The following is a 115,343-nucleotide window of genomic DNA, read 5'->3' on the forward strand; positions in this document are numbered from 1 at the left end:
CTCTGCCATTCATCTGGGTTACAAGGTGTAAAGGCCATGTTTGTAAAGCGACTCGCCGCTCCCCTCGCCCTATTGCCGCAACCTTTTACAGCCGTCGGCCTGGGCGTAACGCTCAATCTGTTCTTTAAGCGCTATCCAGAGCTGAAAGCGCGCCTTCAGGAACTGGCCGGAAAGCTCTTTCACTTTGAGGTGGAAGACCTGAGCCACGACTATTACATGTTGGTGGAGTCTGATGGCCATGTGCGCATCCACACCTACAGTGATAATCCGGTCAATGTCACCATGAGCGGTAGTGCAGAAGCCTTTTTGCAGCTGCTGTTTAATGTGGAAGATCCAGATTCACTCTTCTTTGCGCGCAAACTGAAGATGAGTGGTGAGACCGAAACCGGTCTGCATTTTAAGAATATTCTGGATAATGTAGAGATTGATTGGGAAAAAGAGGCCGCCTTCTTTATGGGCCCTATTGGCGCTAAGGTTGCGGGTGGCTTTGGTGCCCGTTTAAAAGCGCTGCTGGACATGCAAAAAGAGTCCGCAGAGGAGAGCGCAGAGATGTGGTTGGATGACAACCAGATTCCCCGCCGGAATGATGTGGATGATCTACAGGATCTCTGTGAAGAGCTCTCTGAAGATACCTCCGGCCTGGAGCGTCGCCTCACCCGTTTGGACAACCGTCTTAAAATGCGCCAAGCCGCCAACCGTGCGGCAGATTCGGAAGCCTAATCCATGTTGGCAGCTTTTCGTTCTCTGAAACGTTTGTTGGGCATTTGGATGATCCTGGCACAACATAACGTTATGGAGCCCTTTGCCCGACGTTATACCCCCATTCGCCTACTCAGTTGGATGGTCCAACTTAATCCCGTTATCTGGCGTCACTGCCGGCGTACCCCGTTGCATATTCGGCTGCGTCTGGCTTTGGAAGAGCTGGGACCAACCTTTATCAAGTTTGGCCAAACACTCTCTACCCGCTTGGATATTCTACCCGATGAGATTGGGCAGGAGCTTAAGCGGCTGCAAGATGATGTCCCCCCCTTTGATTTAGATACAGTTCGTCAAAGCATTGAACAGGATCTTAAACTTCCTTTGGAAGAGCTGTTTCAATCCTTTGATGAAAAACCGATTGCTTCTGCCTCTATCGCCCAGGTGCATCATGCGGTCACCCATGATGGTGAGCAGGTTGCCGTTAAAGTCTTGCGCCCTGATGTGGCGGCCCGTGTGGAAACCGACATTGGTATGTTGATCTCCATGGCCAATTTGGTGGAAGAGATGATGCCTGAATGGCGACGTCTTAAGCCCCGTGGTGTGGTACGGGAGTTTGCCCGCACCATCCGTAATGAGATGGATTTTCTGGTTGAGGCCTCACGGGCACAAAAGCTCTGGGAGAACGTTAAAGAGCATGAGGGCATGTTAATCCCACGGGTAAACTGGGAATTAACCTCCAGCCGGGTCTTTACCATGGAGTGGATTGATGGTGTCTCCATTGATGATCTCCCCCGCGAGATCCGCCCTGGCCACCCCAACCCTAAAGATGTGGCTGAACGCTTGCTGAGTTCGTTCTTCAAGCAGGTGTTTCATGACGGCTATTTTCATGCGGACCAACACCCTGGCAACATTCTGGTCCGGCAGGATGGGACCGTCGCCTTAATCGATTTTGGGATCGTCTCTCATGTATCCGAAGAGAGCCGTCAGTTCTTAGCCGAGCTGGTCCAGGGCTTTTTGATGCGGGACTATAAAAAGGTAGCCCAGGTTCATCTGGATGCCGGTTATATCCCCCACGATACCGACCTGGATGCCTTTGAAGAGGCTTGCCGTCAAATTGGTGAACCGGTCTTTGGCCAACCGTTAAAAAATATCTCCATTGCCCGCCTGTTGGCCAAACTGTTCAAAACCACCGAACAGTACAACATGGAGGTTCAGCCTCAGTTGCTGCTGCTGCAAAAAACCCTGTTTACTCTTGAAGGTGTTGGCCGGGAGCTCTACCCCGACCTGAATGCCTGGGAAATTGCCGAACCCCTGGTCAAAGCCTGGATGAAAGAGCGCATTGGCCCCAAGGGCCAACTGCTCAAAGTACGTCGACAGATGGAAGAGATGGGGTATTCTCTGGGCGCTGCCCCAGAAATGGCCTTTAAACTGCTGGAAAAGATGGCCAATGATCGGTTCCATCTGCGTCTACACAACAGCTCATTAGAACCCCTACAACGGGAGATCTCCCTGGGGTTTAAGCGGGTTTGGTCGGCGGTTATGGCAGGCTTTCTCTTCCTTGGTGGTGCGGTTATGGCAGCTGCAGGTATGAGCCCCTGGTGGTGGGTACCCCCTTTGGCTCTGGCCTTTATGAGCTTCTTCCGAGTTATCGCCCTGTTATAGGTCCGCACGAACCCAGCCGTATAGCTTGCCAACCTACGCCTGTTCAAGCCTATACCTGATCACACATCCAGGCATTGCATAACACCCAAATATGGGATTAGTGCGATGCCTGGAACTCCCGCAACAGCGCCATCCCTTCTTCTTTAAGTGTCTGCTCAATATAGCGTGTCATGGCCGGTTGGGTGGCTGCCTTAAACTGTTGCAACGCGGCATCGGTGGGGTAGTGGATTTGCATGGTTTTGGCCAAAACCTCCATACTATTGGCAGAGGCCGCTAACTTACGGCTGGCCTTAACCCCTACCTTGGCAGCTTGGGCCAGTGCTGCCCGGTGTGTTGGGGATAACTGAGCCAGATAGGCCGGGTTGGCAATCCAAATATAGGGTGTATAGAGATGGTTGCTTACCGTAAGGTGCGTTTGCACCTCATTAAACTTACCCATCTGTACAATACCCGCCGGATTCATCTGACCATCCACCGTGCCATTGCTTAATGCGGTATAAAGCTCACGCCAACCAATGGTCAAAGGTGTACCACCAAGGCTTTTGATTAAGGTTTGATGACTGCTCAGGCGCATGGTACGAAACCGCAACCCCTGCATATCCTGCGGGGTTCGTATTTCCCGTTGGTGGTTGGTAAAGACAAAGAGCCCCCCGGTATCCCCATACCCCAAGACAGAGACCCCCATCTTCTTTTCAATATCCGCCCCCATGTAACGGCCAAACGGACCATCAAAAACATCATAGGTCTCTTGCAGATCACGAAACCGAAAAGGAAAGTTCAAGATACCAATAAATGGATACGCTTTAGAGAGACCACCCACAGAAACAATGGCCGATTGAATAACCCCTTTTTTTACCAAGTCCACAATTTGTGTCTGGCTACCCAACTGCCCTTTAGGAAAGACTTCAACACGGATCTGATCTTCTGTTAAGTGCTGTAAACGCTGTTTAAAAGCAATGGCCATCGCGCCTGTTGCTGTTTTTTGGGTATTAGCATTGAGATGGGCTAAATAATGTACCTGGGTCTCTGCCCATGCCGCTTGGGAGAAGAAGCAGAGCCCGATCACCCATACCATACCCATTGATCTGTGTAAAAAACGCCTCATCACTTCACCTCCAGCCATTCGGTACCATCCCACGCATCAGAAGGGGGGCTTTGTATAAACTGATCACACCGTTTAAGCATGACTTGAGCAAACGGATCTTTGGGAAAACTCTTGGCATAGATGGTAAACAGCCCTTGTGCCTCTAACCACGATCGTTCCGCATAGCGTGCATAGGCTTGGTTCCACAGCTCCGTACCAGCCCGCCCTTGAGGTGTGGCGGCCAGTGGGTCCTGTTGATCACGAACACCAATCAGTTCATAAATGTACATTGGCTGGGTACTACCAACCGGTACCACACGATCCAATTTACGGAAAATAAATAGCTCGCCGACCTCTTCAACCACCTGTTCCGAGACTAACAGTTCAGTACCGTACTGCTTATTCATGGACTCTAATCGTGCCGCCACGTTGATAATGGATCCAAACGCGGAATACTGCATACGATCAGCAGAACCCACATTACCCACAACAGCTTCACCGGTATGCAGGCCAAAACGGGTAATAAAGGGCTCTTTGTCTTCTAACACAAACTGCTCGGCCAACACCCTGCCCGCCTTATGACAAAGCAGCAAACCTCGGCACCCATGGACCACATGGTTTTCATCCGCCAACGGTGCGTTCCATAAGGCCATGATCGCATCCCCAATAAACTTATCAACGGTCCCGTCAACCCGATGAATGGCCCCTGACATCTGCTGAAAATAGGTCGAGAGGGCATGGACCAACTCTTCAGGCTGCATACCTTCAGAGATGTTGGTAAAGCCTTTGATGTCTGAAAACATCACCGTCAGCGGTTGGCGTCTGGAACCAATACTGGCGTTCTGATTATCTGAAACAATGGCTCTTACCAACTCCTTGGGCACATAGACACTAAAGCTGCTTAAACTCCGCTTCATGGTACGTACGGCATCGGTCAGCTGTAGCACCTCTGAGATCATCGATTTGGTTGAGCAATCCCCCGTAAGATCAAACGCTTGTATACGCTTGGTCTCTTCTACGATCAATTGAATGGGACCGGTCAACAGTTTTGAGAGCATTAAAATGGCAAAAATAGCCAGGGCAATCACCAGTGAACCGGCCAGCAGAATTTTAATGCTGTTGCGTGCAAGGGGGCCGGTTAGTTCATCTTTTCGAACCACAGCACCGACGGTCCAGTACGGGGCTTGTTGCATGGTATGGAACGCCACAATATGGGTCGCTGCATCGGCCCCCAACTCAACTTCAAACTGGGTTTTTTGGTTTTTCCGCCAAGCTTTAACCGCACCTGAAACCAAAGGGTCAGCCACTTGATCAGCTTGCGCCAGTCGAACCTTATCCTCCTCTTGCACAAACCCCAACTCAGGATTGGGGTGCCCCACCAACTGACCTTCTTGATTAATCAGAAAGACCTGACCAGACTCCCCAATGTTGGCATCTCTTAAAAAGCTGGAGAGTTTATCCAAGGTAATATCGGCACCAACCGTACCAATAGAGACGCCACTTTTGGTTCTAACATGTTCTGAAACCGTCAACCCCACCAGACCCGAACTGGCAAATACATAGGCTTTGGAGATTGAAATACCCGACTGTTCTTTGGCTTGGATATACCACGGACGTTTACGGGGGTCATAGTTAGGCAAGCCACGATCCACCGCCAGGGTCTCACCCCATGCTTTGTAGATGATAAAACTGTCCGCTTTGTTACCTGAACTGGCATCCAACAGACGCGCGGCTGATTGAGCACCGGCTGGTAAGGGCTTTTTGGAAGGCCCCAAACTTTTAAGGGAAGGGGGTAACTGGATGGTTTGGTAGAAGTGCCCTGTGGCGTCATACCCCACATAAAGACTGTAGACTTGAGGCAACGAGGCAAGCTGACGATGGAAATAACCCAAGCCATCTACGCTCTGTAAACGTCCCTGATCGGTCCGAACCAGCTCCGTTGTTGCCTGTACCACACGCGCAACAGGTGCAATTAAATGTTCGACATCCCGGCTGATACGCTGGGTGGAACGCTGCATAAACTCCGTTACTGTGCTGAGAATATGGGTACTGTTGCTCATATAGAGATAGCTCACCAGACCTGTGGTAAGCGTAATCATAACGGTGGCAAACGCCACAGCAATGCCAACCCGTAATTTGATCTTGTGATCCGTACCCATAACATCTTCCTTTTTAAACCATAATGGAGAACCAAACTCCGCCCGGCCTTTTATGAACCAGTCAGATCATGGGGCCACACCCAACCAAACCTTGGAACGTCACTAAGACGGTGATAAAGGTTGTTAAGGCTATGGATAGAAAGAGGGATATTTTTACCAACCACCCCCATGTGGGGAAGAAAGTTTACGTGCTTTATGCTTGAAGGTCTATACAACAATACTTTGTAACATTATGTTATTTAGAATATTTTAGTACGGTTTAAGGCCATTGAATTGCAAGATTTTAAGACCACATGATTGAAAAAACTCACTAAGTTTATCTATATACCATGTCATTCATTCTCTTTAAAAACCTGCTGGACCCGCTTTATTTATTTTGTATCTTTTTATAACAATGGCATAGGCGACCCAAAGAGTTGAATATATGGTGGCAAAAACACCCGCCCAACCCAGAACACAACATCCTTGCAGAGGCAGCTTTGACCTCGATCAAGTTTTAAAAAAGGTGTCGACAAGTGGGAATACGCAGTCGATTTAGAGCCTATAGAGAGCATGTCTCTTTTTGGATAATAGGTACACTTTTGCTGATAATACAGACTCTTGTGATTTTTTAGATCACCTAAATTCATGCCACGGCTCTATAGGGCCTTCAAGCACTTGACCCTGTCTCTACTGTTCCCCCCATCACCGCAGTCAAATACGCTCTGCTACAAAGCTCTATACACCTTATGATTTTTCTCAAATAGTCCTATGACTTATAGGGTATGATTGTCGATCATGCTCCCCCACCATTCCTACAGACAAAGTGAGGTGGCTGCCTGAATACCAGTAGATCAGGTTGAACCCACACATGGCTAAGGCCGTACGCCATCGGTTCTATGAAGTTTGCTCGTGAACCTCCATTAAACCAAGGAGAAGTATGGCTGGTTTAGAGCGATCAACCCGCCAGAACCCATACACGATTAATGGGCACGGTCGTAAGAGAAGGTAAGCCGTGACAAGCACACACAGCTATCCCTCTCATTCGGCATGGTAGGCTCTTACCATGCCGAATGAGAGGGATAGAATGTTCGACCTACCCGCTAAAAAAGCAGCCTATTCAGCCCTTTTTCTTACGCTTTTTCTGATACACCTTACGCGGAAAAAGATCAGCTTTACGACTCACCACCCGATCGGTGAAGAGCTTACCCTCCAGATGGTCCATCTCATGTTGCACCACACGGGCCTCAAAGCTGGTAAAGTGAATGACCTGCTCATCGCCATGACGATCCTGAAATTGCACCGAAACATCCGTCGCACGCATGACATTACCGGTATAATCAGGCACCGACATACACCCTTCTCGTGCGGTGTCCATGCCCTCCCAGCTTAAAATTTCCGGGTTGCACATAATCAGCTCACCATGGTGATCCTCGGGTGGCTTCCGGGCCAAACCACAGTTGACCACCACCATGCGTATGGCTTTGTTCACCTGGGGAGATGCCAGCCCCACACAGCCAGGGGCATGCTCAGTGGTTTCAATAAGATCATCAACAAAGTTCTGAAACTCAGGATCGCTAAAATCCTCAGGCTCCAGGGTCCGACAAGGCTGTAGCAAGCGCTCATCGGGATAGACCAATACATCCAAAATCGCCATGATGGACTCTTTTTACAGTTCAAAAACATCACCAGCACGCAGAGAGATCTCCACATGCAGACGGGAAGCCAGCTCACCAAGAGCGGTACGTAAAACCTCAGGCTCTTTGACCGCTTCAACCTCAATATTAATGATATAGATGGGTCGCCCTGGCACACCACCGGTGTGGGTATGCATATCGACAATATTCACCGACTTATCGGCCAGAAGTTGGGCCACATGGTAGACAATACCTGGACGGTCAGCCCCTAAGACATTAATGAGAAAGCTCTCTTCCTCATCCACATCCTCTGGCTCTTCAACCTGGGCTTCGGTGAGCTCTGTAATGAGATGGGCCAGCTCAAAACGTATAACCACCGGCTTGAGTTTGGCCTCCAACTTTTCACAGATCACATCTTCTGGGGGACTGAGTACCAGCATGATGGTAAATTGACCGGAAAGCCGGGTCATGCTGGAGTCCTCAATATTGCAGCCGGTTTCAAACAGTACCCGGGTTACCTCTGCCACAATCCCTGGACGATCCTGACCGGACAGTTGCAATAATACATATTTTGCCATGGCGCGACCCTTGCTTATTGAAGGATGGAAGACCATCATAGGCAGCAACAGACCAATGCTAACACATGCTGTTTTTGCCGGATGTATCTTTTATAAACCATTGAAAGTCGTCACACTTTCATAGGGCATGCGGCATGTTATCGGTTAACCCTGGACGGGAAAAACCGAAAAAACATTGGCACGCAGGCCCAGCCGTTGTCAAAAAACGGATGCACAGAATAACGCAGGCGCACAGGGGGTTAAAGCGGAAACGCACCACCCACGTCGCTGCAAGAAACCGTACCGGCAAGGGTACGGTCGGATCCTAAGGATAGGGAGCCTTTGCCATGAGTGGCGCAATCAGTCGTGAACAGCAGTTTCTCATCAACTTCGGCGGCATCATTATGGTGCTGATCGTTGGTGTGGTGGTTTATCAAATGTTTACCGGTGGCGGTGATGTCATGCTGGCGGACATGAGCCCTCAACGCCCCGTGGTGCAGGTGACCCGGCCAGGTGGTGAAGGGCTGGAAGTGAATAAGGATGCTGGCAGCCAACCAAAATCCTGGCTGGACTCCAAGCAACCAGCACGCATTTTTTCACCCCCTGCACAAAACCCTGCCCCCCAAAAAGTAGAGCCTCCTGCCGATCAGGTACGCAGCATTAAAGCCCCAGCTGAACTGCAAGCCAGCTGGAATGGCCAACCCCTGAAACCTCTGCGCCAGGATGAGATGAATTTATCCCCCACCAAAACCCCGGCTGGTACACAATCGGTATCGGTCATGGAAGGTGGACGGGCCACAGGTGCACAAATGCCTAAAAACAAGCCTGAACCCGTGGTTCCTGCCCCTCCCGCGTTCAAGCCTGCCCCGCTGTCGGTGGCACCCCGTAAAGTACGGTTGAGTGCCCCACAAGCCCCCGTACCTGTACCGAGCCGTCAGGTGACACAGATACGCCGACCTGCCCCCACACAGGCGGTTCGTAACCAGGCACCCGCACAGGTTCAACCACCGCGTCGTGCCCCCATACAACCAGCGTATACCATGCCCCCTCAGGTGGCAAAGACACCCTCTTTACCCAGCATGAGGCCCATACAACCAAACCGTGCCCCCGCACAGACTTTCCGAATTCCACCACAAAATGTGGCTCCAGCAGCCCCAAGGGGTGGATACTCGGTGCAAGTCAGTTCATTCTCAGATAATATGCGTGCCAGTGGGCTACGTCAGCGGTTAGGATCGTTACCCTTTAATGGTCAAAATCTGCCGGTTCATGTAACCACCGCAGCGGTTAAAGGGAAAACCTACTATCGGGTTCGACTGGGCCCCTTCCCCAACCGGGAAGTCGCCAATCAGGCGCGCCTCTATTTACAGCAACGCACAGGTCAGAGCGGCCAGATCGTCGCACCTGGCCGGTAATCACCCGACCGGAATCCATTCAGCTTCCAGTCGGTCAATTGAAAGTGTTCCATGGCTCGACTGGAAGTTGAAAATATTCATTACGGGTTTGGTCGGCATAAGGTCCTAAAAGGGATCAATCTCACCGCAGATGATGGGGACTGCCTGGTCCTCTTTGGTGTCAACGGTGCGGGCAAATCTACCTTTCTTAATATTCTCGCCTTACGTTATCGGCAAAAAAAGGGATCCTACCGCCTTAATGGACAAGAGGTGTGGGACGATCCGGATCATAGCCGCAGTCAAATGGTGACCATTGGCCACCATAGTCATCTCTATGGTCATCTCACCCCATTGGAAAATCTGCAGTTCTTTGCGGATATGCGGGAACTTGAACTCTCCGATGAGCAGATCAAACAGACCATTCGCGATGTCGGTTTAAGCCGCTTTATACACCGCCCTGTGCGGGGCTTTTCAGCTGGCATGCGCAAACGGGTGGCCCTGGCACGGGTACTGTTGGCTAAACCTCCCTTACTACTGCTGGATGAACCTTATTCTGCTCTGGATCACCAGGGTGTGGTGTGGTTAAACAAAATCCTCAATCAATACATTAAAGATGGCGGCACCCTGATCATTGTGACCCATGATCCAGATCGTGTGTCTGCGCTCCCCTATCAGGCCTATCGGGTGAGCAAAGGATTACTCATGCCCGACACGGTGGATGCCGACTTTAGTGAAGAAGAGGAGATGCAGATATGTTAAAGGCTGCTTACCGCATCGCCTGGAAAGATGTCATGGGGGATTTCCGCCGTCGGGCCACCCTCTCATCTATGCTCTTTTTTGCCATTTCAGTGTTGGTCGTGTTTCAGGCCGCATTGGAACCCAACCGGGTTGAGGCCTTGCGCCTTATGCCGGGTCTGTTGTGGATTACAGTACTCTTTACCTCTCTGGTCGGTTTAGGCCGTGTATTCCAAGCTGAAGAGGAAGATGGCGCACTGGAAGGGCTGTTAATGTCACCGGTGCCAAGAGGAATTATCTTCCTTGGAAAATGGTGGGGGAACCTAATCCTGACCATTTTGGTCGAAATTCTGCTGCTACCCATGATGATGATCTTGCTCAATGTGGATGCATGGGATAGGGTGCATCTTATCTTCGGCATTCTGTTGCTGGGAACATTGGGTCTAACTGGGCTTGGCGTACTGCTTGCCGCCATGACCCAAACCGCCCGTTCTCGGGAGACATTGCTGGCACTGCTGCTGATTCCACTGGTGGTGCCCCTGCTGATTGCCGGCGTACAAGCAACCTCTGCCGTTATTGGAACGGTGGCTGACAGTGCTTCATGGTTGCAATTGATGATAATTTTTGATGTGGTCTACCTTTCTCTAGTGCCCTGGGCCTTCGGTTGGCTGGTGGAGGAGTAATGTTCAAGGATTTAAGTAAGATTCAACGCCTGCTTGGCTTCGCATTTATTGGCGTATTGCTGGCAGGTTTGGGGCTGGTATGGAGTGCCCCGGCAGACTTTCAACAAGGATATTCGGTACGCATTCTCTATGTGCATGTACCTTCAGCAAAAATGGCACTTTTGTGCTATATCGCTCTAACCATCTCCAGTATCTGGGTATTGGCACGTGGTTCTGAAAGAGCGGATATCTTCTCCGAAGCCATGGTTGGTGTGGGTGCTGCCTTTACGGCCTGTACCCTGGCATCTGGCTCCATCTGGGGTAAACCCATGTGGGGAACCTGGTGGGCTTGGGATGCACGCCTGACCTCTATGTTGGTGTTGCTCATCATCTATGTGGGTCTTATGGCGCTACGTGGTGCGTTTGATGATCCACGCAAAGCAGCCAAGGCCACGGCGGTTATGGCGATTATTGGTGCCGTAGACCTGCCCATTATCCACTTCTCTGTAAAATGGTGGCGTACCCTCCACCAGCCCCCATCCTTTGATGGGGCATCCGGCATGATCCATATCGATAAGTCGATGTTGCTGCCTTTGGGCAGTATGACCGCTGCTTTTATGTTGCTGGTGACTTATCTGCTGGTTCTACGTTATCGTATGGTCTCCATGCGCCGTAGACTGGAAGAGCTGGAAACAGAGGGGATTGAATAATGGAATATATGGAGTATGTCATCGGCGTGTATGGTGTCATTACCGCTATTCTTGGTGGTGCTGCAGTTCTGTGGCGTAACCAATTAAAACAGCTCAAACAACGTTTGGAAGAAGAACAGGAGGCTCAGACCGATGAAGGGTGATTATAAAGAGCGGATGCGCAAAAAAAAGCTGATGCTGATCGCAACACTGGTTTTGGTAGGCGGCGCCCTACTGACCCTGGTGTTCCAATCCTTCACCGGCGCCATGGTTTACTTCCACACCCCGACTGAGATGGTGGAAAAATCCACTGATCTGGTGGGTAAAAAAGTACGCATTGGTGGTATGGTCCAAGCAGGTACCTTAAAACGCAAAGAGGGTACCCTGGAGATCAGTTTTGATGTCACCGATGGTGAGACCATGATCCCGGTCTACTACAAAGGGGTTACCCCGGATCTGTTCCGGGAAGGTCAGGGCGTTGTGGTTGAAGGTGAATGGGAGAGCAAAACACTCTTCACAGCCCACACCATTCTGGCTAAACATTCCGAGGATTATATGCCGGTTGAGATGTCCGAAGAGGCCATCAGTAAATCCCGCGAAAATATCCTCAAATCTCTGCAATAACAAACCGAGCGTCTGTTTCGAGCATGTCTAGCAGATCATAGGTGTCTCAACCCTGGCTGATCTTGAATTGGCCAGGGTTTGACCACATTTTAGCCAAGACATACGCTTTAAACAGACGATAGCATCGGCCTGCTGGAGCCGTGAACTATGTGGATTGAAGTTGGACATTTTGCCGCCATTTTGGCGTTGGTTCTTAGTGTGACACAGATGGTTGCCCCCATGGTGGGCATCCGTACGGGTCAGCTGGCATGGATACGGGTTGGACGTTACAGCGCTTTTGCTGTCTTTGGCTTGCTGACCATAGCCAGTGCCACCCTCATTCATGCCTTTATGACCCACGATTTTTCCGTGACATATGTGGCACAGAATTCATCTTTGAAGCTGCCGACCTTCTATCTGGCCACAGCTATGTGGGGAGGCCATGAAGGCTCCTTGCTGCTATGGGCCTGGTTGATGTCCTTCTTCATTGCCGTTGCCGCATGGAAACACTGGAAGACACACTCTGTCTCCATGCCCTGGGTACTGATGATCCTGGGTGGTGTTACCTTAGGTTTCCTCTGTTTGGTTCTGCTGCTCTCATCCCCCTTTGAGCGCCTGCTGATGATCCCACCTGATGGCCGGGATCTAAACCCCCTGTTGCAAGACCCAGGTATGGTCTTCCACCCCCCCTTCCTCTATCTGGGGTATGTGGGCTTTGCGGTACCTTACGCCTTTGCCATGGCCGCTTTGATCACAGGCCAAGCCAAGGATGAGTGGATTTTGGCCACCCGTCGTTGGACCCTGTTTGCATGGACCATGTTAACCACCGGTATTGTTTTTGGTGCCTACTGGGCCTATTACGAGCTGGGCTGGGGTGGCTACTGGGCTTGGGACCCGGTGGAAAATGCCTCCTTTATGCCATGGTTAACCGGTACCGCCTTTTTGCACTCGATCATGGTGCAAGAACGAAGGCAGATGTTTAAAGTCTGGAATTTATTCCTGATTATTACCACCTTCTCACTCTCGTTGCTGGGTACCTTCTTGGTCCGTTCGGGGGTTTTAAGTTCCGTGCACGCCTTTGCGACCGATCCTGGTCGAGGCATGTACATCCTTGGCTTTATGGCGGTAATGCTGCTGTTTAGCTTTGGTATTCTGGTTTGGCGTTCGGAAGCCCTTAAAGCTGATAACCGTATGGATGCCGTGGTATGCCGCGAAAGCACCTTCCTGTTCAACAACCTGTTCCTGCTGGTGGGTGCCATTACCGTACTGTTGGGCACACTCTACCCCTTGGCGCTTGAAGCATTTGCCGGTGCCAAGGTGACCGTTGGCCCGCCTTACTTCAACAAAGTCTTCATTCCCGTCATGTTGGGTCTGCTGTTGTTGATGGGCATGGGCCCACTGATTTCCTGGCGCCGCGCGGCACAGGGTCAGTTAAAGAAGAACTTTGTCATTCCCGCCATTTTAGCGGTGGTGGGTATTCCCATTGCGCTGTTCTTGGGGATCGACCACCCTTACGCCATTGTGACCGTGATGTTGATTATGTTTGTGGGCTCCTCCCACTTTATCGACTTCAAACGTGGTGTCCATTCACGCATGCAGTCTGGGAGCAGCAACCCCTTCTCAGCCATTTGGCGGATGGTTGGGCGCAATAAGCGACGCTATGGCGGCTTGACGGTGCATATCGGTATTTTGGTCATGTGTGCTGGCTTTATTGGCAGTGGCATGTTCCAAGAGGTACAGACCGTTATCATGCAGCCTGGTGATAAGGTAAAGCTCTCTGGTTGGGAGCTCACTCTGGACCGCTACCACAAGGTACGTAAAGATAACTGGACCGCGACAGAGGCCGTTATTATTGCTGTTCGGGAAGATGGCCACAGTGTGACAGCCACCCCCCAGAAGCGTAAGTATGATAACCATGAAATGGAGACCACAGAAGCTTCGATCTTCAGCTATTTCTGGGAAGATCTCTATGTGGTTTTAGGTGACCGAATTCCTGGCAGAGGATGGGCGATCAAGGCTTACCGTAACCCTCTGATTGGCTGGGTATGGTATGGATCCTTTATCATTGCCTTGGGCGCCATTGTTGCACTGTTCCAGGGTCGCCGTTTAAAGAAAACCCAGGAGGCTAATTAATCGTGGGTAAATTATGGAAATTCATTCTGTTAGGCTCCATTGTACTGATTCTGGTACTCATGGGGTTGGGGTTGGGGCGGGATACCAAAAAGATCCCCACGGCGTTGCTTGAAAAACCTGCACCTATCCTACGTGGTCCTGCTTTAGCCGGCACAGATACCATTGATATTGCCGACTACAAAGGCAAATGGATTCTGGTTAATTTCTGGGGCTCTTGGTGTGGGGCCTGTGTGGGTGAGCATCCTGAGTTGATGCGCCTGGACCGCCTAATCAAAGAACGGGATGATTTTGCTGTCATTGGTGTGGACTACAAAGATACCCGCCGCGGCGCCATGGCTTTTTTACGGCGCCACGGTACCCCGAGCTACCCCATGGTTTTTGACCCTGATCAGAAGGTGGCCATTGAATGGGGTATTGTCCGCGCACCGGAGAGTTATCTGGTTAACCCCGATGGGATGATTATTAAAAAAGAGTATGGCCCGTTGGTACGTAACTGGTTCAACACCGTCGCTCTACCTTTAATAGAAGCCTATAACGCTAAGAAAAAGCCGGGGGCATCGTGATGCGTCATCTACTTCAGTGGAGCATGTGTGTACTGGCACTGCTGGTGGTCACCCCGGTTATGGCACAAGAAGCTGAACCGGCCAAACAGGGTACGGTTAAGGCTGAAGATCCACGGGAGTCCCTGGTCCGTAAGATCGCTTCTGAACTTCGCTGCGCGGTTTGCCAGAGTCAGTCGGTGTATGACTCCAACTCTGGTCTGGCCAAAGATATGCTGAAGGTGGTGCGCGATAAAGTACATGCCGGTGAGCAAGAGGATGATATTCGTCGCTACTTCCTGGAGCGCTACGGCGACTATATCTATATGGAACCGGTGATGAACAGCCGTAATATGGCGTTGTGGGCAGGCCCTTTTGCGGCACTGTTGTTTGGCGCCTTCGGGTTATGGTTTGCCATTCGTAATTGGTATAATCCAAACACCAAGTCTGCATCCAAAGCGGATAAAAATAGTGATGAAGCAACCAGCGGGGATATGAAATCCCGTATTCAAAAAGAGCTGGATAGCATCGATATGTAAGGTATGCCTTCACCCGTACCCTCTATGCGATAACGCGAGAGGGTGCGGGTGTTGACCCCTTTGTTTGACCTACCTTTGTTTATTCCTCGACTTATCTCGATCATGTCAGCGAACCTTTATTGAGGTTAGATCTCGCATCAAAGTTAACAGCTCTTTCAACTTTGATCTCTCTGACCATGCATACAAGGTAAGCGGTCTTTCCTTCAGGACGCCCAATGGCTGAACCCAACACACCACAATGGACCGCTCGCACCATCCTACAGTGGACCACCGACTGGTTAGGAAAACAGGGCGTGGACTCTCCTAGACTGGATGGAGAGTTGCTACTGGCTCATGCACTGGATATACGCCGCTTGGATCTGTTTTTAGATCCCGACCGTCCACTGACACCAGATGAACTGGCCAGCTATAAAGCATTAATCAAACGCCGGGCCGCTCGGGAACCGGTCGCATATATCCTAGAGAAGCGGGCTTTTTTGCATTGGGATTTAAAGATTACCGCAGGGGTCTTAATTCCCCGTCCAGAAACCGAACATCTGGTTCAAGCTGTCATTGACCATTTTGAAGCGCAAAATGCAGCACCAACCAAGCTGTTGGATATTGGCACGGGTTCGGGTGCTATTGCCCTGGCACTGCTTGATCACTTTAAAGAGGCGACAGGGATCGGTGTAGACCTCTCAGAACACGCTTTAACCTGCGCCAAAGCCAATGCAGAGCTATTGGGCCTACAGACACGCAGTCAATGGCTTAAAAGCGATCTGTGTGCAGCGCTTACAGAGGAGACACCGTTTGATCTGATCCTCTCCAACCCCCCCTACATCAACCATGACGTCATCCAAACCTTAGAGCCTGAAGTAAAGGATTGGGAGCCCATATTGGCACTGGATGGGGGTATGGATGGTATGGATATCTATAATCGTTTGGTTCCAGATGTGGTCAAACGCCTTAATACAGGCGGCTTATTGGCGGTTGAAATTGGCCACGATCAAGGCCAGCGTGTGCATGATTTGATGCAAAACCATGGTTTAAAAAATATCCAGATCCTCAAAGACTATGCCCAACACGATCGTGTGGTCATGGGGTCACGATAGGGATCTTACTCTGAGCTAACACAGTGTGACCATACGCATAGGCCACCCTGTACAACGATCTTTGACCTCTTAAGTAGCAGGCACCATGGGCGGCTGACGCTTACAAGTAGGGGATCGAGATCTCTTGATCAGCACACAAAAAAGCGGACCTTTTTCAAGGCCCGCTTTTTTTGTTCGTATGCCGATAGGCTGCTTTAGTTATCCAAGGCGGCCACAACACTGGGTGCCCGGCGGAGCAGCGCAGTCATCTTCTGGCTATGACGTTTGAAATCGACCAGATAACGACGGGGTACACTTTTACCCATGGGTAACTTCACTTTAAGCGGATTAACCTGACGCCCACGAACCCGCACTTCATAGTGCAAATGGGGGCCGGTTGCTGCACCAGTCGCACCAACATAGCCAATGACTTGACCCTGCTTAATGTGCGAACCCACTTTTAAACCACGCTTAAAGCCACTCATGTGGGCATAGGCTGTGGTGTAGGTGCTGTTGTGTTTGACAATGACCAGATTACCAAAGCTACCTTTGTGACCCCGGTACAAAATACGGCCACTGCCTGAAGCACGAATAGGGGTGCCTTTGGGCGCGGCATAATCCACACCTTTGTGGGCGCGGGTAAAGCCGTAGACTGGGTGCTTACGCGCCAAGGAGAAGCGCGAAGAGATGCGGGTAAAGTCCACAGGGGCCTTAATAAACATCTTCTCAACGCTGGAACCCGTCGGCTTATAGTAGCCAACAACACCACGCGGATCTTTATAACGGATCGCTTCGTAAGCACTGCCTTGGTTAATAAACTTGGCAGCGAGGATGTTGCCGTTACGGATTTTACGGCCATCCATTTGCAGCTCTTCATACACAACCGTAAAACGGTCACCGGCACGAATATCTCGCGCAAAGTCCACATCCCACTCAAATAGACCGGCCAGACGCATGGCCAGATTTTGCGAGAGACCAGCTTTACGGGCCGCAACCAGCAGCGAACCATTGATTATGCCCGTCACAGACTTCAGCTTGACTTGATACGCCTTCTGCTCCAACTCGGCGACCAGACCACGACCCGGCTTCTTTTCAATATAAAGCGTTTTATCTGTGGAGGCCTCATAGGTCAAACCAATGAGGTTATGTTTGATATCAAAGGCCATGTTGAGCTCACGCCCCGGACGCAGCCGACGCGCAATATCAAAACTGGATTGACGCTTGGCCACCTTGGCCATTTCAAACGCGACCAGATTGGACACCCCATGGCGGGCCAAAATGGCACTGAACATATCACCACGACGCACCTTTTCCGTCACCACTTGCTTAGCGTTAGGAAAACGGCTGCGTACTTTATCGTGCTTTACGGGTTTTCTCTTCTTAATCGCCACTTGTTTAACCGTGGCTGCGCCAGTTGGCGTCACCTGAGCAACATCGGTTTGGGCAGACTTTAATGCCGCAACCGTCGGCTCACTTATCTCACCCTGGACCAGGGTTGAAACAATGGCTTTAGGTGCCGGGGCAATTTTGGGAATTTTGTCGCTCAGACCCAGCTCACCATCCACAATGTTACTTTTACCATATAGCGCGGCCAACCCAGGTGACATGGAAGCCGCCGCTTGATCTGATAATGCGGGTTTTTCCAGATCAATACGGGGTAGAGCTTCTAAAGTGGCCAACTGCAAATTACGTTGCTCGACCTGTGCTTTAAAGCGCTTCTGATCTTCTGTGGTAATAACCAGGGTGCGGTTTTTGGTAATGGCGTAGTAAAAGGCACGGAACATTTGATGACGGTCCCGGCGAATAACCACTGGGTTACCGGCACGCATTTTCCGAGCTAAGTCATAGTGAGGCTTAGCGGCCTTATACATTTTTAACGCAGCTGCGTAAGAGATCTCATAGCGTTGAAGCATACCGGTCATGGTATCTCCAGCACGTACTTGATCTTCCTGTAATGTGGTGGTTGCCACCGCCATGACAGGCTCATCGCTGTTTGCGTCACCCATGTCTGTACCAAGACCCATCGGCAACTCAACACTGGGTGCGGATTGATGGGCCACTTCCAGTTCCTGAGGTGTCATAACCTCAGCAACAGGGTCAGGCTCAAGCAACGCATCCGGGGTAAAGATGGCGGTACGGGTTGGTTCATTATCTAGTGTTGGGGGAGCTACAGGCAGCAGACCAGCGCGGTTCAATACCATAGCATCCTGAAACTTCTGCCCCGGGTGGGTTACAGATTGTCCAGTATGGGCATCAAGAACCCGATGGGCTACCAGCCCACCAACGGTCAACGCACCCACCAGGAAAAAGCGCAACCAACGACGCTCAGGGCGTTGTTGACGCGACAAATATCCACCAGTGTGGGCGTAGGTTCCCAAACGGTTCAGCTTTTTGTTATGACCAGAATTCATTGAGTTATCCGCTGACTGTTGTATAGCCATCAAGGCAACGGCTTGATCCGAATTACCCTTGATGCAATTCTCAGTCCTTTTTTTCAGGCAAGATGCAAATTCTCGCTTGAGCTCTCAGGCCGCTCCTTGCGGCAAGTAAAACCAGAGCAAAATAACTAAAATATACAGCTTTTGTCAAGAATCTCGGATTGTTATGGAGTTTAGCAGGCTATTTTTATTTGTTTCACATATAATTTGTGTGTTAATATCTTCTGTCCATCTATCGTCCAGCCTCTTTTAGTGTAGTTTACTCACAAGCTAGAACTCTATTTTTATATGCTTATTCAATGACTAATACTATTCTAACCGTTATATCCATTGAGAAGACACACCCCATATAGGCCCAAAAATGCACCATAACCTACGCCTTATGCATGTTCTGCTACGCTTAGCCACCATTCCAACCGATCTTATAGATAAGAGCTATTTTGACACTTTGAGGTAGAGAAACCTGCATGCAAGATGCTGTCACCCTTTTAGAAGAGATTCTGGCCAAGCTTAAAAAGAGCCCGGCTGATCTTTCTGGTGCCCAAAAACAGGTCCGGGATCTTATTATTAAAGGACCCTGTGATGGTGAGATGGCCCAGATCAAAACCCTGGTCGACACAGTTTTAGAGCATTTGGTTAAACCCTCATTAGAAAAATCTCATGAGCGTCAATCCCAACTAAGCCGTCTGCAAAAAGAGATCAGCAAACAACGAGAACCAGACCTAAATAAGCTTAAAAAAGATTTGGAAGGCATTACCCCATGGATCACCGAACCTCAGGATTGGGATACCCTTCATCAAAAAATTGATCCCCAAGCTCCCCCGCCCCGTTTTCGCACCCATTTATGTTTGGCCCTAAACCAGTTAAGTGAAGGGGACCCCTGGCTTGAGCACGCATTACAGGCCATGCCTGATGATCAAGAACCCGATTGGAAGGTACTTTTTGACCTGCTGACCGCACTACCCGATCAAGAGTTAAAGCGGGAACGACGCTGGCAGCGTCAAAAGAGTGACCTCATGCAAACCCTGCAACGACTGGCAGAGACCTTAAGTGCGGGTCTTAAGGATTTAGGTCAGGCCGATGGCGAAACTGATGCCCTGGTTGAACGCCTAAAACAGACCCCTGAGCAAGTCAATGTGCAGGAGTTAAAACAGGTACTTATTCAAGAGGCCGATGGATTCCGTCGCCACGCTAAACGTATTCATAGACAGCTGGATCAAAGTAGCCAACGGCTGTTACAAGCACGGGATCGTTTAAAGCAGATGGATGAAGCGCTGCAATCAACCCGTGATGATAATTTGCAAGATCCCTTTACCGGCCTACCTAACCGCTTTGCCCTAAGTGCGCATTTACAACGGTTAATGGAACGTCAACAACATTTGGGTCACGGATTTGCCGTCATTGGCTGTCAGGTTGATCATTTGGCTGCGGTCTTAAACAAACTGAGCGAGTCCAAACGTCACCGCTTGGTGGTCGCCTTAGCCGCACGGATGTCCCGACTTTTAGACGAAGGGGAGTGGTTGGCACGTCGTGAGGAAGAGCGTTTTTATATTCTGCTCAATGAACCCGAGCTGGGTATGGCCCGTGCCCAGGCCCTAGCGCAAATGTTCCTAGGGTTGAGAGAGGCCCTGAATGCCCCCTCACTGCGCATACGTGCCAGCTTTAGCGTCGTACGTTGTGAAGAGGTCTTGGATGAAAAAACCATTTTGGAACGGGTTGAATTTAGCATAACCCAAGCCCGTACACTGGACGATGGTGTACGGGTTGTCCTCTATGAAGGGGAACAAACTGGGGTATAAGCGCCCCTTCCCCCCGACAGCTCGCTTTATCTCTCTGGCTTAAACCACTTTCGTGACGATTCAGGTGCCAACAAACTGGATGCCCGAACCACCATTATTCCCCGTTTTTGCAAACCCGGTAACCACTGTTTTAAAGCCTTTAAGGTCACACCGTAGGGGTGGCCAATGGCAATGGCCGATCCCGTTCGCAGTGCAATACGCTCGGTCTCTTTAAGCCGTTTTAAGATCGCTTCAACCGTACGTTTGTTATCTAAAAAGACAGACCGTTTAGCTCGGGGTACACCGTGAGCCAAAGCAGAACGGTAGGCGACTGAACGGGGAGAGGTACGACTATCCACAAAGTAGAGTTCACGCCGGACAAGAACTTTCATCACCGCATTCATCACCTTGCGGTTTTCTGTCAAAGCAGAACCCATGTGGTTATTAATACCCACAACCTCTGGAAAGGCCTTGAGATTTTTATTCAAAATCTCTGTTACTTCATCAGGTTCCATACCTTCCAACAAAGCACCTGGACCCGGGTTAACCCTAGGGTAACCTTTGGGCTGCATGGGCTGGTGAAGGATGATCTCCTGGCCCTTTTTATCCGCCATGTTCACCAACTGGCGGGAATAAGGACCACCGGGCAATACCGCTAAGGTGATATCAGCAGGTAACCTGACAATACCGCGACCCACTGAACCATTGTAGCCAAGGTCATCAATAATAACCGCGATCTTGGCCATACGGGATGGTGTTGGTGTCGGTTTTTTCTCCTCCACCACAGGAACCTCTGACTTATCAATATCGTCAGAGAGATCCTCTTCATAGATAATCCCGGATGTACTTTCCGATTTAGCAGGACCGGTTGGTTTATCGGCCACTTTTTTGACAGGTTTTTCTGTTTGAGTGGGCTTTTTTGCTTCGGTTTTAACCGGTATTTCTTTTTTAACGGGTGATGCTTTAACCGCGGCCTTGGTCTCTTTTTTTGAATCAGGCAGCGCTTTAGCTGCTTTTTTTACAGCGGGTACCGGTGCACGCTCTTTTTTAGTCTCAGCTGTTTTCTCAACAACGGCCTGACTTTTTTGGGGCGTGTCTTTTGATTGGCTCTTTGGCTCAACACGCTTGGTGTGTTCAGGGGTCGGTTTTTTCTCATCAACCGTCGTATCTGACTCTGCTTTTTTTGGCTCTTTTTGACGGACAGATGTATCCGGCTTTTTTTGCACTTCAACCGGCTGCTTGGAGGCATCGGTCTGTTTGGGCTTTTCTGCCTTGGCCGCGGGGGGGGTTACTTCCGACTGCATTCCGGCATCAAGATCACCCTGGGGAGGCTCAGCTGGCTCATCCTCTATTGGATTATCGAGTGCTGGTGGTATAGCTTCAGGTTTGGCCACCAAAGAGGCTTTTTGAACATCTCTGTTCAGCTCCTCAGTATCCTCCTGCATGATACGGGACATCGCAGGCTGCAGTGTATAGCCCTGCTCTTCAGCATAGGGCGGCGTACCCCATGGGGTTGCCAAGCGCTCCTGGTCCAGTAACGACCAAGGTCCAGCGACCCAAAGATAGAAAATAAAACCAACCAGGCCAAAGACAAGTAGGGTACCCACTAGGAAATCCCAGCGGGCACCCCCGTGTTGACTGGTGTCAGAAGTGACGTGTGTTAGACGGTTCAAGAAACCACATCCGTGTTGTATATGAAGCGTCGCTTTTTAGCGTTGCAGAGCGGAGGTCTGGAACACTTGTAAGCCGCGCAGCAGATCCAGTGCCCGCTTCAATTGATAATCATCCTTGCTACGACCTGTAACCCGGTCACGATCTTCAGGCTGGCCTTCTGCTTTACCTTTGCCGTCGCCATCTTTTTTAGCGTCTTTAGATTCTTTTTTATCGGTACGCTTACCATCATTATCGAAGTGACCCTTCAGATCCTTCTCCTTAGCCCGCTCAATACGATCTTTACGCTTAGCCAAGGTTAGGTCTTCAACAATAATATCAGGCTCAATACCTTTAGCCTGAATGGTACGCCCGCTCGGGGTGTAGTACAGCGCGGTGGTCAAACGCACACCGGCACCATCAGACAGTGGCATAATGGTCTGAACCGAACCTTTACCAAAGGTTTGCGTACCCATGACGACAGCCCGTTTATGATCCTGCAGAGCACCCGCTACAATTTCAGAGGCTGAAGCAGAGCCACCATTCACCAACACAACAATGGGGGCACCATCCATCAGGTCCCCACGGTGTGCATCAAAGGAGAGGTCCTTACCCTTAATGCGCCCCTTGGTATAAACAATACGTCCCTTATGAAGGAATGCATCACTCACTTGAACCGCTTGATCCAGTAATCCACCGGGGTTGTTACGCAAATCCAACACCAACCCACGTAGATTCCCTTTCATCTCAGACTCAATCTCATCCAACGCATGGTCCAATAAAGGACGGGCCTGTTCGTTGAAGGAGGTAATACGTACGTAGGCTAGGTTGTTGTCCTCAGCCCGCCATTTAACACTGCTGATCTTGATCACAGCACGTGTAATGGTGAAAGTCAGAGGTTTATTTTCACCCTTACGGATCACCGTCAGATTGATATCAGTACCAGGCTTACCGCGCATGCGTTTGACCGCATCCATCAGGTTCATGTCCTGTGTACTCTCATCTTCAATCTTAATGATCAGATCACCCGCCTTCATACCCACACGATCGGCTGGGGTATCTGCTATAGGTGCAACCACTTTAATGGCCTGGTCGCCACGGGTAATCTCAATACCAAGGCCACCAAACTCACCTTTAGTATCCACCTTCATCTCTTTGAAACTGTCAGGATTCAAAAAGGAGGAGTGGGGATCCAGGGTTTCCAACATGCCACTAATGGCACCGTATAGAACCTTCTCTTCATCCACCTCTTCCACATATTGGGTGCGGACAAGATCCAGTACTTCAGTAAATACTTTTAACTTTTCGTAGGTCACACGGCCCAGGGCCATACCGTTATTAGCGGCCTGCATACCAACGATAAAAAGAACCAACGCCACCACCAGCCACAGCCAGCTACGTGTCGATTTTTTATCCTGACTCATTTTAAGCACCTATCATCCGCGTTAACTGCGCATGCCTTGTGGGAATGGGCGTACCAAAACCCTCGTGGATTAAATCCTTTAAAAATGCCTGAAGCACGCTAGTTTTTCCAGCCTCTTCAATCAAAATGTGCCGACAAAGGTCCTCTTTGATACAAAAAGTCCGATTTCACAGCTATGCAAAGGGTGTGCTAGTAAGCAAAAGTGTTTGAAAGAACGAGAATGAGGCGGGAAAAGTCTGTTATCAGACCAAGCATGAAGGTTTTATAGCCAAGCCATTGCGGCATCAATGCTAGAAAAAGTGTCAGAATTTAGTGGTTACTTAAGCGCATATTCGCAGCATTCCACAAAGCAGAGCACGGCGAACCAGGTAGCTATTGGACCCTATTTACCCCCCTACCCTAGCCCTAGAACTAGCGACCTCGGCGAACCAACCACCGTCGGGCATTAACGGTTTTGCCCCGGTTGCGAATCTCAAAATAGAGGCCAATCCGACCATCTAAAGCCCCTGTATTCCCTACTTCAGCCAGCAGATCCCCCTCCTCAACCCAGTCACCCTGTGCCACCAACAGTCGACTATTATGACCATAAAGGGAATAGACATTCTCCCCATGGTTCAAAATCAACAACTGACCATAGCCCCGGAACCAGTCGGCATAGACAATTTGTGCCCGATGGATGGCACGTACCTGAGCACCCTGTGGAACATCAAAAAAGAGCCCCGGATCCTTAGCTTCGGAATGCCCCTGGACCGGTTTAGGTAAACGCCCTTTCATTTGATGAATTTTTTTGAAGGAGGGTGTTCGTGTTTGACGGGTAGGATTAGCCTTGGCCGTTCTGGCACGTGGCGCAATTTCCAAAGGGGAGTTTTGTATGGCCCGATCAAGTTTGCTCACAAACCGGGTTAACGCTTCTTGTGCCTCTTTAAGCTCTTCCACTTTGCGGGCATGCAGGCGACGTTCCCGACGAACCTGATTAAGCAGGTTACTGCGCTCCGCCCGCTCCCGTTCCAGATCAACCCGCAGCTCCAACTCTTTTTTGGCCAACCGCTGTAGGGTGGCCAAAGCCAGTTGCTGTTCGGTTATGGCCTCTTGCAACGACTCCACACTTTTTTTGTAGTGGGTAAAACGGGCATTACGGGCCTCAATCAGATAACGGAAATAGACCATATTCTGCATGGTGGCTTTGGAGTGCCGTTGAGGTGCTAAGATCCGCAAGGCCTCCTTACCCTCCATACCGTAGAACAGGCGAAGGTGACCCGCCAAGAGCTGTTGCTGACGGGCCATGGCCATTTTTCTGGAATCAATACGAGCATTTAACGTGGGCAAAGTGTGGCGTATGCGCTGATCTTCCTGGCGGATTTCAGCCAGTCGCTTCACCCCTTTGCTTAAACGACGCTCCATACGTTCCAGCTCACTGAGCAAAGAACGCTCTTGACCCTTCACTTTGTTTAGGGCCTGTTGCTCCTCTTTAAGCTGCTGAACAATGGCATCCAGCTTGGCCCGTTGCGCACCACCACTTTGGGCCGCAACCGGCACAGCCAGCAGCAACATCAACAACAGGCTGGTGACCAGCCCATATATTCTTAGCCCGGTCACAGGGTCAACCACCTGCAACGGTTTTAAGCTGAACCAGAGAAACCCCATCCATCTCCTGCGGTTGGGGCAAACCCATTAAGGCCAACAAGGTGGGGGCAACATCACTTAGACGACCATCCGTCAGTTGGGCATCCCGCCCTAAATAGATGAGTGGAGCAGGGTTTAACGTATGCGCGGTATGGGCCGTACCCCGATCATCCACCATCTGATCCGCATTACCATGATCCGCTGTAATCAGTACTTCACCACCAGCATCCATAATGGCATCGGTCAGACGAAGCAACTGTGTATCCACCGCCTCAATCGCCTTAACCGCAGCTTCGTAACTACCGGTATGACCCACCATATCCGGGTTAGCATAGTTCACGACCATTAGGTCATACTGAGCACTCTGCACCTTCTCTATCACCTTATCGGTCAAGGTTTTGGCCGACATCTCCGGCTGCATATCGTACGTTGCTACCTTGGGAGAAGGTACCAGCAAGCGATCTTCGCCTTGACAGGGATCTTCCTTACCACCGTTAAAGAAGTAGGTGACGTGCGCATACTTTTCTGTTTCGGCTGCCCGTAATTGGGTCAGCCCCTGATCAGCCATGACATGACCCAAAATGTTGGTCAAATCGACAGGTGGGTAGGCAACACGAACCCCCTGTAAAGAGACATCGTATTGGGTCAGACAGACATAGGCGGACAGTTTAGGCAGACCGTCACGTGTAAAGGGTTCAAAGGTTGTATCTGTAAACACATGGCTGATCTCACGCACCCGGTCAGCCCGGAAGTTCATACAGATGATGGCATCCCCATCGTTGATCATACCAATGGGCTGGCCCCCTTCCACCATGACCGAGGGCTCAATAAACTCATCGGTCTGCCCAGCATCGTAGGCGGCTTGAATCGCCTCATGCGCGGAATCGAAAGGCTGGCCATCACCCAGGGTCATCAGGCGATAGCCCCGCTCCACCCGCTCCCAACGTTTATCCCGGTCCATGGTAAAGTAACGGCCACACACACTTGCCACACGACCCGCACCAATCTCCTTTAACCCTGCCTCAAAGGTTGCCATAAACCCTTTGGCCGACTGGGGCGGTGTATCACGACCATCCAGTAGGGCATGGATATAGATTTCCTTGGCCCCATTGTCTGAGGCACACTGCACCGCAGCAAGAATTTGATTTTGGTGGGAGTGGACACCACCGGGAGAGAGCAAACCGTAGAGGTGGACGGCGCCACCAGCCTTGTTGGCATCTTCAATGGCACACAGCAGTGCCTCATTTTTCATAAATGAACCATCTTCAATGGCACGCCCCACCCGGGTGAACTCCTGATACACCACCCGGCCTGCTCCGAGATTAAGATGACCAACCTCAGAGTTACCCATCTGCCCCTCAGGAAGCCCAACATCCCCAGCCGAGGTTTGCACTTTGGCGTTGGGTCGCTCAGCAAACCAGCGGTCCATATGTGGTGTGGCGGCATTGGCAATGGCGTTATTTTCCGTGGTATCACGCAGACCCCAGCCATCAAGGATGACCAGCGTCATGGGTTTGGGACGGTGCGCTTGCATAATGACATGGGCTCCGAGTAAGGATCAGTAGCAACTGGACGCACAAGGTTTGTACGCGATATGGTTGGTGATCATACCACCAGCCCATGTCGGAACCAAGAGCAGGCCTGTATACCTAAGGTATCTGTTCGCCACAACTATCTTTTTCAACACTATTGACCACGCTCTTTCTTTTACTTCAAAATCCATCTTAATACTTTATAATAATCGAATAGGTACCGACTTATTCTTCATAGATACACTCAATAATCCCAACTTATAACGCAATAATTGTTTCATGATAAAGACAACAACACGGATACATCCTTTATTCATTTCACACGAATCATAATCCCAAATATAACTAAACAATGACCTTCTAATAATTATATTTGAAACCATGATACAACTCGTTAATTATGTAAATTATGAGCTAAAATTTAGGCACACCTGCTCAAAAATGTGACAAAAACATCATGTTTATCTTGCAATATTTTGACTTGAATGGGACAAAAGAATAGATCGCTTCTTAATCGGTACCATGGTTTAACCATGTTTTTCCCTTTGGAGAAGGAAGATGCTAAAAAAACTTACCCTGTCATTTAGTGGCCGTATTGCACTGTGGGCTGGTTTAATACTGCTGATCACCACATCAGTCAGTGTTTTTTTAGTGGCCAAAGAGTTACGACATGAAGCCATGCAGCTAGCTATCGCAAAATCTGAAGCGATTGCTGAAGAAAAAGCCGAGCTCATTGCTGAAAAGATCAACATGGCTTTAGCCGTTGCCCACAACATGGCCCAAACCTACGGGGCCATTAGCCATGATCATAAGCGTCTTAATATCTCCCGCGCGCAGGTTAATCTTCTTCTCAAAAACCTCTTGGCCCAGAATAACCATTACCTAGGGGTTTATACCGCTTGGGAAGCCAACCAATTTGATAACCAGGATAAGCTCTACATAAACAAACCAGGACACGACGCCACTGGGCGCTTTATACCCTATTGGACCGCAGGTGGTATGGAACCGTTGGTGGATATGGAAAACACCACCCAAGATCAATATGGTGCACGCGCTGGGGATTATTACCTCATCCCAAAAGAGGATAAAAAACCTTCGGTTATCGACCCCTATATCTACCCCGTTCAAGGTAAAGATACCTTACTCATCTCATTGGTCGCGCCCATTCTTAACCAAGGTACCTTCCAAGGTATTGGGGGTATTGATCTGCCTGGTAGCTTTATTCAAGATATTGTTAATAAAACCATGCTTTATGATGGCCAAGGCAAAATCTTAATTTTAAGTGCTTTGGGTAAAATTGTGGGGTTATCTCAAGGGGGTGGTGATGTCGGCATGCACTATTCCGAGTCTAAATTATTGGTTAAACAAGATTTTGTGGTGGATGAATTAAAGATACTGCATGGCAAAATGCAGGATGGTAAACATCAGGTTTTGGAAACCGATCAACACTTAAATGTCTTGGTACCCATGCATTTTGGCAGCTCTAAACTGCAGTGGGGTATGTTTGTCCAAGTCCCCTTGCACGTGATCATGGCCGACGTTAATGCAACCATTCAAAAAACCATTATTATCAGTCTTATTTTAATGGTTTTGGGTCTGACACTCCTGTGGTTTATTACCAAACAGCTTATTAAACCCCTGGGAGGGGAACCTGAGACCATGGCCCACGTCGTGTGCCAAGTGGCCAAAGGGGATTTGGCTATTGCTTTGGATGAAGGGGATACCAACCGTAAAAGTGTACAGTTTGCCATGGTCATGATGGTTAAACGACTGCACGAAATGCTCTCTCAAATTGGTGATCAGTCCAACGGACTGGGAGATATATCCACCCAACTGTCGCAAGTCTCCCGTGATCTGGCAGAGGGTTCTGAAGAGATGCGCAATGCCTCCACCCAGGTGCGTGAATCTGCCCAGGAGATGGAAACCAACAATCAAAATATTGCCAGCAATACGGAAGAGATGTCCCATAATCTGGATGATATTTCATCAACCGCCCAAGAGTTTAGCCAAAATATGGGGGCCATCTCAGCAGCGGCTGAAGAGGTTAGTACATCCCTTAGCACCATTGTCGCCGCTTCTGAAGAGGCGGGCACCAATATGCAATCGGTGGCCAATTCGGCGGAAAATTCCAGTGGTAATATGCAATCTGTTGTGGGAGATGTGCATGAACTGGATAACAATATGGGGGACATTCAAAACCGCTGCGTTCAGGCTAAAAATGAGTCTCTAAGCGCCGTGGCACAGGCAGAAGATACAGCCAAGCAGGTGATGAGCCTTGAAAAAATGGCCATGGAGATCTCCAAGGTTGTGGACATGATCAACGATATTGCAGATCAAACCAATATGCTGGCCTTGAATGCCTCTATTGAATCGGCAAGTGCTGGGGAGTCTGGCAAAGGGTTTGCTGTGGTAGCCAATGAAGTGAAAGAGCTGGCAGGTAAAACCACCGAAGCCACCACCATGATTGCGGAAAATATTGAGAGCATTCAAGATAGCTCCAAACGTGCCGTGCAACAGAGCCGATCCGTTTCCGCTGCCATTCAAAACTTAAGCACCATTAATGAAGAGATTGATCTGTCTGTTGAAGAGCAAAAAGGCACATTAAGGAACCTCTCTGATGCCATCGGCTCTGTGGCGCATGAAACCCAGGCGGTTACCCGTGAAGTGAATGAAGCTTCACAAGCCATTAATGAGATCAGCCGTAATATCACGGAAATCTCTAATGGTATTCAGGAGGTCACACTTAATGTAACCCACATCAGCCAGGGTGTGACGGATATGTCCAGCAAGGTTGAACATGCCAGTGAGGGGGGTAAACAGATTAATCAACGGGTGACAGAGTCTGCTCAAGCCTCTTCAAACATTGCGCAAGCGCTGGGCCGTGTTCAAGAGACGTCAGATACGGTGCGTAGCTTAAGTGAGCATGTTCTTCATCAGTCTGAGGATATGAACCGTTCTAGCCAAACCTTAAAAGAGCTGATTTCGCAGTTTAATCTACGTTAAAGCACGGCGTGCTATGCTGCATTATCTTGAAGCTGCTGAACGGCATTAAAGATCTGTTGAGCATCCGGTGGCCAAGCCAAATACGTACCCCGGCGGTACCAGCGTCCAGCTTGGCGTTGTAACAGATAGATAAAGCCTGTATGGCCACTTTGATCTTCAATCATCGTATTGGGGGTAATGGTCACATCCAAGGCACGGTTGATCTGTGGCAGGTTATCCACCATGGGTTCAAAACCGAGAAACGCATCGTGAAAACTCTGTGCATACCCTTCAGCCGGTTGGTGTACTCCTGCCTCAGTGGCGGTAGAGAGGATATTGACAAAGAGTAAAGCCGGCGCAGCCCTTGGAGCATTTTGCTCAAAACGTAGACGCACATCAGCCATACTCTGCAAAGCGGTGGGACAAGAGACCCCACACCCGACAAAGCCCAGGTAGAGTAGGGCTTCATCCTGTTTAACCCGACGCAGCAATGGTAGGTCTAACGGTTGGTGCTCATGGTTAACCCCATTAGCATCACCCTGAAAACCCACCAAACCTACGGCAAACACCCAAACCACATTGAACAGTAAGAGCAACCCCACCACCCACTGTTTTCGCCGTTCGGACCACTGCTGTGGCTGAAATAAAGAGACCACTAGGCTGTCAATTCTGCCTGCGCACTATCCAGCTCCTTACGTCCCCCTTCCAGATCGGTAAAGAGACTCTCTAAACCACCGATATTACGATGCATACCTGTTATTAAATCAAAAGCCTGATCCAACTCATGGCGTACATGCCCCGCGTTGCTATCGGAACGTTCTGCCGCTTGGCCAATACGGTCCGCCAACTCATGAGTGGCCATGGCTGCATTGGCCACTTGATCAGCATGGACCACAGAGGCTGAAACCGCCCCGGCTATTTGTTGTGAACTCTCAGCTGCCTGACCAGCAGCCTGATCCAGATCTTGAGCAAACTGCGTTAGCTCCATGGATTGTTGGGTAATTTCGTCGGTTGCTTGGGCAGCTTGTAACATAGAGTGAGCCGAGCGCTCTGTAACATGGGTTTGATCTTCCACCCCATGTGCAATGGCATTATTGGCTTCATTGACCCGGTTGACTGACTTAATGATCTCACCAAGCGCACTGGCCACGGTGCGCGAGTTATCCTGCACATCCCGTACTTGGGTTGAGATATCTTCTGTCGCCTGGGCGGTCTGCTGGGCCAACTCTTTGACCTCATTGGCCACCACCGCAAAACCCTTACCAGCATCCCCAGCACCTGCCGCTTCAATAGAGGCATTTAACGCCAGCATATTGGTCTGTTCTGCAATGTTGTTAATGACATCCACCACCTTACCAATTTCTATGGCTGCGCTGTTCAACGCATCCACAACCGGTCCCACCGCTTCTGCCCGCACATTAGCATGCTCAGAACGTTCACGGGCATCTCGACTCTGCTGGCTCATCTCCACCAAGGCGCCACGCTGTTCGGTAATGGCACTGGTCACTTCACCAATCACACCGTTAATAGAAGCAAGACGGTTGTTCATGGCAGACAGGTTCATATCCATACGGCTGCTCAAATCCGCCACCGTTTGTACATTCACATTACCGTTTTGTGCCTCTTGGTTGATCAGGTTCAAATCTTGGCGCAGCGCATCCGCCGCTTCACGCATGGCCGTTACATTATCCTGTGACTGATCCACCGCTGAACGGATATGTACCACATCCTCAACAAGTTGACGGTTGGCACCAACCAAGTTATCGGCAATTTCACGGGTACGGTTGGAACTTTCAACCAGCGTATTTTTGCAACTAACCCCCTCACCAATGGCACCGCCGAGCCGCTCAGTCTGGCTCTGTATACTGCCCAAAATGGATTGCAAATTACCCAAAAAACCATTGACCGCAATGGCCTCACTATTATGCTCTTTCACACGTAAGGAGAGGTTACGGTGGCGGATAACCTGACTTAAGGTCGCCGTAATTTCTACATTGGCCAGATATTGATTGGTCATTTGTAGAATAATGTAGGCAAAAACAGCGGTCTCAACCACTACAAACAGTGCATGTAAAATGACAATTTCCAACCCATAGCCATAGTTGAAAATGGTGATGGGCACACCCCACGCATGGACATCAAACTGCTGAAGAAAATTAAAGGTAAGATGGTGTACCGCAATGGTCCCTGCGGCAGCTAAAATGGGGACAATATCTTTGTAACGCACCATAAAGGCCAATGCGACAAAGACATGAAAGTGCAGTTCAATACGCCCTAAGTGTTGCTGGATCACAATGGCGGAGAACACCATAAAGCTGGCCCCCATGACCGCACGTGTCAGTGCCCGCCCAGGCATAATTCGATACGCAAGCCAAGCCACCAGTGTGGTGACACCACCACCAACCATACCCAACAGATAGAACCCATGGCTAAAAGCTGTGACGGTACTAACCAAGATCCATTGAGCAATGATCAGGCGCAGCATCATACGGTCACTGGCTGCAAAATCCTTCTGCAGCTCTTTACGCACCTCATCAGAAAGGTTTTTGTCATAAGCAGGGAATAGGGCTTTCATGGGGCATCACCTCTTTAAATGGGTAAATACAGGCCATGATTATTCTTTTTATAGTATGACCCAGCGTAAAAACTTGATAACAGTTGTGGAATGATTCGCATTCCTTTGGACTAATAGGCTCTATTTATTCAATGAATCATAACCAATAAATACACATCTGGAAATAGAGATTTCAGCTTATCGAGTCATTTTGTGTCTGTTTTGCTCAGGTTTTGTTTTTTTATCCCCGTTAAGAAACGACAGATCGGTCAGAACCGTCACATAAAGTGTAAGGATCCTTTGCCTTGTCACTTTTTATCTCTAACATCATGGGGTCATTCAGAACGGTTAAGACCCTATTGGCTTGTATTGTTTTATAAACACCGAATATGGCATTAAAAAATCAGGTCCGATCTACTTAGCTGTTCTTACGATTCTCTGGGGTGGGTATGGAAACATCGGTACAAGCATGGATGGTTCTGGGCATTATCTCAGTAGTGGTGATCCTCTATGCCCGCGGTCGCCTACCCATGGATCTGGTTTCCATGGGGGTATTGGCGGTACTGGCGGTAGTCTTTCAAATATCACCTTTGGTAGATCATAGTGGTGACGTGGTGTTGGAGGGTGTGGATCTGTTCCGCGGTCTCAGTAACCCAGCGCTTATTTCTGTAGCTGCACTGTTGGTGGTGGGTGAAGGTATCACCCGGACAGGCGCTTTGACCCCTGTTTCAGAATGGATTGAAACCTGGGCAGATGGCTCATGGATCAAAGCTTTCTCTCTGGTTTTGGTGATTACAGCCATCGCCAGTGGATTTGTAAACAATACCCCTGTTGTGGTGATTTTTATTCCCATTTTAGCTGGCTTAGCCAGCCAGTATGATATTCATTCGCGCAAAGTTCTCTTACCCCTCTCTTATGTCTCTATTCTTGGCGGCGCTTGCACACTGATCGGAAGCTCTACCAACTTGTTAGTGGCCGATTATGCTGAACGTATTTTAGGTTATAAAATCAGCATGTTCACCCTTACCCCAGTGGGTGTGGTTTTGTTAATTGTGGGTCTGGTTTACTTAATCTATTGGGCCCCCAGATTAATTTCCGATGAAGGGCCAACCCCTCAATCTGATGATCCCGTGACCCTACGACTGTTCACAGCAGAGTTAAGGGTTGATGAAGGGTGCCCACTCATTGGTCAGGACCTGGCCAAGCTAGAAAAAGAGCTGTTTGAAGATGTAGTGGTGCATAAACTCATTCGGGGTGCTTTGGTGGATTACACCACACCCTATGTTGAGGTTGAGATCAAAGCAGGGGACATTCTACTGGTACAGGGTACGGTCACCGCTTTAAAAGAGTGCGAATTTCACGGCGGAGTGACCATTACACCCTACATGCCGGGCATGCCGCTCTCAGAACAGGATAAAAAGCGTCGCATGTTGGCCGAGCTGGTTATTGCACCAGACTCCCGCATGGTGGGCTTAACCTTGTCACAAATCCGCATGCGGCGTCAGTTTGGGGTTGCCGTGGTGGCCATTAACCGCCCTGCACGGGAGATTAAAGGACGGGTGATTGATACCCCCTTACGACCCGGAGACCTCTTACTGGTAGAGGGCATACCCGAACGGATTGAGACCCTCTCTAACAGTCGTGATTTTCTACTCTACTGGGGCGCCCATAACGCGGTTAAACAGCCACAAAAAGCCCGTGCTGCCGCCGGTATTTTGTTGGGGATTATCATTTTTGCAGCTTTGGATAGCCATGCCATGCCGGTTTTGGCCACTGTGGGTGCCACCTTAATGTTGGCCTTCCGCTGTTTGACCCTGCGTCAGGCCTATAGCGCGCTTTCATCCAAAGTTATTCTACTCATTGCAGCCTCACTGGCTATGGGTACCGCCATGCAAGGCACCGGCGCAGACCAAATGGTGGCCCGTGGATTTTTATGGATCGTGGAAGGCTATTCACCTTGGATGGTGTTAGGTGCATTTGGCTTAATGGTGACTGTTTTTACCAATGTTATCAGCAACAATGCCACCGCCATTCTATTTGCCCCCATTGGCGTTGCTATTGCTGAAGGTATGGGGGTGAGCTTTATGCCCTTCCTTATGATGACAATTTTTGGTGCCAATGCCGCCTTTGCTTCCCCCATTGGGTACAAAACCAACCTGCTGGTCTTTAGTGTGGGCGGGTATCGATTTTCTGATTTCTTTAAAGTCGGCTTACCCTTAAATCTGGGTTTTTGGCTGCTTTCAACCCTATTAATTCCCCTATTCTGGTCTTTTTAATACCTTAAAATAAGCAATAAGTGACACATTCTTGTAGGTAGAATGTCGATGCTAAACGCATGAAACCTCGCCGGATGGTATGGTGCTTGATCCATGCCTTTTATATCCACTAATATTCTAAACTTCATCGACTTATATTCGGCTTATGGTTTGATATTATTTGGTTAAAAACAGGCAAAGAGTCTGGTCAGACCAGAGGGTTCATGGGGTTGCACCTATTAGGCGCTTCTGTCATAATTCGCGCCTCTCATCATGCGGAGGAGTGCCGGAGTGGTTGAACGGGACGGTCTCGAAAACCGTTGTGGGCGCAAGCCCACCCAGGGTTCGAATCCCTGCTCCTCCGCCATTTTTTCAATGGTTTACACAATACACCCATTTCAATCTTACCCTGCCAAAATCCATTCTGGGTGTGAGTTTGGGTGTGACTTTTTCCCTGCTAGAGCCGCTAAAACACCCCAAAAAGCGCATCAAGTTAACAGGCCCGTTAACAGCTTCCATACCCTCGTTTACACACCAAACGATACATCCCCTACACTGTTACCCCTGAACGAATCATATTTTTTCTCTTTCTTTTCATGTTATTACAATACTTCAGTAGCCTCTTTGTCTGTTTGATTCCTTATTTTATGTAACAGAGGACTCCGCTTTGCTTAACAGTTGACCCCCAATCCCGATTGGCTGTTAACCCTGCAAACCTCTGATAAGACAGCTTGGCTACCTCTTTGTTGAGCTTTTCAGTGCATACCAATCAACACACACCTCCCTAATAGCCTTCACCTGCCTCCTCATCAGCCATATGAAGCCTATTTGGCCTAGAGCGGGCACTGTATAAGCAACTGGACTGACACATCTATCCATTAGCCGTGATGGGCTTTGTATCTTGGCCTCACACCCTCGCAAAACACCGGGAACTTCATCTACAGCTGGGGTATGATCATTCCTCGTCAATTTAAACAACCTCTCTTGGTGGTATCGGGTCTTGTCCATACAACAAGCCATGACCACCCTGGAAAATGGATTAGGCAATAACGGCATGAAAACCAACGAGCAGAAATTTTTGAATGATTTGGATAAGAAGCTCTGGAATGCCGCCGATCGGCTGCGCTCCAGCTTGGATGCCGCCGTCTATAAGCACGCGGTACTGGGTCTGATCTTTCTGAAATATGTCAGTGACTCCTTTGATGAGCGAAGAGAGCAGCTCAAAACTCAGTTCCAGGACCCTGAGTACGATTACTATCTAGACCCTGACGAGTTCGACTCTGACCACGAATACCAGGAAGAACTGGAAAGCGAGCTGGAGGTGCGGGACTACTACACCGAGAAGAACGTCTTCTGGGTACCCGCCCGTTCCCGCTGGAAGACCCTTCAGGATCTTGCAGCACTCCCCCCTGGGGCAGAACTACCGTGGATCAATGGTAACGGTCAGCCCGCCCGCATGAAATCCCTTGGCCGCCTCATCGATGATGCCCTGGAGGCCATTGAGAAGGAGAACCCCAAGCTTAAAGGGGTGCTCAACCGCAACTATGCTGCCCTGCAACTGGACCAGGACAAACTTTTGGCCCTGATCAACGAGGTGATCGGCAAGATCCCCTTTGCCCACGAATCCCTACACGCTAAAGATATTCTGGGCCATGTCTATGAATACTTCCTGGGCCAGTTCGCCCTAGCAGAGGGCAAAAAGGGTGGACAATTCTTCACCCCCAAATCCATTGTCTTGCTGATTGTAGAGATGCTCCAGCCCTACCAGGGGCGGGTCTATGATCCGGCCATGGGCTCCGGCGGCTTTTTTGTGCAGAGTGAGCGGTTCATCAAAGAGCACGGTGGCAAGCTGAATAATCTCTCGGTCTATGGGCAGGAGTCCAACCCCACCACATGGCGCTTGGCGGCCATGAACATGGTGATCCGAGGGATTGATTTTAACTTCGGACAAAAAAACACAAATAGCTTTACAGAGGACCAACACCCGGATCTGCGGGCTGATTTCGTCATGGCCAACCCACCCTTCAACATGAAGGAGTGGTGGAACGAAAAACTGGCCGATGATCCCCGCTGGGATATCGCCGGAACGCCGCCCCAGGGCAACGCCAACTTTGCTTGGCTCCAACACATGCTCTACCACCTAGCCCCCAATGGCTCCTTGGGGCTGCTACTGGCCAATGGTTCCATGAGCTCCAATACCAACAATGAGGGGGCGATCCGTAAGAGCCTTATTGAAACCGATCTGGTGGAGTGCATGGTGGCCCTGCCGGGGCAGCTCTTCACCAACACCCAGATTCCCGCCTGTATCTGGTTCCTCACCCGCAACAAGAAAGCCCACAGCGGCAAGCGGGATCGATCCCAGAAGTTCCTCTTCATCGATGCCCGCCAGATGGGCTACATGAAGGATCGGGTGCTACGGGATTTTGATTTCAAGAAGGATATCGAACCGATAACCGATACCTTTCACACTTGGCAGAAGGGCAAAGGGTACGAGGATAAGCCCGGTTTCTGTGCCTCGGTGGATCTGGAGGGGATCCGCAAGCATGAGCATGTGCTCACCCCAGGGCGCTATGTGGGGGCCGCTGCGGAAAAGGAAGATAGCGAGCCTTTTCCCGAGAAGATGACACGCTTGACCGGCCAGTTAAAAAACCAGTTTGAGCAGAGCGCCCAATTGGAAGCGCAGATTAAGAAGAATTTGGCCGGGTTGGGCTTCTGGGAGGTGAACGATGGCGCTTGATCTCTCCAGTCTGCGCAAGGCGTTGGCGTCATTGGAGCGGGCCGTTGGGGTGGCCAGTTCTGAGGCGCGCATGAACGCCATGGAGCCGGAGATCCGCGAGATCATCCGCGCCGGAGTGATTCAGAATTTTGAATTCACCTATGAGTTATGCTGGAAGTTGATGAAGCGTTGGCTGGCGCACAATGTGGGCGAGAGCCATGTGGATGGCGTCACCCGACGAGAACTTTTTCGTCTAAGCGCCGAGTATCGTTTAATCGCTGACGTGGACGAGTGGATGGACTACCACCAAGCCCGTAACCGCACCTCCCATACCTATGATGAAAAGACCGCATTGGATGTGGTGGAGGCTGGGATTGCCTTTGTGCATGCAGCGCGGCACTTCCTGGTGCAGATCGAGGCGCGCAATGATTGACTTGGCCCCGGAGCATCTGGAGACGGTCAAGCGCATCTTGGCCGAGCACGTCCCCGAGTGCGAAGCGCGCGCCTTCGGCTCCCGGGTCGCCTGGACCGCCAAGGATCACTCCGATCTGGACATCGCCCTGGTGGGGCCGGAGAGGCTAGAAACGCGGCGCATGAACCGATTGGTGGAGGCCTTTGAAGAGTCCAATCTGCCCATGCGGGTGGACGTGCTGGATTGGTGGGCGATCTCGGAGGAGTTCCAGCGGGTGATTACGGGAAAGTTTGAGATGCTGGCAGCCTCTAGCCAAGCTATGCAACCTGAAAAAACCTGGGGGGGCCGGGATATGAGTAATCACTTTTTACCTTATACATTCCCTTCCTCCTGGAGGGTTGTTCCATTAGGCAAGCTGTGCTCTAAAATTGGATCTGGGGCGACTCCAAGAGGTGGAGAAAAGGTATATCTACCAGTCCGTCAAAAATTCGCTTTAATTAGAAGTCAGTGTGTTTTTGATAGATCATTCGATTCCGAAGCAGTGAGCTTCATATCAGATAATGATGCTAAGAAGCTTAGCTCATCAGAAGTTTTTCATAGCGATATTCTTCTCAATATCACAGGTGACGGGGTTACATTTGGTAGGGCTTGCCAACCAGAAGCTGCTGTTCTTCCAGCGTGCGTCAATCAGCATGTTGCCATTATCAGGAGCAAGCCTAATGAATGTGACCCTGGCTACCTTCTTACCTTTCTAACTAACAAAGCCATCAAGCAATACATTGAGTCTTTTAATTCTGGTGGAAGTAGAAGAGCGATCACGAAGGGCAGTATCGAAAGCTTTGAAATACCTTTACCACCGATTGAAGAACAAAAAAAGATCGGGGTAATTCTCAGCAAATTTGACGATAAGATAGCCCTAAACCGTCAGATCAACCAGACGTTGGAGGAGATGGCGCGGGCGATTTTCAAGAGCTGGTTTGTGGATTTCGACCCGGTAAAGGCCAAGATCGCCGCCTGCGAGGCAGGCGAAGATCCCCAGCGCGCCGCCATGGCCGCCATCAGCGGCAAATCCCCCGCCCAACTGGACCAGCTCCCCCCCGAGCAATACCAACAACTCGCCACCACCGCCGCCCTCTTCCCCGATGAGCTGGTAGACTCCGAACTCGGCCTAATCCCAAAGGGCTGGAAGACAGGAAAATTAGAAGATATTTTAGTTCTTCAAAGGGGCTTTGATTTACCTGTTTCCAAAAGATCTGAAGGAGAGTATCCCGTAATATCTGCAGGAGGTATCCATGGAACTCATAATGAATTCAAAGTTCTTGGACCAGGCGTAACCACCGGTCGAAGTGGAGTGTTGGGTAAGGTAGAGTTCATTAGCTCTGACTTTTGGCCTTTGAATACAACTTTATGGGTAAAAAAATTTAAGCTTGGTTCTGCTCTCTTTGCTTTCCATGTTCTTCAGCAAATTGACTTTAAGGCATTTAATGCTGGATCAGCAGTTCCAACCCTTAATAGAAATCATGTGCATAGTCTTCCAGCACTACTGCCTCAAAATGATCTGATTTCATACTTTGAAGATGTCCTTAACGATCTTGAAAAAATCAGTGAGGCTAACGACCAATCTTCGAGAACCTTATCTCAACTTCGTGACACCCTCCTTCCCAAACTCCTATCTGGTGAAATCAACCTGGATTCTCTACCTGAGGTAATGTGATGAACACACCAACGATAAGCGACAAGTATAATTTACCCAGCCAATTGGAGAGTAATTTTCTTCGTACGATTTCTGGCCTTTATCATCATCAAGGACACAATGAGCTTTTGGCAATTATTGTTAATGCTCAAGTCCAAGTTGAGGAAGCTGCTCACTATGATAACTGGAACGGTGGTCTACATGGCCATGTTGTCCATCTTCACGTTCCAGAAGCCATATTCATTCAGAACGTTAGGAAACTCCCAAAATTTGAACAAACTATATGTGAAGACCTAAACACAGCAGCAAAGTACGATCACAGTCAGGATACTGAGCACTTTTATAGTGTTTCAATTCATTGTTTACATGATGAAACTCAAGATTGGAGGGTCTCATCAGGTGCGTTATTAGGATCATCAGCCAGTAATGAAAGCCCACCGGGAAACCCACATGTCATACCTGTTGAAGTTGAATCCAGGATTTGGGAACCCAATAAATATCGAATTTTCTTGAGCCATAAGGTCCCGTTTAAAAAAGAAACAGCAAAATTGAAAGAACAGCTTTCCTATTATGGTATTAGCTGTTTTGTTGCCCATGAAGACATCCATCCCGCCGAAGAGTGGCAGCATGAAATTGAGAATGCTTTAAACAGTATGCATGCTTTGGTGGCCTTGATAACTGATGATTTCAGTGACAGCCCTTGGACAGACCAAGAAGTTGGCTATGCTCTTGGACGAGGTGTACCGGTTATCCCGGTCACACTCCAAACCAAAGACCCATATGGTTTCATTGGAAAAATTCAAGCTCTACGCAGCACTTGGGAAAACCAGTTACTACCTTCTCAAGTAGTTGCCCTATTGCTGAAAAAAGACCAGGAACGGGTAGTCGATGGTTTGATACAAGGAATGAGGGATTGCCCAAATTTCAATATGGGAAATGAATTGGCAGATCAACTGCCTATTATTACGAACCTATCAGATATCCAGATTCGAAAGATGATTGAGATCTATGATTCAAATGGAGAAATTAGCGGTAGCTTTGGTTTTTCTGGGTCTAGTAGACACGGATATCAGGGGTTGCATCATCATCTGAATCGAATCACAGGAAAAAATTACGACTTTTAGTAATTCCCACTGTATAGGAATATACATGATTACCGAAGACCAGCTCGAACAGCAGGCCATCGTTTGGTTTCAGGATAACGGCTACCAATACCAGCACGGCCCCGATATCGCTCCTGATGGGAATACCCCGGAACGGGCCGACTATCAGCAGGTAGTCCTAAAAAATCGCCTGCTGGATGCGCTGGCCCGCATCAATCCCCAGATTCCCCAGTCCGCCCTGGAAGAGGCGGTGCATCAGATCACCACCCCCAGTCACCCAGACCTGATGCGCAACAATCGCGCCTTCCACCAGATGATGCTGGAAGGGGTGCCGGTTGAGTTCACTGTGGATGAAGAAAAGCAGAGCGACCACGCCCGCCTGATGGACTTTGAACAACCCGGTAACAATGACTTTCTGGTGGTCAATCAGTTTACCCTTCAGGGCACCAAGCAGAACCGCCGTCCCGATCTGGTGGTGTTCATCAACGGCCTGCCCATCGCGGTGGTCGAGTTGAAGAACCCCGCTGATGAGAATGCCGATATCTGGGATGCGTATAATCAGCTCCAGACCTATAAGGCGGAGATCAGCGATCTGTTCATCACCAATACCGCCCTGGTGGTAAGCGATGGCTTAATGGCCCGTGTAGGCTCCCTTACCGCTACTGAAGAGCGTTTCATGCCCTGGCGCACCCTGGCCCATGAGAACGACAAGCCCATGCTCCAGTTTGAGCTGGAGACCATGGTGAAGGGGTTCTTCCATCCCGAGTTGCTACTGGATTACATCCGTCATTTCATCCTGTTTGAGACCGACGGCGACCTGATCATCAAAAAGATTGCCGGGTACCATCAGTTTCACGCCGTACGGGAAGCGGTACGGGCCACCGTGATTGCCGCCTGTGACGCCCCCGAGCAGGTAACCCGCTTGAAAGCCTCCTACGACGAGTTGGAGAATCTGGGCAAGCGTAAAGGGGGTGTGGTGTGGCACACCCAGGGATCGGGCAAAAGTATCTCCATGTCCTGCTATGCAGGCAAACTGCTGCAACAGCCGGAGATGAACAACCCTACCCTAGTAGTGGTGACCGACCGCAATGACCTGGATGGACAGCTCTTCCAAACCTTCAGCAGCGCCCAGGAGTCCTTGCGTCAAACACCCCAGCAGGCCGATAGCCGGGATACTTTGCGGGAGCTACTCAACAACCGCCAATCTGGGGGCATCATCTTCACCACGGTACAGAAGTTCTCTATCCTGGAGGATGAAGCCAGCCATCCGATACTGAGTGAACGCACCAATATTGTGGTGATCTCCGATGAGGCCCACCGTAGCCAATACGGGCTAAAAGCCTCCCTCAACGAAAAGACTGGCACCTACAAGTTCGGCTACGCCAAACATATGCGCGACGCCCTACCCAACGCCTCCTTCATCGGCTTTACCGGCACCCCTATCGCCCAGGAAGACAAGGACACCCAAGCGGTCTTTGGGGGCTATGTCAGCACGTATGATATTCAGGATGCGGTGGATGATGGGGCTACGGTGCCCATCTTCTATGAAAGCCGTTTGGCCAAGTTGGATATCAACCAAGAGAAGATCGAAGAGCTTAACGACGAGGTGGAAGAGGTTGTCGAGGATGAGGAGGATCTCTCCACCCGTGAGAAGACCAAGGGCAAGTGGGCCGCCCTGGAAAAACTGGTGGGAGCCGACCCGCGCATCAAGGAGGTAGCGAAAGATCTGGTTACCCACTTTGAAGCACGAACCGCCACCCTGGATGGTAAGGCGATGATCGTCTGCATGAGCCGTGAGATCTGTGTGCACATGTATGATGCCATCACCGCTCTGCGCCCAGACTGGGCAAAGGATGACCCGAACTCTGATGACGCTCCAACACCTGATGAAGGGGCCATCAAAATCATCATGACCGGTTCGGCTTCGGATAAAGCCTTGCTGACACCACACATCTACAATAAGCAGACCAAAAAACGGTTTGAGAAGCGGTTCAAGGATCCTGCTGATCCCCTCAAACTGGTGATTGTGCGCGATATGTGGCTGACGGGCTTTGATGCCCCAGCCTGCCACACCATGTATGTGGACAAGCCCATGAAGGGTCACAACCTGATGCAGGCCATCGCTCGGGTTAACCGGGTTTTCAAGGATAAGCCCGGCGGTTTGGTGGTGGATTATATCGGTATCGCCAATGAGCTAAAACAGGCACTGAAGACCTACACTGACGCCAAAGGTAAAGGGGAGCCTGCACAGATCTCTGCGGAGGCATTTTCTGTACTGCAAGAGAAAATGGAAATTTGCCGTGGGATGTTCCATGGCTTTGATTATGGTGCCTATGAGACCAACGCCACCGGGTTGCTTGTACCAGCTGCCAACCATATTTTGGGCCTGGAAGATGGTAAAAAACGGTTCCTGGATGTGATACTTGCGATCACCAAGGCATTCTCCCTTTGTGGCACGCTGGATGAGGCCAAACCACTACGTACGGAGATCGCTTTTTTCTCTGCCGTAAAAGCCGCCATTTCCAAGTTTACCCGTGTGGATAAAAAACATACTGAAGAGAGCAAAAACAGTGCTCTAAAACAGATCCTGGATAATGCGGTTGTTGCCGGTGGTGTTGCCGACGTATTTGAACTGGCCGGGTTGGACAAACCCAATATTGGCCTACTCTCCGAAGAGTTTCTAGAAGATGTGCGGAATATGGAGAACCGCAACATCGCCGTGGAGCTGCTGGCCAAGCTGCTGGAGGATGGCGTCAAAGCCAAATCCCGCAACAATGTAGTGCAGGAAAAAAAGTACGGCGACCGGTTAATGGATACACTTAAAAAGTACCGCAATCGGGGCATTGAGACCGCACAAGTCATTGAAGAGTTGATTGCCATGGCCAAGGAGTTTCAGGATGCCATGGAAAGGGATGAGGCATTGGGCTTGAACCCAGACGAGATCGCTTTTTATGATGCCCTGGCCAACAATCAAAGTGCCGTGCGGGAACTGGGGGATGAGATCCTCAAAAAGATCGCTGTAGAACTGACAGAGAAGTTACGCAAAAGTACCTCTGTAGATTGGCAAGTTCGAGATAGTGTTCGCGCTAAACTGCGCAATTTGGTTCGCCGGACGTTAAAAAAATGGAAATATCCGCCAGATAAGCAGCTAGAGGCCATCGAGTTGATTTTGAAACAGGCTGAGAGCTTATCTAACCAATGGTCTGCTTCTTAACAACGGGTTAACACTTTTCCCGTGGGTGTGCATCTGGCCACAACCCGGTTAAAGGGGTATAGGGTACTACCCCCGTTGGGTCCCCTGGTTGTTTGCATTCAGTTAGCCTTTTGAACAAGGTGACTCAGTCTTAACAATTGGTTAACACTTTTCCCGTGGGTGTGCATCTGGCCACAACCCGGTTAAAGGGGTATAGGGTACTACTCCCGTTGGGTCCCCTGGTTTTTTCATTCAGTTAACAGTTTTAAAGTTGGGTACCGTGCGTGTGCTGGTGGCCATGGCGTCCATCATTGATTTAAAGCCACGGGGAGTTAGGGGGATCTGCGGGGTGTTTTTTGGTCAGCCAGAGAAGCTGATTGAATGATATTTCATCAATCTTTTTTCCTCTTACTCTATGTAAACATCCCCGTAATTCCCCGTACTCCCCGTACGGCTTCAGATCAGCTGCTACTGACAACCCTCCAGATGTTACTCTTTGTGGATGAATCTCTGGAGCTAACGAGCTTCAAACCACCTGCTGGCCTATGTTCAAACTTCTTGAGTACCAAGCCAACCTTCTGCATGGAAAGCTCCGCAAGACGGGGGACTTCGGCTAATGTTCGCAACGCATTATCCAACCGTGACCATTCATCTTGAAACTCCGTGTAGGACCGGCTTTCACGCAATCGAGAAACCCTGACCGGCTCATCTTGAAAAATCATCTGCCACATTTGAAGCAGCTCTTCATGACTGGCTCTTTGAGGGTCTTCCTCAATGGTCGCATCAAACTTTGCTGCCACATCTTCACCACCAGCCCAAATCAGCGGCAGTCTGACCCTACGATCCCACTCAGGAATGATGGGGCAACACTTTTCTGGACGGTTTTTTACGCAGAAACTGGGAATGCCAGATCGCACTGTTCAGGGGTCATATAGCCGATGGTTGAATGCTTTCTCTGGCGGTTATAAAAGACCTCGATGTACTCAAAGATGGCCTGCTTAGCCTCTTCACGAGAGTTGAAAACAAAACCTCCGATCAACTCAGTTTTCAATGTACCAAAAAAGCTCTCCGCTGGTGCGTTATCCCAGCAGTCTCCAAGACGGCTCATGCTTTGGAGATATCCCTTCTCTTTGAGCAGGCCAGTGAAAAGATTAGATGCGTACTGGCTTCCTCTATCGCTATGGACCCATCAAGCTAACGGGCGGCCTGCACTTGAAGAGGACATTCTCAAGGCGTCTGTTGCCAGTGATGCTTGCATATGGTCAGCCATAGACCATCCAACAACGCTACGCGAATAAAGGTCTATCCAAACAGCCAGATAGAGCCAGCCTTCTTTGGTCGCAACGTAGGTGATATCGCCCACATAGGCCTGATCTGGCCGCTCAGCGGTAAACTCACGGTTCAAGTGGTTTGGCGCTACGGGCAAAGAGTGATTTGAATCCGTCGTGATGACCTTGAAACAACGCTGCGCTTTACACTCCAGATCAAGTTTGCGTTTGATCCTGGCAACCCGCCTCCTGCTGACGCGAACACCATGCTCAACCAAACAGCGGTGTATACGCCTCGAGCCGTAGGTTGCTCGGCTTCCATGAAAGATCTCAACGATCCATTCTCCTAAAAGCCTGTTTTCCTCTGTCCGGGCTGATTCTCGCCGGTTGAGCCAGTCGTAGTACCCACTCTTGGAGACACCCAATGCGCAGCAAAGGCTTTCAACAGAATGATAAACCCTTTGCCGCTGAATAAAGGCGTACTTCTACTTCCTGTCTCTGGCAAAGTACGCGGCGGCTTTTTTTAAGATGATTTGCTCTTCTTTCAACTGGGCTAGCTCTTTACGTAGCTGCTTATTTTCCCTCTGAAGATCAACCATTCCAGGAGATTTGCCGCCTGCTTTCTTGGCTGCCGCTTGTGCCCGCCAGTTGTAAAGGTTCTTTGAATTGACATCCAGCTGCTCGGCGATCTCCGGCACGGATTGATCCGTGCTGTTCATCAGGTCGACAGCACGATCCTTGAACTCCTGGGTGTACCGTTTCAATTGTCGTTTGCTCATCAAGACACCTCTTCTTATGTGGGAGTCCTATTCTCCCTCAGAAATGGTGTCCAGAAAAGTGTAACCACCTCAAAGACCAGGCCTTTATTGGATGACGGGAAATGCCGCCATTGATCCAGCTTTCCCATCCAGTTAGCAGAGCCGTGAACGGTAGGGATCTGAAGCCCCAAAAGAAACTGAAAGACCTTGATCCAGGCCTTTAAAAAATAAACCACAATATGGCGCATGTACTGTTTACGAGGTAATAAAAATCAATAAGTTGAAACTGAAACCTGGAGAATCATTTGATCTCCCTCGAGAAGTGACTACAATGTAGTTATATGTAGTCACTTATCCTAAGGAACCATGACCATGGCCGCAAAAGCATTTTCGGTACGCCTTCCCGAGGAGGTCAGAGACGAGCTGGCCTACCTCAGCGAAGCCACACACCGCTCGCAATCTTCCCTTGCCATAGAGATGCTCACTGAGCAGATCCACGCAAAATCCAGAAAAATGAAGGCCATCCAAGCCGCCAAGCAAGACATCAAATCAGGGGTCTTTCACTCTGGAGAACAGGTGCTGGATTGGATGGAGAGTTGGGGAACAGAAAATGAGAAAGCCTCACCAGAGCCTGATCTTTTTGAAAACACTGAACTATGAAGCAGCTCAAACTCTCGAGACTGGCCAAAAAAGATCTTGATCACATCAAGCGCTACTACGACCAGATCAACCCAGAGATAACCATCAAGATCAGAGACCATCTCAAGAAAAGCTTCTTACTGCTCCGAGAGAATCCACACGCTGGGCATGCCACGAACGACTATGATGTCTTCCAATGGCATGTCCCTGGGACCAAGTACACGCTTCCCTATATGATTGAAGAGGGGTCGATCATCATTCTCCGTGTCTATGACGAGAGACAAGATGTCCGCTCAACCTGACAAGAAGAGTAACCAACCAATAAGGCCCATAGGTTAGCGCTCAATACCTTGGACTTTACCCCACCAAGCTTAAGGTTCTGAGTCATGGAACCCCTTTCACCATGAAGTACTACACCCTGTACCCATGGTACTCTTCGTTGCCCCATGCCCCCCTCTAACCCCAAGATCTTCAAAAGTCACCCCCCATATGCTCCGCCATACCTTCGGCAGACTATGTGTGGATGCCAACGTCAACCTATGCATGATCCAACAGATGATGGGTCATTCGGATATCCGTACCACACAGATTTATACCCACGTGTCGACGAAGGCTATGAGGGAGAATTTTTCAGAGGTGGTTCTTTTTTAGTTCATGAAAAGAGAAGCACTACAATACTGACTAGATCTACAGGGTGATGTTCCAGTGGGCACCAAAATCCTGCGCTGAGGAAAACTTGGCCACAAATCGTGACCCCTTCCTATTATGAAGCCCGCTTTTGATAAAAGCGAACATAGGAATCACAGGCTGAAAATCCTAATTAATTCACCCTTTTATGTTCACTTATTATCTGAACTGTTTCTCATTCATGAACACATGGGTTTATTATCAAGCGTTAAATGCCAGTTTTTGCACACCTGTACACTTTTTGGTAATTATGTGAACACTTTTGCTGTTGTTTGTATTTTTGGTAGTGCTGGACAAGAGCAGACATTGAAGGAAACAGATATTTCCTTCAAGGTCTGAATATGGACATCTTATCAGATGATATTCCAGTTTTGATAAAAGCGGGAATTACAAAAGGTTGAATAATTTCTGTTTAAGTTCTTCCTGACTTGGATAAGTAATCAATACCGCTCGATGGACACCTTTGAAAATAAATTGGCTACATGCTGCTACTGCCGTAGCACCATGTACAACGGCAGCATGCATACTCTCTAAATCTTTTGATCCACCGTGTGCAATCACAGGGATGGTTACCGCTTTTGAAATCTGTTGAATCAGATCCAAATCAAATCCAGCCATGGTACTTTCTCGATCAATAGCCGTGAGGAGAATCTCTCCCGCCCCCATGATCTCAGCATGATGAGCAGCCTTCACAGGGTCAAGGCCCGTACTTTTTGTTCCACCATTCCGAAAAACTCGCAATTGACCCCAGAAATTTTCTTTAACATCTATTGATACAACAATACTTTGGCTACCAAATTGATCGGCAGCTATGCGTACCAAGTCAGGATTTTTAAAAAAAGCACTCCCAATAATTACCTTCTCCGCTCCACACCGAAATACCTGGCGAATTTGATCTATAGAGGAGACACCTCCTCCAAAAGCCAGAGGCATAAAACACTCTCCGGCTACATTTGTAATTGTTTCAAAATCAGGGCAAACGCCTTTACGGCTGGCATGTCCATCCAGCAGAACCAACTCGTCAACCTCCATATCATTGAAAAGTTTGGCCAAGTTAACAACATCGCCGATATACTCCGCCTTACTCATTTTAAATGCCACTGGTTTCACCAACCGACCACGATCCATCAAGAGAGTAGGAATAACACGGACTCTACGCATGTTCGCTTAACTCTTGAAACCAGTTTTTCATGAAGGTCATCCCAAATCGGTGGCTCTTTTCTGGATGACACTGTAATCCGGTAATTTGTTTGTGACGTACTCCAGCTACAAATGGATAACTGTGATTAGCGGTAAGAATGACATCTTCATGGTGATCACAAATCATATGATAGCTATGCACAAAATAGAAACGCATTCCATCCTCAAGCCCGACAAATAGCTCTGATGAACCGGTTTCAAACACATCACACCATCCTATATGAGGGATACGTTCATGAGCTGCCATTTTACTTTTATCAAAGGCCCGGGTATCCGCATCAATCCAACCAAAACCATCTCGGGATCCCTCATCGCTACATCTACCAAGAAGCTGCATACCCAAACAAATGCCCAATATAGGAATATTCTCCTCTATAACTCGTCGCTCAAGAACATCTCGTATCCCTGAAGTTTCCAATTGCGTTATTCCATAATCAAAAGATCCCACTCCCGGTAGAATCAACGCATCAGCTGACGCAATCTCAGCGGGTTTTGATGAAATGCTCACCTGTCGGTTAAAACGGCGGGCCATATTGTAGACTGAGAGAATATTGCCACAGTCGTAATCGATTATTACTGTATGATGAGATTTATTGATGTTCACTGGGTGGCACGTTGACGACGGGCCGAACGCCAATAACCGATTGGCCGTAAAATCCGATGGCGGTAGAAAAACGACTTGGATGTCAAGAAATCACTGTGTTTCTTAGGGGGGAGATTCATGATTTCAGACCATTCTGTTTGACTCAGCTGTAACTTTTTGAGCACATACTCCATGTCACGATTCAACAACTCTTCCGGGTAAGCTGGTGTTTTGAGTGTTTCCAGAGCATGACTCCGCTCTATTTGACCAGAACAAATCAGGTTGGACAGGTGGGCACGGCGTTTATGGATACCAAATTTTTTTGGCAGAATATAACCCTGATAGAAACGGGTAAATATTGATTCATAATGTTTACCACCATAGTCTCGCCAACCGAACACGTTCAAAATTTCTTCTTTTACCTGTTTGACATTATATTCCAAATAATTAAGGAGATCATAACGAACCAAAATATCCTTATTTTTAATAACACTATCAATTTTGTCATCAATAAATGGGTAGTTATTCAGATCTTTAACACCAAACTGTCTGCATATATCCTTAATATTTGCCTTATCCCCTTTTATATAAGTCCAACTGAACGGAAGAAAGCCCTCCGTCTCAATATTTACCCCAGAAAGCACGCTGGGAATGTCAAACTTTAATGCAATCCTATACATCGTTGCAAAAATCGCATGATCAGTCAGTACCTCGATATCTACCACAGAAGCTCTCAGATAGGCTACTTGCATCTGTCTAAAGGTTTCCCAGTCCATAACATAAGTATGAAGGTCAAACCCGGAAACATCTATAATTCGCCGAATGTTATCGATAGCAAGTTCTGAGTTCCAACCATTGTCGAAATGTACTAACAGGGGACGCAGGCCATGATGCATACATAGGTTGACCAAATAGGTGCTATCTAGACCACCACTAACCCCTATCAAGACATCGTATGCCTACCATGACCACGTTTCTTTATAGATTTGATTTTGCTTCTAGGAGTCTTGGTTGACGATTATCACGGATATCAGCCCAATGTTTATCAAATTGATGGCATAGAGAACATATTCCGGATGAATCTAACGTAACTTCATGAGCATCTATAGTCCGCATAACACAGCGAGAACACATAATAGATTGTTTGACCATAATGCCCCCTATTTTTAGCAAGACAGAAAATTTATACAATATTCCATGTTTATAAAGCCCACAAAGTGAAAATGTGGAGTTTTATCAGATCAGCATAACCCCGCAAACCGTCATGGTATTTCACTCCCAACTCGACCTCTCATATTCGTTGTGTGCTCGAAACACACCAAAATACCATGGAAAACAGTCATATATCCCTGCTCTCTACCAACAGAGTACGGTCTATTGAGCAACAGTTAAGGAAGGGACCAAATTCTTAACTGTTGGGTCGCTCCTTAAATGCCAAAGTGTTCACATTATTGGTATAAAGTGAACACAATCCGCTGTCGCTCCTATCACCCCAACTGTTAGGTTTCGGTCATTTCCTTAACTGTCGTTAGCTTGCTAGCCCTTATCATCCTGTTCATGTGAAACCATGTCCCCTAAGTCGGATTATAGTACATGGATCAAAGGGGGATTTACAGCCCCTTAGTAGAAATATTCGCTTCTATCAAAAGCGAATATTTGTTCTGATTCGGTATAATCAGAGGACCAGATTTTGTTCATTCTGATTGCACATATTTTCCCATTTCTAAGTACGGTTTTACAAAAACAGCACATAGCCCCCTACTCCCTAAACCTACCTTACTAAAGAAAGTTTAGGCTTTCTACTCTTGCCCTATCCAATCCTATGTGCAGAAAGCAGTGTTTTTTGATGGGAAACAAACATACAAGTTGATAGGTTGAGCCAAGATAAATGTTCATTATTAACAAAAGTGAACATTTAGAGTGCAAGCGGCTATTTCAAGTTTAGTGGTTCACCATGGTGTTCATCCTTACACTGACCATGATTGCTAAGAGCCTGTAAAATTCGGCATTCTTCCACTTTGTTCTCATTACAACAGCCAATGATCCTTTCTAATTCTACCTCTAGTCTCTGAAGACGATCAATTCGGCTTTTAACCTCAATTAAGTGTGATTTAGCAATCTGATCGATCTCTTTGCATGAGCGATCTATATCTCCTGCTAAGACTAGCATGTGTTGGATCTGATCCAATGAAAACCCCAGCTCTCTGCAATGCCGTATAAAAATGAGTTGGTCGACATGTTCTTGCATGTAGAGTCTCTGATTCCCCTCAGATCTTTTTGGAGGAGGGATTAGCCCCATTTGCTCATAGTAGCGCATCGTCTGCAGTTTATATCCCGTCGCTTTTGCCACCTGGCCAATGGTCCACGGGAATTTCGGGAGATTTTGATTCATGACATTTCCTGCTTGAACCTACAGTTACTGTAGGGTGTAGGGTAGAGCCACATGGGTAGTGGCGCAATCTACAAACTGAATCGTGGATGAAATCAATGGAACTGTTCTTCAATAATCTTATTGACTTGGCATTGGATGTGGCTCCCTGGCTGATCATCGGACTAATCGCTACGGGGTTGGTCAAGGCATGGATACCTGAGTCGGCTGTCGCCAGATGGCTTGGAGGGCGTGGCCTGGGGCCAATAACACGCGGTGCGCTAATTGGAGCACCTTTGCCTCTTTGTTCGTGTAGCGTAGTGCCAATGGCCATGGGGCTTCATAGGAAGGGAGCTTCGAAACCCGCGACAGTATCATTTTTGGTGGCAACACCAGAAACAGGTGTCGATTCGGTTGCTATTTCATGGGTGTTGCTGGGACCGTTCTTAACCATTGTACGGCCCATTGCAGCCATCTTCAGTGCCGTTACCTCTGGTTTGTCAGTCCTCCTAATTGACCGATTTACCAAACCTCAAGAGGATAGTACCCCTGTACCCACTCCGATGGTTTCTGGGGCATCCAGTCACAATCTCACTCAAATTGCCGTTTCTTCAACCGTTACCAAAAGCGCTTCTACCGAGGGTAGTGACTCATGCTGTTCAAGCAGTTGTTGTGGTTCAACGACTCAGTCTGAGGAGAAAGTTGAAGATTTACCCCATTGGAGACGCCTACAGCAGGGGATGAAATATGCAATGACTGATATTTGGGATGATCTTGCTCCGTGGCTGGCCATCGGTGTTTTGATCACCGCACTGGTCATGACATGGGTCCCACCGGGTAAATTGACGGCATTCTCTGAGTATCCCTTCTTGGCCATGCTGACCATGATTGCGGCTAGTGTACCGGTTTATGTCTGCGCATCGGCATCAACCCCGATCGCTGCAGCTATGATCTTCAGCGGTTTGACACCTGGTATGGCGCTGGCTTTTATGATTGCGGGTCCTGCAACTAACATCGCTACGCTGGGAATTATTAAGCGTGAGTTAGGTGGGAAGACATTGGCTGCTTATCTGTTTGGTATCATAATCAGCGCCATTTTGGCTGGGCTTGGTGTTGATTGGATTTCCGGGATAATGGGTAGTGAATTAGTAGTCATGAACCCAGCAGAAGAGGAAGAATTTGTTTCGACCTGGATCTCTATTGGATCTCTGGTCTTTTTAGTAGGTCTTTATATGCGTCATCTAAAAAAAGTGGTTGAGAAGATCAAATAATTCTGTTCCATAGGAAATGTTCACAATTTGCAAAAGCGTGCATTCCAGGACATTCCTTAGAAAAAAAGAGTTTCATCCTTCCACTTTGCCGGGAATCCCATGGAGGGGTGGAACCGGGCCACAATCGGGTACTGGTCAAACAAGTCATTCAATTTTGGGCCAATCTTCTCATATCCCAACCCTGTCAGAATCTGCTGCATGGCGGCCAGTGCGGTGTAGAGACGGTTGGTTTGATCCTCTTGCCTCGTGCCTCCGCTTCCCAAGGTCTGTACCAGTGAAATATCTTGGGAAAGAATCTTTTTGATTGCGGATGGTGATCCTAAATTGCGATTAAAAAGCCGAGTATGATGTCCACAACAATTTCTAACATCACGGATGATCTTCATCCAATTCAAGAAGGTTTGATAATTTCCCCTAAATCTTCCATCTCTCTGTGCGTTAAGGATCTTCTGAGAAAATGCGTGTAATCTATGTTGGTGCTTAGTCTCTTCTGTGACACTTTTGAGCAAACTGTATAGATCACCAAACGTCATGAGCTCGATGGCGACCCAGCCTGGCGGTAAATCACGATAGAATGGGCAGAATGCATTATAATATTTCTGGCGATAATGTTCGGCAAACGGCTCTTTGGACTTTCTGAACATGTCACGAATAGCGTTGACTGTCGTGGCGTGGTTCCCATCTTTTAGATCGAACAACGAGGCATCCAGATACCAAAAAGGGTTGTTGGTGCTGGCAGTCATTGTTTGGTCAAACAGACTCCGAACACCGATCTCGATGCGCTGAATATGGCGAAAGAGCATCAATCTGAGTTCTTCGTCGAAGGCATACAGACTATATGCATTGTCAAAGGTTGTTTGGTTGTCAAATCGTTTACTGGCATTCAGGAAAGGGAATAGATAGGCTTTGAAGCGATAGTAGCTGGCACGTTCAATGAGATTTGCAGCTTTCTCGGGATCCTGTATAGTTAACCCTTGGCCGATGAGTTTGCCACACAGCTCATCCCCATTTTTATAAGGTTTATCATACTTTAACAATTCACTCATGCAATTACTGCTCCCTGTATATGAGCCAGCAGCAGGGCATAAAAAAAGGCCGCCTACGCTCACGGGACAAAGCCCAGGTAGACGACCATTGTTGGCGCAAGCATATCAAGGATAGGAAGGTTAGGTCAAGAGTAAAAGAGATCGGCCACACTCCACCCCAGAATATCGGGGCGCGAAAAAGTCCCGTCTCCTCACCATATAGCCCCTTCCTACACCACATAAAATGTTCACATTTCACAAAAGCGTGTATTTCCGGATTTCACCTAAGCACTTATCAGTAAAGGAAATTTTTACTTACTGCAAGAACAGCATAGACTAGAATGCATGGAAATAATCTAAATACTAACTAAACCATGCATTTATAAATACGGATTTTTCCCCACTGGTGAGCATCAAAAATGACACAGCAAAACCCGAAGTGAAAAAAGACGAAAGAAGGGATGAAAGCGGCGTTGTGGTATGAATCAAGAAGCAGCACCGCTTTCCCCATGCCCCTGTTTTTCAGCCATCAATCTCATAGCTCTTTGACATGCCAAGCGCAGTCATGATGTTCAGAGCTCGGAAACAGACAAATGCCTCTCAGGCTTGATGCTCAAACAGCCTAGATATCAAGGAGTATCCAAAGACCCCTTTGATTCTTCCCATGGCAGTTTCTGCTAAACTCCGCCGATGTTAATCACTCTCCCGCTTCCATTGAGCTCATCCCACTTTCCTGATACGGCGTAAAGCCTGATCTCGTGGAGGTGCTCGGCAATTCCCGTGCTGCTTGATCTTTGCATTTCGCTGAGGTGGTATGGCAGCCTTTGCACCTCGGTCTGCAATCGACTCACGCAACAACGCTGGGTAAAACAGAAAACAGGTTGTCATCTGGAAATCGTCAAGCGCTATGAACAGAATAGGTTTTTGGTACTTCCCAAAAGCTGGATAGTGGAACGAACGTTTGGTTGGCTTTGGTAGGGTCGAGGGTTAAACAAAGACTATGAAAGAAAAGCATACGAGCGAGATTATGGTCTACATAGTAATGATCAAGACGATACTCGCAACACCTGAATATAGCCTGTTTCTTGTGGATAAATACATGCATTTAAACAGGCTTTTATACATCAAAACCATATCTTAGCACTTGCTCTTTCACCCGCTGATCGTTAACTGATAAATAAATGGTGGTGGTTTCAATATCCGCATGGCCAAGCAGTTTTGAAACCTCCCCAATATGCAGCCCCCCTTCCAACATTCTCGTGGCGTACGTGTGGCGTAACAGGTGGGGGTAAAAATGAATGCCGGTTTTCTTCTTTAAGATATCGACGATGCGGGGGATGACCTTATCCCCCATTTTGGTGTCACGCCTAAGGGAGGTGAAAAAATAACGGCACTCTTTACCCTGCTTCGTACGAGATTCCAGGTATTCACTCAACACGCACGCCAGGGAGTGTCGAAAGGGAATGAGGCGGTCTTTGGCCCCTTTTCCATGCCTGACATAAAGCTCCTTTCTAATAAGGTCGACATCCTCCAGCTTGAGGTTGAGCAGCTCTGATCTTCTTATCCCAGTAGCAAGAAAGGTGGATATGATGGCCGCATTTCGTGGCTGTTCAAACTTGTAATAGTAAGGGTAGTGCCGCGCCCAATAGAGGATACGCCCACACGCCTCTTCGGTGAGGTATTTTGGAATTTTTTTCTCTAACTTGGGCCGTCGGATATCTTTAGCGGGATTGGATTTCATAAACCCCTGATCCACGTACCAATCAACAAAAAGGCTTAACCCCTGAAGTCTTGTGTGTACCGTCTTAGCCGATCACCCTTTATCTGCTCTCCCCCAAAGAATCCAACTCTCCAAGCTGTAACGCGTTAAATCCTTTATATATTGGGCATTACTGGCTTGTGAAAAGCATTTCATGCTGTCTTTTAGCCAAATAATTGTGGCTTTAGAATTCCCTTTTAGAAATTCTGAATGACGGTAGAAATCGACATGTAATTCTTGAAGATTTTTCATGGAAGCTAGGGTACATGGCAAAACCATGTACCTATAGAATCCCGTTTTTTAGGAGGCAAAAATCGCGTTAAGCCTCTTGTAGATTACGTTCCTGGTCGGGGTGAAAGGACTCGAACCTTCGACCTCATGGTCCCAAACCATGTGCCCAACCAACTAAACTTCATTTTGGCGGTTTTTTGGCTTATTAAAGCCATCCATGGGCTGGGCTGGTAAAAAAGAACGATTTGATTCTATGGGTACTTGGCACGGCGGGAATCATAAAAAACAACAAGCCAGAGTCAATCTATTATTCACTGATTTCATTGAAAAATGCATTCCATTATCCAACTCTAAACAGACTATTTTTTCTTCATGTGTGCCTGCCCCAGATCTATAGACTGTAGGATCATTCTGACCCCTGCATTCGTTCATTCTGCTCTGTTACCTTCTATCCTATGTGACCATTGTGATCTGACTTTTTGGATCTTATCCGTGTTCAATATAATGTGTGATCGCTGCCATGAGCCATTCGGATAAACAAGCCAAGCTGTCATTTGGGAGGCTTTCTGATCAAGAAGTCCTGCGCGAGATGGCACGTGATATGGACGTGGCGCTCTATTGCCCTTATGAAAAGTCAAAGGCAGCAAAGATTTTGAGCATCAGCTCTGGTGAATTGGATAAATTAAAAAATAAGGGCAAAATTGCTTATCTCAATATAGCCACTCACGAAGTCCGTTTTCTCGGCCTTCAGTTGCTCACCTATCTTTTGGAGTGTGTGGTCCCTGTTGGTCCAATCCAGACTGATGAAGGACCACCTGTTCCAACGCCAAAGCCAACACAACCGCCAGTGAAAGCAGAACTGATTTCTGTGAGTGACGCGCTGTCCATGTTTGGCGTCATGACACGCCCCTACAGTGTGAGTCTCGGGAAATCAGGCCTTTTTTAAGCCGTACGGCGACCGGGAGTAGAACCCATGCGGATTCTTTTTAAATCTCTCCATAGATGTCCCCAGGCTGCTAAACCATAACGATCTGAAATTCCTATGCATCACCAGACTAAAACCTTACGACAAATAAACATGGACCAACAAAGCCCCAATTTGTCACAATAAAAGATAGAAAAGACATTTATCTTACGACCACAGATCTGACCATCCATACCCTTTATCCAGTGGGGCAGGTACTGTCGCATGCATATAAACACTGCAAAACCTATTACCTCACTCATTTTTTTCCTGCTTTGTCTCTGCATTGGCCTACCTGCCCACGCTGAACATGCCCCTATCCAGCTCACAGAAGCTGAACAAGCCTGGGTTACGCACCATCCCACCATCCGTGTGCATAATGAACGTGACTGGGCACCCTTTAACTTTTCTCAAGCTGGGCAACCTAAAGGGCTCTCTATTGATTATATGAATTTGCTGGCCCATAAAGTGGGGTTACAGATTCAATATGTCACAGGTCCATCGTGGCATGAATTTTTGGGGATGATGAAAACAGGACAGTTGGACGTCATGCTTAACATTGTTAAGACCCCTGACCGCCAGCAATACCTGCTCTACACCCCACCCTATGTGGATAATCCCAATACCATCCTCAGCCGCAAAAGCACCCCATACCACACATTGGACCAACTGTTTGGTAAAAAGGTATCGGTACCCAAAGGCTTTTTTTACGAAGAGATCCTTAACCGCGATTACCCACAGATCAAAATATTACCTGTGCGTAATACCATAGAGTCCATTAAAGCCGTGAGTTTTGGCAAAGCAGATGCGGCCTTGGGCGAGTTGGCTGTCTTTAACCATCTACTCACCCACCATATGCTCTCAGACGTAGCGATAAGCGGTGAGGTACAGATAGGCAAGCCTGAACTTAGCCAGCTCAATATCGCCACCCGTAAAGATCTACCCATACTGGCCAGTGTGCTCAAAAAAGGGATGGCAGGTATATCCACACAAGAGCTCCGGGCGATTAAACAAAAATGGTTGGACACCACCACCACACAACCACAAAACCCCGTATACATGCAGAGTCATGCCATCATTTGGTGGAGTATTGGGGGTATCTTGACCCTGGTTGCACTCATGGTGCCCCTTATCTTGAAGCAGATCCTTAATAAAGCCACCATTGCCCGGTTCAATGCCAGCATCCTGCGCCGTGTCGGTGTTATGGCTGTTTCACTGTTTTTGGCACTTGTTATTGGTCTCACGTGGTTTTCACTACAAAGGGTGCATGGCCAGCTGCAAAATAACATTGGCAATCAACTACAAATTATTAATCAATCGGTCCACCAGGCCCTACAAACCTGGTTAGAAGGCCGCAAAAATTTAGTTATGGAGCTGAGCTACCATAGTGCATTACAGGTGGCGACCAATCAGCTTTTACAAGCCCCCCGAACACGGGAAACCCTGTTAACCCACCCGAGCCAAAACAAACTACGGCGTTACCTTGAACCTCGGCTGAAACGCGCCAATGCCAAGGGTATCTTTATTATTGCACCCGACCGTATCAGCATTGCCTCCATGCGCGATGCCAACATTGGTCAGATCAACCTTATTGCCAAACAGCGAAAAGCTTTGATGGATCGTGCTTTTAATGGGGAGACGGTGTTTATTCCACCCATTGAGTCAGATGTTCCCCTAAATGATGCCACAGGTAGGTTAATTAACCGCGCACCAACCATGTTTTTTGCCACACCGATTAAGGATCCCAACGGGCTGGTTTTGGCTGTGCTGACCCTACGCTTTGATCCAACTTTTGATCTTACCCGCATTACTCGAGCTGGCCGCCCAGGCACAACCGGTGAGACCTATGCCGTGGACCCATTGGGCAACCTGCTAACAGAGTCGCGTTTTACCCATACTTTAAACCGTTTTTTTGGGACTGATCGACCTCGTATTCCCATCGCAGATCCGGGGGGTAACCTTATGCAAGGTTATGCACCGGCATCCCCCCAACAAACCTGGCCCTTAACCCATATGGCCATGGAGGTTTCACAGAAAAAGGCGGGCTTAAATCTACAAGGCTACCGGGATTATCGCGGGGTACCGGTGATCGGTGCTTGGCTCTGGTCCCAGGATCTAGGGATCGGGCTGGCAACAGAAATTGATGTAGAAGAGGCTTATCACCCCTACTTTGCCTTACGCAATTTGGTGCTGGGTGCGCTCGGCACCACCACTCTATTAGCCCTACTGCTAACCGGGCTCTCCGTTTGGTTGGGTGACCGCACCAAAGAGCATTTGGAACATTTGGTTAAAGATCGTACAGAGGAGCTAACCGCCAGCCGGGATCGCTTCCGGGTACTGTTTGATACCGCTGCCGATGCCAACCTTATTTTGGAAGGTGATCACTTTACAGCCTGCAATCAGGCGGCTATTGATCTGTTGGGCTATGCCAATAAAGAGGATCTGCTGGCTCAGCGCCCCTATGAAATTTCTCCCCCAACCCAACCGGATGGGCAGCCTTCTGACTCCAAAGCCATTGCCTGCATTGAAATGGCCCATACTCGGCAGGGCAACCGTTTTGATTGGGTTCATCAAAAACTGGACGGCACCCCCATCACCGTTGAGGTGATCTTGACCCCCATTCAGCTAGATGGAAAAACCGTTCTCTTTGTCGTGTGGCATGACCTAACCGAGCGGCTCATTGCAGAACAGAACCTGCGTGAGAGTGAAGAACATTTTCGTGAAATGTTGGCTTCAGCACCGATTGGGGTCGGTATTGCGGATCGTCAGCGTAATCTGGTGTTCTGTAATCCCAGAGTCTCAGAAATTTCAGCCCTTAAATTGGGTGAGCCTGTGGACCCTGTGTATGTCTATCCCCAACAGCGTCTTCAAGCTGGGGAGATTATGCAAAAAGAGGGCATGGTCCAGGATTATGAAATGGCCGTTTATGGCCCTGAAGGTGAGATCCGCGAGATGCTTGCCTCATTTATGCAGACAGAATATCAAGGAGAACCGGCCACCATTGGCTGGATCTATGATATCAGTGAGCAAAAAGCTGCTGAACAGACCATTCATCAAGCCCGTGCACTGGCTGAAGAGGCCAACCGTGCCAAAAGTGATTTTCTGGCCAATATGAGCCATGAAATCCGCACCCCGATGAATGCCATTATCGGCATGTCACACCTCGCTTTACGTACCGATTTAAACCACAAGCAACGCAACTATATTGAGAAGGTACACCGCTCAGCAGATGCTTTACTGGGGATCATCAACGACATTCTAGATTTTTCCAAGATTGAAGCGGGAAAACTGGATATGGAGGATATCGACTTCCGCTTGGATGATGTGCTGGAGAACTTGGCCAATCTAGTGGGTATGAAGGCTGAAGAGAAAGGGGTGGAGTTGTTGTTTGATACCGAGCCCGGCCTACCCACTGCCTTAATTGGGGATCCGCTACGTTTAGGGCAGATCCTTATTAATTTGGGTAATAATGCCGTTAAGTTTACAGAGCAGGGTGAGATTGTAGTCTCTACCCACTTGGAAGCATCGGATGGTTCTACAGCCCGTTTTCGGTTCAGTGTACGCGATACCGGAATAGGCATGACCGAAGCGCAACAAGGGCGACTCTTTCAATCCTTTAGCCAGGCCGATAGCTCAACCAGCCGTAAATATGGTGGTACAGGTTTGGGACTCACCATCTCCAAACAGCTCACAGAGATGATGGGGGGGGACATAGGGGTACACAGTGAAGCGGGCATGGGGAGTACATTCTACTTTACCGCCGATTTTGGTCTACAGGCCAACCCCAAACCCAGACAGATTATTAACCATCAGGAACTGGCAGGGCTAAGAGTTCTGGTGGTGGATGATAACCTCACTGCACGGGAGATCCTCACCACCATGGTGGCAGGCTATGGTATGCAGGTACATGGTATGGAGGATGGCCCATCGGCCTTAGAGGCTATTTTACAGGCCGATTCAGCAGGCCAAGCTTATGACATTCTCATGGTCGACTGGCAAATGCCCCATATGGATGGCGTACACTGCCTACAGGCCATGGGGCAGCAGGATTTAGAGCATCCACCCGCCATGATTATCGTCACCGCTTTTGGCCGGGAAGAGGCCAGTCAAGCAGCCGAAGAACGGAATGTTCAGTGCCGTGCCATCCTAGCCAAACCGGTTACGCCAGCCTCTTTACTTGATGCCATTGGTGAAGCCTTAGGACGTATTATTGCCCGAGGACGGGAAGAGGCTCAACTGATTGAGGATCCCATTCACGCAGTACAAAAACTCAGTGGTGCCCATTTGCTGTTGGTTGAGGATAATGAGCTTAACCAAGAGCTGGCCTTGGAACTGCTGGCCAATAACGGCATAACCGCCAAAACCGCTATGAACGGCCAAGAGGCACTGGATATTCTGGCTACTGGTGAAGCATTTGATGGGGTTTTGATGGATGTACAAATGCCGATTATGGATGGTTACACAGCCGCCAGTAAAATCCGTGCTCAAACTCAGTTCGATACCTTACCGGTCATTGCGATGACAGCCAATGTCATGGTGGATGACCTGGATAAGGCCAAAGCCGCAGGTATGCACGCCCATATTGGTAAACCGATTAATGTTAAAGAGATGTTTAGTGTCTTGGCGACCTGGATCAAACCTGCCAACCCGTTGGCTAGCCCCACCGATGATCGCTCAGAAGAGACCGATATCACCCTACCCCCCCTACCGGGTATTGATACCCAAGCTGGTTTAGCCATTACCCAGGATAATCAGGCTCTTTATCTACGCCTTTTACGCAAATTTCATGACCGCCAGGGTGATTTCAACGCACGGTTCAACGCGGCTCTTGGATCAGATGATCCCGATGCTGCCCAACGAGAAGCCCATACTTTAAAAGGAGTAGCTGGTAATTTAGGGGCAAAAAAACTGGAAGCTTCCGCTCAGCAGTTGGAACAAGCTTGCCAAGAAGGTATAGAAGATCTGGACACCCTATTGGCTCAGGTCAATACGGAACTAAGCCGTGTGATGCAGGGTTTGGCCGCACTGGCACATATCACCCCCAAACAGGTACAGAGCGTCGTTGATCTGCAACCAGAGTGGCAGAAACTGGTGACCTTATTGGAGGAGGATGATGCGGATGCCATTCAAGTCTTGGAGTCTCTCCACCACCATCCAGACCTCGCCCCTTATGCAGAACAACGACATCGCTTAGAACAGGCTCTGGCCAGTTACGATTTTGAGGAAGCCCTGACATTGGCCAAGAATATTGGGCAGACCATCACCCAAGCCCGGTAACCATGCAACCCTCTCGATCCTAAGCTAACCCATTGACCTTACCCTGCTCCCCTCTGTTCCTGTGGGACTAGGGTTCCCCAACCGTAAACCGGCCCATAGGGTACGGCCATGACCATGGTCGTGCGAGAGCCTCCCCACCAAGCTTGGTTGATTCACTTACAGGGTGTGGCATTTGCCACACTCTATAGAGATATGCGCTACCCGGCTTACTGTTATCACACTTTTTACATTCATTTTATTATATATACTTAGCCCCTTTTTCAAACGCCTCTCCATCCCCTTCTAATACCTAAAAAAACCACCAAATCCTATGTGAAATAACCTGTTTAACCGTGACTTAGGAATGATCTATATTTATAGGTGTTAATCCCTATGCACCCATGATGAGGTGGTTAAGTCAAACCATGTTCACCAACGCTCTTTCACCGCTGCGGCGACCGGCACAGGTTGTTATGGCGATTTTACTGATCCTGCTATTGGCCTGGGTTGGGATGTTTGTCCACCTAAACTGGGTACGTGCGGACCATCAACAACGGGTATTGGCCAATGGCGCATGGGTCAAAAAGTTGCAGTTAACCGATCTAAGCCTATTTACCGAAGCCCGCTATACACGCCACCCCACCATGGCCGACCGGCACAGTGCCTTTCAGGATCATCCCCTCTCTCTGGAGCATTTTCCAACCGGCTCTTTGGTTGCCCCCCCTGAACATTTAAGGCAGACCCCATGACCCGTTGGCTCAACCGACACATGAACCTTATGGACTACACCATAACGGCGCTGCTACGCCGTAAAGGGCGCAACCTTGGGTTGCTGGTGGTCTACAGCAGCCTGATCTTTCTATTTGCATCGGTCATGTTGTTCAGTCACGCCTTACAGTACGAGGCCACACAAACCTTAAAAAATGCACCTGAAGTGGTGATCCAAAAAATGGTTGGTGGACGTCACGCTTTGGTCCCTGCGCAGGATCTGGAGCGTCTTACCAAGATCCGTGGTGTACGCCACCCCCAAGGGCGTGTGTGGGGCTACTACTATGACCCTGTGGTTAAAGCCAACTATACCCTGATGGCGCCACAAGAGGGGGCACCCGGACTGGGCGAAGCCATAATCGGTGCGGGCATTGCCAATGGCCGGGGGTTGGATGTAGGGGATGCTCTCTCCTTACCCATTGCCAATGGTGAACAGTTTGTCCTGAACATTGTCGGTATTCTGCCAGAGCAGACGCAGTTGGTCACTTCGGATCTGTTGCTGTTGGAGGAGAATACCCTCAGGGTTCTTTTGGATATTCCAGATGACTTTTATACCGATCTGACCTTACGCGTACGTAACCCTAAAGAGGTCGATACGGTGGTGGGTAAGGTGGTGAATGAAATCTACGATGCCCGCCCCATTACCCGTGCTGAAATGCTCCGCACCTACCGGGCAATCTTCGATTGGCGCCAAGGTATTCTGTTGGTGGTACTTTTGGTTTGTGTCTGGGCCTTTGTCATTTTGGCGTGGGATAAAGCCGCAGGCCTAAGTGCTGAGGAAAAAAGAGAAATTGGTATTTTAAAAGCCATTGGTTGGGAGACATCAGACGTTATTGCGATGAAATTTTGGGAGGGCCTGCTCATCTCATTAACAGCCTTCCTTATGGGTACACTCGCCGCTTATTGGCATGTCTTCGGCTTTTCAGCCACTTTATTTGAATCCGTCCTAAAAGGGTGGTCGGTCCTCTACCCACAATTTGCCCTAACACCCATGATTGATGGTGTACAGATCACCACTCTATTTTTCTTTACGCTCTTTCCTTATATCGCAGCCACACTGGTACCCATCTGGCGGGTTGCCTCAACGGATCCAGATGCGGTGATGCGATGATTGAGCTTATGGATGTACGCAAAGCCTTTAATCAAGGTAAGCCCAATCAAATATGGGCGGTCAATGGGGTCACCCTAGACCTAAGAGATAGCCAGGTCACCGTGTTAACGGGTCCCTCTGGCAGCGGCAAGACCACACTACTAACCCTCATTGGTGCCCTGGCCCGGCCCACGGAAGGACGGGTGCGTCTGGATGGTGAGGAGATCTCTAACCTACCAGAGCGGTTTCTTACTGAGATTCGCCGACACCGTTTTGGCTTTGTTTTCCAGCGTTTTAACCTTATCCCAGGGCTAACAGTTCTGGATAATGTCATGTTACCTACCCTCCCCATGGGCAGAGATCGTAGCAGCGTCCAACAACGGGCGATGGACCTATTGCAACAGTTGGGGCTGGAAAACAAGGTAGGATCTAAAGTGGAGTGGCTCTCTGGGGGTGAAGCACAACGCACCGCCATGGCCCGTGCGTTGATTAATGATCCCGATGTGATCATTGCGGATGAACCAACCGCCAACTTGGATAGCCACCTTTCAGCCGAATTTTTGCACATTATTGAGGCTCAGGCAGACCAGGGTAAAACCATTTTAATGACCAGCCATGATCCGCTGGTGTATGAATCCCCACTTATTCAGCGACGGGTGGACATAAGAGATGGCCAGTTGGTGGAGCAGACATCATGATGCTGCAACCCTCCATTTTGGCATTAACCATCGCCGATGGTGTGGCCCTACTGTTTTTGCTCTTAGCATCCGGATTTGCCGTCATACTGCTACGCCATTGGAATTTGGGCAGTGGCTCCGCGCAACAGCTAACCCTTGAACGCCAAACCTATCTGGTCTCGACCCTGCTCAGTTTTGCCCTGGTCACACAACTGATCACTCTGCTGCTGCTTGTCTTTAATGCCGACCGCATGGCTGAGTATTTTGTGGGGGCTATGTGTGCTGTCGGTACATTTAATGCCCACCCTTGGGGGTTTCCTGCCCTGCAACTACGTTTGCTGCTGTTTGTTATGGCGGGTGTTTGGTTGGTGATGAACCATCTGGATAATCAACACCCTCGATATCCCCTTATTCGCCCTAAATATGCCTTGGTCTTAGCCATAACCTTACTCTGTCTCAGTACAGCAGGGGTACAGCTTGGCTATTTTCTAGGGCTGGAAGGGGACTTGAGTGCGGTAATTACCTCATGCTGCGGTGCCCTGTTTAGTGTCGATGCCCCAACCTTGGCCGCTGATCTGTCAGGTATGGACCCACGCATGTTGATGATGTTGTTAACCCTAACCCTGGCCGCCACCATTGCAGCGGGTCTGCTGGTGATTAAACGAGGAAAAGGGTATGGCCTTTTTGGTGGTCTCACACTCTTAAGCTTTCTGGTCAGTATGGCCTCCATCATTGGTTTTCTCTCACTCTACATCTATGAACATCCACACCATCACTGCCCTTTTTGCTTTCTAAAAGCCGACTATCACTATCTGGGCTACCTGCTTTACATTCCCCTGCTTACCGCAACAACACTGGGTTTGGGCGTATCTGCAAGCAGTGCATTGAATCGGTCTGGGCTACTCAATGGTGTCTTGCACAACCGGGGCATCACGCTTATCCGCTTGGCGACCTATCTGTGGGTTCTATTTGCCCTACTTACCCTGTTGTTGGTTAACCAATCTAATCTCATTCTTTTGGAGTCGTAACGTGCGTTTTGTATGGACTGTTCTCGTCACCCTACTACTGGTGGGGTGTGATACCCAGGCTCCCTTAAAAAATGGTGATCTTGCCCCCCCCTTTACGCTGCAAAATCTAGAGAATGAACCACTCTATTTTCCCTCTGACCTCAAAGGGCAGAGTGTGGTCTTACGTTTTTGGGCAGATTGGTGCCCCTACTGCCGAACAGAGATGCAGCAGATTGATACCATGCGCCAGGATTTAACCCAAAAAGGGTTATCCATACTGGCCATCAATGTGGGTCAGGATCAACAAACCGCAGCCACCTTTTTACAGGATATCGGTGTTGGATTGGGCTCTTTGTTGGATACAGAGGGTGAGGTCGCCACGCAATATCGGGTGCTGGGTTTGCCCACCACCTTCTTTATTGGTCGTGATGGTCGGATACGTTCAAAAATTGTGGGCGAAGCCAACAAAACCACCTTTTTACGCATGACCAACGCTGTGCTGGCAAAACCCGATCAAGCGCTGACCCGTGCTGACCCCTGAGTTCTCCATGGCTTTTATGGCGGGCATCTTAGGCAGTGGTCACTGCTTAGGTATGTGCGGTGGCTTGGTCAGTGCATTTTTTATGGGCCGGTTTTCCGATCAACACCGGTGGGTGCCCCATGGGCTCTACCATGGAGCACGGCTTTTTATTTATTTCACCCTTGGCGTACTGGCCGGATGGCTAGGACTCATCTTGACCTCCAGCGGGTTGGTTGGAAAAGCCCAAGCCATTTTGCAAATTCTGGCCGGATTATTGGTCATTTTCTTAGGTTTGGAAATCATGGGACTGAAGGGTCTACAGCTGGGTTATGACTTCTGGCCCTTCAACCGTCTCAGTGCGCGATTTATGAAGGTCGGGGAAAAAGGGGCACTGCGGGGGGCCATCGCTGGTGGAGTGCTCAACGGTTTAATGCCGTGCTCCCTTACCTTAGCCATGGTGGTACAGGCCACCACCAGTGGGGGTGCGCAACAGGGTGGCACACTGATGTTAGCCTTTGGTGCGGGCACCCTACCCGCCATGCTATTTGTCGGCTTTGCCTTTCATAAATTGGGCATCATTGTACGGGGTTGGTTATTAAAAATCGCCGCACTATTTATCGTCATTATGGGCCTTCAAACCTTATGGCAGGGCCTAACCTTTTTTTCCATTATGCGCCTGTTGGGTAATGGCTAATTACACGCAACAATGAGGACACAGTTATGAACCGACGCAAAGCAATGCAGATGCTGGCTGCCATGGGTGCCGGTGTTGTGACCACAAGCCACGCTGTGGCCGGTGGTATGATCAAGCCTTGGGAGTGGGTCCAAAAACGAGATACCGTTAAAAATACAGACGGTACCCCTTTGCAGTTTGAACCCAAAGGCCAACCTGATCCACACCCAGAAGTGGATGATATCACTAAATATCCTCGCTGTCCCTATTGTGGGATGAGCCGACACATGTGGAACCATAGCCGACACCTGATCCACTACAGTGATGGCCTAGCCGATGGGACCTGCTCTCTTCATTGTGCCTCAGTCAGTTTAAGTTTGAACCTGGACCGGGTACCCAAAGCGATCTATGCCGCTGATTTTGGTGCCAAAGGTAAAATGAAACCCCTCATCAACATTGACCATGCTTTTTATCTCATCGGTTCCCAACTACGCGGCACCATGAGCACCACCAGTAAAATGGCCTTTCAAAATGAAACATCCGCCAACAGGGCCCATGAGAACTATGGTGGAAAATTGGCCAAGTTTAATGAAGCACTGACCCAGAGCTATCTGGATATGGCCAACGATACCATCATGATCCGTAAGCGTCGGGAGAAGATGCGTCAGAGTCATATGGGCATGAAACATCACTAAACTTTATTTGCCCCCCTTACGCTTCACCTCAAGGGGGGCAAGCTTTTTATAGGAGCCCGTTTATGCACAAACGTTTATGGATCATCCTAAGCTTTTGCATGGTGTTGCTTACGGTAACGACGGCACAAGCCCAACACGCCCCTATCTTAAAAACCGTCACACCCGCCAGGGGTGATACCTGCCCTGTATGCGGTATGTTTGTGGCCAAATATCGATCATGGATCGCAACGGTTCAGTATAAGGATGGTCATGCTCATCATTTTGATGGCGCCAAAGATCTGTTTAAATATCTTAGAAATCTAAAAAAATATGCCCCACACCATCAGGCTGAAAATCAACAGCTTATCTCTGTGACAGAGTATTATGACCTGCAATCCATCGATGCCCTACAAGCGTGGTATGTGGTTGGTTCCGATGTCTTAGGCCCTATGGGTCATGAACTGATACCCTTTGCCAATCGTGCCGATGCACAAACCTTTATGCAGGACCACAAAGGTGTACGTATTGTACAACCGCATCAGATCCAACCCAAACTGCTTAAACAGTTGGACCAAGGTCTGTTTAAACCCTAAACATTATAATCCGACCGATCTATTTTGTTCCGGTTGGATCTTTTACCCATACTGCATCTGTAAGCATGGTGTGTCGGTTGATGCTCTCACGCATGATGGCCACCTATCACCTTTGCCATAAGCCACTGCACACCCCTGTTTATATCGGTTCACAAAGGTATTTCTCTTGTCAGAACAGAGGATCCTTACCTAAGAAGCTAAAGTATGTCGAGCATGGGTCTATACAACGACCCTAACCTTTATATACCCCTTGACCGTAGAACAACATTCACCCAACCCTATCAGTAAATATATGGAAATCTGTATATTGTGTAAACAGTTAGACATACACTAAATATCGTTATTTATTCTTGGGATGATTCATCTTTTTAACAAATAAGTTTGTCATCCATATCATATGTAACGTACCATAACAGCCATAAAGGCGGTGTTACAGCACCCCACTACCCCTATACATAGAGTGAGAGTCGTCCATCATGAGTGAGGTTGAGCAGCTATCACTGGCACAATGGGAAGGGGCTTTTACCTCAGATCGAGCACTACCTGATCATCTTTACGACCAGGATATTATCTGGTCAGAGGATCTGGTTTTGGGCCTTGATGTACTGGATCGTGACCATAAAGTTCTGGTCTGCATGATCCGCTGTCTTTTGGGTGACTGTGATATGCCCACCCAATATGGGTTTGACCAAATCACCATCCATGGTCTGTTTACCCATCTCTTAAGCTTTACCCAGTTTCATCTACAACGGGAAGAAGCTTTAATGGCCCATGCCAACTACCCCAACTATCTCCGTCACCAGCAGGAACATCAGCTGATCATGCGGGAAGTACAGAACATTGCCAGCAGTTACCATAAACATCCAGATCCAGCGATCATTCAGACTTTGGGACAAAAATTTCGTGTCTGGCTGTTTGGTCACATTCTTGGGGATGACCGCAGCTTTGTAAACCATGTTAAACACTCAGGGTTAGATCCAAAAACCTTTCCACCCAGCCCGGTCCAAGCCCCCCATTTTGCCCGAAATTTAGACCTGATACCTTAGATCGTTTGTATAGGGATCATCCGCCTGCTTTTATCCCCCCATGGCTGTTACCATCTTTCGCCCTCCCAACCTGCTAAAGGTATGATACCTTTTGAGGTGGTTATATTTATGGGCAAGGTTAGGTGTATCACACATCCCAACCCAGCCCATTTTCCAGGTTGGGGTCCCACCAATGGGTTTTTCTAGACTGTATCATCTCTCTATCTGCTTGATTTGGATCACACTTGCCATGGCAACAGCGGTTCCAGCTGATGCACAAGCAGAGCGTGAGATTGGTGTCATTAACATTGGCGTTTTGGCCATGCGTGGTGAGCAACAAGCGATCAAACAGTGGAAGGCAACCGCTCGCTATTTGGATGGGAAAGTTCCTGGCCAAGCCTTTGAAATTATTCCCATGCCTTTTGACCAAGTTGATACACTGCTTCAACAGAAGATGTTGGATTTTATTATCGTCAACCCGGCCCTTTACGCCCGCATGGCCAAAAAACATGATCTACAGCGGATGCTAACGCTGAAAAAAAAGCTCATTACAGGGGATGTAGTTGAACGCTTTGGGTCGGTTATCTTTACACGCAATGGACCGGCCACCCCAAACCGCCTTGCCGATCTACCCAACTACCGCCTTGCTGCTGTAGACCCAAACTCCTTGGGTGGCTGGATTATGGCCAAGCGGGAGATGCTCGAAGAGAGTGTCGAAGCTGAACAGCTCTCCAACACCCAATTTCTAGGAACCCACGATGCTGTTATCCATGCGGTACTGGATGGCACAGCAGATGTTGGGGTGGTGCGCACCGGTCTACTGGAGAGCGTCAGTCGAGAAAAAGCGTTAGATCTAAATCTGTTTAAAGTTATAAAAAGTGAGGCGGTTGAACCTTTTCCTCTACGGGTCAGTAGCCGCCTTTACCCTGAGTGGCCTTTTGCCCGTCTGCCCCATGTGCATGACCGTATTGCTAAACTGGTTTCCATCTCCTTACTGAAACTACGCGCCAAACATAGTGCCGCTCAAGCGGCCCGTATTTATGGTTGGGATTTTGCGGGGGATTATGATCTGGTGAGTGAGACCTTGGCCATTACAGATGGCAAAGTTCTTAAACAGAAGCCGTTGGTACTACCCACCGCGGTTACCTTTGATCAAACCGGCTTTTTAATACAAAAAGCTGCCCTCTTTTTTGCCCTTATTTTTTTACTGATTATTCTCTGGTGGTTTATCCGTGGTCGCCCAACCCAGTTAACGTTGCGTGAGACCCTCATGTTGGTTGGGGTGGTCTTTGCTGGCTTACTGATCTCCAATGGAGCTTTTGTCTCCATGTTGTTAGAGGGTCAAAAACAGCAGTCTGAGATTGAAGCCCACAAATATGCCTCACTTAATCTGGCACTGGAGCTTAAACAATCCTCGGATGATCTCACCCGTATGGCCCGAACCTTTGCGGTCACCGCCAAACCGATTTATGAAAACTACTTTAACGCCATTATTAAGATGCGGGATGGCCACATTCCTCACCCTGAACACTATAGTCTCAGTTATTGGGATCTCATTTTGGCCGGTGTTCGACAGCGGGATCAGAAGGGGCCTCAATATAACCTTGAGGAACGTATGACCAAACTGGGCTTGTCTGACGAAGAACGCGCCAAGATCGAGCAGGCCAAAGTGGCGTCAGACACATTAATTGCGTTTGAAGCAACGGCCATGAACGCTGTAAAAGGTCTGTTTAAAGATGCTCAAGGTGGGTATACCAAAAAGGGTAAACCCAACCTTAAAATGGCCCGAGACCTATTGCATGGGGATGATTATCACCATACAAAATCCCGTATTGTGGCGCCTATTAGTGACTTTTTTACCCTATTAACATGGCGCACCACCCAGGAGCTAAACAAAGTACGGGCCCGCAATAAAGCCATTATCACAGGTATTACCCTACTGACCGGATTAACCATCCTCTTTACCCTCTACATTTTTTTCCTTTTACGTCGCCGTATTATCGCACCCCTTGCCATTTTACAAGCGGGTGCGCAGACCATTCAAAATGGCCAATACACCCACCAAATTGGCTACCAAGCCAAGGATGAAATGGGCGATCTAGCTGTAAGCTTTAATGCCATGGCCAGCAGTATTGCCCACCATACAGACCGCATGCGCAGTATTATCGATACCGCCATTGATGGCATTATTGTGATTGATACCCAAGGGTTTGTGCATGAGTTCAGTCCGGCTGCTGAACGTATTTTTGGCTATACCAAAGCTGAAATGATGGGGAAAAAGATCAATCAATTAATGCCCTCACCCCATCAACAGGATCATGATGCCTATATGGCCCGCTATCTGGATGGGGGGGAAGCACATATTCTGAATCAACTGCGTGAAGCCGTTGGTCTATCCAAAGATGGGCAGACCTTCCCCCTTGACCTCTCTGTTGCTGAAGCTTGGATCCATGGGGAGCGCTACTTTACCGGTATTGTACGGGATATCACCGCCCGAAAAAGAATTGAGGAGCAGGTTCGAGAATCCGAACGAAACTTCCGCTCCATCATTGAGAACGTCAATAACATTATCTACCGCTTAACCCTGGGCGGACACTTTAGCTATGTCTCCCCAAACTGGACTGAACTATTGGGGCACGACACCGAAGCGATCACCGGTCAGTCCTTCATGCATTTCATCCATCCAGAAGATCTGGAACAGTGCCAAACAGCCCTGCAACAGTTGATGCGAACCGGGCAGAAACAGAACACCATTCAATACCGGATTAAACATCAGAATGGTCACTACCGCTGGCACATGTCCAATGTTGCCCCGGTCATGGATGATGTAGGGCAGATCATCCATGTTCTAGGCAGTGCCTATGATATTACCGAAGAGCGGGCTGCTTCCGACCGTTTGCAACGCACAGCCCGTTATCAAAATGGTGTGGCCCTGGCGTCAGCAGCGCTATTGGATAACCGAGGTGCCGCAACCTGTATAACCACGGCATTGGATCATTTGGCAGCCTGTAGTGAAGTTACCCGGGTTACCCTGGTAGAAAACCATGGGGATAATCTGACCAAGCCCTTACAGATGCAGCATCTCTACGAGAGTAGCTCACAAGGGATGCGGGTTGTACGTAAAGCCACCAAATATCAGGATGGTTTTGAACGTTGGCAAACACTACTAAGCCGGGGTGAGCTTATTCACGGTCCGGTTTCTCAGCTTCCCCCAGATGAACAACCCCGCTTACAGGCCTGCGAACTCCAATCCATTTTGGTCATCCCCATTGAAGTAGAGGGTCGCTGGTGGGGCTTTATGGCATTTGATGAAACCCGAGAACCCAGAGTGTGGTTTGATGATGAGATCAACATGCTAACCACTGCTGCGGCCATCATGGGTGGTTTTTTAACCCAAACCCAGCTTAAAGAAGAGCTGGTCACAGCCATGCAAGCAGCCGAGGCGGCCACCCAGGCGAAAAGTGATTTTTTGGCCAACATGTCTCACGAAATCCGCACACCGATGAACGCTATTATCGGTATGTCACATCTCACCCTACAGACCCAATTGACCAGCCGACAACGTAACTATGTCTCTAAGGTACACCGTTCGGCTGAATCGTTATTAGGTATCATCAACGACATTCTGGACTTTTCAAAAATTGAAGCCGGCAAGCTGGATATGGAGAAGGTAGACTTCCACTTGGAGGATGTTTTTGACAATCTAGCTAACCTTGTCGGCTTAAAGGCTGAGGAAAAAGGTCTGGAGTTGCTGTTTGATAACGATCGCAACATACCCACCGCATTGATTGGGGATCCCTTACGCCTTGGTCAGATCCTGACCAACTTGGGTAATAACGCGGTTAAGTTTACCGAAACAGGTGAAATTGTTATCCAAACCCGTCTTCAATCCCAACAGGATGGACAGATCACTCTACACTTTACGGTACGTGATACCGGCATAGGCATGACCCCGGAACAGCAAGCCAAGTTGTTTCAATCCTTCAGTCAGGCGGATGCATCCACCACCCGTAAATATGGAGGAACGGGCTTAGGCTTAACCATCTCTAAAAAGCTATCTGAGATGATGGGTGGACGCATTTGGGCCACCAGTGAAGCAGGGGTTGGCAGCGCTTTTCAATTTACCGCGCAATTGGGTGTCCAGATTAACCCAGCCGTACGTTATGAAGTGGATGAAGCCGCCTTGGCCGGTTTAAAGGTATTGGTGGTGGATGACAATGCCAGTGCTCGGGAGATACTTTCGGATATGGCCCGTAATTTTGGCCTGCATGTGGAGCTGGCTGAGAGTGGTCGCCAAGCATTACAAGCCATTGAAGCTGCTGAAAAGGCCAACCACCCCTTTGATCTTGTCTTTACCGACTGGCAGATGCCCGAGCTCTCTGGTGTGGCTTGTGTGAAAGAGCTACAAGGTGGCCACCTAAATACCATTCCATCCGTTATTATGGTAACCGCTTATGGTAAGGATGAGGCTTTAAAAGAGGCGCAGCATCAGGGGGCGAATCTGGATGCCATCCTCACCAAACCGGTCACAGCCTCGACACTGCTTGATGCCGTGGCGGAATCCTTAGGGCGGGGGCTTGTCCGCCGTGAGGGCAACAGCCGGGCGCATATCAACAGTGGTGAGTCTGAAGCAGCCCAAATACGTGGTGCCCAGGTTCTGCTGGTTGAGGATAATGAGATCAACCAAGAGCTCGCCCTTGAGCTGCTGGCCAATGGGGGGGTGCAGGCTGATCTAGCCACCAATGGGCAAGAAGCGGTACAGATGGTGACCGACACAAGCTATGACGGTGTATTGATGGACCTACAAATGCCGATCATGGATGGTTTTACAGCGACACAGCAGATCCGTCAGCATGCACAATTCAAAGATCTGCCCATCATCGCAATGACAGCCAACGCCATGGCAGGGGATCGTGAGAAGGTGATCGCAGCGGGCATGAATGATCACATTGCCAAGCCCATTAATGTCCGGGAGATGTTTGCCACCATGGCCAAATGGATCACCCCTTCCGGTGAAGCCATTTCGGTACAGACAAGCACAGATACAACACCACAACCTGACCTGCCCCAGCTACCGGGTATTGATACCGATGCAGGGTTGGCCACCACCCAAAACAACCCCAAACTCTACCGTCGACTCTTGGGTAAGTTCTTGGATAATCAGGAAGATTTTGAACAACAATTCCGCCATGCCTGTCAACAGGATGATCCCCAGGAACCGACCCGTTGTGCCCATACTTTAAAAGGGGTCGCCGGTAACCTCGGTGCCAAAGAGGTCCAAAAGGCGGCGGCCATTTTAGAAGATGCCTGCTTACAAGGTGAGAGTGGAACACAGCTGGAAGCGCCGCTACAACAGCTGTTAGTTGTTTTACACCCGGTTATTCAAGGCTTACAGCAGTTGCAAGAGACCCAGCATGCACCCACGACAACGCCTCAGGTAGACCCTGTTGTGTTAAAACCGCTTTTAGAAAAAATTCAGGCGCAACTGGAAGAGGATGACAGTGGTGTTATTGAAGATCTAGAGCAGGTCGAAGCCCTGGTAACAGGATCCCCCCTATACGCCCCCTTGGTTGACGTGATGGAAGCGGCCCAGAACTACGATTTTGATGAAGCGCTGGAGCACCTGCCCAAACTTTTAAGTGCGCTTACTCAAGCAGCTACCCCAGACCACACCGCGCAGATTGAAGAGCTCATGACACAGTTAGCCGTCAGGTTAGAGGAGGATGATACTGAAGCCACCGAGCTGGCTGAGCAGCTGCAACCTCTGCTGAATAGCACCCAGCAAACGTTGCTGCAACGTGTGATACAAGCCATTGAGGTTTATGATTTTGAGGCGGCTTTGGATGCCCTAAATACGGTGCGGCAAACCTTGACGGTAGAAACCGAGTTGGCCTAACCCACCTTCGGCCTAATCCAAGCTGGCCATAAGCTGATCATAGCCCGCTTTGGCATCTTCAAACTCATATTCATCCAGATCGGCTTCCAACTGGTTGAGTTTATCGGCATGGGGCGTGCCCGCCACTAACGGTTTAAGCAGCAGAACCTGCTCTAACGCTTCAGCATCGCCATCCTCAATCAACCCCCCCAAACGACTGAGCGCTTTTTTAAGTGCCAGCACATCACCCTCAGCATTGTTGGATGGGGTAGTCGGAACAGCATCCTGCTGGTGTGCAAACAGTTGGGACAGTGTGTTAGATACCTGCTCCACAGCCGCAGCAAAGGGTTCTAACAGAGCATCAACCGCAGCTTGGTCACGCGCTTGTAAAGCCACATCCAGATCGGTGGAGAGTTTATGGACCGCCTGCGCCCCAACCGTGCCACTAATGCCCTTATAGGTATGCATCAGTCGTTGGGCATCGCCCATTTTCTGTTCCGTTAAGAGCTGGCTTAACTGTTGAGCCACATCCCCATACCGGTCGAACATATTTTTCAATGTTTTCAGATAGAGTTTTTTATTGCCATTGAGATGCACAAGCCCACGGGCCATATCCACCCCAACCAGGGTGTCAGGAAGGGTAATCTCTGTCTCTGTATTACGCTCTGGTAGTGGTGCTGAATCATGGCCACGCACATATTGACTGAGCGTCTCAAACAATGTGGGTGGATGAATGGGTTTACCAATATGCTCATTCATCCCTGCATTGATACAGCGCTCACGATCACCCGCCATGGCGTTGGCTGTCATGGCAATAATGGGTAACTGAGCATAGCTGGCGTGGCTGCGGATCACCTGTGTGGCTTCATAGCCATCCATCACGGGCATCTGGATATCCATTAATACCCCATCAAAAAGCGCGCCGGAAAAAACCGCATCAACCGCTTCTTGACCATTGTTGGCGATGGTTACATTAACCCCTTCAGCTTCCAGCAGTTCACTGGCAACCTGCTGGTTAATCTCATTATCCTCCACCAATAAAATATGACTACCAGCAAGGGTGGGCTTTTCTCCCTGACGATGCTGTGGGGTGACACCTGCCGCAAGCCCCAATGCATTTTGGTAGCCCAACGTATCCAACACCGCTTCGAACATAATGCTTAGATTAACCGGTTTTGTCAGACACATATCTACCTGGGCATTTTCCGCCGCCAACATCACATCATCCCGGGCGTAGGCGGTCACCATAATAATTTTAGGCATATTGGCATGGGGAAAGCGCTGGTTGATCTCATGGGCTGTTTTAACGCCGTCCATCTCTGCCATTTTCCAATCCAAAAAGGTCAGCGCGTAGGGTTCTCCTGCTTGTATAGCCTGCTCCACCGCACAGACCGCTTCTTCCCCTGAAGCAACCGCCGTGACGTTAAAGGAAAAAGACTCCAAAGCCTTTACCATAATCTCACGTGCAACGCTGTTATCATCTGCAACCAGGGTACGTAGGCCAACCAAATCCTTGGAAGGTAACCGGAAACGTCGGCGATCTTGATCTTTACGGGCCAAACGTGCGGTAAACTTAAAAGTACTCCCCTCCTCTGGTGTGCTTTCGACCCAGATTTTACCCCCCATCATGTCCACCAACCGTTTACAGATGGTCAACCCCAAACCACTGCCACCATATTTACGGGTTGTGGAGCTGTCTGCCTGAGAAAAGGCTTGGAACAGACGACTGATTTGTGTCTCCGTCATGCCAATACCGGTATCATGCACTTGGAACAACAAGGTGACTTGATAGTCCGCCAACTGCTCGGCGGAAATGGACAATACAATATTGCCCGAGTGCGTAAACTTCACCGCATTATTGGCCAAATTGATGAGAATTTGACCCAGACGCAGAGGATCACCCACCAATTTTAACGGAACATCCTTATCCACCTGAAAACTAACCTCCAGCCCTTTCTCCTCTGCCTTCATGGAGATAAGGTTGGCCACATTGTTGAGCACATCCTCCAAATCAAAGGAGACGTTCTCCATGGTCAGTTTGCCAGCTTCAATCTTAGAGAAATCCAGAATATCGTTGATAATGCCTAAGAGAGATTGCGCTGAGTAGTGGATTTTTGCCACATAATCATGCTGTTTTGGGTTCAGGTCTGTCTTCAAAGCTAGGTGCGACATGCCGATAATGGCATTCATGGGCGTGCGGATTTCGTGGCTCATATTGGCCAAAAAGTTACTCTTAGCACGGTTGGCTTGCTGTGCTTCCTCTTTGGCGGATTGCAGCTCACGGGCCTGATTACGTAGCATCAGTTCCCGGGAAACCGTATTGGTAATATCTTGGATAAGGATGACACAGTGGCGGTGGCCCAGATCATCCCGTATGGATTTGATCTGTACCATCTGGCTCATACGCTGACTCTGTTCCTCACTCTCCGAAGCGGTAAAAAGAGGTAAGGGGGCAGGATTAAGCCGGTGAGAGAGCATCGTCGGCAGGCCAGTGGTTAAGGCACTGTTAACCGCACGGGCCAGACGACTCCCTTTGAGTTCAGGAAAAATATCCAGCAGCTTACTACCCATCACCTGGGCAGCAATGAGCTGGGATCCCCTCTCCATCCACTCATTCCAAAATACAATGGTCTGCTGAGGATCTACAATGATGGTACCCACCGCATTGAGCTCTAAGGCACGACGCATCAGGGTATTGTCCAACTCATGCATGGTGTGCAACCCTTACTAAAAGGCCGACAGAATGACTTCCAGCTCCTGTTTGAGGCGTTGCATGGCCTGAGCCGAAAAGAGCAACACCACAAAACCACTGAGTGTGTGCTGTTGCAGCTCCTCATCACTGGTTTTAAAGTCCATCATCAACACAAAGGCCCGCTCATCTTCATTGTTACTCTGTGCCATTAGCAGATCCCGCTGTGCCGCCAAATGGGATGAGACATCCAACAGAAAACGGCTGGACCCTTTTAAAAACTCTGCCGCCTCAAACTCAAAGTCCAAGGTCATCATCTGGGTAAAACTCTCCAGAAAAGCATTGATGATGACATTACCGACATCCTGCAGCGTCTCTTGCTCCAGCTCCGTCAAGACATCCAAAGGCATATCATCACTGAGCAGGGTTCGCACCAGCTCCAGGGATTCAGCACCTGGAAAGATCAACAATGCGGTGCCGGTCAGCTCCCCGCGGAAGTTCTGGCGGATAGCCACCAGCTTCTCTTCCTCATTATCCACCAGCATACGGGTAGCCTGCTCATACGGTACCACCGTTAAACGGGGCAGCGAGAGCATCACCTCATTATCTACCATCTCACTCAAAGAACTGGCCGCTTTACCCAAACCCATATTAAAAAATTCTTTAAGGGCGTCCTCTTCCAGTTCACTCAGTTTAAACACAGGGGGATCCTTCTCGACAGCTCGATAAACACACGGTACGTGGTAGATGTAAGGGGCCGTTCTCTGGTCTTTGGCATAGAGTATACCCAGCCAAACTTAAATGGGTAACCCTTCAAACCCCTATGGCTTATCTTTGGTATGTTTACGCGCCAAACCTATGGTTTAAAATCTACTCTCATCAAGGTTGGTTACGACTAAACATTCTTTGATGTTCCTGCCAGTTTTCCATGACCTTTTTTTGGATTTCCGGATACGGGGTGTCTTTGTTCAGGTAGTAACGCGCACCCTCCATTAAGCAGGCTTCCCACACTTCAGGATGTTTCACCGATGTGAGCATAATCACGCAGGCATTGGGATCATCACCCATAATGGCTTTTAAAGTCTCCACACCATTGAGTACCGGCATTTCAATGTCACAGAGCACAATATCCGGTTTTAGCGCCTGGTACATCTCCAGCCCTTTTTGACCATTCTCTGCTTGGCCAACAACGGTAAACCCATGTTCGGTAAAAGCTTTGCTGTACATCAAACGTAGCGCATAATCATCATCAATCAACAAGATCCGAATCTGATCATTACTAGACATACTTCCCACCCCCGATAAGTGGTTGTTTATCTGCTGTTAAGCCTGGAGCAAAACGGTAAAGATTGCCCCTTCACCCGCATGACTTTCCACACGAATATGCCCGCCGTGGGCATCCACAATCTTTTTAACAATGGAGAGACCTAAACCGGTACTCTTCTCATGCCCTGTCGGCTGGGCACTGAGTTTTTGGAAGGTACCAAAAAGCTTGGTCTTATCCTCTTCGGACAATCCTGGGCCTTCATCCTGCACAGCCAGAAAGATGGTATCGTTCTCTTGGCCTGTTCCCACGGTAATGTGACTACCTGGTGGGCTGAACTTAATGGCATTGCTGATCAAGTTATCGATCACCTGGATCATACGGTCTGTATCAAAAGCAAAGGTAGGCACCGGACCGGGCACCATCTCGATGGTGGAGCTCTTTTTCTTGGCGGCCATCTGTAACAGCCGCACGCGGCTCTGTACCAGCGCGGAAAAATCACCCGGCTGAAGCTTTAATTCAAACGTGCCGCTCTCAATAACCGAAACATCCAGTAGATCATTGAGCAGGGTTAGCATCTGCCCACTCACATTATGGATGGTGGTAATAAACTCGGTGTTCTCCTCTTTGGAAAGCGGCATATGCAGCATCATATCCGATAAGCCATTAATGGAACTTAACGGGTTGCGCAGATCATGGGCAGCCATACCCAGAAAGCGGTTTTTCAAGGCATTGAGATCCATCAACTGCCGTTTTTGCTGTTGGAGATGAAGATGGGTCTGTACACGCGCCAAGACCACCTGTGTATTAAATGGTTTACGGATAAAATCAACCGCACCCACCTCCAAGCCACGGGTTTCATCCTCAACGCGATCCATCCCCGTTACAAAAATAACAGGGATATCCTTGGTGCGAAGATTCTGTTTAAGCTCCGTGCAGACCTCAAAGCCATCCATCTCCGGCATCATGATATCCAGCAAAACAAGGTCTGGTGGGGGCTCCACCATCACCCGTTTCAGGGCTTGGGCACCACTTTTGGCAACCAGGGTTTTGTAATCCTTGGCAAGCAGGTCGACCAGTATATCGATGTTACTCTTCTCATCATCCACAATGAGAATCTTAGCTTTTACAGCATCCATCAGTGGTCAATCCTGTCCCAAGTAATACAACTGGTTGCGGCCCTTATCTTTGGCTTGGTAGAGCGCCTGATCAGCCCGTTCCACCAGATGGTTTGCATCGCCATCCTGGCTTGGTAGCACGGAGGAGATACCCACACTAATCGTCACATAAGGGGCAATGTCTGACGGTCCATGGGGTATTTCTAGTTCACGAATACCATGCAGCACCCGGTTGGCCACAGTGACCGCCCCTTCATGGCAGGTCTCTGGCAGAACACAGGCAAACTCTTCGCCCCCATATCGGGCCGCCAAATCCATCGGCCTAGGCATGGCATTGGCAATGGCATCCGCCACCTGTTTTAAACAACTATCGCCATCGGTGTGTCCATAGTGGTCGTTATAGCGTTTAAAATAGTCAATATCCATCAGCATAAGAGAGAAAGTACGCTGATAACGTAACGCCCGCTCCCATTCATAGGCCAAAAACTGATCAAACCGCCGTCGATTGGCAATACCTGTCAGACCATCCTGAATAACCATCCGTTCCAGCATATCTTTATGCTGTTTCAAATCTATATGGGTTTTGACACGAGAGCGGACCACCAAAGGGTGAAAAGGTTTGCGAATATAATCAACCGCCCCCACTTCAAACCCTGCGACTTCATCGGCATCGGTCTGGCGTCCGGTAATGAAGATAATAGGGATATCCCGCGTTTGGATGTTATCTTTGATCTGACGACACACCTCAAAGCCATCCACCTCTGGCATCATAATATCCAGTAGGATCAGGTCAGGCACCAAACCACCTTGTAGACGCTTTAAGGCTTGTACACCGCTTTTAGCCGCAATGGTCCGATACTCACTCTTAAACAGATTGATAAGAATATCTAAATTGATCTTCTCATCATCCACAATAAGAATGGTCGCTTTTTCAGTCGCATCCACAGACCAACTGTATGGGATATTGGATGGCTGGGGTGTCAGTGGCATAGATGAAGCGATGGATCGACCCTTTGCGACATGGTTGCAGATCATAAAGCTCTAAAAGCTCAAATTTATCATAGGCAAACTGTTGGAAACAAGCTGCTAACCTAAGTCATAACTACTTTTGCATGAAAGTAGCCAAAGTACCGCTAATTCCAAAGAAAAACGTGGTTTCACCCGTCCCATTAAGACGGTAATTATGCAATCTTATGCCATTTTGTCAGTAGTGCGGGCGCTTAAACCACAACCCCCAGTGCTTGATAACGTTGAATGATGCTCTTTTCCACTTGGGATAATGATGGGCCAGGGGTGTGCAAGCTATGGGTATGCAGTATCGACATATGTTCAGAGGGTACCGAAATGCCCCCGCCTGTATGGGGTGAAACCAGTGTATATATGGCGGCATTTGGCATGCTTGCAAAACGGTTTAACAGGGCAAGGTTCAACTGTTGAGCACGGGCAACACTCTCTATATCTGCATGGCAGGCAGGCTGTAGCACACCATGGGCTAAAAGCACCTGTGTCACCGCAATCGCCTGCATGGGGGCATCAGGGGTAGAGGAGATGTGAGTGGCCAAAGCAGAGAGTGTCTGGGGCGTATGTTCGCTTAAGGCTGCCCGGATCGGATCTAACTTCTTTTGGGGTAGTTGGAATTTACCAGCCGCCCCCTCAACCTTAATCGGCTCACTGGGTAGGGCATCAACCAACACAACCGGCTGTTGCATTAACTGATCCACACGTTGATGTGGCGTGAGCCTGGTGGGAGATTTCATCCAATACCCAGAACGAAATCCCTGATTAACCATAAAGTCACGCATACTTTGACGTTGCGTTGGGTCCGCGGCAGATTCCAACAAAGCATTCTGTGCCGCTGTAAGGTGCAGACTCTCCATGCTATCAACAAACTCTGCGGAACAGGCAAATTCCAGCTGAGCCTGGGCCATTTGTTGCGCCACCTGCTCAAAAGAGAACGGGTACCAGTGTTGATTAAAATATTCATGGGCCAAATAGGCCACGGGGCGTTTGGAGAGTTGTGTGAGCTGTTTGGCCATACCGGGAAAGTTATCTTGAAAGACTGGGCTATGGTTGACCAGCGCTTGCATGAATTGCAGGCTCTGTACAATAGCGACCTCTGCCTCTAAACCTGATGCCGTTAGACGAGAAAAATGGTTCAGCATCATCTGCCTGACCGGTACCATCCCAGCCCAACGCGGCAAGCTGTTAAAACTCAGGTACAGTACACCACCTGGTTTGAGCTTACGTGCGAGGAAGTCCAGTAAGATCTGGCGATTTTCCTCTGAGACCCAGCTCCAAACCCCATGGATGGCCATATAATCAAAGTCAGGAAGGTCATTTTGGGCACAGAAGTGCTCAAAACTGGCATCGGCCAATTGCGCTTCACCTTGGTAGTGGTTCACCAACCCTTGGCAAAAATGTACCTGATCGGTTAAAAAATCGTTCCCCCACCACTGCACCTGGGTCGATGTGGCATGCATAGCCAGACTGACACCCTGACCAAAACCCAGTTCACAGCCCTGTTGTATCAAGGGCGGCTGAAACCCAGCCAAACGCAAAGCCAGCTCCAACCTTTTGGGATTAAGCACCTTATGGTAGCTGTAACGGTAGTTCAGTGCGGTTAAATACCCATCCGACCATAGGGAAGTTGCCATCTTTTTTTTAAACTCCTCACAACCATGGATCCTGAACCCATTCATCTAAGCAAATACAGTTTAACTGGACTTTCTACCTATTTTCCTGCATATCATAAACCTTTAAAGATTGTATAAAAGGTGGTCGTTAAACCCGCCAAAATCTAACAGCAACTTCCTGTGTTGAAATGGTAACTGATAGGCTAGTTGTATGTTGTGTCATTTAAGACACCTTATGATCCCTTAATGTATCACCGTGGGACACTATCCTGACCTGACGTTGGAAATTACTATGTCTGAACATACCCCTGTTTCCAAACCTTATGATACCGTCAGCGGTGATATGGAAAAACAGCTGATGGATCAGCTGGCTGACTTATGTGAAAGCAGTGAGGTCAGCCCGACCGAACGTTCCGACCAGGCCTGGTGTGACGATACCGCCTTGGCCTTTGAGCTTATGGCAGCTACTGAACGTGAAATGGCCGATTTTCTAGGCCGTGTGGAAGCGGGTGAAAAACTGGATACAGAGGGTTTGGATCTCTCCATCTCTCGCTTAAACGATTCGCTGGCCACAGACCCTGACGCCCTGTTGAGTCTCTCACTGTTACGTACATTTGATGGTGAAGGTTTTGACCATACCATTAATGTCGCGGTCTACATGATGGGGCTTGCCCGTGGTTTGGGTATGGATGATCAAATGGTGGCGATGGTTGGTAAAGGGGGGTTACTGCATGATGTGGGTAAAGTCCGTCTACCCCAAGCACTGATCAATAAAACCAGCCCCCTTGACCTTAGTGACCTAAAACAGATTAAACGCCATGTCGATCTGACCCTAGACTCCCTCTCCCGGATGGAAGGTCTCTCTGACGATGTGCGGCGTATTGCTGCAGAGCACCATGAGCGGTTGGATGGTTCCGGTTATCCCAAAGGGCTTAAAGGGGAGCAAATCAGTCAACTCGGGCGTATGGCTTCCATTTGTGACTGCTTTGATGCCATGACCTCTAACCGCAGCTATCGCCGTGCTAAAGAGGGTAAGCAGGTGCTCAGAGAGTTGGTGCTAGAGGGACGTGAGCGGGGTACGCTGGATGCCAAACTGGTTGAGATGTTCATCCGTGTGGTGGGTATCTACCCCGTTGGCTCTTTAGTGCGTTTGGCAGATGGACGCGTGGGGGTGGTGATGCGTAACAACCCCAAAGATCTTTTGCACCCCTCCATCAAAGTGGTTGCTAAAGGGACGGATAACAGCGCCATCTCACCCAAACGTTTGGATTTGGCCAACCATCGTAATGAAGAGGGGTTGCGTATCGTTGGTACCGAGTCCCCCGCCACAACCCGTATTGACCCCATCCCCTTCTTACCAGGTTCAGAGCTTTATCAACAGTAGTCCGAAAACTATCAGGTTATGCCGTTGGTGGTTGATCCACGCAGGCAAAACAAGAACCGTTGTGCCCACTGTTTTTTGCCGTACACATCACTTGATCCGCTTGACCAAGCTCTCACCATCGGTATGCTAAAGGAACGGCGAACAGCGTCATCCTACCTGGACGTTTGGATTTGGCCAAACACCGTCATGCAGAGGGGTTGTGTATCGTTGGTACCCAGTCCCCCGCCACCATCGGATTGACCCCATCCCTTCTTAGCCCTTCAAACCGGGTTCAGAGCTTTATCAACTGTCGTACAATAACGGTCAGGTTATGGCGTTGGTGGTTTATCCACTAAGGCAAAACGGTAACGGTTACGCCCACTATTTTTTGCCGCATACATCGCTTGATCCGCTTTTTTGACCAAACTCTCACTATCGGTACCATGTTTGGGGTAAAAACTAATGCCCACACTGGCCCCAATTTGACACGACTCTGGGCCAATGGGAAAAGGCATACTCAGAAAGTCGATAATCTTCTGCGCAACCAAAGCCACATCATCCGGCGCCTCTGCCAGTTGTCGTAGCACAATGGCAAACTCATCGCCCCCCAGTCGTGCGACGGTATCTTCACTACGGAGTAAGGATTGTAGCCGTTTGGCGACCTCCTGCAACAAGCGGTCGCCGATATCATGACCGTAACTGTCGTTAACCTGTTTAAACAGATCCAAATCCAAGAATAGTACAGCTAAAATACCATCCCGACGGCCCGCTTCACGGATACCCTGGTTAAGACGCTCTTTAAACAAAATACGGTTGGGTATGGCGGTTAAGGCATCATAAAACGCTAACTGTTCCAGATTGGCCTGAGCCGCTTTTCGTTGGCCAATATCGGTAAAGATCGCCACAAAGTGTGTCCGCTTACCAGATTGATCCTTAATATCACTAATACTCAACCAATGGGGTAGGATCTCACCCTCTTTATGGCGGTTCCACAGCTCCCCACTCCAACTACCTGACTTCAACAAGGTTTGCCACATCCGAGCAAAAAACGCATGATCATGGCGTCCAGAGTTCAACAGGCTGGTTGGCTGACCGAGCAGCTCTTCTGTACTGTAACCGGTCAGTTCTGTCATGGCCGGGTTGGCCATCTCTATACAGGCATTGGTATCGGTCACCAGAATACCATCTTTGGCATACTGCATAATGCTTGAGCTGAGTTTGAGGTGATGCTCAACCTCTTTACGTAAAGAGATATCCCGAACCGTTGCCACCACCCAGCTCTGGCCATGGTAATCAAATTGATTGGCAGATATCTCAACAGGTAGCTCTTTGCCACCCTTGCACATACCTTGGATCTCAACCGTACGGCCAACCACCATGGTAGCTTGACCACTTTTTTGAAACTGTTGAAATCCGCGCTCAGCCTGCTCCCTAAACCGTAAAGGGGCCAACAGACGGTGTACGGGTTGACCGAGCACTTCGGTCTCTTCATAACCAAAAATACGCTTAGCTGCACGGTTCCAGTAGACAATCTGGCCCTGTTGATCAATCACCACGAGCGCATCTTGAACATGAGTGACAATACGACTTAACAGAGCTTCTCGCTCACCAAGTTTACTGATTTTCTCAGCCGTTTGCCCCATCTGCCCCATAGCCTTTAATAGAACAATAAAGAGCAGCAACGCCAAGGTAGCTATTAAGGCCAACATGGCATATGAGGTACGACGAACCACCTGCTCTAGATTAAGCAAACGGTCCGATACATTATAATAAAGCTCAAATGCCCCAAAAAAATGTCCGGACTTTACAATGGGTACGTAGGTCTCAACCACATCCTTTGTTTGGAATGAGCCTTCCATACTGGCTTGCTGACGACGCACCAGTTTTGTAAAAGGCACACCCTGAGCTACCTGTTGCGTAAAGTAGGGTTTATTATTGATTCGACCAATATCTTTGGCATCTGTGGAGTAAACAATCAGGCCATCACTATTAAAGACCTTCACCTTTTCCAGGTTAAACTCTTTGGTAAACTGATCGATGGTTTTTAAAAAGTTTTGGGGGAGCCGATCTTTGCGAATACCCAAGGGTGACTCAACCAAAGGATGGGCCAGATGGCCCCCTAAGCGCTGGGCCTCTTGCTCAATATCCGTCAAGACACTCTGTACAAATTGGGGGTAGACCCAGAACCGCTCCAGAACAGGGATAGCGACAAAAGCGAGAATGCACAACAACATCAAATTGCGCAGATAGTTTGTTTGCCAGATCAGGCGAAGTACAGAAGGTTGTTCCTGGGACACGAGAGGTTCCTTCCGACCAGTATAGAATAGAGAACATCGGTCAACCCCTTGAGGATCAACCACCTCTCCAATGTATCAGGTTTCTCAGAGCCTGCCCAGATACCGTTCTTAAGTTTTTAGCGGAAGTAAAACATCCTATGCCTATGCAAAAGCATGAACAATAAGGAGAGAGGTTGGTTATTCCCAGTTACGGATATCCCGGTTAACGTAGACACCACCCAGTTGATTATCAGCCCCTAAAGAATAGAGATCAAAATCACCATGTTGACCTGGATATACATAATAGAAAGAGCGTCCCCAAGGATCCATTAACGCGGCTGAATCCACATAGGGGCCTACCCATCTGGTCTGTCCACGAGGGCCCTCAACCAAGGCATCCAACCCTTCGTTTTGGCTAGGAAAATCCCCGACTGTCCGAGAATACTCCAGCAAAGCACTATCCAACAGTTTGAGACGCTTTTCGGCGATCACAACCTTATCACCACGTAGCTGTTCGATAAACTGCCCACCAAAAAAGAACCAGATAAAACCACCCAGTGACACAACCACCACAAGCTCAACCATGATAATACGCCAACGCTTGGTATCTGGTAACGAACTGGCCATGGATTCCAGCACCTTCAAAAACAATGAATCGATAGGGAGATGGTAACCATCTACCGGAACTCAAATCACACCCTGCACAAGAAAGGAATGCACTGTCAACATCGCATAACATCATACCTTAGATCTATATAAGGTTCTAGTAGCATTAATACCTGTGCCATCTCAAGCCTGTTTGAATATGGTTTATAAGAATATTTTTTACCTCTTTTAAACCATACTGATGCGGAATCTTGGATAAGTCACACCCTATATACCCCTTTTTTCAGCTCAACCTAAGGATAAAGTGCAAACTTAACGATATTATAGCGCCATATTTTCATGCTTTTACATTTTTCTCTAATGCTTTTTTAGCCATATAGGACTAGCTTAAACTTAGATAAGGATGAATTTTTTATATTGACTAACCCCTATAATTTCTTAATACTACGACATACGGGCTTACAAGACGTGCGATGCGGATTTGACCCAAATACCGGACTTGAAGGAACAATCTTTTGGATTGTTCCTTTTTTTTGTCTTTTTTGCATAGATCTGCTCAAGCAAGCACCCATCTAAAATCCCAACCATAGGCTGCCCACCATTAGAATCGTGACACTTAAAACCGCCACCCTCTTTGACGACTGACCCACCCCTGCAGGCATTTGCGAACCAGCAACCATCTAAGCTTTTGACGGATAGCGCCCCTAAACATGTATCGTATAACACATATGAAGCATTACATTTTCTTACCACTATGGCATAATGTTGGACCGTAATGGGTAGATGAGCTGGACCCTTGTCATCTATACAGCCCTGCTCTCATTGGGTGGGTTAGACAAGAAGGCCAAACTCAAGCCAGCTTGGCGCACGCTAGGGATAGGAAAGCCTGAGATGGCACACACGGAGTCCAACCCTCCCGATCATTCCATTAAAACCCCCTTCTGCTATGGTGGCATGCTCTGCCCTGTCGTTGCCATTCTTCTATGGACACTCCTGGTTGGCATCTCTTTACAGTGGAATCTCTCCGAACAGCGCATACACAATAAACAGCTGGTGGTGGACCGCAGCCGACATGTCTTTCAGCTGATTCAACTGACCAGACAGTGGAATGCGCAACATGGTGGAACATACGTACCCATTACGTCCGAGACCCAACCCAATCCTTTTTTAAATCATCTCCCCAACCGGGACTTGACCACACACGAGGGGTTGCAGTTGACCATGGTCAACCCCGCCTTTATGACCCGGCAAATTGCCGAGCTGGCCCGTAACTCTGGGCTGCTGTTTCATATCACCAGTCTTAAACCGATCCGCCCTTCCAACCGAGCTGATGCTTGGGAAGCGGTGGCTTTAAAAAGGTTTGAGAGCGATACTCAAGAGATTTTTGAACGGGTGGGTCAGGGAGAATCAGCCCTCTATCGCTACATGGCCCCCCTACATGTTAAACCGACATGTATGAAATGCCACGCAAGTCAGGGTTATCAAGTTGGTGATATTCGGGGTGGTATTAGTATTTCCGTCTCGGCCCAAGAGGTTGATGCCTCTTTACGGGATGTCATCTATAAACTGTTAATCAGCCACGGTATAACGTGGCTATTTGTCTCTCTATTACTGCTGTCCATCATCTTACGTCACCGCCGCTTTATGCGTACGACCTTAGCCCATGAAGCGGAGCTGGAGACACGGGTTGAACAGCGCACAGATGCCTTACGCCAAGCCAATGATCGGCTAGAAAAAGAACGCAACCGCCTGCAATACATCATTGATGGGGTTACAGAACCTTTAATGGTCATCCGTACGGATTACCGTATTGCACTGATGAACCGTGCCGCTCGGGCGTATAACCCCCAATTGGTCGATGAACAGAAAAATTGCTATTGCCACCTCTTAACCCACCAACGTCATACCCCCTGTGAAGGGGACGACCACCCCTGTCCGTTGGAAAGGGTTAAAGAGACCGGCCAGACTTTTACCACCATCCATCGTCATCTCATGCAAGATGGGGAGGTTCGCTATGTCGAACTGCTGGCCTCTCCCCTATGTGATGAGTCTGGCGAGCTATGGGCGATTATCGAATCGAGCCGAGACATCACAGAATATCAGGCTATGCAGGAGCAATTGAAACGGGAGAAGGATGTCTCCAACGGGATTATTGACTCTCTTAGTGGTGTGTTTGCTCTGCTTGATCAAAATGGCCACATGGTACGTTGGAATAAAAATTTCTCTCGCGTCAGTGGTTATACAGATGCTGAGATGGAAGGCATGTCCGTTCTAGAACTTATTTCCCCTAGCAGCCGTCAGGCCATTACACAAGGTATGGCTGAGGTGTTCAGTCAGGGGCACGCCATCCGTGAAGGAACCATTTTAACCAAAGACAAACAAGAGATCCCCTATGCGTTTCAGGGCGATCGTATTGAAATTGAGGGTAAACCCTATCTCAGCGGTAGCGGTGTCGATATCTCGGAACAGCTACAGATGCGTCAAGCCCTGCAAGAGAGCCAAGATAACCTTGATCAAGCGCAAAAAGTGGCAGGATTGGGCAGTATTATCTGGAAACCCAAGTCTGGGCTAATGCAGTGGTCTGATCAAGTCTACAGCATGCTGGGTCTTAAACCTGGAGAACGCAGCAGTACACTGCGTACATTATTGTATGGCATACCCAAACCCGAACGACGCGATCTGCTCAAGCGGCTCTCCCATCTCCGGGAACAGACCCATGAGATTGTCGAGCGGGAGGTGCATTTATCAGGCTTTGATGGAGAAACGCGTCAACTCCACTTACGTGGTCAAATGCGCCATAGCGAGGATCACCAACAGCCCACTTTATTGATTACCCTATTAGATATTACCCAACGTAAAATCATACAAGAGCAGCTGCAACATCAGCTGACTTTTCAGCAGACGCTGCTTAATACCATCCCCATTCCAGTCTTCTACAAAGACCATACCTTGCGCTATCAAATGGCCAATGATGCCTTTAGCCAACTCCTTAAGCGCCCCTTGGAAGAGATCTTAGGCTATACCGTCTATGAAACATCTCCCAAGGATATGGCTCATGTGTATGACAAGGCTGATCGTGAGCTGCTGGCTCATCCTCAAGAGATTCAGCAGTATAAATCTACCATTCAACCCCAGAGTGACGATCCACGGCATGTCATTTTCTTTAAGGCGGTCATGCCCAGTGATGAGGGTGGTCATGAAGGGATTATCGGGACCATTTTGGATGTTACCGAACAGACCCGTGCGCAAAATGCTTTAGTGGAGTCAAACCTTCGTTTTGAGACGGTGCTTGGTAGCCTTGAAGCCTACGTTTTTGTGACAAACCTAGAAACCAACACCGTACTCTTTATTAACCATGCTGCCCGACTCCGCTTTGGTGAAGCAGTGGGACGATCCTGCTGGGAAGCCTTTAATTTTGGGTGCGAAAAAGGTCAGTGTGAACAGTGTGCCTTACTGGCCCAACAAAACCCCCATCATGGACGCCATTGGGAGTATCACCACAAAAGCCTTGGGGAGTGGTATGCCATCCGAGCCCGTACCATCCCTTGGACGGATGGGCACTATGTACGATTGATGGTGGCAACCGATATTACCAGCCTAAAAAAAGCCCAACAAGATAGCCGGTTGGCCATGGAACTGGCTGAGCAAGCCAACCGCGCCAAGAGTGAATTTTTGGCCACTATGAGTCATGAAATCCGTACCCCTATGAATGTTGTGGTGGGTATGTCCGATGTTTTGATGGAAAGTTTGGTGAGTAGCGAACACCACAATCAGATGCGTTTGATCCAACAAGCTGGCAATACCTTATTGGATTTGATCAACGATATTCTGGATATCTCTAAAATTGAAGCAGGGCAACTGGAACTGGAACACACCCCCTTTGACCCTGCCCTTTTGATGACAGAGACGGTGGCCATTTTTCAGGCCCAAACGGCACAAAAGGGGCTAACCCTTACCAGCCAAATTGTTGAACCCCTGCCCCAAGCCCTCATCGGCGATCGCGCACGGCTACGCCAAGTGTTGGTCAATCTTTTAGGCAATGCCATTAAGTTCACCGAACGTGGTGGTATTGAAGTTCAAATGGGTTATGAGCATCACCAGCTATGGTGTGCCGTCGAAGATAGTGGACTGGGTATTGCGCAAGAAAAGTTGGAGCAGATCTTTGATAAATTCACCCAAGCTGATAGCAGTGTGGCACGTCGGTTTGGGGGTAGCGGGCTTGGTTTGGCCATCAGTCAAAATTTGATCCATCTAATGGGTGGTGAGATCGAAGCCAAAAGTGAACTGGGGCAAGGCAGCCGTTTTCAGTTTCATATTCCAGCACTGATTGCAGATCAACTGGAGATAGCCTCACATCATGTGATGGAAGAGGCCCAGACAGACGTTGAACCGCTGCATATTCTACTGGTAGATGATTCTGAAGATAACCGTATTCTCATTCGTACTTATTTAAAGAAGAGCAACCATCAGTTGGATGAAGCCAAGGATGGCGCTCAAGCGGTAACCATGGCGACAGAAACAACCTATGATCTGATTTTAATGGATATCCAAATGCCGGTTATGGATGGCTACCACGCAACCCGAGCCATTCGTACGTATGAACAGAAACACAACCTACCATCAGTCCCTATTCTTGCCCTGACCGCCCATGCCTTAAAAGAAGATGTTAAAAACAGCCTGCAAGCGGGCTGTCAGGATCACTTAACCAAACCCATCCGTAAAAAAGATCTACTTCAAGCCATCAACCAATATGGGGTGGGCTAAGGCTGAAACCAGATCCATCCCTCTTTTTTAATCTGCGCTAAATGATCTTTTGGGGGTGGCAATGCCTTACCCTGTAAAAAATCTTTGGTGGCCAAAAGACAGAGTAGCGCATCAAGATCATGATCTGTTTGGCTCATGACGGTGTGTAGGTGAGCGGGCATATCAATCTCTTCTGCCACGGCCTTAACCATCTGCAGACGGGTCTGCTTGGCATGTGCATCCTCTTTTTTATACCCTTGGCTGGCATACCCGCGTTGACGGATAACCGCTGCAGGATAGGTTTCTAAAAGTCCAATTTTCGGTGTCTCTGCCGGATGCCATAACATAGCTACTTCTGGATGTGACGACCGGATTAACCCGATCATCCGCAACGCTTCATGAGCCGTTCGAGCAATACGATCTGCGGCAACATCCAAAGGGGTTTTGCCTAAATGTTGCCGTACAACCTTATCGGTCATACGTCGCAACAGATCATTGGCTGATCCCTGCAGCGGTTCACCCGCTTGGTGATGGAAAAGTTGATTCATAAAAGGGAATGGCCACCCCAAAGGTGCGTCCATGGCTAGAATAAGTGGGGTCTGAAGATGGCTAAGTTGGTCCACCAACTTTTGCCAGTTATCATCATTAAGGTCCGATGCCGTCAGTGTTTGTTGCAGGGTTAAACGGGTGTTGTTCCAGTGCCCCACAGCCACCGACATACGTGCCCACTGCGTGGCACAGTCAACACCCAAAATAAGACGTTCACTTGGCTTCATATTCAATCTCTGTCACAAGGATATCACTTGATAAGCGGCGGATTTTTAACTAAAATGCTCAGCTTCTTTTAGGGGTGTGGAAGCCTCTTTAGTCATGAGGAGCGGAAACGATGGATCAAGCCAGTCAGACCGAAATCATCGAGCAAGATGGGGTCATTGTTATTAAACCACCCCAACGCTTTGATGTCGCGAGCCACAATCCCTTTTTAAAAACTCTCGATCAACTTCCACATGCACCTCGCTATCTGGTGGATCTAACCGCAACAGACTACGTGGATAGCGCTGGGTTGGGTATGTTGCTACTTTTACGTCAACGTTTAAGTTGTGAAACCAACTCCCTGGAACTGCATATCATGCCTGGTCAGGTGCAGCAAACCCTATCTATTTCAAAATTTGATCAACTATTTAGCATGGTTCGCCATGAACAGCCCATTGCCCAACAGCCCAACTTTTTTTTGGAACCTGCCACACAGGGAGCTTAGTAACATCTGAGCATCGGTGACACCGCCTTTTGTGTAGGCATGTTGTATTGAGCTTCTACCTTGCCAATGTAAGCCCCAATACATGTTTAAATACCAAAAAAGTGGCAGGCCTGCCCGCTTGCCCATGGTGAGTGATACCACCCTCATGGGTTTCCTAAGCCTCCTCCCCCGGCTACATCGGCTTCACCATGCACAAACGGACCTAGTCATAGCGTGTGCTGGGCACGGATCCTAACAAAGGGTGTGTTGAACCAAGCGGTTTTTTTCTCTGGATAAGAGCCGCAACATTCCTGCTTGTTAAGCTATCTGCAAATTTGTAGAGTGAAATTTGGTCTGCACATGCCACTTGGGGCCGGATCAACCAGCCGGGAGCTGTACAAGATTGATGAAAAAAAGACCGAAATCATCTATCAGGATGATTACATCGTCATCAAGCCACCCGTTCAGTTTAATGCACAATGCCACACCCTATTTTTTCGGGCTGTGGAAGAGCTGACGAATGCCACACATTTTTTGGATGAAATACCCAACTACCGTGTAGATCTAACTGAAGTACGTCAGGTAGACAGCGCGGGTATGGATATGCTGTTGTTGCTGCGCCAACATCTTAAACATGAGGATCAATCCATAACCCTGTTGCTCAAACATCCTGAGGTTAAACAACAACTTTCCCTGGCAAAATTTGATCTACTTTTTACCCTGGTTGAGCACACACAAGCCATACACCATGACCCGGTTGAGCCCCAAGATCCCCCTCATTTTGTGACCGGATAATGGCACCTTTTTATGCCGATCTACACCTGCACTCGCACTACGCTTATGCCACCAGTAAATATAGTGACCTGTTTCATCTTACACTTTGGGGGGCACGTAAAGGCTTGGGGGTCATCGGCAGTGGTGACTTTACCCACCCTCAATGGCGTGAAACACTTAAAACAGAGCTAGATGAAGGCCCGGATGGGTTGTTTATACCCAACCCTGCACTCACCACGGCTGTACAGTTGCAGTTGGAGGGGGCCATGCAAGGTGCCCCCATACCGCACTATCTGCTGACGGTAGAACTCTCTACCATTTTCAAACAAGATGGGCAGACACGTCGTGTGCACCATTTGGTGGGTGTGCCCCACTGGCAAGCGGCGGACCGTTTGATTACTCAACTGACCAAGTGGGGCAATTTGGCCTCAGATGGCCGACCAACCCTCTCCTGTTCAGCACGGGATCTATTGGAGATGGTTCTACACAGTGATGATCAGGCTTTTCTAATACCTGCCCATATTTGGACACCGTGGTACGCCATGCTTGGTTCTAAATCTGGGTTTGATAGTGTCTCAGCATGTTATGGGGATTTAAGTCCCCACATTTTTGCCTTAGAGACAGGCCTATCCTCCACACCGGGCCTCAACCGTCTCCTCAGCCAACTGGACGCCTATCAACTGGTTTCCCATTCAGATGCCCACAGCCCCAATCGATTGGGCCGTGAAGCAACCTTGTATGGTACCCCGCGCAGCTATACAGCGATGTTGCAGGCCTTAAAAACCGGACAAGGTTTACTGGGTACCGTGGAATTTATTCCAGATCGGGGTAAATATCATCTGGATGGCCACCGTCTTTGTAATTTTTCTTCCACCCCACAGCAGACCCAAAAGCTGGAGGGAACCTGCCCTAAATGTCATAAACCTCTAACCATTGGTGTCTGTCACCGCATCCATCAACTGGCCGATCGTACAGAACCTGCTGACCATACAAAGCCGTTTTGGCCGAGCTTATCTTTGTTAGAAATTCTCTCTCAAATAGAGGGGGTTAGCACACAGAGCAAGCGTGTAAATACCCGCTATGCCCAAGCTTTACAAGAGCTGGGTCCAGAACTACCCCTGCTCAGAGATTTGGCCATTTCAGAGATCCAACAAAAGGGCTGGCCAGAACTGGCCAGAGCCATTGAAGCCGTACGGTTACAACATTTGGTTACCAATAGCGGCTTTGACGGAACATACGGATCGGTTATGATCAATCTGTCATTCTGACATAAAATTGAGAGGGCACATATGCATGTGTCCTGGTTTAATCGCGTTGTAAAAGGTGGCCCATGGCCGATACACCCTTCATTAATGCCACCCTACTGTTGGTTGAAGATGATCCGGACCAACGGATCATCATGACACGTAAGCTAGAGAAACAAGGCTACCAGGTTATTTGTGCCTCGGATGGGCATGAAGCGGTCGAACGGTATGATAACAACACCATTGATCTGGTGCTAATGGATGCCATTATGCCGGGTATGGATGGCTTTGAAGCCTGTTTCCGGATCAATCAGACCGAAACGGGCGCCCGCTGCCCTGTCATCATGATTACCGGTTTGGAGTCGGCAGACTCTGTAGACCGTGCCTTCCAGGTGGGTGCTGAAGAGTACATCACCAAGCCCATCCACTGGAAAGTGTTGATGCAACGCATCCGTCTACAAATTAAAACCCGGCGGGTCCATGAAGAGGTCGTACAAGCAAGGGATGCCCTATCTGAGGCTTATACTGAGGTAACCGAAGCCCGTGAGCGACTCTCTTTTGAGCGTCGTTTGGTTGAGGAGATTATCTCTCGTATGCGTTCGTCCGCACCGATTGATTATACCAACCTTCGTACGCTGTTTTATCCGGTTGAAGCCACCTCAGGCGATATTATTCTGGCCGCTCGCCGTCCGGATGGTGCCCAACATGTGATGATGGGGGATGTGACAGGGCATGGATTACCTGCAGCCATCATTGGCCCTTTGGTCTCCGATATTTTCTACAGCATGACCCATAAGGGGTTTTCACCTGCTGTGATCTTAACCGAGCTCAACAGTCAGCTCCATGCCAAGGTACCAATGGGTATTTTTCTGGCCTGCTGTTGGATTAACGTTAACAGTGCCCGAAACCATATTGAGTATTGGAATGCCGGTACGCCGGATATTCTTATGGTACGGGATGGGGATATTTATCACCGGGGTGGTTCGGGCAATATTCCCCTTGGGGTGCTTGGTCCTAAAGAGTTTAAACCGGTTATGCACACCATACCGGTTGAGCCTGGGGATCGCATGTATGCATATTCCGATGGCATTATTGAAGCACGTAACCCCGAGCGGGAGTTTTTTTGGTCAAGAGGCGACCGATGCATTGTTAGCCAAGGCTGCCGCTCAGCCCAATGTGCCGTTGGAAGAGGTAAAAACACAACTGGATAGCTTTCACGGTAAGGATGAGCATGACGATGATGTCACACTGATTGAGATCATGTGTTAAAAAATCCTGTTTTTGTGCATAAAAAAGGGCGAAGTGTTTTCACACTTCGCCCTTTGTTCTTTTGATGATATGTGAGGTTAACCCTGCCCCCACGACACACGAGCCCAAGCCCGTTCATGGGCATAGTAGATAAACATCTTGATGGTTGCTTCGATCGCACCAATGCCTACTGCCGTGGCCAGTTCACCCGTCACACCCCAAACCACCAACATGGTGGTTAAGGTTGCCAAACAGCGCCAGCTTAATGTTTTGGCCGCACTACGTCCCATTTTTTCTGCCATGATAACGCCTATCATCCTGAGATGTCTGGAAGGTGACCCCAGGCGCAGAGTAAAAGTTACCGGTGCGCATCATAATTCTCTGTCACTCGGCGCCTCTACCCTGCAACACAACCAGGGGCCCCATGGGGCCGCCTAACCGTAATCCTTCAAGAAAGAGTCAGGTTAGGCACTCACCGCTTTTAATTGGTGGGGGTTGGCAAAGACCTGCTGGCTATAGTCCAACAACTGCTGGGTGCTTTCCGCCACACTGGCTTGGGTGGTGCGCACCACATACTCCGGCTGTAACGGCGCTTCATATGGGGCCGAAATACCGGTAAATTGAGGAATTTCCCCTTTTCGTGCCCGTTTATAAAGCCCTTTCGGATCCCGCTGCTCACACGCATCCAAGGTGGCATCCACATAGATCTCATGAAACCACGCTGGGTTGATGGCCCGTACCAGATCTCGATCTTGCCGATAGGGTGAGATAAACGCGGTGATCACAATCAATCCAGCATCGGCAAACAGATTGGCTACTTCACCAATGCGACGTATATTTTCCGTGCGGTCTGCGGGGGCAAAACCAAGATCCCGGTTTAAGCCACCCCGGACATTATCACCATCCAGCACATAGGCCTGACGACCCTGGCGGTACAGCGCCAACTCCAAGGCCATAGCCAAGGTGCTCTTACCGGAACCGGATAGACCGGTCAGCCAAAGAATACCACCACGGTGACCATGGCTGGCCCAACGGGCTGCTTCGGTTACGCGATGATCCACCGCGTAGAGATGATCCCCCACCGGGGGGGGATGTATAGGTTCAGACATGCTCTGCTTCCTTAGATCAATCGGCCTCAACCCTGCGGATTGGGCTTGGATAACTTTAAACCCAGTCCATTCAGTACCGGTAGAGGCTGGGCTGCAGGATTAGAGATCTGCGGTGTGGCCACATGAATACCACACTCCTTTTTCTCCTGACCGGCCCAACGTCCTGCTCTAGGGTCCCCCTCTACATTGGCGGGGTGGGTGCAAGGTGCACATCCAACAGAGCCATACCCTTTAGCCTCTAGGGGGTGACGCGGCAACTGATGACGCTCATACCAACTATTCAGCTCAGCCCGACACCAACCAGCCAACGGATTAAACTTCACCTGCCCCCCAACCACTTCCAGGGCAGGAAGTAGCTCACGGGTACCACCATGGCACCGTTTACGGCCGGTAATCCAAGCGCTGTAGCGCCCCATCACAGGTTGGATGGGGGCTACTTTGCGTAAATAGCAGCAGCGGTCAGCATCACTTAGGGCCAACTGCCCTTCGGGATCCTGTTGAGCCAAGGCTTGGGCGTCGGGTTGTACCCTCTGTACATGACTTAACTGAAGATGGCTGGACAACTGATCGACATACCCCAAGGTTTCTGGAAAGTGACGACCTGTATCCACAAACACCACAGGAACAGTAGGGTCTACGCGAGAGACCATATGCAACAGTACCGCCGCTTCAATACCAAAAGAGGAGGTCACCGCAATCTGACCTGGAAACAGCTCCAACAACGCCAGTCTAATCAGATGCTCTGCTGGCAAGTGTCCGTAGCGATCTTCCAACTCTATACTACGTTGCACATCTTCCTCAGGGTCATAGCTGTTCATGATGCAACCTTCCATTTCATCACTGAGGCCAAGATCTGCTCAACCCGCTGATCAGCCCCATCGATCCACTGTTCCAATACCTGTAACAGTTGGTTCCAATCCTTATCAGACAGCGGCTGTTGATGCTGCTGCCATACCGCTTCAAACTGTTCCAACAGTGCCTGTTCTTGCTTAAGCACAGCTTTCAAAGCATGTAGCTGCTGTTTGGTCTCAGTGCTATGGTTTTCCACCCCTTTGGCCACCAGCAGACGTTGACCGGCTGCAAGAATGGCAGACAGGGCAGCATTCTCAGCCTGTTCATCATCACCAACGGATAGGTAACGACGAATATCTCCTTGATAAACCAAAGCCAGATCGTGCCAGTGTTCACCGGTAGCAGCCCCTGCGGCACACTCACCACCGGAGGGCTGGGCGGGGGGGGGTACAAAGGTTCCGGTATCCCCTAAATCACGGTAGATACGTGTTTCCAGGCGTGTTTCATCCACACCTTCCGGTAGCAACGTTTTACCTTGGCGCTGAAACCAAACCGCAAAGGACTCCTGCTCCACCTTCTCAGCGTTGTAGACACGATCCAACCGATCCAGCAACGATGGCACATCAGCCGCAGGCAGTTCAGCAACCGGTTGTCCCAGTTGATCTGCATGGTTACCTGTAACCCCACCGACGGTCAGTCGGTAAAAGGGTGCAGGCTGTCCGGCAACTTTACGGGTAAAACCAGCTAGGCCCACGGTGGCCACACTGTGGTGACCACACGCATTGGGGCACCCTGATACCCGAATGGGGAAACTTCGTTTGCCACCTGCATGCAGCGCTTCACCCAACCCCTTGGCATTGGTAATGGCCAACGCACAGGTTGTGGTTCCTGGGCAGCTAATCAGATCAGCCTGTTTGCGGCTTGTATCGCCCGCCGCCATACCCAAGGCATTGACCTCAATCGCAAACGCCGCTTCCTGACCCTGTAGTTCACCTATAGCAACCACGGTCTGCTCACGGGTCAGCCGTAGTTTGCTGATGGGCCACTGAGCGGCTACCTGTCCTAACGAAGCCGCTTGCACCGCGGTTAACCAACCCAATTTGGGTTTTATAACCACACCCACCTGGCCATCCCGACCTTTGAGCCAACCGTGTTGATCAATCTCTTGGGGCTTTTCACCGGTTGTCTCGGGTTGATGCCACTGCAGAGGCTCCCAAAGTCGGCGGGGAAGCTTCTGGATCTCTTCAAAGATCTCTGTAAACCGCTTGCGGAAAAGCTCAATGCCCCAATCCCGAACCAGGAACTTGATGCGTGAGCGTGTTTTACGCTGACGGTTGGAATAGTGATGGTGTAGACGGGCCAAGGCCTCTTGAACCGCGGTTAAAGCAGAGGCCTCCACAAAAGGTAATAGCGTCTCGGCCAGTTGGGGTTGATGACCCAACCCACCGGCCACACGTACCTGAAAGCCAACCCGACCATCCTGCTCTGTGGCCACCAGCCCCAAATCATCAATCGCGGTCAGGCCACAATCCACATCACAACCGGAAACACTGGTTTTAAATTTGCGTGGCATATGTTGGGTTAACGGATGGCGAATCCAGGCGGTAGTCAGTTGTTCCGCCACTTCTGATGCATCCACCCGCTCTTGTGGACAGATACCGGCAAAGGGGCATGAGGTGACAGCCCGGAAGGTATTGCCCGAGGCTTCGCGGGTGGTCAACCCAGCCTCATTCAGTCCCCGCAGAAGATCAGGGGTATCGGCCAATGCCACACCATATAACTGCACCCCTTGGCGGGTGGTTAAGTGCAGTGTGCCATCACCATACTGTTCAGATAGTTGGCCCAGAGCTACCAAACCTTCAGGTGCCAAACTACCACCGGGTAATTTGACCCTGACCATGTACTGGTCAGCTTGACGTTGCCCATAGATACCAAAGCGCAACCGAAAACCTTTCCAGCGCTCCGGGTGCCAGCGACCCGACAAATAGGCTTGGAGCCCGTTTTCATACAGATCCGCATCCTGCGCATCCACCAAAGATTGGGTATTTAACTGTCGTTCCATGATTATGACCTCGTGACCGTTTCAATGATTCGCCTGCCAACCATATAAACGGCTCACAACGTATTGTGCAAACAAAAACTGTATAAAAAATTCTATTGTACATATATTGAGTAGTAAATAAGGGGTATTCGGTTTTGTTTATATTATTCCCTATAGTTGTTAAACTTTTACGTTATGTTTTTGTTAAGAATTTATAACGCCTTTTGAAAGCCTGCTCAATGGGCATATAAATATTTTTTGTTTAACGCAGGGTATTTATCACGGGTTTGATTCTACAAATCACACTTTGTAGAAAAGCTCTTTTTTTTTCGGTAAGCAGCCCATCATGTGATCACAGGGGCATAGATCAAACCGCTGACGACTTTACGCAAAAGGGACAAAATGCCATATTGAGAGGATGACACGCCAACTTTTGCCCTATCTCATGGTTCGGAGCTTGAATTTCTACTAAAAATGGCCGATGAATGGTGTATGTGCTTTTTTACACATGCCATGGTCCTTTAAGACCATTGTTGTGATAATAAAAAATATCTGTTTCTCAAGGTTCTAGATTATGTGTATTAGCAATGGTGTGGCATGGATCCGATGTCGTGTGATTAAACAGCTGACATCCATGCTGTTTGGTTTATTTATGTTTACCCTAGCCATGCCTGTGGGTTGGGCTGAAGGGGCGCCATCTCCTTTACTACTGGCTGTACACCCCTATTTAAGTCGAGATGAACTGCTTCACCGCTATACCCCCTTAGCCGACTATCTGGCCACTGAACTACACCGCCCCGTTGCTGTACGTATTGGTACCAGCTATCAAGATCATCTGTATCACATTGCCCATGATAAGGTGGACATTGCCCTACTCGGTCCTGCCACCTATGTAAATATGCGCCAGCAGTATGGTAACAAACCGCTACTCAGTCGTTTTGCCATCCGTGGTTTACCCTTTTTCCAGGGCCGCATTGTGGTACGCAAGAACAGTAAGATAAAAACCATTAAAGATCTTAAGTCTCATCTGTTTGCTTTTGGGGATCCCAAATCCACCATGAGCCATCTGGTACCACGGCATATGTTGCGGTCACAGGGTGTTACGGTCTCAGAGTTGGCCGGTTATGCCTTTTTAGGTAGCCACCATAATGTGGCCTTATCGGTTTTGGCTGGAGACTTTGATGCAGGCGCAGTTAAGGATGAAGTGTATCAAACCTTTAAAGCCAGGGGCCTCAGGCTCCTTGCCAGTACCCCGGAAATTTCTGAACATCTGTTTGCTGCCCGGAATAATCTAGATCCAGAACTAATGGAGCAGATCCGCCAAGCGATGTTTAAGATGAGTCAAAACCAACAGGGTGCTGAGATTCTTGCCGGCATTAAAAAGCATTTAACGGCACTGGTCCCTGTTCGCAAACAGAACTATGACCAATTGGCGGATCTACTTAATGATCTAGCCGATGCAGGAATCCACTGATCATGGCCCGCCTTGCCAAAACCAGCGTTCTTCGCTATGGCATGGTGTGGTTAATCATTGCTCTACTTCTGACCTTAGCGGGTGTAGGGTTAACGCAGCAGCAGCATAACCATCTATATGAAGAGGCCCGCCGTCAGGCAGAAACTGAACTCCACCTGATCCAAGCTGTGGTTCAAGGCGCTTTACAGTCGGGTGATTACAACGAAGTACAACCCTTTTTAGACCAGTGGGGCAACAGTAATGGGGATGTCGCCCTCTTACGCATCACCTCGGCCTCAGGATCGGTCATGGCCATCTATAAACGGGTTATTGAGGTCACCAGCCCCCTGCGGCTGACCAGTGAATTTCTTTACTCCTACCGGGGTAAAGCTCAACTGGTTATGGTCAAAGACCTAACCGCGATGGATAAAAAAGTACGGGTTGTCCTGCTCCAGTTTTTTGCCATGGAAGCCATTATTCTTTTGGCCTTTGGTATTATCCTACGGCAGAACTACAAACGCCGTATTGAAGCGCACCTGCTAGAAGAACGCACCAGCCGTTTGGATGAAGCCAACCAGCGGTTGCAGTGGGAAGTACTGGAACGGCAAAAAGCCGAAGCCCGCTCCCGTCGTGCCCACCATTATCAATCCGCTGTTAATACGCTTTTACAAAGCCTGTTAGAGAATAATACGGCGGAACAACAGATGACCCTGGCCCTAAACCTGTTGGCTGTCTTCCCGGAACAGCAGGAAAAATTACAGGCCGTCTTGTTTATTCAGGAACCCGATGGCCAGCACTATATGCTCGGTGCCCAGGTAGGCTTAGCCGACGAACAGAAAAACCTGTATGTTCGGATACCCGCCAACCGTGCCCTGTGCCATACGGCGGTGATCTCCCGCAAGCTGACCTTGATCAGTGTGGAGGGGGGAACCAATGAGGCCATGGAGCATATGCTGCCCTCACCTTTTCCCCATGGTGCCTACTGTGTACCCATTCTTCTACGTCGCCGCCCCTTTGGGGCCATCACGCTGTTGCTGGGCCCTGGATATGTACCCGATCAAGAAGCTGAAGAGTTTTTGGAGGCCGTCGCCAACTCTTTAGCCGGTTTGATTGACCGTCGTGAATCTGAAGAAGCGGTTAAACGTCACCAAGCAGAAGTTGAACGGCTTAATACCGATTTGGAACAGCGGGTACGTGATGCGGTCAACGAAAACCGCCATAAAGATATGGTCATGATGCGCCAAAGCCGTATGGCAGCCATGGGTGAGATGGTCGGAAATATTGCCCACCAGTGGCGTCAACCCCTCAACGCCCTGGCCCTTAACCTGACCAATGTGGAAGATGCCTTCGCTTATAATGAACTGGACGCTCAAACCATGTCGGAGCAGATGGAGAAGGCCCGTCGCCTAATCCGCCAGATGTCCACCACCATTGATGATTTCCGTAACTTCTTCCGACCCGATAAACAGCGTGTACGTTTTGAGTTGGGACAGACGGTGCGCGAAGCACTGGAGCTGGTCTCGGCCTCCTTCTCACACTATCAAGTGGCGTTAACCTATCAGCCCTCAACACAGGATCTTTGGGCATTTGGTTACCCCAACGAAACGGTTCAGGTTTTGATGATTATCCTTAACAATGCCAAGGATGCCATTCAGGAACTTGGGTTAAGCGATGGCAAAGTGGAAGTGGATATGATGGCAGAAGATGATGGGTTGGCCACCATCTGTATCCGCGATAATGGTATTGGTATTCCTGAAGAGATTCTGGATCGCTTGTTTGATCCTTTCTTTACCACCAAGACTGAACGTCAGGGTACCGGCATTGGTCTTTATATGGCTAAAATGATTGTGGAAGATAGTATGGAAGGCCGCATACATGCAGAATCCAGCGCTGAAGGTGCCCGCTTCTTTGTACGCTTACCTTTAGCTAACGAGTAATTAATAAGTGATCCTGGTTTTGATCTCTGTGCGCTCTTAAGGATTACAGAGGAAAGAGGGATCAAGCCCAAACCGTGCGCTCAATACCGTGAAAGCCTGTGAAGCATGTGACCCACGTGGGTCGTAAGATCTGCTCTGCGTCACAGACTCCGCCTATGACGGTGAACGAACAAGCCACAAGCCTACGGGCCTTTACCATGTCTCAGCGTAAAATTATCCACATCGACATGGATGCCTTTTTTGCTTCGGTGGAACAGCGGGATTTCCCCCATTTAAAAGGGCAGCCCGTGGTGGTGGGTGGCCATGGTCCACGCGCCGTGGTGGCTGCGGCCAGTTATGAAGCACGCCAATATGGTATTCACTCGGCCATGCCCATGGGCCGTGCCCGCAACCTGTGTGATCACCTGATCATCCAACCAGGGCGTATGGGGGTTTATAAAGAGACCTCCCGTCACATCCAAACCCTATTCCAACGCTATACCGATTTAATCGAGCCGCTCTCGATTGATGAAGCCTATCTGGATGTCAGCCAAAACCATTTCAACCTACCCTCAGCCACTGAGATTGCTCAACACATTCGTGCAGAGATCTGGTCGACCACACAGCTCACGGCATCCGCCGGGGTTTCGGTCAATAAAATGTTGGCCAAGATCGCTTCCGATATGGATAAGCCCAACGGTTTAACAGTTATTCGCCCAGAGCAGGCCGCCACCTTTATACAGTCCCTACCGGTTAAACGGTTTCATGGTATTGGCAAACACACGGCGGAGAAAATGCATCAAATGGGCATTGAAACCGGTGCCGATCTGCGCCGTTGGGAGCGGGGTGCTTTAATCCGTATCTTTGGTAAAGCTGGTGCTTTCTACCATGATCTGGCCCACAACCGGGATGAACGCCCGGTTAACCCCAGCCGAGAACGTAAATCTGTGGGGGCAGAGCGTACCTTTGATCGAGATTTAACCGATAAATCGGCCATGTACCCGGCCCTGGATACCATCATCACCGAGCTATGGCGTCGACTAGATCGGCACCAAGTTTGGGGATTGACCCTAACCTTGAAGATCAAATTTGCGGATTTTCAACAGATCACCCGCGCCCATACCGCTGAACAGGCCATTGCTGATCCCCAGGAGGCAACACGTATGATCTATGCCCTGTTGGAGCGGGAACCGCTCTATGGCCGTGGTGTTCGGCTATTAGGCATCACCATGGGACAACTAATTCCTCAAGAAGATGCCGCCGCACAACCTCATCAATTCCGCCTACCGTTGGAGTAACCATGACCACCCTCCCCACAACCATGACAGGCCTGTGGTTTGAGCAAGGCACTGCGACCCTGCGGCATGATCTACCGCTACCTCAACCCACCACAGGGCAAGCCCTTATTCAGATGCTACAGGTGGGTATTTGTGCCACCGACCAGGATCTTTTACAGGGCTATAAAACCTTTACCGGCACACCGGGTCATGAATTTGTGGGGCAGGTTGTCGCTTGTGCCGATCACACTTGGTTGGGTAAACGGGTGGTGGGAGCCATTAATACCCACTGTGGTCACTGCGCAGCCTGTAGGCGTGGTGCATACACCCACTGTGTTAAACGTACGGTACTGGGTATTCTTAACCATCCTGGTGCCATGGCAGAGTACATCTGCTTACCTGTGGAAAACCTGTATGAAGTGCATCCTGACATCACAGACAATGCCGCTGTTTTTGCCGAACCCTTAGCCGCCGCAGGGCGGATTGTGCAACAGGCACCGGTGCGCGCAGACGAATCGGTTCTGGTCATTGGTGATGGCAAATTAGGGTTACTGATCGCCCAAGTCATGGCCCTTCATGGTGGTGCTGTCCAGTTGGTGGGGCACCATCCTCAACGCTGGGCACAACTACCCCAAAGCAATATTACAGCCCTATTGGCTGAAAAACTGGAACGTCTCCCTTGCATGGAGCGGGTCATCGTCTGTGGTGGTGGCCAAGCTGGCCTACAGCTGGGGCAAGCTATGGTCCAAGCGGAAGGACTGCTTGTTATTAAATCCACCCTAGATGGTACGGTTGGGTTGGATATGAATGATTTGGTCATCCGTGAACTGCGGGTTATGGGATCTCGATGTGGGGCGTTTCCACCCGCTTTGAACTGGTTACAGCGTGGTGATATTGCGACGGATTTTCTCATCGAAGCCCGTTTTCCACTCTCGCAAGCTGAACAAGCCATGCAGTATGCCATACAGCAAGGACGCTTAAAAATACTCCTCTATAACGACATGCAAACTGGTTAGAAATAGGTCTGTTTGCACATCTGGTCAATGGCTTTTAGTTGAAATCTCAAGCTTTTCACACAACGGCAGAACGCCATGCTTTATTCATGGTTTTATTACGTAATCTCGCCTTTTTGTTCATCCCTACCCTCTATAAGTGCGCCCTGTAAGCCGTTGTCAGACAGGTTTTTCTTTACTTCGTGTCTCTCCGGGAGAGACCCATGATCCTGTATCGCATCCTCTTAAAGTGGTTATCCTATTGGTCTCGTTGTCCGGTGCGTTATGCCCTGACACCTGTTCAAGGTCGGACTTCCACCCGTTTAAAACGTTAAGCCATATTTTTTTCCTTTCCCAATACCCCACCCCAACGACCCACCATACACCCCCGATGTTCTTAACTTCCCTCTCCGCAGTGTCTCCTTGGGAAGACACTGCGGGGTTACCCCCTACTGGTCACGCCTGTGTGACCATCACCCTTCTGCCACGACCGAAAAACCCACGATACCGCCCTAAAAACAGGATCAAATCAGCTTAAGCTTTTTTCCAAACCGGACACACTTACAGGGCATAGACCCCTAAACATAGGAACGGCCCCTGGACCCACAGGCCGAAAAGATTAAAGATAGCCCCTGAACCTGTTCATTTAGGCAAATGGGGCTGATACTTTGAATTTCTCCTTTATCCACTGCGCCGATATTCATCTGGATAGCCCCATGCAGGGGCTGGATGGCACCTTGCGGGAAAAATTACCCCCAGGGTTATTGGAAAACCTTACCCGAAATGCCTGGGTACGTCTGATTGATGAAGCCATCGCCAAGCAGGTCGCTTTTGTGACCGTTGCGGGTGACCTGTATGATGGAGATTGGAAAGATTATCGAACGGGCCTCTTTTTTGCTGCCCAGGCCCAACGGTTACAGCAGGTAGGGATTCCACTGATTATTCTTTTGGGTAACCATGATGCCCAGAGTAAATTAACCAAATCCTTAACCCTGCCGGATAATGTACAGATTCTGGATCATAAAAAGCCCCAAACCATCCTTTTAGCCCCCTATCAAACCGCCATTCACGGTTGGAGCTACCCCCGGGCCGCTATGCATGAAAACATGGTGGTTGAGTATCCAGAAGCGCACCCCGACTTTTTTAATATCGGCCTACTACATACCGCCATGGACGGCCGTGAAGGGCACGACCCTTACGCCCCTTGCCGTAAACAGGATCTACTGGCACTTCATTACCACTACTGGGGTTTGGGCCACGCGCATACCTGCGAAGCACTACACACAGACCCCCCCATTTGGTACAGCGGTAATCTACAAGGACGACATATTCGTGAAACCGGTGCCAAAGGGTACCTACAGGTCGATGTAACAGACCAACAGGTGACTCAGGTTACCCACTGCCCTGTGGATGACCTGCGCTGGGCCCATGTGAACCTAAGCTTGGAAGAGACCGAACCACATGTGTGGCTACAGGCCATTCGCACCCATCTACAGAGCAACCATCAAGATAGCCCCCTGTTGGTTCGGTTGACACTGCATGGTCGCAGCCCCCTATTTAAGGATCTGGACCATCTTTATGCTGAGTGTGATGTTGCCGCACAAGAGATCAGCCACCAGTTATGGATTGAAAAAATTCGTATCAAAGCCCCCAAACAGACCGCCAACCTCAGTAGCGGCAATCGTCACGACCTTTTATCGCTGGTCGCTGAACTGGCACAGGATCCTGAGCAGCAACACTTCATACAGGCCGCCATGCTGGAACAGATGCGTGGACCGGCCAAAAAACGGTTGGAAGCCATTATCCAAGAAGGTGCGCTCAACACTGCCCTTGAAGAGGGGCTGGCCCTACTGGATGCACGTTTGTCGGAGGGGGAAGCATGAAGATCCAACAGCTAACCCTCAGCCGTTATGGCCATTTTACAGACCACACGTTAGACCTGGGCAAGCATGCTGGTTTAACCCTTATTGTCGGTCATAATGAAGCGGGAAAATCTACCACACGCAACAGTATTGTCGATTTACTGTTTGGTATGGAGAGTCGCTCAAAATTTAATTTCCTGCATAACTACAATGACATGCGCCTTGAGGCCATCTTGGAACATCAAGGACACCCGCACACCCTAAAACGGGTAAAAGGCAATAAAAATACCCTGCGTGATGAGCAAGACCGACCACAACCGGAAAGTCTACTGACCGGTATGTTGGGGGGCATTAGCCGCGCAGCCTATCAAAATCTGTTTGCCCTGTCCCATGAGCAATTACGCCGGGGTGGTGCCGAAATGGCCCAAGCCAAAGGCGACCTGGGTGAACTACTGTTTGGGGCATCTGGCAGTTTACAAGGTGCAGGGGGTCTAAAAGCCCAACTGGCTAAAGAGGTCGGCAACTGGCACGGCTTGAACAAACGAACCACCCCTATGGCCACAGCACGCGCTGCCATGGAGCAGGCTCAAGCGGATCTAAAGGCGATTAGTGTTACTGAAAACCAGTGGGTAAAAGCTCAGCAGATTTTTGAACAGGCCAAGGCCCATGATCAAACCATCCGTCAGAGTTATCAAACACAAATGCAGCAGTACAAGCAGCTACAACGCTTACATCAGCTGATCCCCTACCTGATGGAGATGGATCAACTCCAAGCCAGACGCCAACCCCTACTCACAGAACCTTCGTTAGATCGCGCCCTACCCCAGCGCTGGCAAACGCTAGAAACCGCATGGCTGGAACTACAAGGACAGATGGATCGTAGCCAAACCCTGCAGCAAAGTACCACGGCACGGCTGGACGTATTACCACCCACAGTCCCCTGGCTACATCGGGAAGCAGAGCTCCATGAGCTGGAAACCCGGCGGGATGAAGTGCTGAGAGATCAACACCTCAGCCAAACTTTGGATGAAGAGCTGCAAACCCTGCAAACCTCCATGGCTCAGCTCGCCCAACAACTGGGTTACGGCCTGGAGATCTCCCTACAGACCCTACAGGCCAAGCAACCCTCTACCATGCAAATTCAAACTTTGCAGGAGCTGGTTACCGAGCAGACACACCTACAACAAACCAAGCAACAACTTCTGCAACAGTGGGAAGAGGCCCAACATCGGGTAAAAACACTGGAGCTGAAACAGAAAAAAAAGCAGGTCTCGCCACTGGATTTGGAGCAGTTAAAAACCACGTTCACCCAACTGGGCAACCATGCGCCCTTGCATCAGGAGAGCCAGTGTCACGAACAGCGTATGAACGATCAACAAGCCCTGCATCAAGCCTTGGCCCAGTTGAGCTGTTGGCATGGAGAGCTTGATGCTTTGCAGCAACTGGTTATCCCAACACCCGAGCAGCGCCAGCACCAGAACAAAACATTTGAACACCTTCAGCAGCAGGAACAGAGCCTCAGTCAGCACAAAGAGAGCCTGCAACGACGTATGGAGCAGATCCAAACCCAGCTTGAGCAACTTAAAGAGCAGGGGGACCTGCCCACCCCCCAACGTATGGAAGAGATTCGTCAACAGCGCGATGACCAATGGCATGCCTTGATCAAACAGTGGCCCCAAAAGATTGAAGCCCAGCAACAGCAGCACTATGAAGCACTGGTACAACACGCCGATCAACTGGCCGATACCCGTGAGGCCTACACCAAGCAGATCCATGCCCTAGAGCGCACCCAAAGTGAAGCGCAGCAGCAACAACAGTTGATCAACCAACATCAACAGCAGTGGCAACAGTTACAACAAGCTCAACAAACGTGGTGGCAACAGTGGCGTACACTCTGGCCTGAAACCTTGCAGAATCTCACCCCACAACAGATTGAAAGCTGGCTGCAACAGCGCCAAAAGGTACTGGATGCACAACGGGCCTTATTCAAAAGTGAAGAGCAGGCCGAACGGGCCACTCAACAGCTACAAGATGCATGTGAGACCTTACGTCAAGCGCTGTTACCCTGGCAAAAAGACAGTGATGAAACCGCTTCGTTCACAGCGCTGTTCAGCCGTTTAGAAGCCGCGCATAACTGGGCACAACAGCAGGTTGCTGCCCAACAGGCTATAGACGATCAACGGTTGGATAGTCAGTTGATTAAGGAGCAGATCGAAGCCAAACAGACCGCATGGCAGCAACACCATGCGCAGTGGCAACAGCAGTGGCAACAGACCACAGCCAACGTTAATCTACCCAGTGATCAACCCATTCATGAAATTCACACCTGGATTAACCAGTGGCAGGAGCTCGCCAAACTGCTCACCCAACACAGCCAAAAAAGCCAACAACGGCAGACCTTACAGCAACGTTTGCAACAGTTTGAACAGCAAGCAGATCAACTGCTTGAACAAGTAGGCTTTACCCCTGCTCAGGCAGATCAACGCTTGGCTGCCATGGCCACCTGGCGTGAAGCCACAACCCAAGCCAAATCGGTGGAACAACAGCGAACATCCCTGCATCACGAACAAGAAAAACAGCATAAACAGGCCCAACAACTGGCCGCGACCCAGGCTGATCTTACCGCCCAACGCCGTACCCTTATGCAACAGTGTGGGGTTGAAGATCCTAAAGCTATGGCTGAGCGGTTCGAACGCGCTCGCCTGCGTCAGGATTTGGATCAACAATGGAGCCAAAAACTTCAGCAGTTACAAGAGATAACCGATGGGTGGGATTTGCAACAAGCCAGGGACGCTGTCGCAGGTGTTGAACGGGAAGAGATTAAACAACAGATACAGGCCACCGAACAAACCCTGGCGGAGTGGGATGACAAACAGCGAGAAGCCAGCCAAGCCCGACAAGAAGCGGCAGAGGCCGTTGCTGCCCTTGAAGCTGGAGACCCCGCTAAAATGGCCCAATCTTTGGCAGATGCCCAAGCAGAGGTGGACCGGGTTACCCGTCATTGGATGGCCGCCTTTACGGCAGAACAGCTCTTTAAAGCCGCTTTGGAACGCTATGCTTTATCCCACCGCGGGCCGGTGTTGGAATCCGCCCGGCACCATTTTAAACAGCTAACCGATGGTCGGTTTGAAGATTTGGTTATCGATTATGGGAGTGGTAAGGATGCCATACTCATGGTACGCCGTTGTCAGGATCATATAACACTCACAACCGACGCCTTAAGTGATGGCACATTGGATCAGCTCTATCTGGCTTTACGTCTGGCGGCGGTTGAACACCATGTGGACCAGTTGGGGCATGGGCTGCCCTTTATTGCAGATGATCTGTTTGTACACTTTGATGATCAACGAACCATGGCCGGACTACAGACACTTGCTCAACTGAGTCGCAAAACCCAGGTATTGCTCTTTACCCATCACCCCCATTTGGCAGAGCTGGCCCAAACCCATATTGGTGACTACTGTACACTTTTAGAGCTTGGCTAGGTTAATCCCCTTCTTTAGAAGAAGGCTCATAGATCGGTAAAAAAAGCTGACAGGATTGAGTGTTCCACGTCTCATCTTTTTCTATCTCTTCACGAACGGGTACTTTCTCTTCTTTTTTACCGCGTTTAGACATAGGGCTCCCTAAACGGCTTAACATCTGCTCCCCCTCCTCCATGGTGGTCAAAAAATGATCACTGATATGCCACTGGGGATTGAGCAATGGGGACTCCACCAAATGCAGCATGGTTGCGGAAACATCCAGTGCTGCCATGGTGCTGTCCAAACCTGCATGGGACTGAACCCCATGTTTGGCCGCCTCTTCCAGGTCAAAGATCGCGGCATCCAAGCGTACATCCAATTGGCGGATGGTATCACGCATTTCCGAAGCACCATGCCCCACCCGGGTTAAGGCGTGTACGGTATCACGCATATCCATAATGGCGGCATCACTACGGCTCAAGTTGGTCTTTGCCGCCTCCATAGCCTCCTGCGCCTGTTCTGAACGATCTAAAAAGGTGCGAATCAACGCTTTTTCCAGACGGCGGCGTCGCCCAAATGGCATCCAACGACCATGCTTCTGTTCACTCACCTCTGTCACACCATGCACCAACCAACGAATGGCCGTATTGGCTTTAATACGTTTGACCAGATGCATAATACAACAGGAACTGGAGTCTTCCTCACACGCACCATGGGCCCCAAAAGCCCCGACGCCAATGAGTGCTGAGTGCACCCGCTCGGCATGGCTATCATGCACAATGGCAGATGCTTTGGCGCACAGTAGCCGCATACGGGTCAGGCGATCCAACAGCTGTGTATGGGGTGAATCTGCAATACAGGGAATACGGCGACATACTTCCTCAATATGACCAAGACGCCGCTCCATAATATCCAAACGTAGACTACCCAAACCTTCCAGCTCCCAAATAACAGCTTGGGCAACATCCCTTAGATCATCCCGAGCCTCTTGAAAGCTCTCCTTGGCATGCTGATCCATCGCTTTAGCCGCACGGGACTGTTGTTCAGCTTGGCTACCTTCCTGGACGGCCATTCCAGTTAGAATACCTTTGGCCAATAGATGCATGGGAAACATAGAAACCCACCTTAGAGATGTTATGACTGAACATAACCGATAAATTCTTGCACCCTCACATGAAGATGCTACCCAACAACTAGCAGATACGGGGCCATCCTGGTCCCCACTGACAATTGATATTTATAATGGGTAATATTCATGAAAATAGCCTTGAGAGCTATGAAAACATGAATTATTTCAGTCTATTGTATTTGTATGCTGCTGTGAAGGAAAACAGATGAAAAAGGGATGATGATGCCACGACAGGACCGTCATATATGCCTATAAAGCCCGTTGATATAACGATGTATTGAACAGTATACAGATGGGGATAAGGCGTAAAAAAAAGCGGCACCTTTTTCTTAGGGCAAAGAAAAAGGTGCCGACTCACCCCATGGGTATAAGCAGAATGTCATCCATGGGGCTGGGGTCATGTTACTGGCCTGCTGAACGGGGGAAGTTTCGATCAGGACTGTCACATCGGCCACCACCACGATGTGATTTGCGGTGGTGACCACGACCCTTAAACTTAAACATTTGTTGGCGAATATCCGAAGGAAGCGACGTTGCGGCCTGCATCATCATACGATGGGCAGACTCCTGAGCCTGTTGTGCATGCAGGCGCAGTTCACTAAAAGCCTGGTCCAAAGCCGCTTGATCAACCTGATCATTAACAAGCAGGGTATGTACTTGCCGCTTCTTTTGGTGCAGTTGACGCATGGAGTCCCGCATGGTGGGCATATGATCTTGCACAATAGGCCTAAGCTGTTGACGGGTTTGCGGATCTAAATGCCGCATGGCATGGCCCATCATGTATGGCCCCCCTATCGTTGGGCCATGCATGGCCCGATACAAGGGTCCACCACGCCAGTAGGAGATACCTAGCATACCCACAAAAAAGAGATTCAAGGCGACGGAAACAAACAGTATTACCACCAACCATCGGGGAAGATTTTTCATGGTCACCACTCCGGTAACTGCTCGGGCCCATAAGCCAGCAGTCGCCACGCCTCCATATTTTCACTCTCAGCGACCAACGGTTCGCTGGGGCTGATTTCATCAGGAATCTGCATACCCACCAACACACCAAACATGATGGATGCCGCCAGTGCTACAGTGGGTTGCCATACCCGTTCAAACGGCCACAGACGCCGGAAAAGGGATTCACGCGGTGCCGGCACATCCAACAACAAACGACCGATCAGGGCACTATCGGGTAAGGGTGGCGGTGCGATATCCAACCACTCATCCAGGCTCTGAGCTTCGGTACACACCCCCTGTAAATGAGGCTTGTGCGCCAAAAGGGTTAGTGCTGGCTGACGTTCTGCTTCTGGCCAGCGCTGGGCATCTGCCCCGTAGGCATCCACTAGCTCTTGTAGTCGTTGTTCTGTCATGGTTGCATCTAAGTTGGCCATGGTGAACTCCTTACGCTCCCCGATCCAGATCGGCCAGCAGGGACCGTAGTTGCTTACGACCCCGACTGAGCAGGGACTCCAACGCTTTAACACCAATTTCCATAATCTCAGCCGCTTCTTGCTGGGTAAATCCTTGATGATGCACCAAGGTAATGGCCGCACATTGGCGCCGAGGCAAGGCGGCCAAAGCGGCCTCAATACGGGCTGCTTTTTGCTGACGTTGATGGTATTGGTGCAGATCTTGGCGTGGATCCTCTGGTTCAGCAATGCTGTCCAGAGAAACACCACTTTTTTTCCGCAATCGATCCATACATAAATTATAGGTTACGCGGTGCAACCATGTATGGATGCGTGCCTCAGGCCGCCAAGAACGGGCCTGTTTCCACAAACGTAAAAAGGCATCTTGTACCACATCTTCCGCCTCAGCTTCCCAACCATCCAGCAGGCGGCGCGCCAACCCATAAAGGGGATTGGCGTGGTTGCGCACCAACTGTTGGGCTGCCTGTTCATCACCCGATGCAACCTGTTGCAGAAGCTCTGCATCAGTCTGTGCACTCTCAGTGAGCAGGCGTTGAGCCTCGGCGGTATGGGCCAATTGAAGCATGCCTTATTCAAACCAAAAAAAAGGGGGGCCGTCAAACGATCCCCCCTAAGGGGGAACTTATTGACCGGTTGTGTTGGGACCAACCCAACGTGGTGTTTGTTGACCATAGGCCCAAGGAGGCATGCCATATCCGGGGTACATACCATAAGCAGGTACCCAACCTTGGCCCCAACCTTGGCCCATGCCACGGCCCATACCCTGACCACGTTGCATACCACACCCTTGACCAGAGCCCTTACCAGCACTATGTCCCATCATGGTGCGATGGTGCATACCTTTATGTTGACTATGCATGCCACAACGATGCTTGCCCATACCTGGCTTGCCTGCCGCAAACTCCTTGGCATCGACCTTTCCATCACCATCGCTATCCAAACGATTGAGCTTGCTCTGCATATGGGCCCGTCGTTTGGCCTTCTTAGCCTGAATCACCTCATCCACAGAGAGAAAACCATCTTTATCGGTATCAATGGCTTTAAACCGTTCGGTCCGGTGGGCTTGCCACTCTTCTGCTGAAATGGTGCCATTACCATCGGTATCCGCCATTTTCATACCATGACCTTTACCGTGGCAGGAGCCGCCCCCAGAGCCAGCCCAAACATGGTTGGCCGTTAAACCGAAGCCGACAATCGTCGCAATGGCTAGTAGTGCGGTTCCTTTTTTCATGACACCCTCCAACAGGTTAATAATAGAGCTGTGTTTCTCATGCTCTCTTGCCTGTTAAACGGGGGGCTAGCAAAAACCCTTCGGGAAAAATGACACTAGGGGGGAATTTAGCGATAAAACATTGAGGATGCTTGGGCCCTAAGCTTGGATCTTTGGTCCATTAAGGCTCAGGCCAAGCCTTCAGCAACTGTGGAATTTTGCGTGGTGATTGGGGTTGCGCTCAGCAGATCTTGCACCGTGACCCCTTGCAGGGCAGAACGGATGGATTGGTTGATCACCGCCCAATGGGGTCGCATGTGGCACGCTTCGTATTGATCACAATGGTCGGTCTGTTCATCGTCACAGCAATCGGTAATGGCAACCGTGGTGCCTTCCAGTGCCGTAATCAATGATTCCAGAGAGATCTCTTTGGGGGCTTTGGCCAGACGGTAGCCACCTTTCAGGCCGCGTACACTACACAACAGTTCTGAACGAACCATGATCTTAAGGACTTTACGCACACTGGGTTCTGGTAACTTGGTATGCTGAGCAATATCATTGGCACTATGCACCACTTCTGGAGCTTGGGCCATATGCATCATCACCAAGGTACCATAGTCGGTCATTCGGCTCAGACGTAACATGAATCGCACACCTCTGCTGCATGGGATGAAAGGTCTAACCACCATCATCGCATAAACAGAGCCTGGATTGGTACTATTAAGATTGGGAAATCTGTCGGAAGGTCACCCTCCACAGCCCATAACGCAGGTGTGGAGGGTGTTTGCCACTAAACGGTAAAGCGGCGAACCATCTCATCTAGCTTGTTACTGTTATTGGAGAGCTTTTCAGCATAATCCTTAACTTCTTGAGAAATGTCTTCAAACTCTCCCGTCACCTGACCAATGTTATCCATGGTATTGGCCACACTCCGGGTGGTTTCTGCCGCATCGTTTACATGTTCAGCCACTTGATTTTGACTCTGCGAGGCCTCTTCAACCTGATGGTTGATCATCTCCACCCCACCGCTACTTTCTGAAACCCGCGCCGCAACCTCGCCAATACCCTGGGAAATCTCACC

At 49.4% G+C, this 115,343-nt stretch carries 89 protein-coding genes, 1 tRNA gene and 2 pseudogenes (2 of these 92 cut by a window edge); 51 read left to right on the forward strand and 41 right to left on the reverse strand.

Translation table 11 applies throughout. The features are described 5' to 3' along the window. The 3 genes in view from ubiE to ubiB are tightly spaced (at most 5 nt apart) and all read left to right on the forward strand, a layout consistent with a single transcriptional unit that may run on beyond the window. Nucleotides 1–31 carry the 3' portion of a bifunctional demethylmenaquinone methyltransferase/2-methoxy-6-polyprenyl-1,4-benzoquinol methylase UbiE gene (gene ubiE, locus V5T57_RS01885; RefSeq protein WP_332889460.1) on the forward strand. The gene continues 716 nt to the left of window position 1, outside the view, so 31 of the gene's 747 nt are visible here — the last part of the coding sequence; its start codon lies beyond the left edge, outside the window; the stop codon is at nt 29–31. A gap of 5 nt (nt 32–36) precedes the next feature. Next, nucleotides 37–720, forward strand: a complete 684-nt coding sequence (ubiT, locus tag V5T57_RS01890; protein WP_332889461.1) for a ubiquinone anaerobic biosynthesis accessory factor UbiT — start codon at nt 37–39, stop codon at nt 718–720. A 3-nt stretch (nt 721–723) separates the two neighbouring features. Further along, nucleotides 724–2,361, forward strand: coding sequence for a 2-polyprenylphenol 6-hydroxylase (gene ubiB, locus V5T57_RS01895; RefSeq protein ID WP_332889462.1), 1,638 nt, complete (start codon nt 724–726; stop codon nt 2,359–2,361). 97 nt (nt 2,362–2,458) lie between these two features. Here ubiB and V5T57_RS01900 read toward each other — a convergent pair whose 3' ends face one another. From V5T57_RS01900 to V5T57_RS01915, 4 genes are all read right to left on the reverse strand, one after another. Then, nucleotides 2,459–3,466 carry a DctP family TRAP transporter solute-binding subunit gene (locus V5T57_RS01900; protein WP_332889463.1) on the reverse strand — a complete coding sequence of 336 codons (1,008 nt, stop codon included), beginning with the start codon at nt 3,464–3,466 and terminating at the stop codon, nt 2,459–2,461. Then, nucleotides 3,466–5,604, reverse strand: coding sequence for an adenylate/guanylate cyclase domain-containing protein (locus V5T57_RS01905; RefSeq protein WP_332889464.1), 2,139 nt, complete (start codon nt 5,602–5,604; stop codon nt 3,466–3,468). The genes V5T57_RS01900 and V5T57_RS01905 overlap by 1 nt, the downstream gene beginning before the upstream one ends. Nucleotides 5,605–6,703: 1,099 nt before the next feature. After that, complete coding sequence (gene def, locus V5T57_RS01910; protein ID WP_332889465.1) at nt 6,704–7,240, reverse strand: peptide deformylase; 537 nt, start codon at nt 7,238–7,240, stop codon at nt 6,704–6,706. Between the two features lie 12 nt (nt 7,241–7,252). Continuing rightward, nucleotides 7,253–7,798: a glycine cleavage system transcriptional repressor gene (locus tag V5T57_RS01915; protein ID WP_332889466.1), complete on the reverse strand. Its 546-nt coding sequence runs from the start codon at nt 7,796–7,798 to the stop codon at nt 7,253–7,255. A gap of 326 nt (nt 7,799–8,124) precedes the next feature. On the opposite strand from V5T57_RS01915, the gene V5T57_RS01920 reads away from it, so the two are divergent. The 10 genes from V5T57_RS01920 to prmC all read left to right on the forward strand — a co-directional run bounded on the left by V5T57_RS01920 (nt 8,125) and on the right by prmC (nt 16,159). Further along, complete coding sequence (locus tag V5T57_RS01920) at nt 8,125–9,189, forward strand: SPOR domain-containing protein (protein WP_332889467.1); 1,065 nt, start codon at nt 8,125–8,127, stop codon at nt 9,187–9,189. A gap of 51 nt (nt 9,190–9,240) precedes the next feature. After that, a complete protein-coding gene (ccmA, locus tag V5T57_RS01925) occupies nt 9,241–9,927 on the forward strand; it encodes a heme ABC exporter ATP-binding protein CcmA (RefSeq protein ID WP_332889468.1) in 687 nt (228 codons plus the stop codon). After that, complete coding sequence (locus tag V5T57_RS01930) at nt 9,921–10,586, forward strand: heme exporter protein CcmB (RefSeq protein ID WP_332889469.1); 666 nt, start codon at nt 9,921–9,923, stop codon at nt 10,584–10,586. Before ccmA ends, V5T57_RS01930 begins: the two co-directional genes overlap by 7 nt. Further along, a complete protein-coding gene (gene ccmC, locus V5T57_RS01935; protein WP_332889470.1) occupies nt 10,586–11,275 on the forward strand; it encodes a heme ABC transporter permease CcmC in 690 nt (229 codons plus the stop codon). Before V5T57_RS01930 ends, ccmC begins: the two co-directional genes overlap by 1 nt. After that, complete coding sequence (locus V5T57_RS01940) at nt 11,275–11,418, forward strand: hypothetical protein (RefSeq protein WP_332889471.1); 144 nt, start codon at nt 11,275–11,277, stop codon at nt 11,416–11,418. The genes ccmC and V5T57_RS01940 overlap by 1 nt, the downstream gene beginning before the upstream one ends. Next, nucleotides 11,408–11,878, forward strand: a complete 471-nt coding sequence (gene ccmE, locus V5T57_RS01945; protein ID WP_332889472.1) for a cytochrome c maturation protein CcmE — start codon at nt 11,408–11,410, stop codon at nt 11,876–11,878. Before V5T57_RS01940 ends, ccmE begins: the two co-directional genes overlap by 11 nt. Before the next feature lie 147 nt (nt 11,879–12,025). Further along, nucleotides 12,026–13,990: a heme lyase CcmF/NrfE family subunit gene (locus V5T57_RS01950; protein WP_332889473.1), complete on the forward strand. Its 1,965-nt coding sequence runs from the start codon at nt 12,026–12,028 to the stop codon at nt 13,988–13,990. A gap of 2 nt (nt 13,991–13,992) precedes the next feature. Continuing rightward, nucleotides 13,993–14,553 (forward strand): DsbE family thiol:disulfide interchange protein, encoded by a 561-nt coding sequence (locus V5T57_RS01955; RefSeq protein ID WP_332889474.1) that lies wholly within the window; start codon nt 13,993–13,995, stop codon nt 14,551–14,553. Next, nucleotides 14,553–15,068, forward strand: coding sequence for a cytochrome c-type biogenesis protein (locus tag V5T57_RS01960; RefSeq protein WP_332889475.1), 516 nt, complete (start codon nt 14,553–14,555; stop codon nt 15,066–15,068). The genes V5T57_RS01955 and V5T57_RS01960 overlap by 1 nt, the downstream gene beginning before the upstream one ends. A 215-nt stretch (nt 15,069–15,283) precedes the next feature. Beyond that, nucleotides 15,284–16,159 (forward strand): peptide chain release factor N(5)-glutamine methyltransferase, encoded by an 876-nt coding sequence (gene prmC / locus V5T57_RS01965; RefSeq protein ID WP_332889476.1) that lies wholly within the window; start codon nt 15,284–15,286, stop codon nt 16,157–16,159. A gap of 194 nt (nt 16,160–16,353) precedes the next feature. Here the strand turns inward: prmC and V5T57_RS01970 are convergent, their stop codons facing one another. Next, complete coding sequence (locus tag V5T57_RS01970) at nt 16,354–18,549, reverse strand: M23 family metallopeptidase (protein ID WP_332889477.1); 2,196 nt, start codon at nt 18,547–18,549, stop codon at nt 16,354–16,356. Nucleotides 18,550–19,043: 494 nt separating this feature from the next. Between V5T57_RS01970 and V5T57_RS01975 the strand changes: the two genes are divergently transcribed. Beyond that, the gene (locus V5T57_RS01975; protein ID WP_332889478.1) at nt 19,044–20,375 is read left to right on the forward strand and encodes a GGDEF domain-containing protein; all 1,332 of its coding nucleotides are present in this window, start codon (nt 19,044–19,046) and stop codon (nt 20,373–20,375) included. 26 nt (nt 20,376–20,401) lie between these two features. On the opposite strand, the gene V5T57_RS01980 is transcribed toward V5T57_RS01975, so the two are convergent. From V5T57_RS01980 to gpmI, 4 genes are all read right to left on the reverse strand, one after another. After that, entirely contained in the window at nt 20,402–22,027 is a 1,626-nt protein-coding gene (locus tag V5T57_RS01980) for a divergent polysaccharide deacetylase family protein (protein WP_332889479.1), read from the reverse strand. 36 nt (nt 22,028–22,063) lie between these two features. Beyond that, a complete protein-coding gene (locus V5T57_RS01985; RefSeq protein ID WP_332889480.1) occupies nt 22,064–23,428 on the reverse strand; it encodes a S41 family peptidase in 1,365 nt (454 codons plus the stop codon). 410 nt (nt 23,429–23,838) lie between these two features. Further along, a complete protein-coding gene (locus tag V5T57_RS01990; RefSeq protein WP_332889481.1) occupies nt 23,839–25,071 on the reverse strand; it encodes a murein hydrolase activator EnvC family protein in 1,233 nt (410 codons plus the stop codon). Next, nucleotides 25,028–26,584: a 2,3-bisphosphoglycerate-independent phosphoglycerate mutase gene (gene gpmI / locus V5T57_RS01995; RefSeq protein ID WP_332889482.1), complete on the reverse strand. Its 1,557-nt coding sequence runs from the start codon at nt 26,582–26,584 to the stop codon at nt 25,028–25,030. Before gpmI ends, V5T57_RS01990 begins: the two co-directional genes overlap by 44 nt. A 556-nt stretch (nt 26,585–27,140) precedes the next feature. Here gpmI and V5T57_RS02000 point away from each other — a divergent pair. Next, nucleotides 27,141–29,585, forward strand: a complete 2,445-nt coding sequence (locus V5T57_RS02000) for a methyl-accepting chemotaxis protein (RefSeq protein ID WP_332889483.1) — start codon at nt 27,141–27,143, stop codon at nt 29,583–29,585. Nucleotides 29,586–29,596: 11 nt separating this feature from the next. Here the strand turns inward: V5T57_RS02000 and V5T57_RS02005 are convergent, their stop codons facing one another. Continuing rightward, nucleotides 29,597–30,220, reverse strand: a complete 624-nt coding sequence (locus V5T57_RS02005) for an SCO family protein (protein ID WP_332889484.1) — start codon at nt 30,218–30,220, stop codon at nt 29,597–29,599. After that, nucleotides 30,220–32,139: a methyl-accepting chemotaxis protein gene (locus V5T57_RS02010; RefSeq protein ID WP_332889485.1), complete on the reverse strand. Its 1,920-nt coding sequence runs from the start codon at nt 32,137–32,139 to the stop codon at nt 30,220–30,222. The genes V5T57_RS02005 and V5T57_RS02010 overlap by 1 nt, the downstream gene beginning before the upstream one ends. 428 nt (nt 32,140–32,567) lie before the next feature. On the opposite strand from V5T57_RS02010, the gene V5T57_RS02015 reads away from it, so the two are divergent. From V5T57_RS02015 to V5T57_RS02045, 7 genes are all read left to right on the forward strand, one after another. Beyond that, a complete protein-coding gene (locus tag V5T57_RS02015) occupies nt 32,568–34,394 on the forward strand; it encodes an SLC13 family permease (protein WP_332889486.1) in 1,827 nt (608 codons plus the stop codon). 256 nt (nt 34,395–34,650) lie between these two features. After that, nucleotides 34,651–34,740, forward strand: a tRNA-Ser gene (locus V5T57_RS02020). Nucleotides 34,741–35,427: 687 nt separating this feature from the next. Continuing rightward, on the forward strand, nt 35,428–37,110 hold the full coding sequence (locus V5T57_RS02025) for a class I SAM-dependent DNA methyltransferase (protein ID WP_442918162.1): 1,683 nt from the start codon (nt 35,428–35,430) through the stop codon (nt 37,108–37,110). Then, nucleotides 37,100–37,522 carry a nucleotidyltransferase substrate binding protein gene (locus tag V5T57_RS02030; protein ID WP_332889488.1) on the forward strand — a complete coding sequence of 141 codons (423 nt, stop codon included), beginning with the start codon at nt 37,100–37,102 and terminating at the stop codon, nt 37,520–37,522. The genes V5T57_RS02025 and V5T57_RS02030 overlap by 11 nt, the downstream gene beginning before the upstream one ends. Beyond that, entirely contained in the window at nt 37,515–39,215 is a 1,701-nt protein-coding gene (locus V5T57_RS02035; protein WP_332889489.1) for a restriction endonuclease subunit S, read from the forward strand. Before V5T57_RS02030 ends, V5T57_RS02035 begins: the two co-directional genes overlap by 8 nt. Next, a complete protein-coding gene (locus V5T57_RS02040; RefSeq protein ID WP_332889490.1) occupies nt 39,215–40,318 on the forward strand; it encodes a toll/interleukin-1 receptor domain-containing protein in 1,104 nt (367 codons plus the stop codon). Before V5T57_RS02035 ends, V5T57_RS02040 begins: the two co-directional genes overlap by 1 nt. Nucleotides 40,319–40,343: 25 nt before the next feature. Next, nucleotides 40,344–43,511, forward strand: a complete 3,168-nt coding sequence (locus V5T57_RS02045) for a type I restriction endonuclease subunit R (RefSeq protein WP_332889491.1) — start codon at nt 40,344–40,346, stop codon at nt 43,509–43,511. A 440-nt stretch (nt 43,512–43,951) separates the two neighbouring features. Here V5T57_RS02045 and V5T57_RS02050 read toward each other — a convergent pair whose 3' ends face one another. The 4 genes and pseudogenes from V5T57_RS02050 to V5T57_RS20845 form a co-directional block, all read right to left on the reverse strand. Beyond that, nucleotides 43,952–44,290, reverse strand: coding sequence for a hypothetical protein (locus tag V5T57_RS02050; protein ID WP_332889492.1), 339 nt, complete (start codon nt 44,288–44,290; stop codon nt 43,952–43,954). An 86-nt stretch (nt 44,291–44,376) separates the two neighbouring features. Further along, a pseudogene (locus tag V5T57_RS20835) lies at nt 44,377–44,673 on the reverse strand (IS3 family transposase); the annotation flags it as partial. A gap of 6 nt (nt 44,674–44,679) precedes the next feature. Beyond that, a complete protein-coding gene (locus V5T57_RS20840) occupies nt 44,680–45,231 on the reverse strand; it encodes an IS3 family transposase (protein WP_442918163.1) in 552 nt (183 codons plus the stop codon). 12 nt (nt 45,232–45,243) lie between these two features. Further along, on the reverse strand, nt 45,244–45,537 hold the full coding sequence (locus V5T57_RS20845) for a transposase (protein ID WP_442918159.1): 294 nt from the start codon (nt 45,535–45,537) through the stop codon (nt 45,244–45,246). A gap of 345 nt (nt 45,538–45,882) precedes the next feature. Here V5T57_RS20845 and V5T57_RS02060 point away from each other — a divergent pair, with 345 nt between their 5' ends. From V5T57_RS02060 to V5T57_RS20850, 3 genes are all read left to right on the forward strand, one after another. After that, nucleotides 45,883–46,176 (forward strand): CopG family ribbon-helix-helix protein, encoded by a 294-nt coding sequence (locus tag V5T57_RS02060; protein WP_332889493.1) that lies wholly within the window; start codon nt 45,883–45,885, stop codon nt 46,174–46,176. Further along, complete coding sequence (locus tag V5T57_RS02065; RefSeq protein WP_332889494.1) at nt 46,173–46,457, forward strand: type II toxin-antitoxin system RelE/ParE family toxin; 285 nt, start codon at nt 46,173–46,175, stop codon at nt 46,455–46,457. The genes V5T57_RS02060 and V5T57_RS02065 overlap by 4 nt, the downstream gene beginning before the upstream one ends. Before the next feature lie 124 nt (nt 46,458–46,581). Beyond that, entirely contained in the window at nt 46,582–46,806 is a 225-nt protein-coding gene (locus V5T57_RS20850; RefSeq protein WP_442918160.1) for a tyrosine-type recombinase/integrase, read from the forward strand. A 423-nt stretch (nt 46,807–47,229) separates the two neighbouring features. On the opposite strand, the gene V5T57_RS02070 is transcribed toward V5T57_RS20850, so the two are convergent. The 4 genes from V5T57_RS02070 to V5T57_RS02085 form a co-directional block, all read right to left on the reverse strand. Beyond that, on the reverse strand, nt 47,230–48,003 hold the full coding sequence (locus tag V5T57_RS02070; protein WP_332889495.1) for a HisA/HisF-related TIM barrel protein: 774 nt from the start codon (nt 48,001–48,003) through the stop codon (nt 47,230–47,232). Beyond that, entirely contained in the window at nt 47,996–48,646 is a 651-nt protein-coding gene (gene hisH, locus V5T57_RS02075) for an imidazole glycerol phosphate synthase subunit HisH (RefSeq protein ID WP_332889496.1), read from the reverse strand. The genes V5T57_RS02070 and hisH overlap by 8 nt, the downstream gene beginning before the upstream one ends. Beyond that, nucleotides 48,643–49,572: an N-acetyl sugar amidotransferase gene (locus V5T57_RS02080; RefSeq protein WP_332889497.1), complete on the reverse strand. Its 930-nt coding sequence runs from the start codon at nt 49,570–49,572 to the stop codon at nt 48,643–48,645. The genes hisH and V5T57_RS02080 overlap by 4 nt, the downstream gene beginning before the upstream one ends. A gap of 983 nt (nt 49,573–50,555) precedes the next feature. Beyond that, entirely contained in the window at nt 50,556–51,017 is a 462-nt protein-coding gene (locus tag V5T57_RS02085; protein ID WP_332889498.1) for a MerR family transcriptional regulator, read from the reverse strand. A gap of 95 nt (nt 51,018–51,112) precedes the next feature. Here V5T57_RS02085 and V5T57_RS02090 point away from each other — a divergent pair, with 95 nt between their 5' ends. Beyond that, nucleotides 51,113–52,264: an SO_0444 family Cu/Zn efflux transporter gene (locus V5T57_RS02090; protein ID WP_332889499.1), complete on the forward strand. Its 1,152-nt coding sequence runs from the start codon at nt 51,113–51,115 to the stop codon at nt 52,262–52,264. Between the two features lie 56 nt (nt 52,265–52,320). On the opposite strand, the gene V5T57_RS02095 is transcribed toward V5T57_RS02090, so the two are convergent. Next, on the reverse strand, nt 52,321–53,310 hold the full coding sequence (locus tag V5T57_RS02095) for an Abi family protein (protein ID WP_332889500.1): 990 nt from the start codon (nt 53,308–53,310) through the stop codon (nt 52,321–52,323). An 864-nt stretch (nt 53,311–54,174) separates the two neighbouring features. Between V5T57_RS02095 and V5T57_RS02100 the strand changes: the two are divergent. Then, nucleotides 54,175–54,261: pseudogene (locus tag V5T57_RS02100) on the forward strand (IS5/IS1182 family transposase); the annotation flags it as partial. A gap of 145 nt (nt 54,262–54,406) precedes the next feature. On the opposite strand, the gene V5T57_RS02105 reads toward V5T57_RS02100, so the two are convergent. Continuing rightward, nucleotides 54,407–55,030, reverse strand: coding sequence for a tyrosine-type recombinase/integrase (locus V5T57_RS02105; RefSeq protein WP_332889501.1), 624 nt, complete (start codon nt 55,028–55,030; stop codon nt 54,407–54,409). Nucleotides 55,031–55,799: 769 nt separating this feature from the next. Here V5T57_RS02105 and V5T57_RS02110 point away from each other — a divergent pair. The 12 genes from V5T57_RS02110 to V5T57_RS02165 all read left to right on the forward strand — a co-directional run bounded on the left by V5T57_RS02110 (nt 55,800) and on the right by V5T57_RS02165 (nt 74,422). Then, complete coding sequence (locus V5T57_RS02110) at nt 55,800–56,225, forward strand: hypothetical protein (RefSeq protein WP_332889502.1); 426 nt, start codon at nt 55,800–55,802, stop codon at nt 56,223–56,225. A gap of 243 nt (nt 56,226–56,468) precedes the next feature. After that, nucleotides 56,469–61,520 carry a response regulator gene (locus V5T57_RS02115; RefSeq protein WP_332889503.1) on the forward strand — a complete coding sequence of 1,684 codons (5,052 nt, stop codon included), beginning with the start codon at nt 56,469–56,471 and terminating at the stop codon, nt 61,518–61,520. A 404-nt stretch (nt 61,521–61,924) separates the two neighbouring features. Continuing rightward, entirely contained in the window at nt 61,925–62,248 is a 324-nt protein-coding gene (locus V5T57_RS02120; RefSeq protein ID WP_332889504.1) for a hypothetical protein, read from the forward strand. After that, on the forward strand, nt 62,245–63,378 hold the full coding sequence (locus tag V5T57_RS02125) for an ABC transporter permease (protein ID WP_332889505.1): 1,134 nt from the start codon (nt 62,245–62,247) through the stop codon (nt 63,376–63,378). The genes V5T57_RS02120 and V5T57_RS02125 overlap by 4 nt, the downstream gene beginning before the upstream one ends. Beyond that, nucleotides 63,375–64,055, forward strand: a complete 681-nt coding sequence (locus tag V5T57_RS02130) for an ABC transporter ATP-binding protein (RefSeq protein ID WP_332889506.1) — start codon at nt 63,375–63,377, stop codon at nt 64,053–64,055. The genes V5T57_RS02125 and V5T57_RS02130 overlap by 4 nt, the downstream gene beginning before the upstream one ends. Then, complete coding sequence (locus tag V5T57_RS02135) at nt 64,052–65,062, forward strand: hypothetical protein (protein ID WP_332889507.1); 1,011 nt, start codon at nt 64,052–64,054, stop codon at nt 65,060–65,062. The genes V5T57_RS02130 and V5T57_RS02135 overlap by 4 nt, the downstream gene beginning before the upstream one ends. Before the next feature lies 1 nt (nt 65,063). Next, on the forward strand, nt 65,064–65,582 hold the full coding sequence (locus tag V5T57_RS02140) for a TlpA family protein disulfide reductase (RefSeq protein ID WP_332889508.1): 519 nt from the start codon (nt 65,064–65,066) through the stop codon (nt 65,580–65,582). Beyond that, entirely contained in the window at nt 65,569–66,255 is a 687-nt protein-coding gene (locus tag V5T57_RS02145) for a sulfite exporter TauE/SafE family protein (protein WP_332889509.1), read from the forward strand. The genes V5T57_RS02140 and V5T57_RS02145 overlap by 14 nt, the downstream gene beginning before the upstream one ends. Nucleotides 66,256–66,281: 26 nt before the next feature. After that, on the forward strand, nt 66,282–66,929 hold the full coding sequence (locus V5T57_RS02150) for a nitrous oxide reductase accessory protein NosL (protein WP_332889510.1): 648 nt from the start codon (nt 66,282–66,284) through the stop codon (nt 66,927–66,929). 62 nt (nt 66,930–66,991) lie between these two features. Next, entirely contained in the window at nt 66,992–67,501 is a 510-nt protein-coding gene (locus V5T57_RS02155) for a nitrous oxide reductase accessory protein NosL (protein ID WP_332889511.1), read from the forward strand. Between the two features lie 476 nt (nt 67,502–67,977). Then, nucleotides 67,978–68,547 carry a bacteriohemerythrin gene (locus V5T57_RS02160; RefSeq protein WP_332889512.1) on the forward strand — a complete coding sequence of 190 codons (570 nt, stop codon included), beginning with the start codon at nt 67,978–67,980 and terminating at the stop codon, nt 68,545–68,547. A 229-nt stretch (nt 68,548–68,776) separates the two neighbouring features. Beyond that, nucleotides 68,777–74,422, forward strand: a complete 5,646-nt coding sequence (locus tag V5T57_RS02165) for a PAS domain S-box protein (protein ID WP_332889513.1) — start codon at nt 68,777–68,779, stop codon at nt 74,420–74,422. 12 nt (nt 74,423–74,434) lie between these two features. On the opposite strand, the gene V5T57_RS02170 is transcribed toward V5T57_RS02165, so the two are convergent. The 6 genes from V5T57_RS02170 to V5T57_RS02195 all read right to left on the reverse strand — a co-directional run bounded on the left by V5T57_RS02170 (nt 74,435) and on the right by V5T57_RS02195 (nt 82,126). Next, the gene (locus V5T57_RS02170) at nt 74,435–77,113 is read right to left on the reverse strand and encodes a response regulator (protein ID WP_332889514.1); all 2,679 of its coding nucleotides are present in this window, start codon (nt 77,111–77,113) and stop codon (nt 74,435–74,437) included. Between the two features lie 15 nt (nt 77,114–77,128). Then, nucleotides 77,129–77,791: a hypothetical protein gene (locus V5T57_RS02175; protein ID WP_332889515.1), complete on the reverse strand. Its 663-nt coding sequence runs from the start codon at nt 77,789–77,791 to the stop codon at nt 77,129–77,131. Nucleotides 77,792–77,969: 178 nt separating this feature from the next. Then, complete coding sequence (locus V5T57_RS02180; RefSeq protein WP_332889516.1) at nt 77,970–78,377, reverse strand: response regulator transcription factor; 408 nt, start codon at nt 78,375–78,377, stop codon at nt 77,970–77,972. Between the two features lie 36 nt (nt 78,378–78,413). Then, complete coding sequence (locus tag V5T57_RS02185) at nt 78,414–79,493, reverse strand: hybrid sensor histidine kinase/response regulator (RefSeq protein WP_332889517.1); 1,080 nt, start codon at nt 79,491–79,493, stop codon at nt 78,414–78,416. 6 nt (nt 79,494–79,499) lie between these two features. After that, entirely contained in the window at nt 79,500–80,462 is a 963-nt protein-coding gene (locus V5T57_RS02190) for a diguanylate cyclase (RefSeq protein ID WP_332889518.1), read from the reverse strand. 230 nt (nt 80,463–80,692) lie between these two features. Then, the gene (locus V5T57_RS02195; protein WP_332889519.1) at nt 80,693–82,126 is read right to left on the reverse strand and encodes a methyltransferase regulatory domain-containing protein; all 1,434 of its coding nucleotides are present in this window, start codon (nt 82,124–82,126) and stop codon (nt 80,693–80,695) included. 271 nt (nt 82,127–82,397) lie between these two features. Between V5T57_RS02195 and V5T57_RS02200 the strand changes: the two genes are divergently transcribed. Further along, nucleotides 82,398–83,489 (forward strand): HD-GYP domain-containing protein, encoded by a 1,092-nt coding sequence (locus V5T57_RS02200; RefSeq protein ID WP_332889520.1) that lies wholly within the window; start codon nt 82,398–82,400, stop codon nt 83,487–83,489. A 308-nt stretch (nt 83,490–83,797) separates the two neighbouring features. Here the strand turns inward: V5T57_RS02200 and V5T57_RS02205 are convergent, their stop codons facing one another. Then, nucleotides 83,798–85,765 carry a diguanylate cyclase domain-containing protein gene (locus tag V5T57_RS02205; protein WP_332889521.1) on the reverse strand — a complete coding sequence of 656 codons (1,968 nt, stop codon included), beginning with the start codon at nt 85,763–85,765 and terminating at the stop codon, nt 83,798–83,800. 177 nt (nt 85,766–85,942) lie between these two features. Then, nucleotides 85,943–86,371, reverse strand: coding sequence for a type II secretion system protein GspG (locus tag V5T57_RS02210; protein ID WP_332889522.1), 429 nt, complete (start codon nt 86,369–86,371; stop codon nt 85,943–85,945). Between the two features lie 762 nt (nt 86,372–87,133). Between V5T57_RS02210 and V5T57_RS02215 the strand changes: the two genes are divergently transcribed. Further along, a complete protein-coding gene (locus V5T57_RS02215) occupies nt 87,134–91,114 on the forward strand; it encodes a PAS domain-containing protein (RefSeq protein ID WP_332889523.1) in 3,981 nt (1,326 codons plus the stop codon). Here V5T57_RS02215 and V5T57_RS02220 read toward each other — a convergent pair. After that, entirely contained in the window at nt 91,111–91,869 is a 759-nt protein-coding gene (locus tag V5T57_RS02220; RefSeq protein ID WP_332889524.1) for a DUF429 domain-containing protein, read from the reverse strand. The two genes, V5T57_RS02215 and V5T57_RS02220, sit on opposite strands and share 4 nt — an antisense overlap. A 110-nt stretch (nt 91,870–91,979) precedes the next feature. Here V5T57_RS02220 and V5T57_RS02225 point away from each other — a divergent pair, with 110 nt between their 5' ends. The 4 genes from V5T57_RS02225 to V5T57_RS02240 all read left to right on the forward strand — a co-directional run bounded on the left by V5T57_RS02225 (nt 91,980) and on the right by V5T57_RS02240 (nt 95,559). Further along, the gene (locus V5T57_RS02225; RefSeq protein WP_332889525.1) at nt 91,980–92,351 is read left to right on the forward strand and encodes an STAS domain-containing protein; all 372 of its coding nucleotides are present in this window, start codon (nt 91,980–91,982) and stop codon (nt 92,349–92,351) included. 339 nt (nt 92,352–92,690) lie between these two features. Next, nucleotides 92,691–93,125, forward strand: a complete 435-nt coding sequence (locus tag V5T57_RS02230; protein WP_332889526.1) for an STAS domain-containing protein — start codon at nt 92,691–92,693, stop codon at nt 93,123–93,125. Then, nucleotides 93,125–94,372 (forward strand): endonuclease Q family protein, encoded by a 1,248-nt coding sequence (locus V5T57_RS02235; protein ID WP_332889527.1) that lies wholly within the window; start codon nt 93,125–93,127, stop codon nt 94,370–94,372. The genes V5T57_RS02230 and V5T57_RS02235 overlap by 1 nt, the downstream gene beginning before the upstream one ends. A 62-nt stretch (nt 94,373–94,434) precedes the next feature. Beyond that, nucleotides 94,435–95,559, forward strand: coding sequence for a PP2C family protein-serine/threonine phosphatase (locus V5T57_RS02240; RefSeq protein WP_332889528.1), 1,125 nt, complete (start codon nt 94,435–94,437; stop codon nt 95,557–95,559). A gap of 135 nt (nt 95,560–95,694) precedes the next feature. On the opposite strand, the gene V5T57_RS02245 is transcribed toward V5T57_RS02240, so the two are convergent. The 4 genes from V5T57_RS02245 to V5T57_RS02260 all read right to left on the reverse strand — a co-directional run bounded on the left by V5T57_RS02245 (nt 95,695) and on the right by V5T57_RS02260 (nt 99,559). Continuing rightward, the gene (locus tag V5T57_RS02245; protein ID WP_332889529.1) at nt 95,695–95,898 is read right to left on the reverse strand and encodes a DUF2061 domain-containing protein; all 204 of its coding nucleotides are present in this window, start codon (nt 95,896–95,898) and stop codon (nt 95,695–95,697) included. A gap of 162 nt (nt 95,899–96,060) precedes the next feature. Further along, a complete protein-coding gene (cysC, locus tag V5T57_RS02250) occupies nt 96,061–96,705 on the reverse strand; it encodes an adenylyl-sulfate kinase (RefSeq protein ID WP_332889530.1) in 645 nt (214 codons plus the stop codon). Between the two features lie 26 nt (nt 96,706–96,731). Further along, nucleotides 96,732–97,523, reverse strand: coding sequence for a phosphoadenylyl-sulfate reductase (locus V5T57_RS02255; protein WP_332889531.1), 792 nt, complete (start codon nt 97,521–97,523; stop codon nt 96,732–96,734). Then, on the reverse strand, nt 97,520–99,559 hold the full coding sequence (locus V5T57_RS02260) for a nitrite/sulfite reductase (protein ID WP_332889532.1): 2,040 nt from the start codon (nt 99,557–99,559) through the stop codon (nt 97,520–97,522). Before V5T57_RS02260 ends, V5T57_RS02255 begins: the two co-directional genes overlap by 4 nt. Before the next feature lie 553 nt (nt 99,560–100,112). Here V5T57_RS02260 and phnD point away from each other — a divergent pair. The 6 genes from phnD (at nt 100,113) to V5T57_RS02290 (ending at nt 110,523) form a co-directional block, all read left to right on the forward strand. After that, nucleotides 100,113–101,012, forward strand: coding sequence for a phosphate/phosphite/phosphonate ABC transporter substrate-binding protein (phnD, locus tag V5T57_RS02265; RefSeq protein WP_332889533.1), 900 nt, complete (start codon nt 100,113–100,115; stop codon nt 101,010–101,012). 2 nt (nt 101,013–101,014) lie between these two features. After that, on the forward strand, nt 101,015–102,928 hold the full coding sequence (locus V5T57_RS02270; protein WP_332889534.1) for a sensor histidine kinase: 1,914 nt from the start codon (nt 101,015–101,017) through the stop codon (nt 102,926–102,928). Between the two features lie 197 nt (nt 102,929–103,125). Then, nucleotides 103,126–104,205, forward strand: a complete 1,080-nt coding sequence (gene dinB / locus V5T57_RS02275; protein ID WP_332889535.1) for a DNA polymerase IV — start codon at nt 103,126–103,128, stop codon at nt 104,203–104,205. A 2-nt stretch (nt 104,206–104,207) separates the two neighbouring features. Beyond that, nucleotides 104,208–105,200 carry an MDR/zinc-dependent alcohol dehydrogenase-like family protein gene (locus V5T57_RS02280; RefSeq protein WP_332889536.1) on the forward strand — a complete coding sequence of 331 codons (993 nt, stop codon included), beginning with the start codon at nt 104,208–104,210 and terminating at the stop codon, nt 105,198–105,200. 644 nt (nt 105,201–105,844) lie between these two features. Beyond that, complete coding sequence (locus V5T57_RS02285; protein WP_332889537.1) at nt 105,845–107,059, forward strand: metallophosphoesterase family protein; 1,215 nt, start codon at nt 105,845–105,847, stop codon at nt 107,057–107,059. Next, nucleotides 107,056–110,523, forward strand: coding sequence for an AAA family ATPase (locus tag V5T57_RS02290; RefSeq protein ID WP_332889538.1), 3,468 nt, complete (start codon nt 107,056–107,058; stop codon nt 110,521–110,523). The genes V5T57_RS02285 and V5T57_RS02290 overlap by 4 nt, the downstream gene beginning before the upstream one ends. Before the next feature lies 1 nt (nt 110,524). On the opposite strand, the gene V5T57_RS02295 is transcribed toward V5T57_RS02290, so the two are convergent. The 7 genes from V5T57_RS02295 to V5T57_RS02325 all read right to left on the reverse strand — a co-directional run. After that, nucleotides 110,525–111,616 (reverse strand): hypothetical protein, encoded by a 1,092-nt coding sequence (locus V5T57_RS02295; RefSeq protein ID WP_332889539.1) that lies wholly within the window; start codon nt 111,614–111,616, stop codon nt 110,525–110,527. A gap of 417 nt (nt 111,617–112,033) precedes the next feature. Beyond that, nucleotides 112,034–112,558, reverse strand: a complete 525-nt coding sequence (locus V5T57_RS02300; RefSeq protein ID WP_332889541.1) for a periplasmic heavy metal sensor — start codon at nt 112,556–112,558, stop codon at nt 112,034–112,036. A gap of 2 nt (nt 112,559–112,560) precedes the next feature. Further along, on the reverse strand, nt 112,561–113,013 hold the full coding sequence (locus tag V5T57_RS02305) for a hypothetical protein (protein ID WP_332889542.1): 453 nt from the start codon (nt 113,011–113,013) through the stop codon (nt 112,561–112,563). A gap of 10 nt (nt 113,014–113,023) precedes the next feature. Next, nucleotides 113,024–113,617: a sigma-70 family RNA polymerase sigma factor gene (locus V5T57_RS02310; protein ID WP_332889543.1), complete on the reverse strand. Its 594-nt coding sequence runs from the start codon at nt 113,615–113,617 to the stop codon at nt 113,024–113,026. Nucleotides 113,618–113,674: 57 nt separating this feature from the next. Then, nucleotides 113,675–114,283, reverse strand: coding sequence for an EF-hand domain-containing protein (locus tag V5T57_RS02315; RefSeq protein WP_332889544.1), 609 nt, complete (start codon nt 114,281–114,283; stop codon nt 113,675–113,677). A gap of 167 nt (nt 114,284–114,450) precedes the next feature. Beyond that, nucleotides 114,451–114,906: an SUF system Fe-S cluster assembly regulator gene (locus tag V5T57_RS02320; protein ID WP_332889545.1), complete on the reverse strand. Its 456-nt coding sequence runs from the start codon at nt 114,904–114,906 to the stop codon at nt 114,451–114,453. 146 nt (nt 114,907–115,052) lie between these two features. After that, nucleotides 115,053–115,343, reverse strand: the 3' portion of a protein-coding gene (locus V5T57_RS02325) for a methyl-accepting chemotaxis protein (protein ID WP_332889546.1). Its footprint extends 1,737 nt past the window's final position; the window shows 291 of its 2,028 coding nt (coding positions 1,738–2,028); the start codon falls outside the window, past its right edge; its stop codon occupies nt 115,053–115,055.

This window comes from Magnetococcus sp. PR-3, assembly GCF_036689865.1.
Lineage (GTDB): Bacteria > Pseudomonadota > Magnetococcia > Magnetococcales > Magnetococcaceae > Magnetococcus.

What these genes read in the sequence shown, in the direction of transcription:
- V5T57_RS02165 (WP_332889513.1), top strand. Translation starts at nt 68,777, where the DNA reads ATGGCAACAGCGGTTCCAGCTGATGCACAAGCAGAGCGTGAGATTGGT.
- V5T57_RS02040 (WP_332889490.1), top strand. Translation starts at nt 39,215, where the DNA reads ATGAACACACCAACGATAAGCGACAAGTATAATTTACCCAGCCAATTG.
- V5T57_RS02225 (WP_332889525.1), top strand. Translation starts at nt 91,980, where the DNA reads ATGGATCAAGCCAGTCAGACCGAAATCATCGAGCAAGATGGGGTCATT.
- V5T57_RS02095 (WP_332889500.1), bottom strand. Translation starts at nt 53,310, where the DNA reads ATGAGTGAATTGTTAAAGTATGATAAACCTTATAAAAATGGGGATGAG.
- V5T57_RS01920 (WP_332889467.1), top strand. Translation starts at nt 8,125, where the DNA reads ATGAGTGGCGCAATCAGTCGTGAACAGCAGTTTCTCATCAACTTCGGC.
- V5T57_RS02315 (WP_332889544.1), bottom strand. Translation starts at nt 114,283, where the DNA reads ATGAAAAAAGGAACCGCACTACTAGCCATTGCGACGATTGTCGGCTTC.
- V5T57_RS02150 (WP_332889510.1), top strand. Translation starts at nt 66,282, where the DNA reads ATGAACCGACGCAAAGCAATGCAGATGCTGGCTGCCATGGGTGCCGGT.
- gpmI (WP_332889482.1), bottom strand. Translation starts at nt 26,584, where the DNA reads ATGCAAGCGCACCGTCCCAAACCCATGACGCTGGTCATCCTTGATGGC.
- ubiB (WP_332889462.1), top strand. Translation starts at nt 724, where the DNA reads ATGTTGGCAGCTTTTCGTTCTCTGAAACGTTTGTTGGGCATTTGGATG.
- V5T57_RS02120 (WP_332889504.1), top strand. Translation starts at nt 61,925, where the DNA reads ATGTTCACCAACGCTCTTTCACCGCTGCGGCGACCGGCACAGGTTGTT.
- V5T57_RS02135 (WP_332889507.1), top strand. Translation starts at nt 64,052, where the DNA reads ATGATGCTGCAACCCTCCATTTTGGCATTAACCATCGCCGATGGTGTG.
- V5T57_RS02045 (WP_332889491.1), top strand. Translation starts at nt 40,344, where the DNA reads ATGATTACCGAAGACCAGCTCGAACAGCAGGCCATCGTTTGGTTTCAG.
- V5T57_RS02230 (WP_332889526.1), top strand. Translation starts at nt 92,691, where the DNA reads ATGCCACTTGGGGCCGGATCAACCAGCCGGGAGCTGTACAAGATTGAT.
- V5T57_RS20845 (WP_442918159.1), bottom strand. Translation starts at nt 45,537, where the DNA reads ATGAGCAAACGACAATTGAAACGGTACACCCAGGAGTTCAAGGATCGT.
- V5T57_RS02115 (WP_332889503.1), top strand. Translation starts at nt 56,469, where the DNA reads ATGCATATAAACACTGCAAAACCTATTACCTCACTCATTTTTTTCCTG.
- V5T57_RS02125 (WP_332889505.1), top strand. Translation starts at nt 62,245, where the DNA reads ATGACCCGTTGGCTCAACCGACACATGAACCTTATGGACTACACCATA.
- V5T57_RS02280 (WP_332889536.1), top strand. Translation starts at nt 104,208, where the DNA reads ATGACCACCCTCCCCACAACCATGACAGGCCTGTGGTTTGAGCAAGGC.
- V5T57_RS01985 (WP_332889480.1), bottom strand. Translation starts at nt 23,428, where the DNA reads ATGAGTCAGGATAAAAAATCGACACGTAGCTGGCTGTGGCTGGTGGTG.
- V5T57_RS02105 (WP_332889501.1), bottom strand. Translation starts at nt 55,030, where the DNA reads ATGAAATCCAATCCCGCTAAAGATATCCGACGGCCCAAGTTAGAGAAA.
- V5T57_RS02240 (WP_332889528.1), top strand. Translation starts at nt 94,435, where the DNA reads ATGGCCGATACACCCTTCATTAATGCCACCCTACTGTTGGTTGAAGAT.
- V5T57_RS02255 (WP_332889531.1), bottom strand. Translation starts at nt 97,523, where the DNA reads ATGAACAGCTATGACCCTGAGGAAGATGTGCAACGTAGTATAGAGTTG.
- phnD (WP_332889533.1), top strand. Translation starts at nt 100,113, where the DNA reads ATGTGTATTAGCAATGGTGTGGCATGGATCCGATGTCGTGTGATTAAA.
- V5T57_RS02065 (WP_332889494.1), top strand. Translation starts at nt 46,173, where the DNA reads ATGAAGCAGCTCAAACTCTCGAGACTGGCCAAAAAAGATCTTGATCAC.
- V5T57_RS01950 (WP_332889473.1), top strand. Translation starts at nt 12,026, where the DNA reads ATGTGGATTGAAGTTGGACATTTTGCCGCCATTTTGGCGTTGGTTCTT.
- V5T57_RS02270 (WP_332889534.1), top strand. Translation starts at nt 101,015, where the DNA reads ATGGCCCGCCTTGCCAAAACCAGCGTTCTTCGCTATGGCATGGTGTGG.
- V5T57_RS02200 (WP_332889520.1), top strand. Translation starts at nt 82,398, where the DNA reads ATGTCTGAACATACCCCTGTTTCCAAACCTTATGATACCGTCAGCGGT.
- V5T57_RS02290 (WP_332889538.1), top strand. Translation starts at nt 107,056, where the DNA reads ATGAAGATCCAACAGCTAACCCTCAGCCGTTATGGCCATTTTACAGAC.
- V5T57_RS01990 (WP_332889481.1), bottom strand. Translation starts at nt 25,071, where the DNA reads ATGGGGTTTCTCTGGTTCAGCTTAAAACCGTTGCAGGTGGTTGACCCT.
- def (WP_332889465.1), bottom strand. Translation starts at nt 7,240, where the DNA reads ATGGCGATTTTGGATGTATTGGTCTATCCCGATGAGCGCTTGCTACAG.
- V5T57_RS02320 (WP_332889545.1), bottom strand. Translation starts at nt 114,906, where the DNA reads ATGTTACGTCTGAGCCGAATGACCGACTATGGTACCTTGGTGATGATG.
- V5T57_RS01905 (WP_332889464.1), bottom strand. Translation starts at nt 5,604, where the DNA reads ATGGGTACGGATCACAAGATCAAATTACGGGTTGGCATTGCTGTGGCG.
- V5T57_RS01900 (WP_332889463.1), bottom strand. Translation starts at nt 3,466, where the DNA reads ATGAGGCGTTTTTTACACAGATCAATGGGTATGGTATGGGTGATCGGG.
- V5T57_RS02085 (WP_332889498.1), bottom strand. Translation starts at nt 51,017, where the DNA reads ATGAATCAAAATCTCCCGAAATTCCCGTGGACCATTGGCCAGGTGGCA.
- V5T57_RS02195 (WP_332889519.1), bottom strand. Translation starts at nt 82,126, where the DNA reads ATGGCAACTTCCCTATGGTCGGATGGGTATTTAACCGCACTGAACTAC.
- V5T57_RS02155 (WP_332889511.1), top strand. Translation starts at nt 66,992, where the DNA reads ATGCACAAACGTTTATGGATCATCCTAAGCTTTTGCATGGTGTTGCTT.
- ccmC (WP_332889470.1), top strand. Translation starts at nt 10,586, where the DNA reads ATGTTCAAGGATTTAAGTAAGATTCAACGCCTGCTTGGCTTCGCATTT.
- V5T57_RS20850 (WP_442918160.1), top strand. Translation starts at nt 46,582, where the DNA reads ATGGTACTCTTCGTTGCCCCATGCCCCCCTCTAACCCCAAGATCTTCA.
- prmC (WP_332889476.1), top strand. Translation starts at nt 15,284, where the DNA reads ATGGCTGAACCCAACACACCACAATGGACCGCTCGCACCATCCTACAG.
- V5T57_RS02210 (WP_332889522.1), bottom strand. Translation starts at nt 86,371, where the DNA reads ATGGCCAGTTCGTTACCAGATACCAAGCGTTGGCGTATTATCATGGTT.
- ubiT (WP_332889461.1), top strand. Translation starts at nt 37, where the DNA reads ATGTTTGTAAAGCGACTCGCCGCTCCCCTCGCCCTATTGCCGCAACCT.
- V5T57_RS01970 (WP_332889477.1), bottom strand. Translation starts at nt 18,549, where the DNA reads ATGAATTCTGGTCATAACAAAAAGCTGAACCGTTTGGGAACCTACGCC.
- V5T57_RS01960 (WP_332889475.1), top strand. Translation starts at nt 14,553, where the DNA reads ATGCGTCATCTACTTCAGTGGAGCATGTGTGTACTGGCACTGCTGGTG.
- V5T57_RS02015 (WP_332889486.1), top strand. Translation starts at nt 32,568, where the DNA reads ATGGAAACATCGGTACAAGCATGGATGGTTCTGGGCATTATCTCAGTA.
- V5T57_RS02185 (WP_332889517.1), bottom strand. Translation starts at nt 79,493, where the DNA reads ATGGATGCTGTAAAAGCTAAGATTCTCATTGTGGATGATGAGAAGAGT.
- V5T57_RS02245 (WP_332889529.1), bottom strand. Translation starts at nt 95,898, where the DNA reads ATGGCAGAAAAAATGGGACGTAGTGCGGCCAAAACATTAAGCTGGCGC.
- V5T57_RS02305 (WP_332889542.1), bottom strand. Translation starts at nt 113,013, where the DNA reads ATGGCCAACTTAGATGCAACCATGACAGAACAACGACTACAAGAGCTA.
- V5T57_RS02160 (WP_332889512.1), top strand. Translation starts at nt 67,978, where the DNA reads ATGAGTGAGGTTGAGCAGCTATCACTGGCACAATGGGAAGGGGCTTTT.
- V5T57_RS02030 (WP_332889488.1), top strand. Translation starts at nt 37,100, where the DNA reads ATGGCGCTTGATCTCTCCAGTCTGCGCAAGGCGTTGGCGTCATTGGAG.
- V5T57_RS02170 (WP_332889514.1), bottom strand. Translation starts at nt 77,113, where the DNA reads ATGCATGAGTTGGACAATACCCTGATGCGTCGTGCCTTAGAGCTCAAT.
- V5T57_RS02190 (WP_332889518.1), bottom strand. Translation starts at nt 80,462, where the DNA reads ATGCCACTGACACCCCAGCCATCCAATATCCCATACAGTTGGTCTGTG.
- V5T57_RS02260 (WP_332889532.1), bottom strand. Translation starts at nt 99,559, where the DNA reads ATGGAACGACAGTTAAATACCCAATCTTTGGTGGATGCGCAGGATGCG.
- V5T57_RS02110 (WP_332889502.1), top strand. Translation starts at nt 55,800, where the DNA reads ATGAGCCATTCGGATAAACAAGCCAAGCTGTCATTTGGGAGGCTTTCT.
- V5T57_RS02300 (WP_332889541.1), bottom strand. Translation starts at nt 112,558, where the DNA reads ATGAAAAATCTTCCCCGATGGTTGGTGGTAATACTGTTTGTTTCCGTC.
- V5T57_RS02180 (WP_332889516.1), bottom strand. Translation starts at nt 78,377, where the DNA reads ATGTCTAGTAATGATCAGATTCGGATCTTGTTGATTGATGATGATTAT.
- V5T57_RS02000 (WP_332889483.1), top strand. Translation starts at nt 27,141, where the DNA reads ATGCTAAAAAAACTTACCCTGTCATTTAGTGGCCGTATTGCACTGTGG.
- V5T57_RS01915 (WP_332889466.1), bottom strand. Translation starts at nt 7,798, where the DNA reads ATGGCAAAATATGTATTATTGCAACTGTCCGGTCAGGATCGTCCAGGG.
- V5T57_RS02090 (WP_332889499.1), top strand. Translation starts at nt 51,113, where the DNA reads ATGGAACTGTTCTTCAATAATCTTATTGACTTGGCATTGGATGTGGCT.
- V5T57_RS01940 (WP_332889471.1), top strand. Translation starts at nt 11,275, where the DNA reads ATGGAATATATGGAGTATGTCATCGGCGTGTATGGTGTCATTACCGCT.
- V5T57_RS02310 (WP_332889543.1), bottom strand. Translation starts at nt 113,617, where the DNA reads ATGCTTCAATTGGCCCATACCGCCGAGGCTCAACGCCTGCTCACTGAG.
- ccmA (WP_332889468.1), top strand. Translation starts at nt 9,241, where the DNA reads ATGGCTCGACTGGAAGTTGAAAATATTCATTACGGGTTTGGTCGGCAT.
- V5T57_RS02130 (WP_332889506.1), top strand. Translation starts at nt 63,375, where the DNA reads ATGATTGAGCTTATGGATGTACGCAAAGCCTTTAATCAAGGTAAGCCC.
- V5T57_RS02215 (WP_332889523.1), top strand. Translation starts at nt 87,134, where the DNA reads ATGAGCTGGACCCTTGTCATCTATACAGCCCTGCTCTCATTGGGTGGG.
- V5T57_RS02035 (WP_332889489.1), top strand. Translation starts at nt 37,515, where the DNA reads ATGATTGACTTGGCCCCGGAGCATCTGGAGACGGTCAAGCGCATCTTG.
- cysC (WP_332889530.1), bottom strand. Translation starts at nt 96,705, where the DNA reads ATGTCTGAACCTATACATCCCCCCCCGGTGGGGGATCATCTCTACGCG.
- V5T57_RS01975 (WP_332889478.1), top strand. Translation starts at nt 19,044, where the DNA reads ATGCAAGATGCTGTCACCCTTTTAGAAGAGATTCTGGCCAAGCTTAAA.
- dinB (WP_332889535.1), top strand. Translation starts at nt 103,126, where the DNA reads ATGTCTCAGCGTAAAATTATCCACATCGACATGGATGCCTTTTTTGCT.
- ccmE (WP_332889472.1), top strand. Translation starts at nt 11,408, where the DNA reads ATGAAGGGTGATTATAAAGAGCGGATGCGCAAAAAAAAGCTGATGCTG.
- V5T57_RS02025 (WP_442918162.1), top strand. Translation starts at nt 35,428, where the DNA reads ATGAAAACCAACGAGCAGAAATTTTTGAATGATTTGGATAAGAAGCTC.
- V5T57_RS02060 (WP_332889493.1), top strand. Translation starts at nt 45,883, where the DNA reads ATGACCATGGCCGCAAAAGCATTTTCGGTACGCCTTCCCGAGGAGGTC.
- V5T57_RS02220 (WP_332889524.1), bottom strand. Translation starts at nt 91,869, where the DNA reads ATGAAGCCAAGTGAACGTCTTATTTTGGGTGTTGACTGTGCCACGCAG.
- V5T57_RS02010 (WP_332889485.1), bottom strand. Translation starts at nt 32,139, where the DNA reads ATGAAAGCCCTATTCCCTGCTTATGACAAAAACCTTTCTGATGAGGTG.
- V5T57_RS02070 (WP_332889495.1), bottom strand. Translation starts at nt 48,003, where the DNA reads ATGCGTAGAGTCCGTGTTATTCCTACTCTCTTGATGGATCGTGGTCGG.
- V5T57_RS02295 (WP_332889539.1), bottom strand. Translation starts at nt 111,616, where the DNA reads ATGTTTCCCATGCATCTATTGGCCAAAGGTATTCTAACTGGAATGGCC.
- V5T57_RS01930 (WP_332889469.1), top strand. Translation starts at nt 9,921, where the DNA reads ATGTTAAAGGCTGCTTACCGCATCGCCTGGAAAGATGTCATGGGGGAT.
- V5T57_RS02235 (WP_332889527.1), top strand. Translation starts at nt 93,125, where the DNA reads ATGGCACCTTTTTATGCCGATCTACACCTGCACTCGCACTACGCTTAT.